This is a genomic window from Streptomyces capitiformicae, assembly GCF_002214185.1.
Classification (GTDB): Bacteria; Actinomycetota; Actinomycetes; order Streptomycetales; family Streptomycetaceae; genus Streptomyces; species Streptomyces capitiformicae.
This window is the reverse complement of sequence record NZ_CP022161.1, coordinates 4,091,269-4,206,611: the sequence shown is the minus strand read 5'-3', so window position 1 is coordinate 4,206,611 and position 115,343 is coordinate 4,091,269. Positions and strand designations below refer to the sequence as shown.

At 70.8% G+C, this 115,343-nt stretch carries 98 protein-coding genes and 3 pseudogenes (2 of these 101 only partly in view); 50 read left to right on the top strand and 51 right to left on the bottom strand.

Annotated features, from left to right (window positions below; all coding sequences use genetic code 11):
- The 3 genes and pseudogenes from CES90_RS18735 to CES90_RS18730 form a co-directional block, all read left to right on the top strand.
- On the top strand, positions 1-758 hold the 3' portion of the coding sequence (locus CES90_RS18735; RefSeq protein WP_229914083.1) for a helix-turn-helix domain-containing protein. It extends 412 nt beyond the left edge of the window; 758 of the gene's 1,170 nt are visible here — the last part of the coding sequence; the start codon falls outside the window, past its left edge; the stop codon is at positions 756-758.
- Between the two features lie 184 nt (positions 759-942).
- Positions 943-1,098 (top strand): annotated as a pseudogene (locus CES90_RS51985) (recombinase family protein); the annotation flags it as partial.
- 197 nt (positions 1,099-1,295) lie between these two features.
- A pseudogene (locus CES90_RS18730) lies at positions 1,296-1,778 on the top strand (helix-turn-helix domain-containing protein); the annotation flags it as partial.
- A gap of 33 nt (positions 1,779-1,811) precedes the next feature.
- Here the strand turns inward: CES90_RS18730 and CES90_RS18725 are convergent.
- From CES90_RS18725 to CES90_RS18715, 3 genes are all read right to left on the bottom strand, one after another.
- Positions 1,812-2,861, bottom strand: a complete 1,050-nt coding sequence (locus tag CES90_RS18725; RefSeq protein ID WP_189785330.1) for a Zn-dependent alcohol dehydrogenase — start codon at positions 2,859-2,861, stop codon at positions 1,812-1,814.
- A 13-nt stretch (positions 2,862-2,874) separates the two neighbouring features.
- Positions 2,875-4,023, bottom strand: coding sequence for an acyl-CoA dehydrogenase family protein (locus CES90_RS18720; RefSeq protein WP_189785329.1), 1,149 nt, complete (start codon positions 4,021-4,023; stop codon positions 2,875-2,877).
- Positions 4,024-4,316: 293 nt separating this feature from the next.
- Complete coding sequence (locus tag CES90_RS18715) at positions 4,317-5,234, bottom strand: SDR family NAD(P)-dependent oxidoreductase (RefSeq protein ID WP_189785328.1); 918 nt, start codon at positions 5,232-5,234, stop codon at positions 4,317-4,319.
- A 106-nt stretch (positions 5,235-5,340) separates the two neighbouring features.
- On the opposite strand from CES90_RS18715, the gene CES90_RS18710 reads away from it, so the two are divergent.
- Positions 5,341-6,291, top strand: a complete 951-nt coding sequence (locus tag CES90_RS18710; protein ID WP_189785327.1) for a cyclase family protein — start codon at positions 5,341-5,343, stop codon at positions 6,289-6,291.
- A gap of 619 nt (positions 6,292-6,910) precedes the next feature.
- On the opposite strand, the gene CES90_RS18705 is transcribed toward CES90_RS18710, so the two are convergent.
- The 4 genes from CES90_RS18705 to CES90_RS18690 form a co-directional block, all read right to left on the bottom strand.
- A complete protein-coding gene (locus tag CES90_RS18705) occupies positions 6,911-7,354 on the bottom strand; it encodes an ATP-binding protein (RefSeq protein WP_189785374.1) in 444 nt (147 codons plus the stop codon).
- Between the two features lie 529 nt (positions 7,355-7,883).
- A complete protein-coding gene (locus CES90_RS18700; RefSeq protein ID WP_189785326.1) occupies positions 7,884-8,768 on the bottom strand; it encodes an acyl-CoA dehydrogenase family protein in 885 nt (294 codons plus the stop codon).
- A 48-nt stretch (positions 8,769-8,816) separates the two neighbouring features.
- Entirely contained in the window at positions 8,817-9,947 is a 1,131-nt protein-coding gene (locus CES90_RS18695; protein ID WP_189785325.1) for an acyl-CoA dehydrogenase family protein, read from the bottom strand.
- A 20-nt stretch (positions 9,948-9,967) separates the two neighbouring features.
- Positions 9,968-11,161 (bottom strand): amidohydrolase family protein, encoded by a 1,194-nt coding sequence (locus CES90_RS18690; protein WP_189785324.1) that lies wholly within the window; start codon positions 11,159-11,161, stop codon positions 9,968-9,970.
- Positions 11,162-11,322: 161 nt separating this feature from the next.
- On the opposite strand from CES90_RS18690, the gene CES90_RS18685 reads away from it, so the two are divergent.
- A complete protein-coding gene (locus tag CES90_RS18685) occupies positions 11,323-12,837 on the top strand; it encodes a class I adenylate-forming enzyme family protein (protein ID WP_189785323.1) in 1,515 nt (504 codons plus the stop codon).
- Between the two features lie 32 nt (positions 12,838-12,869).
- Here the strand turns inward: CES90_RS18685 and CES90_RS18680 are convergent, their stop codons facing one another.
- Together CES90_RS18680 and CES90_RS18675 are read right to left on the bottom strand one after the other, a co-directional pair.
- On the bottom strand, positions 12,870-13,382 hold the full coding sequence (locus CES90_RS18680; RefSeq protein ID WP_189785322.1) for an EF-hand domain-containing protein: 513 nt from the start codon (positions 13,380-13,382) through the stop codon (positions 12,870-12,872).
- A gap of 159 nt (positions 13,383-13,541) precedes the next feature.
- A complete protein-coding gene (locus CES90_RS18675) occupies positions 13,542-13,940 on the bottom strand; it encodes an STAS domain-containing protein (RefSeq protein ID WP_229914081.1) in 399 nt (132 codons plus the stop codon).
- 432 nt (positions 13,941-14,372) lie between these two features.
- Here CES90_RS18675 and CES90_RS18670 point away from each other — a divergent pair, with 432 nt between their 5' ends.
- Both CES90_RS18670 and CES90_RS18665 read left to right on the top strand, forming a co-directional pair.
- A complete protein-coding gene (locus CES90_RS18670) occupies positions 14,373-14,954 on the top strand; it encodes a sigma-70 family RNA polymerase sigma factor (protein WP_189785321.1) in 582 nt (193 codons plus the stop codon).
- Between the two features lie 116 nt (positions 14,955-15,070).
- Positions 15,071-16,558 carry a zf-HC2 domain-containing protein gene (locus CES90_RS18665; protein ID WP_373313490.1) on the top strand — a complete coding sequence of 496 codons (1,488 nt, stop codon included), beginning with the start codon at positions 15,071-15,073 and terminating at the stop codon, positions 16,556-16,558.
- A gap of 195 nt (positions 16,559-16,753) precedes the next feature.
- On the opposite strand, the gene purU is transcribed toward CES90_RS18665, so the two are convergent.
- Both purU and CES90_RS18655 read right to left on the bottom strand, forming a co-directional pair.
- Complete coding sequence (purU, locus tag CES90_RS18660; protein ID WP_189785320.1) at positions 16,754-17,635, bottom strand: formyltetrahydrofolate deformylase; 882 nt, start codon at positions 17,633-17,635, stop codon at positions 16,754-16,756.
- A gap of 86 nt (positions 17,636-17,721) precedes the next feature.
- Positions 17,722-18,222, bottom strand: coding sequence for an SCO4402 family protein (locus CES90_RS18655; RefSeq protein ID WP_189785319.1), 501 nt, complete (start codon positions 18,220-18,222; stop codon positions 17,722-17,724).
- 129 nt (positions 18,223-18,351) lie between these two features.
- On the opposite strand from CES90_RS18655, the gene CES90_RS18650 reads away from it, so the two are divergent.
- The gene (locus CES90_RS18650; RefSeq protein WP_189785318.1) at positions 18,352-19,662 is read left to right on the top strand and encodes an ABC transporter substrate-binding protein; all 1,311 of its coding nucleotides are present in this window, start codon (positions 18,352-18,354) and stop codon (positions 19,660-19,662) included.
- 29 nt (positions 19,663-19,691) lie between these two features.
- On the opposite strand, the gene CES90_RS18645 is transcribed toward CES90_RS18650, so the two are convergent.
- Complete coding sequence (locus CES90_RS18645) at positions 19,692-21,098, bottom strand: hypothetical protein (protein ID WP_189785317.1); 1,407 nt, start codon at positions 21,096-21,098, stop codon at positions 19,692-19,694.
- A 151-nt stretch (positions 21,099-21,249) separates the two neighbouring features.
- Positions 21,250-22,632 (bottom strand): transcriptional regulator, encoded by a 1,383-nt coding sequence (locus CES90_RS18640; protein ID WP_189785316.1) that lies wholly within the window; start codon positions 22,630-22,632, stop codon positions 21,250-21,252.
- Positions 22,633-22,960: 328 nt separating this feature from the next.
- Here CES90_RS18640 and CES90_RS18635 point away from each other — a divergent pair, with 328 nt between their 5' ends.
- The 3 genes from CES90_RS18635 to CES90_RS18625 all read left to right on the top strand — a co-directional run bounded on the left by CES90_RS18635 (position 22,961) and on the right by CES90_RS18625 (position 26,093).
- Positions 22,961-23,644: a bifunctional DNA primase/polymerase gene (locus tag CES90_RS18635; RefSeq protein WP_229914079.1), complete on the top strand. Its 684-nt coding sequence runs from the start codon at positions 22,961-22,963 to the stop codon at positions 23,642-23,644.
- Positions 23,645-23,706: 62 nt separating this feature from the next.
- Positions 23,707-24,486 carry an ABC transporter ATP-binding protein gene (locus tag CES90_RS18630; RefSeq protein ID WP_189785315.1) on the top strand — a complete coding sequence of 260 codons (780 nt, stop codon included), beginning with the start codon at positions 23,707-23,709 and terminating at the stop codon, positions 24,484-24,486.
- Between the two features lie 5 nt (positions 24,487-24,491).
- On the top strand, positions 24,492-26,093 hold the full coding sequence (locus CES90_RS18625; protein WP_189785314.1) for a transporter: 1,602 nt from the start codon (positions 24,492-24,494) through the stop codon (positions 26,091-26,093).
- A gap of 390 nt (positions 26,094-26,483) precedes the next feature.
- On the opposite strand, the gene CES90_RS18620 is transcribed toward CES90_RS18625, so the two are convergent.
- Together CES90_RS18620 and CES90_RS18615 are read right to left on the bottom strand one after the other, a co-directional pair.
- Positions 26,484-27,377 (bottom strand): alpha/beta fold hydrolase, encoded by an 894-nt coding sequence (locus CES90_RS18620; RefSeq protein WP_189785313.1) that lies wholly within the window; start codon positions 27,375-27,377, stop codon positions 26,484-26,486.
- Between the two features lie 726 nt (positions 27,378-28,103).
- Complete coding sequence (locus CES90_RS18615) at positions 28,104-28,796, bottom strand: metal-dependent transcriptional regulator (protein WP_189785312.1); 693 nt, start codon at positions 28,794-28,796, stop codon at positions 28,104-28,106.
- 290 nt (positions 28,797-29,086) lie between these two features.
- Here CES90_RS18615 and CES90_RS18610 point away from each other — a divergent pair, with 290 nt between their 5' ends.
- Positions 29,087-29,842, top strand: coding sequence for an SIS domain-containing protein (locus CES90_RS18610; RefSeq protein WP_189785311.1), 756 nt, complete (start codon positions 29,087-29,089; stop codon positions 29,840-29,842).
- A 25-nt stretch (positions 29,843-29,867) separates the two neighbouring features.
- Here the strand turns inward: CES90_RS18610 and CES90_RS18605 are convergent, their stop codons facing one another.
- The gene (locus CES90_RS18605) at positions 29,868-30,629 is read right to left on the bottom strand and encodes a GbsR/MarR family transcriptional regulator (protein ID WP_189785310.1); all 762 of its coding nucleotides are present in this window, start codon (positions 30,627-30,629) and stop codon (positions 29,868-29,870) included.
- Between the two features lie 263 nt (positions 30,630-30,892).
- Between CES90_RS18605 and CES90_RS18600 the strand changes: the two genes are divergently transcribed.
- From CES90_RS18600 to CES90_RS18590, 3 genes are all read left to right on the top strand, one after another.
- Positions 30,893-31,558, top strand: coding sequence for a DUF4097 family beta strand repeat-containing protein (locus CES90_RS18600; RefSeq protein WP_189785309.1), 666 nt, complete (start codon positions 30,893-30,895; stop codon positions 31,556-31,558).
- Between the two features lie 249 nt (positions 31,559-31,807).
- Complete coding sequence (locus CES90_RS18595) at positions 31,808-33,262, top strand: PAS domain-containing protein (protein ID WP_189785308.1); 1,455 nt, start codon at positions 31,808-31,810, stop codon at positions 33,260-33,262.
- Positions 33,263-33,273: 11 nt separating this feature from the next.
- Positions 33,274-33,918 carry a maltokinase N-terminal cap-like domain-containing protein gene (locus tag CES90_RS18590; protein WP_189785307.1) on the top strand — a complete coding sequence of 215 codons (645 nt, stop codon included), beginning with the start codon at positions 33,274-33,276 and terminating at the stop codon, positions 33,916-33,918.
- A gap of 294 nt (positions 33,919-34,212) precedes the next feature.
- On the opposite strand, the gene CES90_RS18585 is transcribed toward CES90_RS18590, so the two are convergent.
- Entirely contained in the window at positions 34,213-35,316 is a 1,104-nt protein-coding gene (locus tag CES90_RS18585; RefSeq protein ID WP_189785306.1) for a citrate synthase 2, read from the bottom strand.
- 172 nt (positions 35,317-35,488) lie between these two features.
- Between CES90_RS18585 and pdxH the strand changes: the two genes are divergently transcribed.
- Positions 35,489-36,118, top strand: a complete 630-nt coding sequence (gene pdxH, locus CES90_RS18580; RefSeq protein WP_189785370.1) for a pyridoxamine 5'-phosphate oxidase — start codon at positions 35,489-35,491, stop codon at positions 36,116-36,118.
- Between the two features lie 12 nt (positions 36,119-36,130).
- Here pdxH and CES90_RS18575 read toward each other — a convergent pair whose 3' ends face one another.
- The 9 genes from CES90_RS18575 to CES90_RS18535 form a co-directional block, all read right to left on the bottom strand.
- Positions 36,131-36,739: a TetR/AcrR family transcriptional regulator gene (locus CES90_RS18575; protein ID WP_189785305.1), complete on the bottom strand. Its 609-nt coding sequence runs from the start codon at positions 36,737-36,739 to the stop codon at positions 36,131-36,133.
- Complete coding sequence (locus CES90_RS18570) at positions 36,727-37,464, bottom strand: enoyl-CoA hydratase family protein (RefSeq protein WP_189785304.1); 738 nt, start codon at positions 37,462-37,464, stop codon at positions 36,727-36,729. Before CES90_RS18570 ends, CES90_RS18575 begins: the two co-directional genes overlap by 13 nt.
- Before the next feature lie 22 nt (positions 37,465-37,486).
- Positions 37,487-39,100 (bottom strand): 4-coumarate--CoA ligase family protein, encoded by a 1,614-nt coding sequence (locus tag CES90_RS18565; RefSeq protein WP_189785303.1) that lies wholly within the window; start codon positions 39,098-39,100, stop codon positions 37,487-37,489.
- Positions 39,101-39,155: 55 nt separating this feature from the next.
- Positions 39,156-40,292, bottom strand: a complete 1,137-nt coding sequence (locus tag CES90_RS18560) for an acyl-CoA dehydrogenase family protein (RefSeq protein ID WP_189785302.1) — start codon at positions 40,290-40,292, stop codon at positions 39,156-39,158.
- A gap of 152 nt (positions 40,293-40,444) precedes the next feature.
- Positions 40,445-42,286, bottom strand: a complete 1,842-nt coding sequence (locus tag CES90_RS18555; protein ID WP_189785301.1) for an acetyl/propionyl/methylcrotonyl-CoA carboxylase subunit alpha — start codon at positions 42,284-42,286, stop codon at positions 40,445-40,447.
- Between the two features lie 77 nt (positions 42,287-42,363).
- Positions 42,364-43,962 carry an acyl-CoA carboxylase subunit beta gene (locus tag CES90_RS18550; RefSeq protein ID WP_189785300.1) on the bottom strand — a complete coding sequence of 533 codons (1,599 nt, stop codon included), beginning with the start codon at positions 43,960-43,962 and terminating at the stop codon, positions 42,364-42,366.
- On the bottom strand, positions 43,959-45,638 hold the full coding sequence (locus CES90_RS18545; protein ID WP_268257035.1) for an acyclic terpene utilization AtuA family protein: 1,680 nt from the start codon (positions 45,636-45,638) through the stop codon (positions 43,959-43,961). Before CES90_RS18545 ends, CES90_RS18550 begins: the two co-directional genes overlap by 4 nt.
- Entirely contained in the window at positions 45,635-46,432 is a 798-nt protein-coding gene (locus CES90_RS18540; RefSeq protein WP_189785299.1) for a TIGR03084 family metal-binding protein, read from the bottom strand. Before CES90_RS18540 ends, CES90_RS18545 begins: the two co-directional genes overlap by 4 nt.
- A 91-nt stretch (positions 46,433-46,523) precedes the next feature.
- Positions 46,524-48,335 carry a sel1 repeat family protein gene (locus CES90_RS18535; protein WP_189785298.1) on the bottom strand — a complete coding sequence of 604 codons (1,812 nt, stop codon included), beginning with the start codon at positions 48,333-48,335 and terminating at the stop codon, positions 46,524-46,526.
- Between the two features lie 269 nt (positions 48,336-48,604).
- Between CES90_RS18535 and CES90_RS18530 the strand changes: the two genes are divergently transcribed.
- Positions 48,605-49,543, top strand: coding sequence for an EamA family transporter (locus CES90_RS18530; protein ID WP_189785297.1), 939 nt, complete (start codon positions 48,605-48,607; stop codon positions 49,541-49,543).
- A gap of 152 nt (positions 49,544-49,695) precedes the next feature.
- Here CES90_RS18530 and CES90_RS18525 read toward each other — a convergent pair whose 3' ends face one another.
- The gene (locus CES90_RS18525; RefSeq protein WP_189785368.1) at positions 49,696-49,959 is read right to left on the bottom strand and encodes a GntR family transcriptional regulator; all 264 of its coding nucleotides are present in this window, start codon (positions 49,957-49,959) and stop codon (positions 49,696-49,698) included.
- Positions 49,960-50,159: 200 nt separating this feature from the next.
- Between CES90_RS18525 and CES90_RS18520 the strand changes: the two genes are divergently transcribed.
- Both CES90_RS18520 and CES90_RS18515 read left to right on the top strand, forming a co-directional pair.
- On the top strand, positions 50,160-50,474 hold the full coding sequence (locus CES90_RS18520) for a hypothetical protein (RefSeq protein ID WP_189785296.1): 315 nt from the start codon (positions 50,160-50,162) through the stop codon (positions 50,472-50,474).
- A complete protein-coding gene (locus CES90_RS18515; RefSeq protein ID WP_308437885.1) occupies positions 50,474-50,896 on the top strand; it encodes a hypothetical protein in 423 nt (140 codons plus the stop codon). Before CES90_RS18520 ends, CES90_RS18515 begins: the two co-directional genes overlap by 1 nt.
- Before the next feature lie 125 nt (positions 50,897-51,021).
- On the opposite strand, the gene CES90_RS18510 is transcribed toward CES90_RS18515, so the two are convergent.
- The 3 genes from CES90_RS18510 to CES90_RS18500 all read right to left on the bottom strand — a co-directional run bounded on the left by CES90_RS18510 (position 51,022) and on the right by CES90_RS18500 (position 53,670).
- Positions 51,022-51,651, bottom strand: coding sequence for a hypothetical protein (locus CES90_RS18510; protein WP_189785295.1), 630 nt, complete (start codon positions 51,649-51,651; stop codon positions 51,022-51,024).
- A gap of 123 nt (positions 51,652-51,774) precedes the next feature.
- Positions 51,775-52,521: an SDR family NAD(P)-dependent oxidoreductase gene (locus CES90_RS18505; protein WP_189785294.1), complete on the bottom strand. Its 747-nt coding sequence runs from the start codon at positions 52,519-52,521 to the stop codon at positions 51,775-51,777.
- 48 nt (positions 52,522-52,569) lie between these two features.
- Entirely contained in the window at positions 52,570-53,670 is a 1,101-nt protein-coding gene (locus tag CES90_RS18500; protein ID WP_373313489.1) for a pentapeptide repeat-containing protein, read from the bottom strand.
- Between the two features lie 170 nt (positions 53,671-53,840).
- On the opposite strand from CES90_RS18500, the gene CES90_RS18495 reads away from it, so the two are divergent.
- The gene (locus tag CES90_RS18495; protein WP_189785292.1) at positions 53,841-54,206 is read left to right on the top strand and encodes a DUF952 domain-containing protein; all 366 of its coding nucleotides are present in this window, start codon (positions 53,841-53,843) and stop codon (positions 54,204-54,206) included.
- Between the two features lie 18 nt (positions 54,207-54,224).
- Here CES90_RS18495 and CES90_RS18490 read toward each other — a convergent pair whose 3' ends face one another.
- Both CES90_RS18490 and CES90_RS18485 read right to left on the bottom strand, forming a co-directional pair.
- Positions 54,225-54,452, bottom strand: a complete 228-nt coding sequence (locus CES90_RS18490; protein ID WP_189785291.1) for a hypothetical protein — start codon at positions 54,450-54,452, stop codon at positions 54,225-54,227.
- A gap of 299 nt (positions 54,453-54,751) precedes the next feature.
- Positions 54,752-58,114 carry an FAD-binding and (Fe-S)-binding domain-containing protein gene (locus tag CES90_RS18485; RefSeq protein ID WP_189785290.1) on the bottom strand — a complete coding sequence of 1,121 codons (3,363 nt, stop codon included), beginning with the start codon at positions 58,112-58,114 and terminating at the stop codon, positions 54,752-54,754.
- A gap of 262 nt (positions 58,115-58,376) precedes the next feature.
- Here CES90_RS18485 and CES90_RS18480 point away from each other — a divergent pair, with 262 nt between their 5' ends.
- The 6 genes from CES90_RS18480 to serC all read left to right on the top strand — a co-directional run bounded on the left by CES90_RS18480 (position 58,377) and on the right by serC (position 67,741).
- The gene (locus CES90_RS18480) at positions 58,377-60,359 is read left to right on the top strand and encodes an ATP-binding protein (protein WP_189785289.1); all 1,983 of its coding nucleotides are present in this window, start codon (positions 58,377-58,379) and stop codon (positions 60,357-60,359) included.
- Positions 60,356-60,856, top strand: coding sequence for a roadblock/LC7 domain-containing protein (locus tag CES90_RS18475; protein ID WP_189785288.1), 501 nt, complete (start codon positions 60,356-60,358; stop codon positions 60,854-60,856). Before CES90_RS18480 ends, CES90_RS18475 begins: the two co-directional genes overlap by 4 nt.
- A complete protein-coding gene (locus CES90_RS18470; RefSeq protein ID WP_189785287.1) occupies positions 60,853-61,200 on the top strand; it encodes a DUF742 domain-containing protein in 348 nt (115 codons plus the stop codon). Before CES90_RS18475 ends, CES90_RS18470 begins: the two co-directional genes overlap by 4 nt.
- A gap of 136 nt (positions 61,201-61,336) precedes the next feature.
- The gene (locus CES90_RS18465; protein ID WP_229914078.1) at positions 61,337-62,611 is read left to right on the top strand and encodes a cytochrome P450; all 1,275 of its coding nucleotides are present in this window, start codon (positions 61,337-61,339) and stop codon (positions 62,609-62,611) included.
- A 200-nt stretch (positions 62,612-62,811) separates the two neighbouring features.
- Positions 62,812-66,543, top strand: coding sequence for an NACHT domain-containing protein (locus CES90_RS18460; RefSeq protein WP_189785286.1), 3,732 nt, complete (start codon positions 62,812-62,814; stop codon positions 66,541-66,543).
- Between the two features lie 79 nt (positions 66,544-66,622).
- Positions 66,623-67,741, top strand: a complete 1,119-nt coding sequence (gene serC / locus CES90_RS18455; RefSeq protein ID WP_189785285.1) for a phosphoserine transaminase — start codon at positions 66,623-66,625, stop codon at positions 67,739-67,741.
- Positions 67,742-67,796: 55 nt separating this feature from the next.
- Here the strand turns inward: serC and CES90_RS18450 are convergent, their stop codons facing one another.
- The 3 genes from CES90_RS18450 to CES90_RS18440 form a co-directional block, all read right to left on the bottom strand.
- Complete coding sequence (locus CES90_RS18450; protein WP_189785284.1) at positions 67,797-69,320, bottom strand: cellulase family glycosylhydrolase; 1,524 nt, start codon at positions 69,318-69,320, stop codon at positions 67,797-67,799.
- A gap of 294 nt (positions 69,321-69,614) precedes the next feature.
- Entirely contained in the window at positions 69,615-70,433 is an 819-nt protein-coding gene (locus tag CES90_RS18445; protein WP_189785283.1) for an ABC transporter permease, read from the bottom strand.
- The gene (locus CES90_RS18440) at positions 70,430-71,446 is read right to left on the bottom strand and encodes an ATP-binding cassette domain-containing protein (protein ID WP_189785282.1); all 1,017 of its coding nucleotides are present in this window, start codon (positions 71,444-71,446) and stop codon (positions 70,430-70,432) included. Before CES90_RS18440 ends, CES90_RS18445 begins: the two co-directional genes overlap by 4 nt.
- Before the next feature lie 135 nt (positions 71,447-71,581).
- Between CES90_RS18440 and CES90_RS18435 the strand changes: the two genes are divergently transcribed.
- Positions 71,582-72,382 (top strand): TetR/AcrR family transcriptional regulator, encoded by an 801-nt coding sequence (locus CES90_RS18435; protein WP_189785281.1) that lies wholly within the window; start codon positions 71,582-71,584, stop codon positions 72,380-72,382.
- 112 nt (positions 72,383-72,494) lie between these two features.
- Here CES90_RS18435 and CES90_RS18430 read toward each other — a convergent pair whose 3' ends face one another.
- The gene (locus CES90_RS18430) at positions 72,495-73,532 is read right to left on the bottom strand and encodes a WD40 repeat domain-containing protein (protein WP_189785280.1); all 1,038 of its coding nucleotides are present in this window, start codon (positions 73,530-73,532) and stop codon (positions 72,495-72,497) included.
- Between the two features lie 314 nt (positions 73,533-73,846).
- Between CES90_RS18430 and CES90_RS18425 the strand changes: the two genes are divergently transcribed.
- From CES90_RS18425 to CES90_RS18415, 3 genes are all read left to right on the top strand, one after another.
- Positions 73,847-74,530: a GDSL-type esterase/lipase family protein gene (locus CES90_RS18425; RefSeq protein WP_189785279.1), complete on the top strand. Its 684-nt coding sequence runs from the start codon at positions 73,847-73,849 to the stop codon at positions 74,528-74,530.
- A 423-nt stretch (positions 74,531-74,953) separates the two neighbouring features.
- Complete coding sequence (locus tag CES90_RS18420) at positions 74,954-75,541, top strand: Uma2 family endonuclease (protein WP_189785278.1); 588 nt, start codon at positions 74,954-74,956, stop codon at positions 75,539-75,541.
- Between the two features lie 45 nt (positions 75,542-75,586).
- A complete protein-coding gene (locus tag CES90_RS18415) occupies positions 75,587-76,888 on the top strand; it encodes an MFS transporter (protein WP_189785366.1) in 1,302 nt (433 codons plus the stop codon).
- Between the two features lie 140 nt (positions 76,889-77,028).
- Here the strand turns inward: CES90_RS18415 and CES90_RS51260 are convergent, their stop codons facing one another.
- Positions 77,029-77,163, bottom strand: a complete 135-nt coding sequence (locus CES90_RS51260) for a hypothetical protein (RefSeq protein ID WP_268257034.1) — start codon at positions 77,161-77,163, stop codon at positions 77,029-77,031.
- A gap of 301 nt (positions 77,164-77,464) precedes the next feature.
- Here CES90_RS51260 and yidD point away from each other — a divergent pair, with 301 nt between their 5' ends.
- Genes yidD through CES90_RS18400 form a run of 3 tightly spaced genes read left to right on the top strand, consistent with a single transcriptional unit; the run spans position 77,465 to position 80,612 of the window.
- Entirely contained in the window at positions 77,465-77,788 is a 324-nt protein-coding gene (gene yidD, locus CES90_RS49685) for a membrane protein insertion efficiency factor YidD (RefSeq protein WP_229914077.1), read from the top strand.
- Positions 77,789-77,799: 11 nt separating this feature from the next.
- Positions 77,800-79,590: a glycosyltransferase family protein gene (locus CES90_RS18405; RefSeq protein WP_189785276.1), complete on the top strand. Its 1,791-nt coding sequence runs from the start codon at positions 77,800-77,802 to the stop codon at positions 79,588-79,590.
- Positions 79,591-79,619: 29 nt separating this feature from the next.
- Positions 79,620-80,612 carry an aldo/keto reductase gene (locus CES90_RS18400; protein ID WP_189785275.1) on the top strand — a complete coding sequence of 331 codons (993 nt, stop codon included), beginning with the start codon at positions 79,620-79,622 and terminating at the stop codon, positions 80,610-80,612.
- 222 nt (positions 80,613-80,834) lie between these two features.
- Here the strand turns inward: CES90_RS18400 and thpR are convergent, their stop codons facing one another.
- From thpR to CES90_RS18385, 3 genes are all read right to left on the bottom strand, one after another.
- Complete coding sequence (thpR, locus tag CES90_RS18395) at positions 80,835-81,407, bottom strand: RNA 2',3'-cyclic phosphodiesterase (protein ID WP_189785274.1); 573 nt, start codon at positions 81,405-81,407, stop codon at positions 80,835-80,837.
- A 53-nt stretch (positions 81,408-81,460) separates the two neighbouring features.
- Complete coding sequence (locus CES90_RS18390) at positions 81,461-82,933, bottom strand: MFS transporter (RefSeq protein WP_229914076.1); 1,473 nt, start codon at positions 82,931-82,933, stop codon at positions 81,461-81,463.
- 261 nt (positions 82,934-83,194) lie between these two features.
- Positions 83,195-83,635, bottom strand: a complete 441-nt coding sequence (locus tag CES90_RS18385; RefSeq protein WP_149824592.1) for a MarR family winged helix-turn-helix transcriptional regulator — start codon at positions 83,633-83,635, stop codon at positions 83,195-83,197.
- Between the two features lie 149 nt (positions 83,636-83,784).
- Between CES90_RS18385 and CES90_RS18380 the strand changes: the two genes are divergently transcribed.
- From CES90_RS18380 to CES90_RS18365, 4 genes are all read left to right on the top strand, one after another.
- Complete coding sequence (locus tag CES90_RS18380; protein ID WP_189785273.1) at positions 83,785-83,967, top strand: ribbon-helix-helix protein, CopG family; 183 nt, start codon at positions 83,785-83,787, stop codon at positions 83,965-83,967.
- Positions 83,968-84,021: 54 nt separating this feature from the next.
- Positions 84,022-84,333 carry a DUF2530 domain-containing protein gene (locus CES90_RS18375; protein ID WP_189785272.1) on the top strand — a complete coding sequence of 104 codons (312 nt, stop codon included), beginning with the start codon at positions 84,022-84,024 and terminating at the stop codon, positions 84,331-84,333.
- 123 nt (positions 84,334-84,456) lie between these two features.
- Positions 84,457-86,874 carry an HAD-IC family P-type ATPase gene (locus CES90_RS18370; RefSeq protein ID WP_189785271.1) on the top strand — a complete coding sequence of 806 codons (2,418 nt, stop codon included), beginning with the start codon at positions 84,457-84,459 and terminating at the stop codon, positions 86,872-86,874.
- Between the two features lie 260 nt (positions 86,875-87,134).
- Positions 87,135-88,643 carry an NCS1 family nucleobase:cation symporter-1 gene (locus tag CES90_RS18365; protein WP_229914075.1) on the top strand — a complete coding sequence of 503 codons (1,509 nt, stop codon included), beginning with the start codon at positions 87,135-87,137 and terminating at the stop codon, positions 88,641-88,643.
- A gap of 51 nt (positions 88,644-88,694) precedes the next feature.
- Here CES90_RS18365 and CES90_RS18360 read toward each other — a convergent pair whose 3' ends face one another.
- The 3 genes from CES90_RS18360 to CES90_RS18350 all read right to left on the bottom strand — a co-directional run bounded on the left by CES90_RS18360 (position 88,695) and on the right by CES90_RS18350 (position 91,442).
- Positions 88,695-89,183, bottom strand: coding sequence for a hypothetical protein (locus CES90_RS18360; RefSeq protein ID WP_189785270.1), 489 nt, complete (start codon positions 89,181-89,183; stop codon positions 88,695-88,697).
- A 153-nt stretch (positions 89,184-89,336) separates the two neighbouring features.
- The gene (locus tag CES90_RS18355) at positions 89,337-89,960 is read right to left on the bottom strand and encodes a 2'-5' RNA ligase family protein (RefSeq protein ID WP_229914074.1); all 624 of its coding nucleotides are present in this window, start codon (positions 89,958-89,960) and stop codon (positions 89,337-89,339) included.
- A gap of 12 nt (positions 89,961-89,972) precedes the next feature.
- Positions 89,973-91,442, bottom strand: coding sequence for a helix-turn-helix domain-containing protein (locus tag CES90_RS18350; RefSeq protein WP_229914073.1), 1,470 nt, complete (start codon positions 91,440-91,442; stop codon positions 89,973-89,975).
- Positions 91,443-91,774: 332 nt separating this feature from the next.
- Between CES90_RS18350 and CES90_RS49680 the strand changes: the two genes are divergently transcribed.
- The 5 genes and pseudogenes from CES90_RS49680 to CES90_RS18325 all read left to right on the top strand — a co-directional run bounded on the left by CES90_RS49680 (position 91,775) and on the right by CES90_RS18325 (position 94,544).
- Positions 91,775-92,059, top strand: a complete 285-nt coding sequence (locus CES90_RS49680; protein ID WP_229914072.1) for a hypothetical protein — start codon at positions 91,775-91,777, stop codon at positions 92,057-92,059.
- Positions 92,056-92,280 carry a hypothetical protein gene (locus CES90_RS18340; RefSeq protein WP_189785269.1) on the top strand — a complete coding sequence of 75 codons (225 nt, stop codon included), beginning with the start codon at positions 92,056-92,058 and terminating at the stop codon, positions 92,278-92,280. The genes CES90_RS49680 and CES90_RS18340 overlap by 4 nt, the downstream gene beginning before the upstream one ends.
- Positions 92,277-92,933: a DUF6415 family natural product biosynthesis protein gene (locus tag CES90_RS18335; protein WP_189785268.1), complete on the top strand. Its 657-nt coding sequence runs from the start codon at positions 92,277-92,279 to the stop codon at positions 92,931-92,933. Before CES90_RS18340 ends, CES90_RS18335 begins: the two co-directional genes overlap by 4 nt.
- A 319-nt stretch (positions 92,934-93,252) precedes the next feature.
- Positions 93,253-93,405 (top strand): annotated as a pseudogene (locus CES90_RS18330) (IS1380 family transposase); the annotation flags it as partial.
- Between the two features lie 350 nt (positions 93,406-93,755).
- Entirely contained in the window at positions 93,756-94,544 is a 789-nt protein-coding gene (locus CES90_RS18325; RefSeq protein ID WP_189785267.1) for a hypothetical protein, read from the top strand.
- Positions 94,545-94,998: 454 nt separating this feature from the next.
- On the opposite strand, the gene CES90_RS18320 is transcribed toward CES90_RS18325, so the two are convergent.
- From CES90_RS18320 to CES90_RS18305, 4 genes are all read right to left on the bottom strand, one after another.
- A complete protein-coding gene (locus tag CES90_RS18320) occupies positions 94,999-95,919 on the bottom strand; it encodes a hypothetical protein (RefSeq protein ID WP_189785266.1) in 921 nt (306 codons plus the stop codon).
- A 176-nt stretch (positions 95,920-96,095) separates the two neighbouring features.
- Positions 96,096-96,887, bottom strand: coding sequence for a calcium-binding protein (locus CES90_RS18315; protein WP_229914071.1), 792 nt, complete (start codon positions 96,885-96,887; stop codon positions 96,096-96,098).
- Between the two features lie 181 nt (positions 96,888-97,068).
- Positions 97,069-100,335 (bottom strand): sacsin N-terminal ATP-binding-like domain-containing protein, encoded by a 3,267-nt coding sequence (locus CES90_RS18310; RefSeq protein WP_189785265.1) that lies wholly within the window; start codon positions 100,333-100,335, stop codon positions 97,069-97,071.
- Positions 100,336-100,614: 279 nt separating this feature from the next.
- Positions 100,615-101,541, bottom strand: coding sequence for a DUF3027 domain-containing protein (locus CES90_RS18305; protein ID WP_189785264.1), 927 nt, complete (start codon positions 101,539-101,541; stop codon positions 100,615-100,617).
- Positions 101,542-102,067: 526 nt separating this feature from the next.
- Here CES90_RS18305 and CES90_RS18300 point away from each other — a divergent pair.
- From CES90_RS18300 to CES90_RS18285, 4 genes are all read left to right on the top strand, one after another.
- Entirely contained in the window at positions 102,068-103,459 is a 1,392-nt protein-coding gene (locus CES90_RS18300) for an MFS transporter (RefSeq protein ID WP_229914070.1), read from the top strand.
- Between the two features lie 98 nt (positions 103,460-103,557).
- Positions 103,558-104,052, top strand: coding sequence for a hypothetical protein (locus CES90_RS18295; RefSeq protein WP_189785263.1), 495 nt, complete (start codon positions 103,558-103,560; stop codon positions 104,050-104,052).
- Between the two features lie 34 nt (positions 104,053-104,086).
- Positions 104,087-104,836 carry a futalosine hydrolase gene (locus tag CES90_RS18290; protein ID WP_189785262.1) on the top strand — a complete coding sequence of 250 codons (750 nt, stop codon included), beginning with the start codon at positions 104,087-104,089 and terminating at the stop codon, positions 104,834-104,836.
- Entirely contained in the window at positions 104,826-105,674 is an 849-nt protein-coding gene (locus tag CES90_RS18285; protein WP_189785261.1) for a 1,4-dihydroxy-6-naphthoate synthase, read from the top strand. Before CES90_RS18290 ends, CES90_RS18285 begins: the two co-directional genes overlap by 11 nt.
- A 493-nt stretch (positions 105,675-106,167) precedes the next feature.
- Here CES90_RS18285 and CES90_RS51255 read toward each other — a convergent pair whose 3' ends face one another.
- Entirely contained in the window at positions 106,168-106,551 is a 384-nt protein-coding gene (locus CES90_RS51255) for a cold-shock protein (RefSeq protein WP_189785260.1), read from the bottom strand.
- A gap of 224 nt (positions 106,552-106,775) precedes the next feature.
- Between CES90_RS51255 and CES90_RS18275 the strand changes: the two genes are divergently transcribed.
- Complete coding sequence (locus tag CES90_RS18275) at positions 106,776-107,027, top strand: hypothetical protein (protein ID WP_189785259.1); 252 nt, start codon at positions 106,776-106,778, stop codon at positions 107,025-107,027.
- Here the strand turns inward: CES90_RS18275 and CES90_RS18270 are convergent.
- Together CES90_RS18270 and CES90_RS18265 are read right to left on the bottom strand one after the other, a co-directional pair.
- Positions 107,024-107,656 (bottom strand): HAD family hydrolase, encoded by a 633-nt coding sequence (locus CES90_RS18270; protein ID WP_189785258.1) that lies wholly within the window; start codon positions 107,654-107,656, stop codon positions 107,024-107,026. The two genes, CES90_RS18275 and CES90_RS18270, sit on opposite strands and share 4 nt — an antisense overlap.
- Before the next feature lie 215 nt (positions 107,657-107,871).
- Complete coding sequence (locus CES90_RS18265; RefSeq protein WP_189785257.1) at positions 107,872-108,930, bottom strand: hypothetical protein; 1,059 nt, start codon at positions 108,928-108,930, stop codon at positions 107,872-107,874.
- A gap of 264 nt (positions 108,931-109,194) precedes the next feature.
- Here CES90_RS18265 and CES90_RS18260 point away from each other — a divergent pair, with 264 nt between their 5' ends.
- Together CES90_RS18260 and CES90_RS18255 are read left to right on the top strand one after the other, a co-directional pair.
- Positions 109,195-111,819 carry a helicase-associated domain-containing protein gene (locus CES90_RS18260; RefSeq protein WP_189785256.1) on the top strand — a complete coding sequence of 875 codons (2,625 nt, stop codon included), beginning with the start codon at positions 109,195-109,197 and terminating at the stop codon, positions 111,817-111,819.
- A 236-nt stretch (positions 111,820-112,055) separates the two neighbouring features.
- Positions 112,056-112,223, top strand: a complete 168-nt coding sequence (locus CES90_RS18255; RefSeq protein ID WP_189785255.1) for a hypothetical protein — start codon at positions 112,056-112,058, stop codon at positions 112,221-112,223.
- On the opposite strand, the gene istB is transcribed toward CES90_RS18255, so the two are convergent.
- Positions 112,180-113,538 (bottom strand): IS21-like element helper ATPase IstB, encoded by a 1,359-nt coding sequence (istB, locus tag CES90_RS18250; RefSeq protein ID WP_189785358.1) that lies wholly within the window; start codon positions 113,536-113,538, stop codon positions 112,180-112,182. The two genes, CES90_RS18255 and istB, sit on opposite strands and share 44 nt — an antisense overlap.
- A gap of 226 nt (positions 113,539-113,764) precedes the next feature.
- On the opposite strand from istB, the gene CES90_RS18245 reads away from it, so the two are divergent.
- Positions 113,765-115,343, top strand: partial view of a DNA repair helicase XPB gene (locus tag CES90_RS18245; protein ID WP_189785254.1) — the 5' portion only. Its footprint extends 65 nt past the window's final position; the window shows 1,579 of its 1,644 coding nt (coding positions 1-1,579); its start codon is at positions 113,765-113,767; its stop codon lies off the right edge, out of view.

Genomic DNA, 115,343 nt, shown 5'->3' with positions numbered 1-115,343 from the left:
CCCACGCCGCCCAGTCGCCCGACGCCTGGACGCGCGTCGCCGACACGTACTCGGTCGTGTACTGGCTGGCCGCCCGACACCGCTGGATGCACCTCGCCGAGCTGGCCGTCATGAAACAGCGGCTGGCCGCCGAGAGGGCGAACCCGATTGCCGCCACGGTGGCCGCTCGGGACGAGGCCGGAACCTTCCTCAACTCCGGGGACTTCGCGGGTGGTCTGGCCATCGTGGACCGCGCGATTGTGGAGGCCGAGACGACCTTGCACGGCCGCGACCGCGCGTTCGGCCTGGGCATCCTGCACCTTCGCGGCCTGACGCTGGCCGGTCGGCTGAAGGACAAGGCCACCGCCCGGCAGCACATCGAGGCCGCGTGGCGCACGGCCGAGGAGTACGGCGAGGACGCCGACGAGCATGGCATTCACTTCGGGCCCGACCAGACCGCGACGCACGTCATCTCGACGTATTCCGACATGGACCAGCACCGCACCGCGTTGGACACCGCCGACGACCTGATCCGGGGCGGCACGGACCTCCCGGCCACCCGCATCGGTCCCCTGCACATGAACCTCAGCCGGTCGCACCTCGCCCTGGGTAACCGTGACGCCGCCCTCGAATCGCTCGAAGAGGCGTGGGGCGTCGCGCCCGAAATGGCCCGCGTCCACCCCACGTCACAGGAGCTGATGCGCGTGCTCACGTCGCTGCACCGCCGGAGCAACCCCCGCTTGACCCGCCTCGCCAAGCGAGCGGGCGTGCCCTTCTGAACTACCGGGGGAGTTCCCGGTTCGGCGGGGTGACTCGGCTGACGACCGGCTCGTCAAGCGTCTCCGGGACGGGCGTACGGCCAAGGCAGCATCCGGACGGAAGGCCCTCGATGCCTACGCCTACGGCTTCCACGGGGACGGAGAGGGGCGAGAGCGCGACGCGGCACCCAACCCCACGGAGCAGGCCGCACAGGCCCGCATACTCGAACTGAGGGCGGAGGGGATGAGCTACCGGGCCATCGGGGCGCAACTCGACACTGAGGGCCTTCCCCCGCGCAGAGCCGCGAAGTGGAGCGCCATGACGGTTCGCTCCGTCTGCCAGAAGGCCGGGATCTCCTGAGACAGGCACACAGCCGCGCGGTCAGGCCGCCAAGGCACGGACAAGCATCGTGCCCACGGCCCTGCCCTCTGGCGGCGATCTCGAACCCGGCCGCCTTCATGGCCTTGATTGTCTGCTCCAGAACGAGCGGGCCGCCGGTCCTGGGGTCGTGCCCGTCCCGCGCCCCCTTGTCGTCGCTGACGCACTGGACCCCGGCCGTCGTCCCCGGAAGCGACCTATGCCTGCATCTCCTGCGACGCGACCACGGGACGGCGGTCGCCAACGACGTGGCCCGCCGTACGGTGGTGCCGCCGCACCGGGACGGCGGGCAGGCCCAGTACATCCAACGGCCGCTGCCCGAGCCGCAGACGGCGACGACGACCGCCGCCCGCGCCTGGGCGCTGGGCCGCCTCCACGAACCGATCCAGCTCCGCGACATGGCCGCACAGGAGTCCAGGTCCGTCCGCACCTTCACCCGCCGCTTCCGCGAAGAGGTCGGCATCAGCCCCGGTCAAGGGCTCACCCGGCAACGCGTCGAACGAGCCCGTCACCTCCTCGAATCCTCCGACCTCTCCATGGACCAGATCGCCCACGACGCGGGCTTCGGCACGGCCCAGTCAATGCGCCAGCACTTGCAGGGGGCGCTGGGGGTGACACCGACGGCGTACAGACGGACGTTCAGGTCCGGCGGCGCCACATAGACATGACTGCGGGCAGTCGAACGTACCCGGCAGTCAGAACATGAGCACCGCCCGTGCCACCCGCCCCGCCTCCGCGTCCGCCCGGGCCTTCGCGAAGTCCTCCACCGGATACGTGGCGGTCACCAGCTCGTCCAGCAGGAGCCGCCCCTCGCGGTACAGGTCGGCGTACAGCGCGATGTCCCGCTGCGGGCGGGAGGACCCGTACCGGCACCCGAGGATGGACTTGTCCAAGTACAGCGAGGAGACGAGGAAGGACGCCTCGGCCGTCGCCGCCGGCACCCCCAGCAGCACGGCCTGCCCCCGCCGGTCGAGCAGATCGATGGCCTGCCGGATGAGTTCGACCCGGCCGACGCACTCGAAGGAATGGTCGACCCCCGTCGGTACGACATCCCGCACCCCCTCCACCGACGTCAGGAAGTCCGTGGCCCCGAACCGCCGCGCCACCGCCTCCTTCTCCGGATTGGCATCGACGGCCACGATCCGCACGGCCCCCGCGATCCGCGCCCCCTGAATGACATTGAGCCCGATACCCCCCGCCCCGATCACCAGCACGCTCTCCCCCCGGTCCACCCGCGCCCGGTTCAGGACGGCCCCCACCCCCGTCAGCACCCCACACCCGATCAACGCGGCGGACGACAGCGGAATGTCGGCCGGTATCCGAACCGCCTGCACCGCCTTGACCACCGTCATCTCCGCGAACGCCGAGTTGGCGGCGAACTGGAACACCGCCTCACCACCCCGCGCGAACGGCCGCCCCGGCCGCCCGATCGCCCGCCGGCACATGGTCGGCCGCCCCCGGTCACAGTCGGCGCAGGTACCGCAGTTCGCGAGGGTGGACAACGCCACATGGTCACCGACCCGGACATGGCCGACCCCCGCCCCCACCGCCTCCACGATCCCCGCACCCTCATGCCCCAGCACCACCGGCGCCGGGAACGGAATCGTCCCGTCCACCACCGAAAGATCGCTGTGACAGAGCCCGGCCGCCGACACGGCCACCCGCACCTCGCCGGGCCCCGGCTCCCGTACGACGAGATCATCGACGACCTCGGCCCGCTTCCCGTCGAACACCACTCCGCGCATGGCTGCTACCCCCTCAACCCCTCGGTTCCTTGGGCAGACCGAGCACCCGCTCGGCGATGATCGTGCGCTGCACCTCGTCCGAGCCGCCGTAGATGGTGTCGGCCCGGCTGAACAGGAACAGATGCTGGAACGGATCGAGTTCGTACGGCGCCCGCGCCGACCACTCCCGCGGCCCGACCGCCGCCCGCGCGCCCCGCACCTCCATCGCCAGCTCTCCGAGCCGCCGATGCCACCGCCCCCACAGCGACTTGGCCACGCTCGGCGCGCCGGGCGCCTCCGAACCGCCCAGCGTCCGCAGGGCGTTCCACCGCATCACCCGCAGCTCCGCCCATGACCGTACGAGCCGATCGCGTACGACGGGATCGTCGGCAGCCCCGCTCTCCACGGCCTGTCGTACGACCGCCCGCAACTCCTCCGCGAAGCCGATCTGCTGGGCGAGGGTCGACACCCCGCGCTCGAACCCGAGCAGCCCCATGGCCACCCGCCAGCCGTTCCCCTCGCCGCCCACCAGGTGCTCCACACGCGCGTGCGCCCCGTCGAAGAACACCTCGTTGAACTCGCTCGTCCCGGTCATCTGCCGGATCGGCCGCACCTCGATCCGCCCCGGCTGGTCAATGGGCACGAGCAGGAACGACAGCCCGTGATGCCGCGTCGACCCCTCCTCGGTACGGGCCAGTACGAAACACCAGTCGGCCTCATGGGCGAGCGAGGTCCAGATCTTCTGCCCGGTGACGCGGTACGTCCCGTCCCCCGAGCGCTCGGCCTTGGTCCGCACCCCCGCCAGATCCGATCCGGCCCCCGGTTCGCTGTACCCCTGACACCACAGCTCCTCCCCCCGCGCGACCGCCGGCAGAAACCGCCCCTTCTGCCCCTCCGTCCCGAACGCGATCAACGTAGGCGCCAGCAGCTTCTCCCCGATGTGCCCCGACCGCGATGGCACGTCGGCCCGCGCGTACTCCTCGGCCCACACGACCTGCTGAACGAGAGTGGCCGTGCGATTGCCGTAACCGCCTTCAGCCCACCCGAGGCCAATCCATCCATCGGCTCCGAGGACCCGCTCCCAGCCTCGCCGGTCCCTCGCTTCACCACCCGCGTGCGCCGCAAGCCATGCCCTGGCCTCGGCCCGGAAGACCTCGTCCTCTTCACTGAACCCGAACTCCACGATTGCCGCCTCGGATTGGCCAACGAACACTTGTGAAACCGCCGGGCACACCACTAGGGGCGCGGGGCTGTATCGATATGCGGCTCCGCCGCGATGAGGGTCCCCCGCTCATGGGGGTCCCCCCGCTCATGGGGGTCCCCCCGCTCGAGCGAAGTCGAGAGTGGGGGAGAAGCCGAGAGTGGGGGAGAAGCCGAGAGTGGGGGAGAAGCCGAGAGTGGGGGAGAAGCCGAGAGTGGGGGAGCGAACAACCACGAACAACCCGCAGCCGCCCAACCGCACGCACCCCCGAGCTATTAGGCGCCCGAGTTCGGCCGCGCCCCAGACGCCGCCGCGCGAGCCATCGCCTCCACCCGCTCCAACATCGGCATGGGATCCACCCCCACCGCCCCCGGCAGAACCTCAGCGATCCTCTCCGGGGTCCACCCCCCATCGGCAAAAGCCGAGCGCAGCTCCCGCGGCTGAGCCCACACCGCGATCTTCGGCCCGGCCACCGTGTACACCTGCCCGGTGATCCGCTCCTCCCGAGCCCGATCCGACAGCAGGTACACCACGAGCGCGGCCACATCCTCCGGCTCACCGATCTCCGTCAACTCGACCGGCACCCCCGCGGACATCCGCGTACGGGCCACCGGCGCGACGGCATTCGCGGTCACCCCGTACCGGTGCAGACCGAGCGCGGCGCTCCGCACCAGCGAGATGACGCCACCCTTCGCCGCGCTGTAGTTGGCCTGCGACACGGACCCCTGATGGTTGCCGCTGGTGAACCCGATCAAGGTCCCGGCCCGCTGCTTCCGCATCACGGCCGAAGCGGCCCGGAACACGGTGAACGTCCCCTTCAGATGGGTGGCGACGACCGGATCCCATTCCTCCTCGGACATGTTGAACAGCATCCGCTCCCGCAGGATCCCGGCGACACACACCACCCCGTCGATCCGCCCGTACGACGCGAGCGCCGCGTCCACGACCCGCTGCCCACCCGCCATCGTGGAGATGTCGTCGGCGACGGCGACCGCCTCACCCCCGGCGGCCTCGATCTCCTTCACCACCGCCTCGGCGACGGAACTGGTCGGCTCGGAGCCGTCGACGGAGACCCCGTAGTCGTTGACGACGACCCGCGCCCCTTCGGCCGCCGCGCCGAGGGCGACCGCGCGGCCGATCCCCCGCCCCGCGCCCGTGACGGCGACGACCTTGCCTGCCAAGAAGTTTCCCACCCCGGCCCCTTCCCCTCATCGCGGTTTCTGACGGACCGTTAGATTTGCTCGCATCGCGATTCTACGACCCGTCAGATACACCCACACAAGCCCCCGGGGAGGACCGATGTCACCGCCACCCACCGACTTCACCGCGTTCACCGACATCGCCAAGCGCGTGAACAACTGGGGCCGTTGGGGTCCGGACGACGAGATCGGCACCCTCAACCTGATCACCGACGAGGTCGTACGCGAGGCGGCGTCCCACGTCCGCTCCGGCCGCCGGATACCGCTCGCCCTCCCCCTCCAACAGGACGGCGTACAGACGGGGATGATCCCGGGCCGTGTGAACCCCCTGCACGCCATGGTGCAGGTCAACCAGGAGATCTTCGGCCCGGGAACGGTCGCGTGCAGCGACGACGTCGTGACCATGGGGCTCCAGGCGGCCACCCACTGGGACGCCCTCACCCACGTCTCCCACTCGGGCCGCGTCTACAACGGCCGCCCGGCGAACACCATCACCCCACACGCCGGCGCCACCTTCGCCGGCATCGACAAGGCCCGGCACATCGTCTCGCGCGGCGTACTGCTGGACATCCCGCGCGCCTTGGGCGGCCGAGGCACCGACGAGCGCCTGCCCGGCGACCACGCGGTCACCCCCGAAGACCTGGAGGCGGCCGAGGAGTTGGCGGGCATCCGGGTCCGGGCCGGTGACATCGTCCTCGTCCGCACGGGCCAGATCCAGCTCTGCCTCGCCGGCGACAGACACGCGTACGCCTTCCCCTCGCCCGGACTCTCCCTGCGCACCCCGGAGTGGTTCCACGCGCGCGATGTCGCCGCCGTCGCCAATGACACCCTGACCTTCGAGATCTTCCCGCCGGAGATCGAGGACCTGTGGCTGCCGGTGCACGCGCTCGACCTGGTCGAGATGGGCATGCCACAGGGCCAGAACTGGAACCTGGAGGAGTTGTCCACAGCCTGTGGACAAACCGGATGCTACGCGTTCCTGCTGTCGGCGATGCCCGAACCGTTCGTCGGCGGCACGGGCACCCCGGTGGCCCCGGTGGCCATTCTCTGAACCTCTCCGAGCCGGCCGCCCTCCTGGGTCGGCTGGCGGCGCGCCACTGCCCGCCCCGAGCACGGCACCGCGCGCCGCCATCCGGCTTCGGCGTACCCGCCCTGCTCCCCGGGCCCAGTGGAGAGCCGACGCCGAAACACGACCCACACTCGTCGAGGGTTTCCGTCACCGAATCCCTCGTCGTCCCCTCACGGCGAATCGATGAACACAAGCGTGATCAAACGGACAGTCCGCGTCAACACCCGTTCGGGGGTTGGCCCCTCGGGTCCGGCGTTACGACGCCGCGTACGGAAGCACGTCCCGGCGCACGTCAGCACCGCCCCCTTCGCAACGCCCAGCCCATGCCCCAACGCGCCCGCACAGCTGCGGGCAGTCGTGCCGGCACCTCGTAACCGCCGAGCGGCGGAACCGACCCCCGGCCGCCCCCGCCGCCGAGCGCCTAGTAGCACGGGGCGCGCGCAGTTCGGCGACTGCAGGCGAATCGCGGCTGATCGCACCCACGCGGCGGAGCCGCATATCGAGACAGTCCCGCGCCCCTTACGGGGCCCGCCCCTAAGGCGTGTTGCGAAAGTCCCGCCTGCCGCCCTCCGGGCGGACGCCGGGACTTTCGCAACACGCCCTAGACCGCCCCGTACGCCAACCCGCCGCGCGCCACCGCCGCCACGCCCGTCACCGCAACCCGATCCAGCTCACACCAGATCCGCTTGCCGACGCCCTCGGGACTCCAGCCCCACCGATCGGCGAGCCCTTCGACAAGGGCGAGCCCACGCCCGCCCGTCTCGTCCCCCTCCGCACACCGCGGCGTCGGCGGACACGCACTCGTGTCGATGACCTCCAGCCGAACCGTCCGGATGGACCCGTCCCGCAGCCCGGACATCAGCAACCGCAGCATCGCGGGCCGCCCGGTGTGGACCACCGCATTGGTGGCCAGCTCGGAGACGAGCAGAATCAGCGTCTCGGCCAGCGGCTCATCCGCCCCTACTCCGGACCCGGCGAGCCGTGAACGGGCCCATCTCCGGGCGCGACCCACCTCTGCGGGGTCGGGCCGGATCTCCAGCTGCACTTGAAGCACCTGCACCGCTCACACCATCCGAATCGGCGGACACATCGCCTCGCACCCCGGCGGGGCCACGATCGTGGTCATCTTCTGCCCGGCCGACGCCACCGCCGTCGACGCCATCGGCACGGGGATCACGGAACGTGATCCCCTTACAAGACAGCATGGTTGACGTACAGTCACCCCAACAAGCGCTTCGGGCATATTCCAGCGCGAAGGAGTACGCATGCGGCATACTGTGCGACGCTCTTCGCGGGGAGTCGAACAGACCTGAGCGAGACGGCTCCGGCCCATTTCACGCGCGGCGCGCATCACCGGATCCGGGGCCGCCACAGGGGCAACACCGGGTTGGCTCAGCCTCGGAACCACGCGCATCCCCCAGAAGGTACCGGAGCAGACCTCCGACTCCAGGCCGTGACAAGTCACACCTAGGACACAACCCGGTATCAACGCTCGGTAATTCCGGTATGCCACGTTCCGCGACATTCAACCGCGCCCCTGCCACAACTTCCGCGCCCGCCCAGGTCAGTGCCGGTCAGCCGACCTCGATCAACAGTTCACCCGCCAACAAATCCTCACTCTCCGTATTCGATCCGCCACGTTCTGCCCGTATCCATGCCCGTTTCAAACCAAGATGTACGTCGGCCTCCCAGGTGAACCCCATACCGCCGAACACCTGAAGGCAGTCACGCGCACCTCGTACGGCCGCCTCGTCGGCCAGCAGCCGCGCCGCCGCGACGTCCACAGGGTCGGCGGTCACGGCCGCCGCGTACACCGCCGCCCGCGCCACCTCCACCCGCACCAACAGCTCCGCACACAGGTGCTTGACCGCCTGAAACGCCCCGATGGGCCGCCCGAACTGCTCACGAGTCCGCGCATGTTGCACCGCCGTCTCACACATCCGCACGGCCGTACCGAGCTGCTCGGCGGCGGTGAGCAGCAGAAAGAGCGGATCCGGCTCCACCGCCGAGTCCGGGACGGGCACCCGCCACAAGGGAGTCAGCGGATCCACCGACCGCATCGGCACGGCCCCCGTCACATCCCCCTGCACAACGTCCGCCGCGTCCAACCACTCCACGAGCCCGCCACCCCCCACAGCGGTCACCACGGCCTCCCCGTCAGCCGCCCCCGGCACCACCCCCGCCGCCAGATGCGTGGCAGCCAACGGCCCGGGCAACAGAGCCCGCCCCGCTTCCTCAAACATCAACACGGCTTCCGGCAGCCCGAGCCCAACCCCGCCCTCAGCCTCCGCCAACCGCAGCGAAAAGAACCCGGCCGCCCCCAACGCCCGCCACAACTCCCGATCCAGCCCAGGCCGTTCGACAGCGGCCCGCAGCGCCTCCGCCCCAAAGCGGCGCGCCAGCAGTCCTCGTACGCCGTCCCGCAACGCCCGCTGATCCTCGGTGAGTTGAAACCGCATGATCGAGAGCCACCCCTCAGCCCGTCAGCCCGTCAGCCCGTCAGCCCGTCAGCCTTTCGGCAATCCCAGAATCCGCTCAGCCACGATGTTCCGCTGAATCTCCGACGTCCCGGCCGCGATCGTGTACGCCAACGACGACAACCGGTCGGTCACCCACCCCTGGTCGAGATCCAACGCCCCCACCCCCCACACCTCCGCGGCCGCCTCATAAAGTTCCTGCCGCGCGCGCGAGTACCTCAGTTTGAAAACCGAACCCCCGACCCCCGGCACCCCTCCGGAGGACTCCGCCTCGCTCACGTTCCACTGCGTAAGCCGCCAGAGCGCCCGGAACTCGGCGTTCAACCGCCCCAACCGCCGCCGGACGACGGGATCGTCCCAGCGCCCACACGCCCGGGCCTCACGCGCGATCTCTCCCAACACCCGTCGACAGGCGACCACTTCACCCACGAAGGCGGTCCCGCGCTCGAACGACAGGGTCACCATGGTCACGCGCCAGCCGTCGTTCTCCTCCCCCACCCGATGGGCGACGGGAACCCGCACCTCGTCGAGGAACACCTCGGCGAACTCGGTGGACCCCGCGAGGGTCCGCAGCGGCCGCACGGTGACACCGGGCGCGTCCATCCGCATCGCCAGCCAGGAGATCCCGCGATGCTTGGGCGCGGAAGGGTCCGTCCGCACCAACAGCTCACACCAGTCGGCGACTTCGGCATGGGAGGTCCAGATCTTGGACCCGGTCACCACGTACTCGTCACCGTCCCGGTACGCGCGCGTGCGCAGCGCCGCCAGATCGGACCCCGCCTCCGGCTCGCTGAACCCCTGGCACCACACCTCCTCGCCCCGCAGCACCGGCGGCAGCCACCGCGCCCGCTGCTCGGCGGTCCCCTCGGCCGCGATCGTCGGCCCGGCGTGCAGCAACCCCACGAAGTTGGCGCCCACATAGGGCGCCCCGGCCTTCTCCGTCTCCTCCAGGAAGATCAGTCGTACGGTGGGAGAGGCATCCCAATGGACATCGGCGTACCCCGCGTCGTACAGCATTCGCTGCCATCCGAGGTCGTAGGCCCTGCGCCCCGGCCAGTCGTCGGGCGACGGCTTCGGCGGCAGCGACGGGAGCACCTTCGCCAGCCACTCCCTCAGCCGCGCCCGGAACTCCTCTTCCTCGGGCGTGTACGAGAGGTCCATGACAGCCCACTCGCCCCGGACTACTTGTCGAAGTCCAGGTCGAGCATGCGGATCGCGTTCCCCCGCATCAGCTTGTAGACCGTCTCGTCGTCGAGGCCCTTCACATGGTCGAGGGCGACCTCCTTGGTGTGCGGGAAGGTCGAGTCGACGTGCGGGTAGTCGGTCTCGAAGGTCGCGTTGTCGCGCCCGACCACGTCCAGGGAGGCGACGCCGTGCATGTCGCGGAAGAAGCAGCAGAACATCTGGCGGTAGTAGTACGTCGACGGCGGCTCGGGGATCAGATCCCGTACGCCACCCCAGGCGCGATGCTCCTCCCACACGTCGTCCGCCCGCTCCAGGGCATACGGAATCCAGCCCATCTGCCCTTCGGAGTAGGCAAGTTTGAGTAGCGGGAACTTCACGAGGACCCCGCTGAAGAGGAAGTCCATCATCGAGGCCATCGCGTTGTTGAAGGAGAGCGAGGCCTGGACGGCGGGCGGGGCGTCCGGGGAGGCGGCCGGCATCTGGGAGCTGGACCCGATGTGCATGTTGATGACTGTGCCGGTCTCCTGGCAGACCGCGAAGAACGGGTCCCAGTAGCCGGAGTGGATGGACGGCAGACCGAGATAGGTGGGGATCTCGGAGAAGGTGACGGCCCGGACGCCCCGCGCGGCGTTCCGCTTGATCTCCTCGACGGCCAGGTCGACGTCCCACAGCGGAATCAGGCACAGCGGGATCAGCCGGCCGCCGCTGTCGCCGCACCACTCCTCGACCATCCAGTCGTTGTACGCGCGCACGCACGCCAGGGCGACCTCCTTGTCGTGCGCCTCGGCGAAGGTCTGCCCGCAGAAGCGCGGGAAGGTCGGGAAGCAGAGCGAGGCCTCGACATGGTTGAGGTCCATGTCCTTCAGCCGCTCGGCCGGGTCCCAGCAGCCGCGCCGCATCTGCTCCCTGGTGATTCCCTCCAGCGTCATCTCGTCCCGGTCGAAGCCCACGGCCGCGATGTTGCGCTTGTACGGGAACTTGAGGTCCTCGTAGATCCACCAGTCGGTCTGCTGACCCTCCGGGTCCATGGTGATCTGGTACTTCCCGGCGACGTACGCGAGCTCGCCGATGCCGGCGGTGAGGGGCTTGGGCCCGCGGTCCCGGTACTTCCGCGGCAGCCAGGTGTCGAAGAGGTGTGCGGGTTCGATCACATGGTCGTCGACGCTGATGATGCGGGGCAGTTCGGTCATGGGTCCCCCCACTCGGTTGTCCGCTGTCCGACCAATTATCTGATGGGTCGTCAGATACGCCTTCTCAAGCAGGCTAGTGGCGCACCCCTGGACCGACAAGGCGCCCGGCCCTACGCTCTGCCCACGATCTGACAGTCCGTCAGCTATCCGGGGGGTTCGAAGTGAACGACACCGCACACGCCCTGAGCTCCTGCCGCACCCTCTGGGAGCTGGTCGCCCGTCGCGCCGACCTCACCCCCGACCGTCCCGTCCTCCTCCAGGACGACCGCTCCCTCAGCTTCGGCGAGCTGCGCGCCCGGGCGGAGCGGGTGGCGGCCGGGCTGTACGACAGGGGCGTACGCCCTGGCACGGTCGTCGCCTGGCAGCTGCCGACCCGTATCGAGACGGTCCTGCTCTCCTTGGCCCTGGCCCGCCTCGGCGCCGTACAGTCGCCGGTCATCCCCTTCTACCGCGACCGCGAGGTCGGCTTCGCACTGCGGGAGTCCAAGGCCGAGTTCTTCGCCGTACCCGGCGAGTGGCGGGGCTTCGACCACACGGCGATGGCACGGCGGCTGGAGGCCAGCGGGATCTTCGAGGCGTACGACGGTGCCGAACTGCCGGACGGCGACCCGGCCGTCCTGCCCGCACCACCCGCCGACGGCACCTCCGTCCGCTGGATCTACTGGACCTCCGGCACCACCTCCGACCCCAAGGGCGTCCTCCACACGGACCGTTCGCTCATCGCGGGCGGCTCCTGCCTCGCCCACGCGCTGCGCCTCACCCAGGACGACGTCGGCTCGATCGCCTTCCCGTACGCGCACATCGGCGGCCCCGACTACCTGGTGATGCTCCTGCTGTACGGCTTCCCGGCCCTGATGTTCGAGCACTTCGCGCTGCCGGCCGCGCTGGAGGGCTACCGCAGGCACGGGGTGACGGTGGCGGGCGGTTCGACGGCGTTCTACTCGATGTTCCTCGCCGAGCAGCGCAAGCAGCCCGGCTCCCCGGTCGTCCCGACGCTACGGCTGCTCGCGGGCGGCGGGGCGCCGAAGCCGCCCGAGCTGTACCACTCCGTCGTACGCGAGATGGGCGTGCGACTCACCCACGGGTACGGCATGACCGAGGTCCCGATGATCACGATGGGGGCGCCGGACGACTCGGCGGAGAACCTGGCGACCACGGAGGGGCGGCCGCCCGAAGGGATGGAGATACGGATCGTGGACGGGGAGGTGCGGCTGAAGGGGGAAGCCGTCTGTCAGGGGTATCTGGATCCGGCGCAGTCGGCGGCGGCGTTCGACGCGGACGGGTTCTTCGTCACGGGTGACCTCGGGCATCTCACGGAGGACGGCCACCTGGTCCTGACCGGTCGGCTCAAGGACGTCATCATCCGCAAGGGCGAGAACATCTCCGCGAAGGAGATCGAGGACCTGTTGCACCGGCATCCCGCCGTGGGGGACGTGGCGGTGATAGGGCTGCCGGACGCCGTGCGCGGGGAGCGGGTGTGCGCGGTGGTGGAACCTGTGACGGAACAGCCGCCGGGGGTCGGGGAATTGACGTTGTCGGCGGTGACCGCCTATTTGCGCGCGGAAGGGCTGTCGGTCCACAAGCTGCCGGAGCAGTTGGAGGTGGTGGACGCCCTTCCGCGCAACGAGACCTTGCGGAAGGTGCTCAAGTACAAACTCAGGGAGCGCTATTCATGACGCGTTCCGGAGCGTTCCCGAGCGTTCCGGGCTTATTCCGGCACGGTGAAGTAGCGCGCGAACGCCGTCACGATCTCCGCCTCGTCGACCTTGCCGTCGGTGTCGGTGTCAAGGGCGGCGGCGGTCGCGGTGGCGACGGCCTCGGGGACGCCGAGGGCCTTGAGGACGCGGGCGGTCTCCTCGACCGTGGCCGCGCCGTCCCCGTCGGCGTCCGCGACGGCGAGGGCCGCGTGCAGGAAGGGGCGGGCGATCTCGGCGAAACGGTCGGGGTTGTCGCGCAGCCGTTTGACCGCGCCGTTCACGAACTCGTCCCTGGTGATGCGCTGGTCGCCGTCCCGGTCCGCGATCCCGGCCATGCCCTGCCAGAACGCCTCGGCGCCGCCGTACAGGGCCTGGCCCTTGTCCGACCGGGCGGTGGTGTCGAACTCGTCGAGAACCGCCTTGGTCGCCGCGCTGAAGTCCTCGCGGTCGATCCAGCCGTTGCCGTCCTGGTCGAAGGTGGCGAACCGGGCGGCGATCCTGCGCTCGTACTCGCTGCTGACCATGTCTTCTCGGGCCCGCCTTACGTCAAGTGGGGTGCTTCTCGGAGGGGAGCGTACGACGTCGGCGGCCGGGACGGTGCGGGAAAGCGGCGCTTGTACCAAGACTGCCGGAATTCTGGGACAACAGTGTGGCCACGTGCCTGCGCGGTAAGGCTCCCGGGATCAGGCCGACAACGGGTCGGCCTCCCCGGGCTCCGGTGCGATCGCCGACGGCACGTCCGGGTGGACGTCGAAGAGGCGGCGTACGCCCAGCGCGGCGAGGACGCGGTTCACGTGCGCGCCTTCGGCAGGGCCGCCGCCGGCGTGGCCGTCGGCCGGGAGGATCAGGCGCAGCCGGCCCCGGCAGGACCGCATGAGCCGACGGGTGGCGATGAGGACGCCGACCCCGCTGGAGTCGCAGAAGACGACCCCGGAGAGGTCGAGGACGAGACTCCGCCGCCCCTCGGCCACCGCTTCGTGCACCCGTTGACGGAGCACCGGTGACGTGACCAGATCCATCTCTCCCGACACATGCAGCACCGCCCACTCACCGTGCTCGCCGTCGGTCACTTCGAACGCCACCGCGTTGCCTCTCAGTCGCCGAACCGGAAGCCACTGGACCACTTCCTGCTGCGCGGCTGCCCCGCCGTCGTTCCATGAAACACCCGTACTCCGCCGAAAGCGCGTGGTAAGCGAGCCATTTCACGAGCCTTTTCGGTGAGTTTCTCATCGAGTACGGTCACAACTGATCGACTTTTGACAGGCTGTCGATCGCGAATCAATCAAGCATGGTCCAGCGTGGTCGGTTTCACGCAGAAGGAGTGCCGAAGGAGGTCCCTGCCGGTCTCTACCACCATCCGCCTTGTGAGGGGCGCACATTGCCATAAAGGGGCGTGCGCGGTCAGCGGTGCCGACTACATTCGAGAAGGCAGTGCGCACAGGCTGGACTTACCCGCCGGGCCGACCACCCGGCGATCAGGAACGGCGCAGGTACCACCAGGGGGAAGGGCCCGCATGGCGACGAAGGACGCACCACCCCGCTGGGACCGCAGGATGCAGCAGCGGCTGACGCACGGCGAGGCGGCCGCGCTCGGTGAGCTGTACGACCGGTTCGCGTCGCTCGTGCACGGTCTCGCCCACCGGGTGCTCGGCGACGAGCGGGCCGCCGACGGCATCACCCGCGAGGTGTTCCTCCAACTCTGGGAGGACCCCGGGGCGTACGACCCCAAGCAGGGCCCCCTGCGGTCCTGGGTCGCCGCGCTGACCCACCGGCTGGCCGTACAGCGGCTGCGCGCCACCGAGACCGCCGCGCTCGCCCAGGGTGGCGAGGGCACCACCGAGGACCTGGAGCGCAAGGTCCACCACGCCTCGGTCGCCGCCCGCGCCGACTACATAGTGCAGGCCATGCCGGCGCCGCTGCGGGCCGCCCTGGAGCTGGCCTATTTCCAGCGCCGCGACTACCGCCAGACCGCCACCGACCTCGGCGTCACCGAGGACGAGGCCCGCCGCCGCCTCCGCCTCGGCCTCCAACTCCTCTCCACCGCCCACGACACCCGCCCCTCCGGCACCCCACCCGAATACGGGGGTGCCGTGTGAACGGGGACACGAACAGCTTCGACGCGTACGACGAGGAGCCGCAGGACCTGGCCTGGCAGCAGGACAACCGCGACGAGGGGCTGAGCCTCGGCCGGGTGCCGTCGGCGAGGCAGCCGATGGACGAGGAGGGCGCACGGGGTCGTGGCGATGACGCCCCGGACGACGGAGCGGCGGAAACCGGCGACGGACCGGCGGAAACCGGCGACGGACCGGCGGAAACCGGCGACCGGTCGGCGGAGACCGGCGACAGCGTGGCAGGAGCCGGCGAGGGCGCGGCGGGATCCGGCAGTGGTGCAGGCGGCTCCCAAGGTCCCGGTGGGCCGGTGGACGGTGGAGGGGGCGACGGGCCCGTCGGACCGCCGCGCATCCCGCTGCCGCGGTCGTCCGTGGAGGACACCGGACTGCCGCTGCCGGACGCCGTACCCGAGCCGATGCCGGACCCGGCGCCGGCCTCCGCCCCCCTCGTGCCGCTGGTGCCGCTCGTGTTGGAGCACGGGGTGCTCAAGGCGCTGCTCGGGGCCTGGGCTCTGGCGGCGTGTTCGGCGGAGGAGGCGCTGGCGGTGGAGGAGCATCTCGGGACGTGTGGCTCGTGTGCGGACGAGGCCCGGCGGCTGCGGGAGGCCGTGGGCCTGCTGCACCAGCCGGAGAGCCTCGATCTCGACCCGTCCCTGCGCACCCAGGTCCTGGACAGCTGCCTCGGCCGGCGACCGCCGCGCATCCCCGTACCGCGCTGGGCGGCCCCGTACGACGCGGAGGCGGCCCGGCTGGACGCGCTGCTCCAGGACATCGGCAGCGCGGACTGGCACGCGCCCGTGCGGCTGCGCTGGTTCGAGGGCGAGGGGCCGGTGGACCGTCGTACGACCGTCGCCGGGGTCATCGCCCATCTGCTGAGCGTCGACGGTCTCGTCGCGACCGCGCTCGGCCTGGAGGACCCGCTCGACCAGCTCACAGCGGTACCGGACGACCGCACGCCCGAGGCACGCACCGAGGCGTACTGGAAGGCCGCCCACTTCCCGCCCACCCGCTCGATCCGGAGGCCCTGGCGGGAACAGAGCCACAACATCGTCCGTACGACGTCGTTCACGAGCGACGGCGAGGGCGAAACCGAGAACGCGGTGTCGTACGGCGGGTTCGAGCTGCCGTTGCGGGACGCCATGCTCGACCGGGCCTTCGAGTGCTGGATCCACGCGGAGGACATCGCAAAGGCGGTGGACTACCCGTACGAGGCGCCTTCCCCGCGCCATCTGCACGGCATGATCGACCTGACGGCCCGGATGCTGCCCGCCGCGCTCGCCGACCGGCGGCGGACGGGGCTGGCCGCGCCGCCGGCCGGCCGCCATCTCGTGCCGGCCGGTGCGCCCGGGCGCAGCCTCCGCCTGGAGATCGAGGGCTCCGGGGGCGGTGAGTGGCTCATCCCGCTCGACTCCCCCGCGGCCGTCGGCTCCGCCGAGCACGAGGTCGCCCACGTGGCCCTCGACGGCGTCGAATTCTGCCGCCTCGCCGCGGGCCATGTTCCTCCGGAGGACGCGGCCGCGGGGCAGGTGGGCGACCGCGCGGCCATCCGGGACGTGCTGTTCGCGGCGGCGTCGCTGAGCCGGATGTGACCACCGAGTGCGCCCCGTAGGGGGCGCAGGGCTGTCTCGATCTGCGGCTCCGCAGCGATGGGGGTCCCCCCGCTCATGGGGTCCCCCCGCTCGAGCGAAGTCGAGAGTGGGGGAGAAGCCGAGAGTGGGGGAGCGAACAACCACGAACAACCCGCAGCCGCCCAACCGCACGCACCCCCGAGCTGTCAGGCGCCCCTACGCAAAGACAACCGTCCGGCGTCCGTTCATCAGGATTCGGCGCTCGGCGTGCCACTTGACCGCGCGCGCCAGCGCCTGGCACTCCACGTCCCGCCCGATCGCGACGAGGCCCTCGGGGGTCACGCCGTGCCCCACCCGCTCGACCTCCTGCTCGATGATCGGCCCCTCGTCCAGATCCGCCGTCACATAGTGCGCCGTCGCACCGATGAGCTTCACACCACGCGCGTGCGCCTGGTGATACGGCTTCGCGCCCTTGAAGCTCGGCAGGAACGAGTGGTGGATGTTGATGATCCGGCCGCTGAGCTGCTTGCAGAGGTCGTCCGACAGCACCTGCATATAGCGGGCCAGCACCACCAGCTCGACGTTCTCGTCGCGCACGATCTGCAGCAGCTGCGCCTCGGCCTCGGCCTTCGTGTCCTTCGTCACCGGAATGTGGTGGAAGGGAATGTCGTACGACGCCACGAGCTCGGCGAAGTCGGTGTGGTTGGACACCACCGCCGCGACCTCCACGGGCAGCGCCCCGATCGACGCCCGGAACAGCAGGTCGTTCAGGCAGTGCCCGAACTTGCTGACCATGAGGACGACCCGCATCTTCTCCTCGGCGCGGTTGATCTGCCAGTCCATCTGGAAGGAGTCACCGATCGCCGCGAAGCTGGCCCGCAGCTTCTCCACCGTCACCGGCGCGTCCGCCGAGAAGTGGACGCGCATGAAGAACAGACCCGTGTCGTGGTCGCCGAACTGCTGACTGTCCTCGATGTTGCAGCCGGTCATGAAGAGGTAGCTCGACACGGCGTGCACGATTCCCTGCTTGTCCGGGCAGGCGAGGGTCAGGACGTACTGGTCGGCGGGCGCCGCGGCTCGGGTGGACTGCTCGTTCATGCCGGACAGGGTCCCATATGGCGTACCCCGGTCGGCAACCGTCCCGCAGGCCGGCCCCCCGACCTCATCCAGCCCTGCCAGCCCCCCTACGCCGCCCTCGTCATGATCCGCAGCACCTCGAGCGTCCGCGGCGGTGCGTCCGGGTCCTCCCCGTCGCTCGCCGAGAGGCGCACGTGGGCCTCGCGGGCCGCGCGGACCGCCTCGGGCCAGGCGGCGTGGTCGAGGTACGCGGAGACGGGCGCGTCCGGGCCGACCTGGTGCATGATCCGCAGGACGCGCAGCACGGCGGTGTCGACGAGCGCCGCCTCCTGCGCGTCACGGAAGATCGTGCCCACGTACTTCTCGGCGGACCAGTTGTCCAGCCAGGTGTCCTCGACCAGGCGGTACACGGCGTCGGTGACGTCACCGTAGCCGTCGACGCCGGCCAGCCAGACGTCCCGCTGGAACACCGGATCGGAGAGCATGTGCAGCGCGGAGCGCACATTGCTGCGCCAGCGCCACCACGGCATGTCGTTCAGTGGCATGCCGCCCATGGTGGATGAGCGATGCCCGCGACGGGAAGGGTTCTCCGAACCTTGGACGGTCATCAGATCGTGCTTTCCTCTCTCAAACTTCTCGAAAATACGATCGTAGCCTTCCGTAATTCACCTTTTGGCCACCTCGCGTTGACCATCCGGCACGCACAGGTTGGTGATGCGGCGGAATCGTGCGGACCCATGACCGGCTTCGAGGCACGCCAAGCACGACGGACCCCCCATGCTCAAGGCGTCACCAAAAGCATCACGAAAGGCCTGGCCAGAGCCACCACACTGGCGGCCTGTGCGTCACTCGTCGTCGGGTGCGGGGTCATCCCTGGTACCACGGTGGGTTCCGGGGACGGCTCCGTCACCGTCATGACCTGGGCCCCGCAGGACACCGCCGCCACCAACAAGCCCGGCATGCCGGCCATGGCCCAGGCCTACGCCCGCTGGATCAACGCCAACGGCGGCATCAACGGCCGCGAGCTCAAGATCCTCACCTGCAACGACCGGAACAACACCGTCTCCGCCGCGAAGTGCGCCCGCCGCGCGGCCAAGGAGAACGTCGTCGCGGTCGTCGGCTCCTACAGCCAGCACGGCCGCTCCTTCCTCGCCCCGCTGGAGTCCGCGGGCATCCCGTACATCGGAGGCTACGGCGTCACGGCCGACGAGTTCGCCAGTTCGCTCTCCTACCCGGTCAACGGCGGCCAGGCCTCGCTCATGGCCGGCCTCGGCGAACAACTCGCGCAGGACTGCGGCCCCGTCGCCCTCATACGCCCCGACTCGATCGCCGGCGACCAGCTCCCGCTGCTCCTGAACTCGGGGTTGGAGGCGAAGGGCCACGGCAAGGCCTCCGACCAGCTGGCCGCCGAGGACGCGACCGAGTACTCGAGCCACGCCCGGCAGGCCCTCCAGCGGGCCGGCACCAACCCCGCCAAGGAAGGATGCGTCGTACCCGCGCTCGGCGACCGCACCTTCACCTTCATGGACTCCTTCCGCCGCGACCGCGACGACTACCCCGCCGTCCGCACGGGCACCGTCCTCGGCAGCGTCGACCAGACGGTGATCGACGCGACCGGCGGCAGGTCGGGGCCGTACGAGGGGTCGTTCGTCACCGGCTGGTACCCGGTGGAGACCGACAAGCGCTGGGACAAGATGAAGAACGTGATCCGGGAGTACGCCTTCGAGGACAACCGGATCGACCCGGCCGACCCGGGCGTGCAGACCACCTGGATCGCGTACACCGTGCTGAAGGCCGCCATCGAGAAGATCGGCGACGGCGACGTGACGTCCGTCGCGATCCGCCACGCCCTCGACAACGGCCTGGAGGTCGACACCGGCGGGCTCACCCCGAAGCTCCGTTGGCGCTTCGAGGACCTCATCGCGGCCGCGAACTTCCCCCGCCTGATCAACCCCGAGGTCACCTTCCAGGTCGTACGGAAGGGTCAACTGGTCGCAGCGCGGCGGGGCTTCGTGAACGTGGAGAAGACCCTGGTGGACGCCACCTAGCCGCTGACCAGCCGCGGACCAGCCGCGGACTAGAGCTGTCCCGCCTGGCGTTGCGTCAGGCCGTGGGTGGAGGCGATCGCGTTCCACAGCTTTGCGGCCTTCGTCTTCTCGGTGCTCGCCGTGGCGCTGGCCTGGTTACCGGCCTGGGTCTGTCCGGTGCTGCGGGCCTGCCCCTTCCTGCAGCCCTTCTTCCCGGCGACCTGGTCGGCCCACGCGGCGTAGTGGTTGTCGGCCGAGGCGGAGGCCTTCCAGGCATTCGTGAGCGCGGTGGTCAGGGCGGCGTTGTCCGGCAGCTTGTCGACGGACAGGCCGCCGAGGCGGGTGACCAGGTCGTTGCGCTGCTGGGCCGCGTTGCGCAGATCGGTGGCGGCCTGGCCCAGGTTCTTGCAGGCCCTGATGTTCGCGACCGCCTTGATCACGGAGTTCCGGCTGGCGCCGCTGTCCGCCAGCAGCTTGTCCAGCGCGACCGCTTGCTCCTTCGCCGGGTCCGCCGACGCGGACGCCGACCCCTCGGGCGCGACCTCGGACGCCGACACGGGCTTGTTCTCGCTCTGCTCGTCATCCCCCGACGCCCCGCCCATGAGGGCACCGGCCCCGATGCCGAGCGCGGCGATGACGACACCGACGCCCGCGATGAGGGGCACGCGGAAGTTGCTGCGACCGCTTCCGCCGGCGTCCCGTCTCGCGGCACCCCGCCCCCCGTACGGCGGCGGCGCGACCGGCGGCGCCTCGACCCGGGGCAGCTGCTGCGTGCCCCCCGCCTCTCCCGAATCGCTCCGGAAGAGGCTGTCGAACACGTCCGGCTGCTGCGGCGCACCGTACGCCTGCTGCTGCGGCTGCGACCGGGGCTGGGGCTGTGCGGCCACCGGCGGTATGTACTGCGTGGCCTCGGCGTCCGGGTGCGCGGCGTGCGCGGGCGGCAAGGGCCCGGCGCCGGCGTTCGGTACCCGCCCCAGGAACGTCGTCGCGTCGGACGGCGCCTCCGGCGGCAACGCGCCCGGCCCGACCGGCGGCAGGTACTGCGTGGCGTCCTCCGCGGCGGGAGCTGCCGATGCGGGAGGTATGGGCGGTATGTACTGAGTCGCCGCCTCGTCCACGTGCATGGCACCGCCCGACGGCACGGGCGGGATGTACTGCGTGACCCCCTCGTCCACCGGCACGACCGGCGGCAGCGGCGCACCGCCCGACGCCGACAGCACCTCCGGCGGCAACGGCATGCCCTGAGCGCCCTGGTCTCCCCACTCCGGCATGGGCGGAGCGGCGTTCCACAAGTCGACCGGTGGCTGGGCGGCAGGCGGCTCGGTGCCCCACCGGGGCGGGACCGGAGCCGGGGGCAGATCCCCCGGCAGGAGGGGCGCGCCACCGTCGGAGGGCAGCACGATGCCTTCGTGCGCGGGCCGCGCCGAGGGCTCCCCGCCCTGTCCACTCTGCGTCACCGGGACTCCTACGAATGGGGGACTTGCGGAATCGACGCCTCACGCTATCGCAGCCCCCACACCCCAAGGGCGCGGGGAACTACGCGATCAGCCACGTTCCACCGCGGTCGCGAAGCCGACCACAGCCCCCACCCGGAGCGCCACGGAACGCCTACGCCGCTTGAAGATCCATCCGCGCCCCGAACTCCCTGACCACCGCCTCCTCCCGGAACGGCTCCAACCGCTGCTGGAAGTCCTCCAGGTACTCGGCCCCCCGATTGGACCGGAGCGACTCCAGCAGTTCCACGGCCTTCAGCCCCGTCGCGCATGCCTGCTCGACCTCGCGCTGCTGCACCTGCGCCGTGGCGAGCAGCACATACCCGATCGCCCGCCGCCGAGCCCGCGACTCGGGATGCTTGGCCAGCGACTCCTCCGCCCGCCGCGCCGCGGCCTCCGCCTGCCCGAGATCCCGGTGGCAGTGCGCCAACTCGTCGGCCAGATAGGCCTCGTCGAAGTGCTTGATCCACGCCGGGTCGTCCCCGGACGCCGGTTCCGCCGCCTCCAGCGCCTCCACGGCCCGCCCCGCCGCCGTCTGCGCGGCGCGCGCGTCGCCCATCAGCGCATGTCCGCGCGCCTCCGCGGCGTGGAACATCGACTCCGCACGCGGGGTTGCCCGCCCCCGCGCCCCTTCCTGCGCCGCGCGCGCCAGCTGCGAGATCTCGCGCGGGTTGCCGAGCTGCGCCGCGAGGTGGCTCATGGACGCGGCGAGCACATACCCGCCGTACGCGCGGTCGCCCGCGGCCTGCGCGAGCCGGAGCGCCTGGATGTAGTAGCGCTGGGCGAGCCCGGGCTGCCCGGTGTCGACGGCCATGTAGCCGGCGAGCTCGGTCAGCCGGGCGACCGCGGCGAACAGCTCCCGCCCCACCGCCTCCCGGTAGGAGCCGGCCAGCAGCCCGGAGACGACGCTGTTGAGGTAGTGCACGACGACCGGCCGTACATGCCCGCTGCCGTACTGGTGGTCGAGGTCGACGAGCGCCTGGGTCATCGCGCGCACGGCCGCCACGTCGGGCAGCCCCACCCGGGGCCCCGCCGAACGCGCGACCTGGGGGTCCGGCGCGGAGATCAGCCAGTCGCGGCTGGGCTCGACGAGCGCGGAGGAGGCGACGGACGACCCCGAGAGGAAGTCCCGCCGCCCCACGTCGCTGCGCCACAGCTCGCAGACCTGCTCGATCGCCCCCAGTACCGTCGGCGAGAACTGGAGACCGACGCCGGACGCGAGGTTCTTGCCGTTGGCCATGCCGATCTCGTCGATCGTGACCGTACGGCCCAGTTTGCGGCCCAGCGCCTCGGCGATGATCGCGGGCGCCCGGCCCCGCGGCTGCTGTCCGCGCAGCCAGCGCGCGACGGACGTCTTGTCGTAGCGCAGGTCGAGTCCGTGCTCCGCGCCGCACATGTTGACCCGCCGGGCCAGCCCCGCGTTCGAGCAGCCCGCTTCCTGGATGAGCGCCTGCAGTCGTTCGTTCGGCTGCCTGGCGACGAGCGGCCTTGCGGCCATGGCGTACCCCCTGTGGCTGTGGTGCCTTGCCCACGCACCGAGTTGACGTGTCCTCAGCGGTCGAACCCTTCGCACACGCGGTCACCCGTACGCGCCGAAAGCGCGTACCCGTATATCGAAAAGATCCGGCCTCGAAGATCAATGCCCCGCCGACATACCGAAGATGCGAGACATGCCAGGATTGCCGGGGTAAACACGCATGCTGTACCCCACACGTGGCTACCCGGCTCACTCCGTGATCCCTCCCACGCGCCCCCGCACATGCACCCATGCGCCCCGGCTCCGTCGACGGTGCTCTCCCCCGCGCATGTGACTTCCGTAACCCCTGATGACCGCTAGAGTTGTGTTCATCGTGGAAGAGACCATCGCGGGCCCTGAAGCTGCCCAAATCCCGAAGCAGCGTGGTGAAACGCTGCTGGACACCGCCGTTCGATACGCCGAAGAACGCCACTGGGACGTGTTTCCCGGCACCTGGCTGGAAGCCGTCGACGGGGTGCAGCACTGCTCCTGCGGCAATGCCGCGTGTGCCACCCCCGGCGCGCACCCGGCGCGCGAGGACTGGGCGACCCAGGCGACAGGCAGTGCGACCGTCGCACGCCGTCTCTGGTCCAAGCAGCCGACCGCGTCGATCCTGCTGCCGACGGGGCGTACGTTCGACACGATCGACGTTCCCGAGACCGCGGGGCTGCTGGCGCTGGCCCGCATGGAGCGTATGGATCTGACACTGGGGCCGGTGACCTGGACGCCGGACCGCCGTATGCAGTTCTTCGTACTGCCGGGCGCGTCGGTCAAGGTCCCTGATCTGGTACGGAAGTTGGGCTGGTCGCCGCTCGCGCTCGATCTCAAGTCGTTGGGTGAGGGCGAGTATGTGGCGGCTCCGCCGACTCGGTACGGGTCGCGTGGGGCCGTGCAGTGGGCCCGGCGGCCCACGCCCGCGAATCGATGGCTGCCCGATGCCGAGGAATTGATCTCGCCGCTCGCGTATGCGTGCGGTAGGGACGGGCGCCGGTAACGCTCCGGGCGCCGCGCCCCTGGGCAGGCTGGGGGCGCCCTGGACCGGAAGGAGCACCCGGCGTGAGTGTTGCCATCGCCGTACGCGTCCAAGGGCTCTGGAAGCGGTTCGGACCCCAAGTCGCCGTCGCCGGGATCGATCTGGCGCTGCCCGCCGGGCGGTTCATCGGGCTGGTCGGGCCCAACGGGGCCGGGAAGACCACCACCCTCTCCATGGTCACCGGGCTGTTGCGGCCCGATCACGGGGTCGTGGAAGTCGTCGGGCATGACGTGTGGCGGGACCCGGTCGAGGTGAAGGCCCGTATCGGTGTCCTGCCGGAGGGATTGCGGCTCTTCGAGCGGCTGACGGGGCGTGAACTCCTCTCCTACACAGGGCGGTTGCGCGGGTTGCCCGGCGCCGAGGTCGACCGGCGGGCCGCTCAACTGCTGGACGTCCTCGACCTTGCGGGCGCCCAGCACAAGCTCGTCGTCGACTACTCGACGGGCATGCGGAAGAAGATCGGGCTGGCCGCGGCCCTCCTCCACAACCCCGAAGTGCTGTTCCTGGACGAGCCGTTCGAGGGTGTGGACCCGGTGTCGGCGCAGACCATCCGGGGTGTGCTGGAGCGGTACACCGCCTCCGGCGCGACGGTCGTGTTCTCCTCCCATGTCATGGAGCTGGTCGAGTCGCTGTGCGACTGGGTGGCCGTGATGGTCGCGGGCAGCATTCGCGCGCACGGCCCGCTCGCCGACGTACGGGGGGACGCGCCCTCGTTGCAGAAGGCGTTCCTGGAGCTGGTGGGGGCGAACGGGCAGGACACCGCGTCGGATCTGGACTGGCTGGGCGGCGGGGCGGCACGGTGAGCCCCGTGCCGGGCACCACGGCCGCGTCGATCACCCCCGTCGTCGTACGGCTGAAGTTGTCGCTGTTGCGGAACGGGCTGCGGCAGTCGGCCGGGCGGCGGGCCGCGTATCTCGCGTCCGTGGTGTTCGTGCTGGTGTTCGCGGCGCTTGTGCTGCTCGGGCTGATCGCGTTGCGCGGGGTCGGGCACGCGGCGTCCCTGACCGTGCCGCTGGTGGCTGTGCTGGCGCTCGGGTGGGCGGTGATGCCGCTGTTCTTCCCCAGCGGGGACGAGACCCTCGACCCGACCCGGCTGGTGATGCTGCCGCTGCGGCCGCAGCCGCTCGTACGGGCGCTGCTGGTGGCCTCGTTGGTGGGCATCGGGCCGCTGTTCACGGTGTGCGTGCTGGTCGGGTCGGTCGTGGCGACGGCGCACGGGACGGCCGCGTACGTCACCGCCGTGGCCGCCGTGCCGCTCGCTCTGCTCGGCTGCGTGGCGCTGGCGCGGGCCGTCGCCGCCGCCAACATCCGGCTGCTGAGCAGCCGCCGGGGGCGTGATCTGGCGGTGCTGAGCGGACTGGTCATCGCGGTCGGCGTCCAGGTCGTCAACTTCGGCATACAGCAGCTGAGTTCGGCCGGGCTCGGGCAGCTCGACCCGGTGGCGGACGTACTGGGCTGGCTGCCGCCGGCGTCGGCGATCGGCGCGGTGCACTCGGTGAGCAAGGGGGCGTACGGGGTCGGGGTGGCCCGACTGGGGCTGGGCGCGGCCGCGTTGGCGGTGCTGCTGGGGCTGTGGGCGCGGATACTGACGCGGCTGATGACCTCGCCGGACGGGTCGACGTTGCAGGTCGGCGAGGCGGGGGCGACGAAGACGCGTTCGACCGGGCTGAGCCGGTTGCTGCCGGCCGGGCGCACGGGAACAGTCATGGAGCGGAGCCTGCGGTACGTCTGGCGGGATCCGAAGACCAAGGCGGCATGGGTGACGTCGCTCGCGATCGGGCTGATCGTGCCCGTCTTCAACGCGGTGCAGGGCACCGGCTCGATCTACTTCGCCTGCTTCGCGGCGGGGATGCTCGGAATCATGATGTACAACCAGTTCGGGCAGGACACCTCCGCGTTCTGGATGGTCGCCATGACGATCTCCTCCACGCGGGACGCGTACGTCGAACTCGTGGGCCGCGCCCTGGCGTTGCTCGCCCTCACCCTGCCGTACGCCACGCTCGTGACCGTCCTGACCACCGCGCTGCTCGGCGACTGGGAGTCCCTGCCCGAGGTGCTCGGCCTCTCCTTCGCCCTCCTCGGCGCGATGCTGGCGACCGGCGCCTGGACCTCCGCCCGCTTCCCGTACTCCATCCCGCAGGAGGGCTACAGGAACGTCGCCCCCGGGCAGGCCGGCCTCGCCTGGATCTCCGTCTTCGGCGGCATGGTCGGGTCGGCCCTGCTGTGCCTGCCGGTCATCGCCCTGGTCATCTGGGTCAACGTGGCGGAGGGCGGCGACGCCTGGGCATGGGCCGCGCTGCCGGTGGGGACGGCGTACGGGGCGGGGCTCACCGCACTGGGACTACGGCTGGCGGCGCCCCGGACGGCTGCACGGCTGCCGGAGATCCTGGCGGCGGTGAGCAAGGGGTAGGGACTCCCTGGGTCCACCAGTCGGTCAGGTCCACGAGGAGCTCGCAGTGCGGGTCGTCGGAGGCCGGCCGTGTTCGGGCTCGGGGGCGATCGGCGATGGGCAGTTCTGTCTCGGCGATCCGCCTCGTTCGCGGTGAGTTCAGCGGTGAACTCGCGCCCCGCACGGCGTGCGGCTGGGACAGAACTGCCCATCGCCGGCTTCGGCACTGGGAAGTGGCCCCGCCCACCGGCGTGCTCAAGGTGCGGGTCGGCGGGTGGGGTCGGCGGGTGGGGTCGGCATTCGCTGACGCGGCCCCGGTGGTGGCGGCGGAGCGGTCGGCGGCGGCCGGCCAGTGGGGCCACCGAACGCTGACAGAGCCAATGCGCCGAGCGCCGCGCTTCGTGCGGGCGTTCAGTGCGTGAAGCCGTCCAGGAACGGCTCTATCGCCGCGCGCCAGGCGTCGGGCTGGTCGTAGTGGACGAGGTGGCCGGCGTCGGCGACCTCGGCGTACTGGCCGTGGGGCAGGACGCGGACCATTTCCTGGGACTCGGCGCGGCCCAGTTCGCCGTCGAGGCCGCGGACGACGAGGGCGGGGCACTGGACCTGGGTGAGCTCCTCCCAGTGCGCGTCGTACACCCAGGTCTCGCGGGTCGTGAGCATCTGCTCGGGGTCGAAGACGGGCCGCCAGCCGTCGGCGCTCTCCTGCATGACCTCGGCGTAGAACTCGCCCCGGGAGGGGTTCGGGCGCTCCACCCAGGGGTCGTCCTCGCCGAACCACTTGCGGACGTCGGCGAGGGTGGCGAAGGGCAGCGGCCAGGCCTTGAACCAGCTCTCCCATTCGCGCTGCGAGGCGGCGCCCAGCGCCGAGGCCCGCATGTCGCAGATGATCAGGCCGCGCACCAGGTCGGGGCGTTTGGCGGCCAGTTGCCAGGCGGTCAGCGCGCCCATGGCGTGGCCGATGAGGACGACGGGGGCGAGGCCGAGCTGTTCGACGGCGGCCTCGGCGTCCTCGACGTAGGCCTCACGGGTGTAGGCGGCCTGCTCGGGCTTCTCGCTCTGGCCGTGGCCGCGCTGGTCGAGCGCGACGGCGCGGTGCCGCTCGGAGAGCCAGCGGGCGGTGGGTGCCCAGTGCGAGGCACGGCCCATGAGGCCGTGCAATAACAGCACACCCGGCCGCGGCGGGCTCTCACCGAGCTCGTCCTGCGCCCTGTCCCCGGCCTTCTCCCCGGGCTTGGGCGGGTCGCCGTACTCCCAGGCAGCGAGACTTACGCCACCCGCTCCGGTCACGTCGATGCGCCGCACCATTGGCACCCCCCACACTCCCGCTCGGACCGCTCGCTCCCGTCTCGCGCTCCCGCTTCGAGCCGGTCGGTCCACTCGTCCTGGCCGCTGTCGTACCGCTGCCTTGCTGCCTCTGCTGCCCTGCTGTGTGTCGCCTGCCTGTCGCAGTGGTGCGCGCCGCTGGGGACGGCGGGCACCTGTTGTTACAGCGTGCCCGTCGATCGACACGTTACGTACGGGCGTACGGATTCTGTGCGTCGCTCAGGGACGGGTCGCGCGGCGCCACACCCTCCACGCTATCGAATGCGTATTCGAACATGCCGTTCTTGGCGGCAACACCCCTCGTTCGAGTGACCCCCGGCGGGGATTGCCCGCCGCCGGCGAGGGGAGATCTTCAACGGGAGGCGGACCGCTCGGGGAAAACGGTCCGAGGGGGATGACCCTGGGAGCTCGGGGCTCCGGGTCAGCACAGGGGAGGACAGGCCCCGGCGCCACACGGCGCCGGGGCCCTCCTCATGTCCACGCCCCTCATGTCCACGGCACATCCGCCCCGCCCCCTCCCCTACCGCCGTGAGACCTCCGTCTCGGGCGGCCAAGAGCCCCTCAGGTCATATGCCTCTCGCGCAAGCCTCGCACGCGAACGGCGCGAGCGCTGCGATTCAGCGCACTGAATCTTGGGCGAAGTCGGCGTGCCGTACGGGCGTCCGCGGTGGAGCGCGGCGCTTGACTCGGCGCCTGGCTCAGCTGGGCTCAGCGCTTGGCGACGAAGACGTGGGAGGCGACGTCCGCCCCCAGTTCCGCGGCCTCGCCACCGCTGCCCACGAGGACGCCGCCCGCCGCCTCCGTCACGCTCACCACGGAGCCGGGCTGCACGCCCGCCCGCCGCAGCGTGTACATCAGCTGGGCGTCCGTCTGGATGGGCTCGCCGATACGGCGTACGACGACGGTCTTGCCCTCCGTGCCCGGGTCGAGGTCCGCGAGCGACACCATGCCCTCGTCCAGGAAGGGGTCCGCGCCGTCCTTCTCGCCCAGCTCCTCCAGGCCCGGGATCGGGTTGCCGTACGGCGACTCCGTCGGGTGGCGCAGCAGTTCGAGGACGCGGCGCTCGACGGCCTCGCTCATCACATGCTCCCAGCGGCACGCCTCCGCGTGGACCTGCTCCCACTCCAGGCCGATCACGTCGACGAGGAGGCACTCCGCGAGGCGGTGCTTGCGCATCACGCGCGTCGCCAGCCGACGGCCCTCCTCGGTGAGCTCCAGGTGGCGGTCCGCGGCGACGGACACCAGGCCGTCGCGCTCCATGCGCGCGACCGTCTGGCTCACCGTGGGACCGCTCTGGTCGAGCCGTTCGGCGATCCGGGCGCGCATGGGGACCACGCCTTCCTCCTCCAGCTCGAGGATGGTGCGGAGATACATCTCCGTCGTGTCGATCAGTCCGGACATACGTGCCCCTCGATGAGATTCAGCCGGAGGGTTCCGATGTGGCCCACCGGCTTGCGCTGGCCCTGGCCTCAATTCTTGCGCATCCGACTGACAACCGTGTCGCTCCTCTGGGTTTGGCGGGCGCAATCGAGCTCGGGGGTGCGGTTTGTGCACGTACAGACGCACCGCAGACCCCTCGCTCCGCGGCGGGGGCCTGGGGGCGGGCGGCCCCGGCATTGACACCCCACTGGTCCAGACCACTAACGTGATCCATGGCAGCACAGGGCGACAACGGACGAAGGGGTTCACGCATGAGCGACGACGCACCGGCCCGCCGGTTCCTGGACGCGGCGATCGGGCTGTTGGAGCGGGTGCGGGACGAGGAGGGCGAGGCGGTCGCCGCCGCCGGGAAGCTCGTCGCGGACACCGTCGTCGACGGCGGACGGCTGTTCGCGTTCGGCGCCGGGCACTCCTCCCTCGCCGCACAGGACCTCGTCTACCGCGCCGGCGGCCTCGCACTGATGAACCTGCTGGCCGTACCCGGCGTCGTGGGCGTCGACGTGACACCGGCGACGCTCGGCTCCGCCCTGGAACGGGTCGACGGCCTGGCGAGCGCCGTGCTCGACACGAGCCCCCTGCGCTCCGGCGACCTCCTGATCGTCGTCTCCCTCTCCGGCCGCAACGCCCTCCCCGTGGAGATGGCCGCGCACGCCCGCGAGTTGGGCGTACGGGTCATCGGGGTCACCTCCGTCGCGTACGCCACGGAGACGGAATCCCGCCACTCCTCCGGCACCTTCCTCAAGGACCACTGCGACCTCGTCCTCGACTCCAAGATCGCGGTCGGCGACGCGGAACTCACCCACGACGCCGTCCCCGCCCCCTTCGCCCCCGCCTCCACCGTCGTCACCTCGGCCCTCCTCCAGGCGGTCATGGCCACCGCCGCCGCCTCCCTCGCCGACCGGGGCGTCGAACCGCCGCTGCTGCGCTCGGGCAACGTCGACGGCGGCCTCGACTGGAACGACCGGGTGATGCGGGAGTACGGCGACCGGATCTTCCACACCCGGTGACGGGCCCGTCGATCAAGGCGGCCGCCTATCCGCGATCCGGACTCGGCGCGACAGTGCCGCTGTCGGCCGAGGTCGCTTCGGGTTTCGTGTAGAGGACCTCGCGGGCCTGCTCGGCGGCGCGGATGAGGCTCTCGCCGACGAAGTCGACGAAGCGGGCGATGTTCTCGAGTCGGATGGCGGCCGGGGTGCCGGGGCCCAGGATGCCGACGCCCTGCCGTGCGGTCTCGACGAGCTGGGCGTGGGACCGGGCGCTGGCGACCATCCCCTGATACCAGACGTCGTCGTCGACGACGTACCGCTCGCGGCGGCGTTCGTCGCGTTCCCGGCGGATGAGGCCCTGGCTTTCGAGAAGCGTGACCGCTTTGGAGACGGACCCCGGGCTGACCTGCAGGCGCTGGACGAGTTCGGACGCGGTGAGGCTGCCCGCGTCGGTGGTGTAGAGGGCCGCCAGCACCCGGGCCGTCATCTTGGGCAGCCCCTGCTGCATGAAGAGGGTCGCGAACGTCTCCTCGTACTCGCGCACGGCCTCGCTGTCGCGCCCGTCGGCCCGCGCGGGCGCCTGCGGCCCTCGGGGCTCCGCCTGCCTGCGCCGGCGGGCGCGGCGTTCGGTGGCGCGGTGGGCCAGGTCGGCGCGGTAGGCGGTGGGGCCGCCGTTGCGCATCACCTCGCGCGTGATCGTCGAGGTGGGGCGGTCGAGACGTCTGGCGATCTCCGCGTAGGCGAGCCCGTCGGCCACCCCCAGCGCGATCTGCTGGCGTTCCTGCTGAGTGAGCCTGCCTCCCGGCATCGCGATCCCCTTCGTGCTTCCTTGTGCTTCTTTGTGCTCCTTTGACGCCTCCAGCCTAGCGTTCAGCTTCTATCCATTGCAACGATCGAGTGACCGCTGTTGCGTTGAACGCAGATCCGTTGCAACGATTCTCTGGCCTTTACCTGCACTGATGCCGATTATTCGCAACGATGCCGTTGCCGCACTTTGGAATGCAACGTAGCTTTTCCAGCATCGGAAACAACGAAGCGCAGGAAGCGCACACAGCCCAGGAGGAGAGCACGATGCAGAACTTCGACACCCCCGCCCCGATCACCGCCGTCCTCGACATCCCCGCCGGGAACGTCCGGTTCATCGCCGCCGACCGGGACGACACCGCGGTCGAGGTCCTGCCGGCGAACGCCTCGAAGAGCCGCGACGTGAAGGTCGCGGAGGAGACCAAGGTCACGTACAGCGACGGCGTCCTGCGGATCGGGGCTTCGGCGAAGAACCAGTACTTCGGCCCCTCCGGATCCGTCGAGGTGACGGTCCAGCTGCCCGCCGGTTCCCGAGTCGAGGTGAAGGCGTCCTCCGCCGAGTTCCGGGCCGTCGGACGGTTCGGCGACGTCACCTTCGAGGGCGCGTGCGGCACGGTCAAGCTCGACGAGGCGGAGAGCGTGCGCGTCACCACCTCCGGCGGTGACATCTCGGTCGGCCGCCTGGGCGGCCCCGCGGAGATCAGCACCGCGAAGGGCGACATCCGGATCACCGAGGCCGTGAGCGGCACGGTCGTCCTGCGCACGCAGATGGGCGACGTGTCGGTCGGCGCCGCCGCCGGAGTCTCCGCCTCCCTGGACGCCGGCACCGGCTACGGCCGGATCCACAACGCGCTCAGGAACACCGACGGCACGGCCGGCCTGAACATCCACGCGACCACCGACTACGGCAACATCGCCGCCCGCAGCCTCTGAAGGAGCCCCCACCGGCGCCGCCCGGGCGTCGGCGGCCACCACCTGGCCGCCGACGCCCGGGCGGTGCGGGCGGCGATCGGGGTCACCGGCCGGTGCGCGACGGAAATTCGGCGTACAACGATTTCATCCAAATCTTGCGTGAACCAGATGTGGGCTGGGTCACGTTCGAGTTGAATGATGACGAGTGAGCGAACCGAGGCGCCGTACATGCCGTATATGCGGACGCAACGCAGCCTGCAGGGGGTTCAGGTGAGTGCTTCCCGGCGTAGTGGGACGACCGACGAATTGGGGCCCGACGAACCCGAGCGGGCCGGCCCGGAGGACAAGGGCACCGAGAACGCTGAGGGCAGTGTGAACAGTGTGGACCCGATGGACTCCGGTGGTTCCGACCTGCTCGCAGCCCTGCTGGACGGCATGGACGCCGCGCTGTGCGCCTTCGACGGCGACGGCGTCGTCACCCACTGGAACCGCGAGGCCGAGCGCATCCTGGGCTGGACCGCCGAGGAGGCCGTGGGACGGCGAGGCTTCGCCGGATGGGCCGTACGGACCGCCGACGCCGAGGAGGTCGAGGGCCGGCTGATGGCCGCCATGCACGCCCCCGGACGCCAGGTCCACGAGTTCGCCCTCGTCACCAAGGACGGCGGGCGGGTGCTCGTACGGACCCAGTCCGCCGCCGTGCGAGGGCCTGACGGCAAGCCTGCGGGCCTGTACTGCGCGTTCAGCGAAGTCCACGCGCAGATCGACCTCGAACGGTCCATCGCCCTCAGCGAGGCCCTCTTCGAGGACGCCTCCTGGGGAGTCGTCCTCGTCGACGCGGACCTGCGCCCCGCCGTCGTCAACGCGCACGCCGCCCGCGCCCTCGGCATCGGCCGTACGACCGTCCTCGGCCGCCCCCTCGGCGAACTGCTCGCCCAGGGCGTCGAGGAAGTGGAGAGCGCCCTCACCCACGTACTCGCCGAAGGCGCCCCGCCCGCACCCGCCGAGATCTGGGTCGGCGTCCGCACCCCCGACGGGGAGAAACGACGCTGCTGGCGCAGCGGCTTCCTCCGCCTCGCCTCACCCCTCGCCGAGGAACCCGTCCCGCTCGGCGTCGGCTGGCTCTTCCAGGACATCACCGAGGCCAAACAGAGCGAACAGGAAGCGGCGCTGCTCCGCTTCCGCGTCAACCAGCTCCACCGGGCCGCCCGCGCCGCCGCCGAGTGCGAGGACCCAGGCGAGGCCGCCACCGTCCACCTCGACTTCGCCCTCGCCGGCTTCGCCGACCACGCCCTCATCGACCGCGTCGCCGGCGGCTCCCTCGCCGACGGCGAAGGCCCCGCCCGCCTCGTACGCGCCGCCGCCACCCCCTCCGGCTCCCCCGGCCCCAGCCAGCTCGCCGGCCACGCCGGCCTCCCCGTCCGCTACGGCCAGGGCCACCCCGCCCTGCAGTGCGTCGAACGCGCCGGTTCAGTCCGCGCCAGCGCCGGCACCGCCACCCCCGAAGCCGCCCGCGACTGGGCCACCGGCCGCCAGTGGCCCCCGGACGCCGTCCACGCCCTCTGCGCCGTACTCCGCAGCCGCGGCCGCACCCTCGGCGTCGTCACCTTCCTCCGCGGCGCCGGCCGCACCCAGTTCGAACGCGCCGACGCCGTCTACGCCGAGGACGTGGCCGTACGGATCGCCGCCGCACTGGATCTGGAGACGCTGGAGAGGTCGTCCGAGTAAGAATCTCCAGCATGGCTCTCATCCACCAGACCACCATGAAGCCCACCAAGCTCGAACTGCTCACGGCCTGGCTGCCCACCCGCCCCTGGTACCGCGGCACCGGTGAGCCCGACCTGACCAAGGCGGGCGGCTTCCGCCTCGACGACCCCGCCGGCGAGGTCGGCATCGAGTTCATGGTCACCACCGACACCTCCGCCCCCACCCCAGTCCACTACCTGGTCCCCCTCACCTACCGAGGCGCGCCCCTCCCCGACGCCGACCACGCCCTCATCGGTACCTCGGAACACGGCGTACTGGGCAAGCGGTGGATCTACGACGGCACCCACGACCCGGTCCTGATCACCCAGTTCCTCGCCCTCTTCGAGGGCCGCGCCGAGGCCCAGCAGCAGAGCATCAGCGACGCCCTGGACCACGAGGTCACGCGCGCCTACGCCGGTGACGGCCCCCTCTCCATGAGCGCCGTCGCCGCCTCCGACGACCAGCAGAGCACCGAGCTGGCCGTCGCACCGGGTGGCACCCTCCGGCTGAAGCGGGTCCTGCAGCCCGCGCCGGACGGGCCGGTCGGCCTTCCGGAGGGGGCGTCGGGGCACGTCACCGGCCACTGGGGGCTGCCGGACGGCACCCGCGCTCGAGCGGTGTTCGCCGTAGTGCGGTAAACCGCTCGGAAAATTAGCTTGAGCCCCTCCACATCGCTGCCTAAAGTTGCGACTACTTCGGAAAGGAGGTGGTTCGGCAGATGTATGAATACCGGACGGAAGAGGTGGCTGCGGGCTGATGGCCCGCCGTCGTACTCGGTTCGGCGCCGGACCAGCACGTGAACTGAGCGTGCAGCCGGCCTAATCCAACGCAGTCACCCGACCCGCAGGCTCGCCGGTACGTCCGGCCGGCTTCTTCGTCCTTGTGGCGGAGGGACCCTGAGCCTGCGGGTCGTCTGCGTTTTCGCGCAGCGGTCAGCGGGACACAATGTCCTCGTAGCCCTCGATCTCCCTCGGGTCGCGGGGGCCCGGGCCGATGTAGCGGGCCGACGGGCGGACCAGGCGGCCGGTGCGTTTCTGTTCGAGGATGTGGGCCGACCAGCCGGCCGTGCGGGCGCAGGTGAACATCGAGGTGAACATGTGCGCCGGGACCTCGGCGAAGTCGAGGATGATCGCGGCCCAGAATTCGACGTTCGTGGCCAGGACCCGGTCGGGGCGGCGGGCGTGCAGCTCCGCAAGGGCCGCCTTCTCCAGGGCTTCCGCCACCTCGAAGCGGGGGGCGCCCAGGTCACGGGCGGTGCGGCGGAGGACTCGGGCTCGGGGGTCCTCGGCGCGGTAGACGCGGTGGCCGAAGCCCATGAGGCGTTCGCCCTTGTCGAGGGCTCGTTTCACGTAGGCGTCGGCGTCGCCGGTGCGTTCGATCTCCTCGATCATGCCGAGGACGCGGGAGGGGGCGCCGCCGTGCAGGGGGCCCGACATGGCTCCTACGGCGCCGGACAGCGCCGCCGCCACGTCCGCGCCCGTCGAGGCGATCACGCGCGCGGTGAAGGTCGAGGCGTTCATGCCGTGTTCTGCGGCGCTCGTCCAGTAGGCGTCCACCGCCGCCACGTGCTTGGGGTCCGGCTCGCCACGCCAGCGGATCATGAAGCGTTCGACGACGGACTGGGCCTTGTCGATCTCGCGCTGGGGGACCATGGGCAGGCCCTGGCCGCGCGCGGACTGGGCGACGTAGGAGAGGGCCATGACGGCGGCGCGGGCGAGGTCGGCGCGGGCCTGTTCCTCGTCGATGTCGAGGAGCGGCTTCAGGCCCCAGACGGGGGCGAGCATGGCCAGGGCCGACTGGACGTCGACTCGGATGTCACCCGAGTGGACGGGGATCGGGAAGGGTTCGGCGGGCGGCAGGCCGGGGCGGAAGGCGCCGTCGACGAGCAGGCCCCAGACGTTGCCGAAGGAGACGTGGCCGACCAGGTCCTCGATGTCGACGCCCCGGTATCGCAGGGCCCCGCCCTCCTTGTCCGGTTCGGCGATCTCCGTCTCGAACGCGACGACTCCTTCGAGTCCGGGTACGAAGTCGGACATCAGGCGGCTCCTCTTGATGCGTGCGACTGGTGGATGCGTACGTTACGCCTGAGTGCCAGGTTTGGGGAGAGTACGCGGCACTCAGTGCCACCAGACTCCCTGTCGGCCGTCGATACGGCAAGATGACCACGTGAATGATCCCGGTCTCGAACCCGTGCCCGATCCCGCTCTCATGCGCAAGCAGTACCGGGCCGACGGGCTCGACGAGAGCGAGCTGGCCGGGGATCCGATGGCGCAGTTCGGGCGGTGGTTCCGGCAGGCCGCGCAGGAGGGCGCGGTCTTCGAGCCGAACGCCATGGTCGTGTCGACCGCCGACGCCGAGGGCCGGCCCAGCTCCCGTACGGTGCTGATGAAGTCGTACGACGAGCAGGGCTTCGTCTTCTACACGAACTACGACTCCCGCAAGGCCCTCGACCTCGCCGAGAACCCGTACGTCTCGCTGCTCTTCCCATGGCATCCGGTCGCCCGGCAGGTGATCGTGAGCGGTACGGCCCGGCGGACCGGGCGGGACGAGACGGCGGCGTACTTCCGTACGCGGCCGCATGGTTCGCAGCTGGGCGCATGGGCCAGCGCGCAGTCCTCGGTGATCTACTCGCGGGCCGAACTGGACGCCGCGTACGAGGAGTTGAACGCCCGCTATCCGGAGGGCGAGCAGGTGCCGGTGCCGCCGAACTGGGGTGGTTTCCGGGTGGCGCCGCAGAGTGTGGAGTTCTGGCAGGGGCGGTACAACCGGCTGCACGACCGGTTGCGGTATGTGGCGGAGCCGGACGGGTCGTGGCGGGTGGAGCGGCTCAGCCCGTGATGAAGCCCGTGATCAGGCGAGCGCGTCGTCCAGCAGTGCGGCCCACTGGGCCACGACCTTGTCGCGGCGGCCCGAGTCGTCGGTGAGGAGGTTGGCGAGGCCGAGGCCGCGGGCCATGTCGAGCATGCCCTGGACGGTTTCGCGGACGCCGGGGCGGGACTCGTCGGCGCCGAGGAGGTCGACGGCGATGCGGTGGGTCTCGCGGCCGACGTGGGCCTCCAGTTCGGTGACCCGGGGGCGGAGCTGGTCCTCGTTGGAGGCGGCGACCCAGAGGTGGAGGGCGGCGCGGAAGAGGGGGCCGGTGTAGAGGTCGACGAGGGCGGCGACGACGGCCCGGCGGTCGGTGGCGCCGTCGGGGAAGAGGGCGCGCAGGGCGGTGGAGCGCTCTTCGGCGACGTACTCGACGGCCGCGGTGAACAGGTCCTCGCGGGTGCGGAAGTGGTGCTGGGCGGCGCCTCGGGAGACGCCGGCGCGTTCGGCGACGACGGAGACCGTGGAGCCCGCCCAGCCGTGTTCGGCGAGACAGGCCACGGCGGCCTGCAGGAGCCGCTGCCGGGTGGCCCGGCTGCGGTCCTGTTTCGGAGCGGCGGCACTGGGTCCGGCCGTGCTCACAACACCCATCCCGGTTCCCGTCTTTCGAGGAAGGCCGTCATGCCCTCGCGGGCTTCGGCGGAGGCGAACAGCCGGGACGAGAGGCGGGTCAGTTCGCCCGCGTCCAGGTCGAAGTTCTCCAGCACCTTAGCCGCGAGCAGGTGTTTCGTCTCCGCCAGGGCCCGCGGGGAGGCTCGGCGCAGTCCGTCGAGGACGGGTTCGAGTACGTCGTCGACGTCGGCTCCGGTCGCGGTCAGCAGGCCGATGCGGGCGGCTTCGGCGGAGCCGAACTCCTCGCCGGTGAGGCAGTAGCGGGCGAGGGCGCGGGGGTCGGTGCGGGGGCGGAGCGTGAGGGAGATGACGGCGGGGGCGACGCCGATGCGGACCTCGGTGAAGGCGAAGGTGGCCTCGGGGCCGGCGGCGGCTATGTCGCAGGCCCCGAGCAGTCCGAGGCCGCCCGCGCGGACATGGCCGGTGACGCGGGCGACGACGGGTTTGCGCAGTTCGACGAGTTGCCGGAGCAGTTTGACCAGGGCCCTCGGGTCGGGCGGGTCGCGTAGATCGGCGCCGGCGCAGAACGTGTTGCCGGTGTGGGTGAGGACGACCGCCCGTACGGTGCCGTCCCGGCCGCACTCCTTGAGGGCGTCGCGCAGTTCGCTCACCAGGGTGGCGGAGAGCGCGTTGCGGTTGGCCGGGGAGTCGAGGGTGAGGGTGGCGATGCCCCGGTCGTGGGTGTGCTGGACGAGGCCCTTCACAGGCGCTCCCGTGGCTGGTCGGTCATGGGCGTTCCCTGAGTTCGCGGAGTTCGCGGAGTTCACGGAGTTCACGGAGTTCACGGAGTTCGCGGCGGAGGATCTTGCCGGAGGCCGCGCGGGGGACGGCGGCGATGAAGGTGACGTGGCGGACGCGTTTGTACGGGGCGACGCGTTCGGCGACGTACATCATGACCTCGCTCTCGGAGAGGTCGGGGGCCGTGGGGTGGCGGACGACGAAGGCGTGTGGGACCTCGTTGCCGTCGTCGTTGTAGTGGCCGATGACGGCGGCGTCGGCGATGCCCGGGTGGGTGGTCAGGAGGGCTTCGAGTTCGGCGGGGGCGACCTGGAAGCCCTTGTACTTGATCAGTTCCTTGACGCGGTCGACGACGTAGAGCCAGCCGTCGGCGTCGCAGTACGCCACGTCCCCGGTGTACAGCCAGCCGTCGGCGTCGATCATGTCGGCGGTGGCCTGCGGGCGGCCCAGGTAGCCCTTCATGACCTGGGGGCCGCGGATGACGACCTCGCCGGGCTCGCCGACGGGGACGTCCTTGTCGGGGTCGTCGAGGGAGACGATCCGCATCTCGGTGCCGGCGATGAGCTTGCCGACGGTGCCGGGGGGCGCGTCGGCGGCCTGGGCCAGGGGCACCAGGTGGGAGCAGGGGGACAGTTCGGTCATGCCGTAGCCCTGGACGACGGGCGGCAGGCCGAGGCGGGCGGAGCAGGCGACGGCGAGCTTCGCGTCCAGGGGCGCGGCGGCGGAGAGGATGTGCCGGACCGTGGAGAGGTCGTAGCGGTCGGCGGCCGGGTGCTTGGCCAGGGCGAGGACGATGGGCGGGGCCACGTAGAGGTGCGTGATGCGGTGCTCGACGATCGCCTTGAGGTAGGAGTCCAGGTCGAAGCGGGGCAGGACGACGACCGTGGCGCCGAGCCGCAGCGGGGCGTTCATGAGTGCCGTGAGGCCGTAAATGTGGAAGAACGGCAGGACGGCGAGGATGCGGTCGCCGGGGCCGGACGGCATCACGGGTTCGAGCTGGGCGAGGTTGGTGGCGATGGACCGGTGGGTGAGCATCACGCCCTTGGGGAGGCCGGTCGTGCCGGAGGAGTACGGGAGGGCCGCCAGGTCCGTCGCCGGGTCGATGTCGACGGCCGGTTCGGGGGCGGCGACCGCGAGCATGTCGATCAGCGAACGGTGCCCGGGGGCGCTGTCGCAGACGAAGATCTCCCGTACGCCGCCCACGCGTTCGGCGGCCGTGCGGGCGGTTTCGAGGAGGGGCGAGACCGTGACGATCCAGCTCGCGCCGGAGTCCCGCAGCTGCTTGGCCAGCTCGTCCAACGTGGACAGCGGGTGGACGGTGGTGACCGTCGCCCCCGCTCGCGTGGCGGCGTAGAAGGCGGTCGGGTAGGCGATGGTGTTGGGGCTGTGCAGGGCGAGCACATCGCCCTTGCGGACGCCGGCGTCGGCGAACGCGGCGGCGAGGCGTCGGTGGAACCGGTCCAGTTGTTCGTACGTGAGGGTCGTGCCGTCGGTGCCGTCGATCAGGGCGGGGGTGTCGCCGAAGTCGGCGGCGTGACCCAGGACGGCTTCGTGGATGGGGAGTTCTACGGGCGGGACGTCTGCGTACTCGCTGCGGAACATGGGGTTCCTCCTCGCACGTACCCGTACGCCTCTCGTGCGTACGGCGTCTGGCGGCTCAGTACGACTTGGGCAAGCCCAGGGTCTGGTGGGAGACGTAGTTGAGAATCATCTCCCGGCTCACCGGCGCGATACGAGACACGCGCGCGGCCGTTATGAGCGAGGCGAGCCCGAACTCGCTCGTGAGGCCGTTGCCGCCGAGGGTGTGCACGGCCTGGTCGACGGCCTTCACGCAGGCCTCCCCCGCCGCGTACTTGGCCATGTTGGCGGCCTCACCCGCCGCCACGTCGTCCCCGGCGTCGTAGAGGTACGCCGCCTTCCGCATCATCAGGCGGGCCAGTTCGAGTTCGATGTGGGACTGGGCGAGGGGGTGCGCGATGGCCTGGTGGGCGCCGATCGGCTGGTTCCACACGGTGCGGTCGCGGGCGTAGGTGATCGCTTGCGCGAGCGCGTACCGGCCCATGCCGATCGCGAACGCCGCCGTCATGATGCGCTCGGGGTTCAGACCGGCGAAGAGCTGGAGGAGGCCGGCGTTCTCGTCGCCGACCAGGGCTTCGGCGGGCAGTCGTACGTCGTCGAGGGTCAGCTCGAACTGCTTCTCCGTGGCCTGGAGTTCCATGGGGATCCGGCGGTACTCGAAGCCGGGGGTGTCACGCGGGACGATGAAGAGGCAGGGCTTGAGGGCGCCGGTGCGAGCGTCTTCGGTGCGGCCGACTATGAGGGTCGCGTCCGCCTTGTCCACGCCGGAGATGAAGACCTTGCGGCCGGTGAGCAGCCAGTTGCCTCCGGCGGCTATGCGGGCGGTGGTGGTGATGCGGTGGCTGTTGGAGCCGGCGTCGGGTTCCGTGATGCCGAAGGCCATGGTTCGGGTGCCGTCTGCCAGGGCGGGGAGCCACTGTTGTTTTTGGGTGTCCGTACCGAAGCGGGCGATCACTGTGCCGCAGATCGCCGGGGAGACGATCATCATGAGAAGGGGGCAGCCTGCGGCGCCCAATTCTTCCAGGACGATTGAGAGTTCGGATATTCCTCCGCCTCCGCCGCCGTATGCCTCCGGCAGGTTGACGCCCAGGTAGCCGAGTTTGGCTGCGTCGGCCCAGAGTTGGTCGGGGTCGAAGTTGCGGCCGTGGCGTTTGCCCAGGGTGGATACGGCTTCTCGTAGGGCCTGGTGTTCTTCGGATTCGTGGGTGTGGGGCATGGGGTTCCTTCCCGGTGCGGGTGGTTTGTGGCTGGTCGCTCCCCCACTCTCGGCTTCTCCCCCACTCTCGACTTCGCTCGAGCGGGGGGACTCCCATGAGCGGGGGGACCCCCATCGCGGCGGTAGCCGCATATCGATACGGCCCCGCGCCCCTAGGTTTCTCGCACCACCGCCAGCAGAGAACCGACCGTCACCTGTTGGCCAGGTACAACGTTCAGAGCGCTCAGCGTTCCTGTACTCGGGGCTGTGATCTTGTGTTCCATCTTCATCGCCTCCAGCCACAGCAGGGGCTCTCCGGCCTGTACGGCGGCCCCGGCGGTCAGGCCTTCGGCGACGCGGACGACCGTTCCCGGCATGGGGGCGAGTAGGGACCCCGGGGCGTGCTGGGCTGTCGGGTCCGGGAAGCGGGCCAGCGCGGTGAGGTGTGTGGCGTTGACGTGGATCTCGTCGCCGTACCTCGCGACCTCGAAGTTCCTTCGTACGCCGGCCACTTCGAGTACGACGAGACGCGCGTCGGCGTGGACGACGCGCGCCCCATCCGCCTCCAGACCCGTCCGTGTGTGGCGGTAGCGGACCTCGATCTCCTCGCCTGCCAGCGCGTAGCGCTTGGTCTGGGGCTGGGAAGGAACGTTGCGCCAGCCGCCGAAGCGGGAGCGGCCGTGGGCGTCGGCGAGGGCGGCGGCCAGGGGGGCGTACGGGTCGGGGGCGGGCTTGGTGAGGTCGGTGAGGTGGCGGTCGTAGAAGCCCGTGTCCATGCGGGCCGTCGTGAACTCCTTGTGGCGCAGGGAGCGGACGAGGAGGTCTCGATTGGTGGTCGGGCCGTGGATGGTCGCCTTCTCCAGGGCACCGGCGAGTTTGCGGAGTGCCTCCTCGCGTGTCGGGGCGTGGGCGACGGCCTTCGCGAGCATGGGGTCGTAGTGGACGCCGATGAGGTCGCCGTCCTCGTAGCCGGTGTCCAGGCGGACTCCCCGCGGGACCGCCAGACGGTGCAGGGTGCCCGTCTGCGGGGCCCAGTCGCGGGGTGGGTCCTCGGCGTAGAGACGCGCCTCGATGGCGTGGCCACGCGCGCGTGGGGGGTCGGTCGGCAGGGCGTGGCCCTCGGCGATCCGGATCTGTTCCGCCACGAGGTCGAGGCCGAACACCGCCTCCGTCACCGGGTGTTCGACCTGGAGGCGGGTGTTCATCTCCAGGAAGTGGGCCCTGTCGTCGGCGACGAGGAACTCGACCGTGCCGGCGCCGACGTAGTCGACCGCGCGGGCCGCGCGTACGGACAGCGTGCGCAGCTCCTCCGCGAGCTCTTCCGAGAGGCCGGGCGCAGGAGCCTCCTCGATCACCTTCTGGTGGCGGCGTTGAAGGGAGCAGTCGCGGGTGCCGAGGGCCCAGACGGTGCCGTGGGTGTCGGCGAGGATCTGGACCTCGATGTGGCGGCCGTGCTCGATGTACGGCTCGACGAACACCTCGCCGTCGCCGAAGGCGCTCAGGGCTTCGGCGCGGGCTGCCTCCAGGGCGGCGCTCAGCTCCTTCAGGTGGCGTACGACGCGCATGCCGCGCCCTCCGCCGCCCGCGGCCGCCTTCACCAGTAGCGGAAGGTCGTCCTCCGTCACCTCCCCGAGCAACGGGAGCCCCATGAGTGTCTTCGCGCGCGTCTTGGACGCCATCGCCTCGATCGCCTCCGGGGACGGACCGATCCAGGTGAGGCCCGCGTCGAGGACCGCGCAGGCGAAGTCGGCGTTCTCGGAGAGGAAGCCGTAGCCGGGGTGGACGGCGTCGGCGCCGGAGGCGAGGGCCGCCTTCACGATCAGGTCGCCGCGGAGATACGTGTCCGCGGGGGCGGCGCCCGGCAGTCGTACCGTCGCGTCGGCCACGCGCGCGTGGAGGGCGTTCTCGTCGGCGTCGGAGTGCACGGCGACCGTTTGGATTCCCAGCTCGCCGCACGTGCGGAAGACCCGGCAGGCGATCTCGCCCCGGTTGGCGACGAGAAGTGTCGAAATCATGTGGCCCCTCACGTTGCTCACATCCACGTTGCTCACATCCACGTTCCTCACATCCACGTTCCTCACATCCGCGTTCCTCACATCCGGAAGACGCCGAAGCCGCCGCGCGCGCCCTCGTAGGGCGCCGTGTGGATCGCGGACAGGCACAGGCCGAGGACGGTGCGGGTGTCGCGCGGGTCGATGACCCCGTCGTCGTACAGCCGCCCGGACAGGAATATGGGGAGCGACTCGGACTCGATCTGCTGCTCCACCATCGCGCGCAGGGCGGCGTCCGCATCCTCGTCGTACGGCCGGCCCTTCGCGGTCGCCGACTGCCGGGCGACGATCGAGAGGACCCCGGCCAGCTGCTGCGGGCCCATGACGGCCGACTTGGCGCTCGGCCAGGCGAAGAGGAAGCGGGGGTCGTAGGCGCGTCCGCACATGCCGTAGTGGCCGGCGCCGTACGAGGCACCCATGAGGACTGAGAGGTGCGGGACCTTCGAGTTGCTGACGGCGTTGATCATCATCGCGCCGTGCTTGATGATGCCGCCCTGCTCGTACTCCTTCCCGACCATGTAGCCGGTGGTGTTGTGCAGGAAGAGGAGCGGGATGTCGCGTTGGTTGGCCAGCTGGATGAACTGGGCGGCCTTCTGCGACTCCTCGCTGAACAGCACCCCTTGGGCGTTGGCGAGGATGCCGACGGGATAGCCGTGGAGGGTCGCCCAGCCGGTGGTGAGGCTGGTGCCGTAGAGGGGCTTGAACTCGTCGTAGTCGGAGGCGTCGACGACGCGGGCGATGACCTCGCGGGGGTCGAAGGGTGCCTTCAGGTCGCCCGGGACGATGCCCAGCAACTCCTCCGCGTCGTACTTGGGAGGTGCGGCGGGGCCCGGATCCTCGTACGCCTTGCGGTGGTTGAGGCGGGCCACCACCCTGCGGGCCTGTCTGATGGCGTCGGGCTCGTCGACGGCGAAGTGGTCCGCGAGGCCCGACACGCGCGCGTGCATCTCGGCGCCGCCCAGCGACTCGTCGTCGCTCTCCTCGCCGGTGGCCATCTTCACCAGGGGCGGGCCGCCGAGGAACACCTTCGCCCGCTCCTTGACCATGATCACGTGGTCGGACATGCCGGGGATGTACGCGCCGCCGGCGGTGGAGTTACCGAAGACGACGGCGATGGTCGGGATTCCGGCGGCGGAGAGCCGGGTGAGGTCGCGGAAGATCGCGCCGCCCGGGATGAAGATCTCCTTCTGGGAGGGGAGATCGGCCCCGCCGGACTCGACGAGGCTGATGCAGGGCAGTCGGTTGGCGAGCGCGATGTCGTTCGCGCGGAGGGCCTTCTTCAGGCTCCAGGGGTTGCTCGCGCCGCCGCGTACGGTCGGGTCGTTGGCCGTGATCAGGCACTCGACACCCTCGACGACCCCGATGCCGGTGACGAGGGACGCGCCCACCGTGTACTCGCTGCCCCAGGCCGCGAGCGGGGACAGCTCCAGGAAGGGGGTGTCGGGGTCGAGGAGCAGTTCGATGCGCTCGCGGGCCGGCAACTTGCCGCGCTCGCGGTGCCGTTCGACGTACGTCTCGCCGCCGCCCGCCAGGGCCTTCGCGTGCTCGGCGTCGAGTTCGGCGAGCTTGGCGAGCATGACCTCGCGGTTCGCCGTGTGGTCGGGGGCGTGGGGGTCGAGGGTGGAGGTGAGGACCGTCAAAGGAGGATCTCCGGGATGTCCAGGTGGCGGGAGCGGAGCCACTCGCCGAGGGCCTTGGCCTGGGGGTCGAAACGGGCCTGCGAGGCGACGCCCTCGCCGAGGATGCCCTCGACGGTGAAGTTGAGGGCGCGGAGGTTGGGCAGCTGGTGTCGAGCGACTTTCAACTGACGACTTTCAGGTATCAACTGTTGAAATCTGTCAGTCGTCAGCTGATGGGTGAGCCACCGCCAGGCGTCATCCGTACGCACCCAGACACCGACGTTGGCGTTCCCGCCCTTGTCCCCGCTGCGGGCACCTGCGATGCGGCCGAGGGGAGCGCGCTTCGTGGGCCCTGGTGGCAACGGCTCCGGAAGGGGCGGCTCCGGCACATCGTCGAGTACGACCGTGTCGTGGGCCGGCGGCACAGGGATCCGCCGCCCGTCGTGGAGGACGGCCACCTGGTCCACGGCCCTTTGGTCGACGTACGCGGCCTCGAAGACGCCGTAGGGCGCGCCTTTTCCGGGGGGTGCGAGTACGTGGAAGCCGGGGTAGCTGGCGAGGGCCAGTTCGACGGCGGCTCCGGTGAGGGCGCGGCCCACCGTGTGCTGGTCGGGGTCGCGTACGACGAGGTGGAGCAGGGCGGCGGCGGTCTCCTCGGTGGGGGCGTCGGGATGGTCGGTGCGGGCGAGGTCCCACCGCGCCTCGGCGGGCGGGGACTTGGCGAGCGCGTCCGCCATCTGCTGCCGTACGAGGGCGGCCTTGGCCTCGATGTCGAGGCCGGTGAGGACGAAGGTGACCTCGTTGCGGTAGCCGCCGAGGCGGTTGAGGCCGACCTTGAGGGTGGGAGGCGGGGCCTCGCCGCGTACGCCGTCGATACGGACGCGGTCTGGGCCCTCCTGGGTCAGTCGTACGGTGTCCAGGCGGGCGGTGACGTCGGGGCCCGCGTACCGGGCGCCGGCCGTCTCGTACAGCAGCTGGGCCGTCACCGTGCCGACGTCGACGAAACCGCCGGTGCCGGGGTGTTTGGTGATGACGCAACTGCCGTCCGCGTGGAGTTCGGCGAGGGGGAAGCCGGGGCGGCTGACGTCCCCTTCCGGGAAGAACGCGTAGTTGCCGCCGGTGGCCTGCGCCCCGCACTCCAGGACATGCCCCGCGACGACCGCGCCCGCGAGGCAGTCGTACTCCGCCGGGCCCCAGCCGAAGTGGGCGGCGGCGGGCCCGGTGACGAGGGCCGCGTCCGTCACCCGCCCCGTGACCACGATGTCCGCGCCCTCGCGCAGACAGGCGGCGATGCCGAAGCCGCCGAGGTAGGCGTGGGCGGCGAGGCTGCCGGGATGTCTGGCGGTGAGGTCGTCGCCCTCGACATGGGCGACGCGGACGGGGATGCCGAGGCGGTCGGCCAGCTCCCGCACCGCGTCGGCGAGTCCGGCCGGGTTGAGGCCGCCGGCGTTGGTGACGAGACGGACGCCCCGGTCGTGGGCGAGGCCCAGGCACTCCTCCAGTTGGCGGAGGAAGGTGCGGGCGTACCCGGCGGTGGGGTCCTTCAGTCGGTCGCGGCCGAGGATGAGCATGGTCAGCTCGGCGAGGTAGTCGCCGGTGAGGACATCCAGTTCGCCGCCGGTGAGCATCTCGCGCATGGCGTCGAAGCGGTCGCCGTAGAAGCCGGAGGCGTTGCCTATGCGGAGGGGTGGCGTCACGCCGACTCCTCGCTGGGGGCGCGGCCCTTGCCCGGCGGACCGGCGAAGGCCTGGGCGATGTCCAGCCAGCGGTCGGCGTCCGGGCCGTCTGCACGGAGGGCGAGGTCGGCTCGGTGGGCGCGCTGGGTGACCAGGAGGCAGAAGTCGAGGGCGGGACCGGTGACGCGGTCGGTCGCGTCCTCGGGGCCGTACTCCCACACCTCCCCTCCGGGGCTGGTGAGTTCGACACGGAACTCTTCGAACGGCGGGGTCAGTCCGTGCACACCGAAGGCGAAGTCGCGGGTGCGGACGCCGAGTCGGACGATGTGACGGAGCCGGTCACTGGGGGCGATCCGTGGGACCCCCAGCGCGTCGGCGACGTCCAGGCCGTGGGCCCAGGTCTCCATGAGGCGGGCGGTCGCCATGGAGGCGGTGGACATGGGCGGCCCGTACCAGGGGAACCGAGCGCCCTCGGGTGCGGCCCGCAGGGCATCCTCCAGAGCCTCACGCCCCGCCCGCCAGTCCGCGAGCAGTTGCTCGGGCGGCTTCTCCGCGCCCTCCTCCGCGCCGTTGTCCACGAAATCCCCGGGCGAGGTCAACGCCGTCTCGACCTCACGGGCGAAGGCGGCCTGATCGGTCACCGCCATCAACGCCGCGCGGTCGGTCCAGGCGAGGTGGGCGACCTGGTGGGCGACGGTCCAGCCGGGGGCGGGCGACGCGAGCGCCCACCGCTCGGGGCTCAACTCGGCCACGAGCGGGTCGAGTTCCTCGCTCTCCGCGCGGAGGGCGTCGATCACGGGGGTGGGGTCGGCCATGGGGGGGAGCATGGCAGCGAGGGGAGAAACAAGCAAGCGTGCTTGCATTGTTTTTGCGGCGGCCTTGCGGAGGACCCCGGTTGGGGCTGGATCAGGTCGGGGGGCGGCCCAGGTCCGTGAGGAAGTGGCGCAGGTCGTCGAAGAAGAGCGCGTGGTCCCCCGCAGCCATCAACTGGTAGATCCGCGTCAGTTCGTCGAGGTGCTCGGGGCGGAGAGGCAATTGCCGCAGCCTGGACAGGGAGCCATGGTTTCCCGACCGATAGGCGCGGAGGTACATCTCCACGGCCTCCTCCGGCCGCCCGGTCTCTTCCAGCAGCCGCGCCAGCGGGTAACAGAAGATCGCGCCGGTGAAATCAGGATCCTCGACCGCGCGACGGAGACTGGCCTCGCCCTCCTCGCTCCTGCCCTGCTCCAGTTGCAGAAAGCCGAGTTTCCCTGCGGCGAAGTGGAACCCGGCATCGACCGCACGCCAGTAGATCAGTTCCGCCTCGACAAGACGCCCCTGCCGCATGAGCAGGTCACCGTAGTTGCTCATCGCGACGACGTCCCCCGCGTCCGCCGCGCCTTTCAGGAACCGCTCGGCCTCCTTCGGGTCGTCGCCGATGGGGCTGCCGAGATAACTGCCCAGGAGACTCATGGCCATGGGGTGGCCTGCCTCGGCGAGCGGTCGCCAGGCGGCCTCGGCGCGGCCGTACTCGCCCTCGCGCTCGGCACGAGAGCCGATGATCAGGCGCTCCTCGTCGTCGGCCGCGTGCGCCAGGCTCGCCTCCCACACTTGCTGCGACACGGATGCATCGGCGTGGTCGACGAGGTAGTCGAAGGGCATGTACGCCATCTCGGAGGCGGGCACGAGGAGGCTGGTGGCGCCGTGGCGGACGCGGGTGGCCCAGGCGAGGGCGTCCGCGAGGGGTTCGGGGCGCAGCGCGTAGCCGCCGGCCGCGGCGAGGAACTCGTCGTGCAGCCCGGCCAGCAGCTCGATCGCGTAGGGGCCGCCAAGACCGGTGCGGGCGAGGGCCACGGCGGCGGAGACGAGGGCCCCGCCGCGCGGGTGCCCGCCGACACGTGAGGCGTGGCGCCACTCCTGGAGGAGGGCGGGGCCGGCGGCGAGGTACTCGGCGATGCCGTGGACGCCGTGGTGGGCGACCGCGTCCTCGATCCGCTCGTCCGCGCTCTGCTCGGCGCGGCGCACCTCGGCGGTGCTCCAGACGCGCTCGACCTCGACGGGGTGCGCCATACGCAGGATGCGGCCCGCGGTGTCCGTACGGTCGTCGTGGTCCCGGGCGAGGAACGTCTCGTACTGCCGTACGCGCATGGTGGCGACGACCGGGACGCGCAGCCGGGCGAGTTCGGCGAGGAGGGCGGGGCTGAGCCCGTCGGCCGCCAGATAGCGTTCCAGGTCGTCCAGCCAGACGAGGTAGCGCACGCCGGCGCGTGCGACGACGCCGGTGACCGCGAGGAGGTCGCGTACGCCGCCCGGGTCCAGCACCCGGTGGCCGGGCAGCACGTCCCGGACGGCTGCGTGCGCGGCACGCGTCTTCCCGGCGGTCGAGTCGCCCACGAGCAGCACCAGCCCGCCTGCCTCGGCGGCCTCGCCCAGGCGGTGGCGCAGGTCCGCGTCGATGTCGCGGGGGATGTACGGGGGTACGGCGTCGCCGTCGGCGTCGGGGCGTGAGCGGTGGGCGCCCGCAGAGAGGGCGTCCCAGTTGGCTGCGAGGGGCCAGTTCCGGGGGTCCTGGAGGTGCGTGGGTACGGCGGGGCCGGGGCCGGGGGTGACGGTCGGTGTGGTGGTGATCGTGACGGGGCCGGTGAAGTCGCGGGCCTGGAGGATGGGGGCGTGCTGGGCGCCGCCGCTGATCTCGTTGCGGGATACGGCACCGGCACCGCCGCCGTCCTGTGCGTTCACCGGGTCCACCCCTCTCGCGTCCTGCGCCTCGGCCGCCGTCGGGGGTCAACCCTAGGAGATGGGGGCGCTGTTGGGCCGGGCTCAGGGCGGGGAGGGCGCGGGCCATGGCGCGGCGTTGCAGATGACCGCCGGACAGGCGCGGGCACCGTCAGCAGCAAAAGGAGTTTACAGGCCTGACACTGTCCATTACTGTGAACCATAAAGCACACTAAATTGAACTGATTCCCCCTTCCCTTCACTTCTCTCATCGCTCATCCTGGACGGCCCCCGTGACACTCCCCAGCGCTGACCGGCCCGCTGCGGCCCCCGCCCCCGCTGTCCCCGCCGCCCCGGCGGCTTCTGCGCGGCGGGGTGCCCTGGGGCCGGTGGGGCTCGTGCTGGCCGGGGGGATATCGGTGCAGTTCGGCGGGGCGTTGGCAGTGAGCCTGATGCCTCGGGCCGGGGCGCTCGGGGTGGTGTCGCTGCGGCTGGCGGTGGCCGCGCTGGCGCTGCTCGTGGTGTGCCGACCCCGGCTGCGCGGGCACTCGCGCACCGACTGGGGCACGGTCGTCGTCTTCGGCGTCACCATGGCCGCGATGAACGGCCTTTTCTACCAGTCCGTCGCCCGTATCCCCCTCGGCCCCGCCGTCACCCTGGAGGTGCTCGGCCCGCTGGCCCTGTCCGTCCTGACGTCCCGCCGCGCAGTGAACCTGGTGTGGGCCGGGCTGGCGCTGTGCGGCGCCTTCCTCCTCGGCGGCGGCGGTGAGGGGGGCATCAGCGGCCTCGACCCGCTCGGCGCGGCCTTCGCCCTCTCCGCCGGGGCGATGTGGGCGGCGTACATCGTCTTCAGCGCGCGTACGGGCCGACGGTTCCCGCAGGCCGACGGGCTGGCGCTGGCCATGGCGGTCGCGGCTGTGCTGTTCCTGCCGCTGGGCGTGATCGAGTCCGGGACGCGGCTCCTCGACCCGACGACGATCGCCCTGGGCGCCGCCGTCGCCGTACTCTCCTCCGCCCTCCCCTACACCCTCGAACTCCTCGCCCTGCGCCGCCTCCCCGCCCCCACCTTCGCGATCCTCATGAGCCTGGAGCCCGCCATCGCCGCGACAGCGGGCTTCCTGATCCTGAACCAGACCCTCTCCGCGACGGAGTCCCTCGCCATCGCCCTGGTGATCGCGGCGAGCATGGGGGCGGTGCGGACGCAGGTGGGGCGAGGGAAAGCGAACAAGTGACTCGCGGGCATGCTCCTGTGGCCCGACCGACGTTCCGAACCAGAGTCCCTAGCCGACAGGACACGCCAGTTCAGGCTTCGCGCGGTTGAGCGATCGGGACTTGAGCAGCCTCGATGGCGTTTGCCGGCTTCAAGCGCCGGTAGCGCGGCAGGTCACTCTTCGGTGGGCTCATCGCCTTCGGTCGCGGCCTGGACGGGTGGCCGCTCGACAACGAAGGAGCCCTTCCCGCGCACGGTGACTACAAGCCCGCGCTCGCGGAGTTCTTGGGTGGCCCGGCGTGCGGTGAGTCGGGCGACGCCGTACTCGTCGGCGAGGTGGTTCTCCGAAGGGATGGGTCGGTCGGGCGCCAGCTCTCCCGATGCGATCTTGCGCTCGACGATATCGGCCAGTTGGACGTAGAGCGGCCGGGCGCTCATCGGGTCCAGGGGCTTCTCCGGCTCCTCTGTATCGCTCACATGTCCAACGTAGACAGCCCTCATCCTACCCATTCGAGTGGATCCCTCTGTACTTGTATACAGAGGGATGTGCCCTTGATTAGCTTCGGTGACATGGAAACCCCGGCGAGGTGGTCGAGACCTCCCGGGGCGTGGCCAACGCTGCTCAAGTAGCGTCGACAATGCACGACTTTATCCGCCGCATCACCCTGTGGCTGCGGCTTCTGTTCAACCCTGGTACGGGCAGGCGGCGGGCCGGGGATCGTCTCGTCGTCGCACCGGTGCCGGTTGAGTGGGCAGGGCCAGTGCCGATGCCGCTCCCCGCGCATCGGTCTCCATACGGGCTGCCCGAGCATTTCGACGGCGCCGCCACCATCGCCGTACGCCCCTACGTCACCGCCCACGAACAACGCCGGCGGCGACGGGAGTTGGCCATGGCTGCGCTCGGAATGGACATGCCCGGGGCGTACTGGATTCACGGCGTGGAGGTCGCCTGATGGGAACCGAGGAGGCGGCCGTACCGGAACCGCCGCGTGAGGCGCGCTTGTTGCCCTGGTCCGGTGTCGGCAGCAAGCCCTGCTTTTTGATCGGCGACGACCAGGGCGGGCCGGTGACCCGCCTGGCCGACGCCACCGAGTCCATCCAGCTCGGCATGGGTGCGGAACTCCTCGCGCACGCCCGGGACATGCTCCCGGGCACCCCGCGCGGCGAAGTCCGCTTGCTCGCCGAGCGGTTGACCGAGGCGCTCAGTGATGCCATCCATGTCGCCGAGAGCCGTGGGCGGCGGCTGCGGCAGCGGCAGCGGCAGGGCAGCGGCAGCGGCAGCGGCAGCGGCAGCGGCAGCGGCAGCGGCAGCGGCAGCGGCAGCGGCAGCGGCAGCGGCAGCGGCAGCGGCAGCGGCAGCGGCAGCGGCAGCTGAACTGAGGGCGGTGGCACGACTCCCGTAAGCGCTGAACGTTTGGCAGTTCCGTCCCACCTGTCTCGGCGACACGCCGTCGTGCACGGCGTGTCGCCGGGACAGAACTGCCAATCGGTGCGCCTGACTTACCGCACCGCCCCCACCGACGCCCCCACCGACGCCGGCGCCGGCGCGAAGTGCACCGGGATGTACTGGTCGTACAGCCGCTCGTTCGTCGCCGTGAAGTCGGCGCGGGTGACGATGGCGCAGCGTACGGTCTCGCCGCACACCTTGCCGTCGGCGATCTCGGGGCGGAGGTTCAGCGTCGTACGGAAGCGGCCGCCCTCCTCGTAGGGGAGGGTGATGCCCGGCGTGCCGGTCCCGGTGTCGGTGATGCGGCGTGAGGAGCCGTCCTGGGCCTCGCGGCCGCCGAGACACGGGCCGGGGAGCGTGGTGTACGTCGAGGGGTCGCCGACCTGGACGCCGTCCGGGATCACACAGAAGGCGAGGAAGATGCCCTGGGCGCGGTTGTATCCGGCGCCCTTGACCTTGACGGTGCCGCCGGCGGCGGGCAGCACGACGGGGTTGGCCTTCAGCCGCAGCCGGAACTTCTCGCCGTCGGCGGTGGTGACGGTCCGCTGGGCCTTGCCGGTCAACGGCGCGGCGGACGCCGTACCCGCCAAGGGCAGTACGGCGGCGAGCCCGGCCGCGGTGACGGCGAGAGCGCCGCGCAGCAACGTCTTCACGGGCCTGTGGGTGGGCGTGGGGGGTTTCATGGGGCGGAGGCCGTCCCTTCGGTTGTGTATTACTTGAGATCTGAACTTCTTGATCCCATGTCTAGAACACGACTGATCAGTAGGCAACATCGATCGCGTTCTCAGGCCAGGTTCAGGTCAGGTTCAGGTCAGGTTCAAGCCCCCGTCGAGGACGATGACCTCACCCGTGAGGTAGGTGTTGGCGAGGACGGAGGCCACCAGGGCGGCCACGTCGGTGGGTTGGGCGGGGCGGTGCATGGGGGCTCGGTCTCGCCAGAGTTCGTGGGCCTGGAGCCAGTTCTTGGTCATCGGGGTGTCCACGAGGCCCGGGGCGATCGCGTTGACGCGGACGTCGGGGCCGAGGGCGGCGGCGAGGAGGCGGGTCACGTGGTTCAGGGCGGCCTTGGTCGCCGCGTACGGGACCGATGAGCCCTTGGGGCGTACGCCGGCGTGGCTGGTGATGTTCACGATGTCGCCGCCGGCCGGGGAGCGGCGGAGGGCAGGCAGGGCGGCTGTGCACAGCACCCAGGGGGCGATCAGGTTGACTTCCAGCAGGTGGCGCCAGTCCGCCGGGGTCGCCGCGGCCAGGTCGTCGTGCGGGATGGGCCAACTGATACCCGCGTTGTTCACGAGCACGTCCAGTCGGCCGTCGTAGCGGGCGAGTGCCGCCTCGACCAGACCTCTGGCCTCGTCCTCCACCGCCAGGTCGGCCCGTACGTACGTGCCGCCGAGCTCCGCCGCCAGCGCCTCGCCCGCCTCCGTACTGCGCCGCGAGTGGACCACGACCCGCATCCCGTCCGCCGCCAACCGCCGCGCCACGGCCTCCCCGATGCCCGACGTGGACCCGGTGACCAGCGCTACAGGGCGATCCGCTGTGTGTTGCGTGCTCATGCCGCGGATCTTGCCCCGGCCCCGGCCCCGGTGATCCAGGACGACGCCTCAGGACATCGACCGCAGCGGCGGATGCTGAGTCGTGATGCCCGGCGGCTGAAGCAGGGGTGGGGGTTCGGGGCCGGGGTCGGGAGTGCGGAGAACGCCGGTGGTGGTGGGGTCGAAGTCGGCGGGCCAGCGGGTGTGTTCACTGGTCAGGGCTCCGGTGAGACGGGCCTCGGTGAGGTCGGCGGTGGTGAGGTCGGTGCCGCGCAGGTCGGCCATGCGGAGGTCGGCCCGGTGGAGTACGGCGCCGCGCGCGTCGGCCTTGCGGAGGTTGGCCTCGCGGAGGTCGGCCCCGGTGAAGTCCGCGTCGCGCAGGTCCGTTTCGACGAGCTTCGCGCCCCGGAGGTCGGCCAGGGCGAGCCGCGCTCGGCGCAGGATCGCCGTCGTGAGGTCGGCGTGCCGGAGGTTGACGGAGACGAGTGAGGCCTGGGTGAGGTTGGCGTGGTAGAGGCCTGCCGCCTCCATGCAGGACCGGTCGAGGTTGACCTCGTGCAGCCACAGGCCGTCACAGTCGGCGCGGCGCAGGTCCGTGACGCTGAGGTTCACCCAGGACTGTTGCCGGGGGTTCTGCAGCACGACGCCCAGGCCGGTGAGGGCCACCTGGGCGTCGGCGGCGCGAACCTCCAGTGGTGCCACGTCGTTGATGTGTGTGTCGGCCGTCGACGCATCGGGGTCGGCCGGCGGCCACGGCAGGTGCGTACGCAGGTACGCGGCCTGGATCGAGATGACCGCCTCGCGGTCGCGTGCCGAGTGCTCGGCGATCCGCCACAGCGCGTGGAGTCCGCCGATGCGTACGTCCAGGTTGTCGCTGCCGAGTTGGTCGACCGCCCGGCTGAAGCGGTCGGTGACATAACCCTCCTGGGTCGCGCGCAGACCGTCTTGGCTGACCCGCAGTTGCCGCCAGGTGGCGTACGCGCCGAAGAGCAGGACCAGACCGCCGATGGCCTGGAGCAGCGTCGTGCGGACGTCGTTCACCGCTTTCAGCCGGTCTTGCGCGGCGACGCTCGCTCCGGCGAGGTCGTGGTCGACCACCATGCCCGGCAGCACGACGAGCACCACACCCAGGACGGCCAGCCCTGCCGCCCCGATCAACACGCCCGCGATCGTCCGGCGCCCACGGCCACCGCGATCCGTCCCCCCGCCCGTCCCCCCGCCCGTCCCCCCGAGTTCCATGGGCACGGGAGCGTAGGCGCCACCCGCTTGTCGATCAAGGTCGGCTGCCATGCCGCAGCGGCCCCATGCACCCCCGCGTACCCCTGCTGTATAACCGGGCCATGATCCACCACGTCGTGTCCCTCGCCGCCTGGAACGCCCACCCCGACCAGCCCTACTCCCCCGACTCCCTGCCCGAGGACGGCTTCGTCCACTGTTCCCCCGACGAGCCGACCACCCTGGCCGTCGTCAATGCCTTCTACCGCGACGCGCCGAAGCCGTTGCACGTGCTCGTCATCGACGAGGCTCGGCTGGATGCCCGGGTCGAGTTCGAGGCGGCCGTCCCGGCCCCGCCTCCGGGAGTCGGCGCGGACGTTCTGTTCCCGCATGTGTTCGGCCCCATCAACCGCGACGCCGTCGTGGGCATCCTGGCGATCCGGTGGGACGAACAGGGCCACGCGACAGGCTTCACCGCCGGCCTCACCTGATACCCGCGCCCCTTCCCGCTACCGGCAGACGAAGGTCTCCCCGGCCGAGTTGGTCACCTCTTCGCCGACGTCGTAGCAGACATCGCCCTGTTCGGGGTTGCTGTCGGAGTCGAAGTCACAGGACGCTCCGATGCCCGCGAGGATGGCGAGGAACACGATGGAGCATCCCAACTGACCGAGACAGCCTCCGATCTTCTCGCCGAGAGTGGAACCGTTGCCGTTGTTTCCGGGCACACCTGAAGCCATGGCTTTCCCCCGTCCGCCATTTGCGTCTTGCGTCTATGCGCAAGACAGTTCCCATTGAAGGGCGGACTGCGGGCGACAGCCACCTGTACGTACGGCTTACGTACCGCTCGTGTATGCGGGTGAGTGGTCGCGTTACGGCTGGTACGCCGCTGAGTGGCTGTCGGCGGCGGCCTTCCGGAGCTCAGCCACCCAGGCGTCCACAGCGGGCAACCGCTGTCCCGTCCGACCGGCCCCGAGGGGCGTTTTCCGGACGTTCTCGCGGAGTCGTGGCGGAGTTCTTCCGGACGCTCCTCGGAGGATCAGGCCTCCGGCCGATCCGCCCCTCCCCTCGCCCGCTCCGCCAACCCTTCCGCCAGCACCTCCGCCATATGCAGCCCCCGCCGCCCCGCCAGCTGTTCCAGCTGCGTCCGGCATGAGAAGCCGTCCGCCATGAGTACCGCGTCGTCGGCCGCCGCCCGTACCGCCGGAAGGAGTTGGTCTTCCGCGCAGGCCACGGAGACGTCGTAGTGGCCCTTCTCGAAGCCGAAGTTGCCGGCCAGGCCGCAACAGCCGCCGCTCAGGTCGCCGGTGAGGCCGGCCGCGGCGCGGAGCCGGCGGTCGGGGGCGTCACCGAGGACGGCGTGCTGATGGCAGTGCGTCTGGCCGACGACCGGGCGGTCGAGGACGGGAGGGGTCCAGTTCGGGGCGTACCGGTCGAGGGCCTCGGCGAAGGTGACGACCGAGGCGGCGAGTCGGGCGGCGCGGGGGTCGTCGGGGAGGAGTTCGGGGAGGTCGGTGCGGAGGGTGGCGGCGCAGCTCGGTTCGAGTACGACGATGGGGATGGGGATGGGGATGGGGCTCGGCTTCGGGGCGAGGTCGGGATCCTCGGCCAGTATCCGGGCCGGGATCGGATCGAGGAACATTTCGAGCATGTCGAGGGTGCGGCGCAGTACCGCGCGGGCGTGGTCGAGCTGGCCCGTCGAGATGTACGTGAGGCCGCAGCAGACGCGGCCCTGCCGCATGCTGAACAGGGCACGGGTGAGCTTCCACTGGGTGAGGGAGACCTCCTCGCCCGCCTCCATCCTCTTCAGCCAGGACGGTTTTCTCCTCATCCGCAGGGTCGGCGGCACGATGACATGCAGTCCGGCGGCCTCCAGGACCCGCAGGGCGGCCTGCCCCACGGACGGCGAGAGGTACTCCGTGAAGGTGTCCGTCCACAGGAGCACCATCTCCGGTGACTCGTAACCGTCGTCGTCCTCGTCGTCCTCGTCGTCCTCGTCGTCCTCGTCGTCCTCGCCGTCCTCGCCGTCCTCGCCGTCCTCGCCGTCCTCCTGCTCCCAGCCCGCCTCGGCGATGGCGTCGGCCAACTCCTCCGGATCGAGGGATCGGCCACCGAGCGGATCGCCCTCGATCACCTCGCCCTCGATCGCCTCGCCCTCGATCATCTCCCCCTGCGTCGCCTTCTCCTCCTCAACCCGCTCCCTCAGCCATCGCAGATACCACCGGCTGAACGGCACCGACGCCAGCCTCGGCAGCTCCCGTTCCTCCGCGATCCCGCCCAGCCGTTTCGCCGCCCGCGCCAACGGGCCGACCGAGGCGAGGAAGTTGACGACGCGGGCCGTGCGCGTACGGGCGATCAGGCGGAGCCACACCGGCAGCCGGCCCATCGCGTAGTGGGCGGCGGGGCGGCGGCGGCCCGCGTAGTGGTGGTGGAGGAACTCCGCCTTGTACGTGGCCATGTCGACGCCGACCGGGCAGTCGGAGCGGCAGCCCTTGCAGGACAGACAGAGGTCGAGGGCGTCCCGTACCTCCGGCGAGCGCCAGCCGTCCGTCACCACCTCGCCCGCCAGCATCTCGTGCAGCAACCGGGCCCGGCCCCGGGTGGAGTGCTCCTCCTCGCCCGTCGCCCGGAACGAGGGGCACATGACGGCCCCGGATGCCGGACTCACCTCGGTCGTACGGCACTTGGCGACGCCGACGCATCGTCGTACGGCCGCCGAGAAGTCGCCGCCGTCCTCCGGGTACCCGAACACCACGGGCACCGGAGGCCTGCCGCGCGGCAGCACCGCGAAGCGGAGGTTGGAGTCCAGGGGTGCGGGGTGTACGAGCATGCCGGGGTTGAGGAGGTCGTCGGGGTCCCAGACCGCCTTCACCTGCTCGAACAGCCCGACCATCTCGGGGCCGTACATCTTCGGCAACAGCTCGGCCCGGGCCTGGCCGTCGCCGTGTTCGCCGGAGAGGGAGCCGCCGTGCGCGACGACCAGCTCCGCCAGCTCCTCCGAGAAGCGGCGGAAGCGGGCGATGCCCGGCCCGGTCAGCAGGTCGAAGTCGATGCGGACGTGGATGCAGCCGTCGCCGAAGTGGCCGTAGGGCGTGCCGCGCAGGTCGTGGGCCCGCAGCAGGCCCCGGAAGTCCCGTAGGTAGGCGCCCAGTCGGGCGGGCGGCACCGCGCAGTCCTCCCACCCCGGCCAGGCCTCTCCCCCACTCTCGGCTCCGCTCGAGCGGGAGGGACCCCCACCGCCCGGCATGCGGGTCGCCGTACCGCTCGCGTCCTCTCGGACACGCCACAGGGCGCGCTGGGCGGCGGGGTCGGTCACCACCAGCGAGTCCACGAGCGACGCGGCCGAGTCCGCCGCGCGCACGATCGCCTCGGCGTTCGCCCGGGCCTCGGCGGTCGTCTCGCCGCCGGTCTCCACGAAGAGCCAGGCCCCGCCGCGCGGCAGCCCGGCCGTCCCCGGTGGCACCAGGTCGGCCGCCATGCCCTCCACCGTCAGCGGGCCGGGCTGCAGCAGTCCGGGCGCCGCCTCGGCCGCCGCGCTCTCGTCGGCGTACGCCAGCACGGCCAGGGCACGCGCGCGTGGTGCCTCGACGAGTCGTACGACCGCCTCCGTGAGCACCCCGAGCGTGCCCTCCGAACCGCAGAAGAAGCGGGCCACGTCCGCGCCCCGCTCGGGGAGCAGGGCGTCGAGCGCGTAGCCCGAGATACGGCGGGGCAGGTCGGGGAAGCCGGTGCGCAGCCGCGCCAACTCCCGCTCCACCAAAGGCCGGAGGCCATCGGGTGCGCCCGCCCAGTCCCGGCCCGGTCTCCGCGCCTCCCCCCTGCCGTCGAGCACGGACAGCTGCCGCACGCTGTCCGCCGTCGTACCCCAGGCCACCGAGTGCGCGCCGCAGGAGTTGTTGCCGATCATGCCGCCCAGGGTGCAGCGGCTGTGGGTGGACGGATCCGGGCCGAAGCGGAGGCCGTGCGGGGCGGCGGCCTCCTGGAGGCGGTCCAGGACGAGGCCCGGCTGGACCACGGCCGTACGCGCCTCGGGGTCGAGCGACACCAGCCGGTTCATGTGCCGGGTGAAGTCCAGCACCACGCCCGTACCGGTGGCCTGCCCGGCGATCGACGTACCGCCGCCGCGCGCCACGACCGGCACGCCCTGCTCACGGCACACCGACAGGACGGCCGCCACGTCGTCCGCGTCCCGGGGCGCGACCACGCCGAGCGGCACCCTCCGGTAGTTGGACGCGTCCATCGTCATCAGCGCCCGCGCGGTCACGCCGAAGTCGACCTCGCCGCCCACGGCCGCCACCAGCGCGGCCCGCAGACCGTGTACGTCCACGTCGCCGCCGGCCCGGGCCCGGCCGCCGGCCCGGCCCTCGTCCCCACGACTCTTCGTGCCCCCGAATTCCGTCATGGATCCAGCATGCCCCCGACCACTGACAGTGACCATCCGGTGACGGTCCGGCGGACATCGCGGCACGATGGTGGGACGTTGCTGGGACGTTGCACGGATTCCGGGGAGCTAACCGGAAACCGCCCGACTCAGGTCACGAACTCCCATATAGTGACGGCCAATTGAGCACCAGGTGTCGCTTCTCGTTCAGGAACCGACCGTGTTACCGAGGCCAGGAACCGACTGCGTTACCGAGTTCAGAACCGACCGAGGACAGCAGCCCATGACCGCGCCCAGCCCCCCACGCCCACCGGGCGAACGCCCGGCCCTGCGCTCGATCCTGCCCGCGCCCCTGGTCACCGCTGTGCTCGGCGCGGTCGTGGTCGGCGGTTCGGTCGCGCTGGCGCCGGACTCCATGAGACCGCCCCTGGCGGCCGGCGCGGGCGCGGCCGCTCTGCTGCTCACGGTCGCCGTCGCGCTCACCGTCCACGCCCGGCAGTCGGTGAGACTGTTACGCCACCGCCTCGACGCCGTGTCCCGGGACGCCGGACTGCTGCTCCAGGAACGGGCCCGGATGGCGGAGGAATTCGGCCAGGAGCGGGGTCGGCTGACCGAGGAGTCGGTACAGGAACGGGCCCGGATCGCGGCGGAGTTCGCGCGGGAACGGACGCGCCTGACCGCCGAGTTCGAACGCGAGCGCGAACGACTGGCCGAGGAGCGGGAACGGACGGCCGAGGAGACCGTCCAGGAGACGACCCGCCTCACCGAACGCGCCCGGCAGGCCGAGGCCGAACGCACCGCCGTCCTCGCCGTCACCGCCAACGTGGCCGGCCGTATGCAGGCCCTCGCCACCGGCACCCTCGCCGATCTGCGCGCCATGGAGGAACGTCACTCCGACGAGGACGTCCTCGCCGATCTTCTCCACCTCGACCACCGCACCGCCCAGGCGGGCCGGCTCGCCGACTCCGTCGCCGTCCTCGCGGGCGCGCGCTCCGGCCGCCGCTGGGCGCGGCCGATCCCCATGGAGTCGATCCTGCGCGGTGCGATGGGCCGCATCGGCGCCTACCGCCGGGTCCGGCTGCACTCCTCCAGCGAGTCCGCCGTCGCCGGACACGCCGCCGAGGGCGTCATGCACGCGCTCGCCGAACTCCTCGACAACGCGGCCAACTTCTCGCCCCCGACCGCCGAGGTCCACGTCTACGTGGAGGAGGTCCCGGCCGGCGCCATCATCTCCGTCGAGGACTCCGGCCTGGTCATGAGCGACGTCCAGCTCCGCCGCGCCGAACGCGCCGTCTCGGGCGAGTCCGCCGACCTCGCCGGCCTCGCCGGCACCCGCCTCGGCCTGGCCGTCGTCGGCCGACTCGCCCGCAAGCACGGCCTGAAGGTCTCCTTCCGCCCCTCCGCCCGCGGCGGCACGGGGGTGCTGATGCTCATTCCCCAGGACATCCTCGCCAGTAGTACGGGGACGGGTACGGGCACTGTGCCGACGGCCGCGTCTCCCGCGTCGTCCACAGCCACTACGGCCGCCACGGCCGCTACCGCTTCCGACCGGCCGTCACAGTCGTACGGTGCCGTCCGCGCCCCCTACGACCTGAGCCCCGAACCGACGCCCACCCACGAGTTTCCGGCCGACTCCCCGACCACCACCGCCGAGGAGTTCCCGACGGGCCCCGACGCCCTCCCCCGGCGCCGCCGCGGCCGCTCCCTCGCCGAGGCCGAGGCCCGCACCGGCGCCCAGGCGGCCGACGCCCGCCCGGCCCGCGACTCCCGCCCCGCCGAGGACGCCAGCACCGGCGCCGTCCGCTTCAGCAGCTTCCGCCGCGCGGTCCGCGGTACGAGCGGGCTCGACCAGGCGTTCGTCCAGGGGACGGCCGCGGGGGACGAGCCCGTACGGGACCCGGTACGGGACCCGGTACGGGAACCCGTGAGGGACGTACCGGATGTGACGCCGGCGCCCGAGGAGGTCGTGAGCCATCCCATGCTGGAGCCGGTACGGGAGCTGGAGTGGGGCGCCGTACCGGAACCCAAGTGGGAGCCCGCGTGGGAGGCCGCCCCCGTTCCCGAACCCGGGTGGGAGCCCGAACCCGTACGGGGCGCGACGTGGGAACCCGAACCGGGACCGGAACCCAAGTGGGAGCTGGACCCCGTACGGGAACCGCACCCGGCACAGACGGACCCCCACTCCCCGGACTCCCTCGCCCCGCAGACGCATCCGACCCATCCCACGCATCCGCACCCCCACCTGGAAGGCGACCCCACCCCATGACCGGCACTGGCGCCACCGCCGACGACAGGCTCACCTGGCTCATGGAGGGTTTGCTGGAACGTACTCCGGGCGCCCGCCACGCGCTCGTGCTCTCCCGGGACGGCCTGAAGCTGTGCCGTACGCCCGAGCTGTCCGTGGACCAGGCCGACCAGCTCGCCGCGATCGCCGCCGGTATCCAGTCGCTGTCCCACGGGGCGTCCGTGGAGTTCGGCGACGGCAGCGGAGGCGTACGGTCGGCGATGGCGGAGTTCTACGGCGGGGTGCTGTTCATCGTGGAGGCGGGCGAGGGCGCCCATCTGGCCGTGGTCACGGACGAGGACGCGGACGCCGGGCTCGTGGGCCACAACATGAGCGAGTTGGTCGAACAGCTGGGCGCGCACCTGAGCGCGCGCCCGCGCCGGCCGTCGAGTACGGACGCGCACACGATCATGTCGGCGACGACCGCCCACACGACCACGACGGCGACGATCACAACCATGGGGCCCCGTACGTCATGAGCCGCCCCGGAAGGGACGATTCGCCCGACCGGCTGTACACCCTCACCGGGGGACGCAGCCGTTCCGCGCCCGGAACGCCGTTCGACCTGGTGACCCTGGTCGTCGCCGAGTGCGATCCGGCGCCGGGCATGCAGTCGGAGCACACGACGATCCTGCGGCTGACGGAGCGGCCGACGGCGGTGGTGGAGATCGCCGCCGAGCTGGGGCTCCCCGTGAGCATCACCAAGGTCCTGCTCTCCGACCTCCTCACCGCGGGCCGGGTGAGCGCCCTGCATCCACACAAGGCCGCGCTGATCGACCTCGACATCCTTGAGCAGGTACTAGTTGGACTACGCAACCTCTGAGAACGACGAGCCCGGCGGGACGGGCGGACGTGGCGAGACCCCCGGGCCCCCTGGGATCCCCGGGACCCCCGGGACCCCCGGGACCTCCGGGACCTCCGGGACCTCCGGGACCTCCGGGATTCCGCTCCCCGGCCCCATGCCCGCGGCCGAGCCCTGGCCCGAGCCCTGGCCCGAGCCCTCCTGGCCCGGACGGGTCGCCCCCATCCCCGTCTCCCTCGCAGGCCCTCTCTTCCGCTCCGAATCCGCCCCCCTCTACCGGCAGTTGCGACGAGAGCACGGCGAGGTCGTCCCCGTACTGCTGGACGGCGGGATACCGGCCTGGCTGGTGCTGGGCTATCGCGAGCTGCACCAGGTGACCAGCGATCCGGTGCTGTTCAGCCGGGACTCGGCGCTGTGGAACCAGTGGCCGAACATCCCCGCCGACTGGCCGCTGCTCCCGGTGATCGGCCGGAAGCACCCCTCGGTCGTCGGCACGGTCGGCGAGCGGTACCGGGAGCGGGCGGCGATGGTGGGCGCGGCGCTGGAGGCGGTGGACCCGCTCGAACTGCGCGGCCGTGTCGAGCGGTTCGCCGACGAGCTGATCGACGCGGTGTGCGGGGCGGGCGAGGCGGACCTGGTGACGCAGTACGCGGCGCTCCTGCCCGTCCGCGTGCTGGCGTTCCTCTTCGGCTTCCCGGAGGAGCAGGGCCCCGGGCTGGTGACGGCGTTGAACGACATCCTCGACGGCCAGGACAGGGCGATGGCCGCCGAGGCGTACGTGTCGACGGCGATGGGCCGCGTGGTCGCCGAACGTCGGCGCCACCCGGCGGACGACGTGGTGTCCCGCCTCCTGTCGAACCCCCACGGCTTCACGGTCGAGGAGGTCACCCACGACGTGACGGTCATGCTGGCCGCCGGCCACCAACCGACCGCCGACTGGATCGGCAACTCGCTGCGGCTGATGCTGACGGACGACCGCTTCGCGGCGTCCCTCTTCGGCGGCCGCAGCAGCGTGGCGGAGGCCATGAACGAGGTGTTGTGGGAGGACGCCCCCATCCAGAACGCCGCCGGCCGCTGGACCACCCGCGACACCCGCCTGGGCGGCCACGCCCTCCACGCCGGCGACCTGATCGTCCTCGGCCTCCAGGGCGCCAACTCCGACCCCCGGGTCCGCACCGACGGCTCCGCCCTCACCGGCGGCAACAACGCCCACTTCTCCTTCGGCCACGGCGAGCACCGCTGTCCGTTCCCCGCCCAGGAGATCGCCGAGGTCATCGCCCGCACGGGCATCGAGGTCGTACTGGACCGACTCCCGGACATCGACCTGGCGGTACCGGCCGAATCGCTGACCCGGCGGCCGTCGCCCTGGCTGCGGGGCCTGGTGGAGCTGCCGGTCCGCTTCTCGCCCACACCCGCCGTCGGCGGCCGATGACACCCGTCCCCTGCGCGTCGCCAAGTGGCGAGGTCACGCCAAGTGGCGAGGTCAGGCAGCGGCTGGTGAACTGAAGGCAGGGATCCCTCCACCTCGACACCTCGACATCCCGTACCCGGGAGCGTCGGCCCTCCCTCCGATGGTGATGCGACCTCGGGAGATCTCGGCCGATCCCTGTGGAGCCGACGGAGTGGTGGGTCATGGGATACACACTGCCCCCGCGCAAGATCCAGGTCGTCACGGGGCCGCCCGAGGCGGGACCCGTCCGCGAACTGTGGGCACGCGTTCGGCGCCCCTTCGCCACCGTCTTCTGGCACCGGCGCGCCCTGTGGCTGGTGCGCCGGGGCGTGAGTCATGCCAGACGGTGGTGGACTCCGCCGGGGACCACGGTGCTGGTCGTGGCCATGGTCCTGTTGACCGTGGCGCTGCTCGTCTTCGTGTTCAACGCGCTGATGGCCGTCTTCGGGCAGGAGTGGGCGTACAGCCCGGACGAGGTCTGCACGGACGCGCCGGGCAAGAAGGACAAGGACAAGGCCTGCGACGCGGTCACCGGTGTGGCGCTGCCTCTGCTCGCGCTGGCCGCCTCGACCCTGCTGTTCCTCGCCTGGCGGCTGTGGGCTGTCCGCCGGTTCTGTCTGCGTCGGGCGAGGACCGAGGCCAGTCGCCTGGTGCAGACGGCGGGCAGCCTGATGGGCGAGGTGATCGGACGCGACCAGCTCTGCAACGCCATCATGAAGAACCTGGGCGACAAGAACGTACGGCGGCCCCATGTCGTCGTTGGGGGCGTCGGCGTCGGCAAGACGGCGCTGTTGGTCCGTCTCACCCAGAAACTCGCGGCCGTGGGGGCCGTTCCCATTCCGGTACGGCTGCGCGACGTCCAGGGTGAGGAGCCGCTGGACTTCGATGAGCTGGCGCTCGCGCGTTTCCACGACATGGTGCGGGCGAAGGTTCGGTCCGAAGGCGACGTCGACAGGATCTGGCGGTGGCTTCGGCAGCGGGCCGACCAGATCGTGGTCCTCGCGGACGGTCTGGAGGAGGCCTACAGCCAGGACCATGCGAGTGGCCGCCGCGACAACCTGATTCGGGACGCGATACGAAGGGCCGGCGAGGAAGGGCTCCCGCTGGTCATCGCCTCACGGCCGCACGACCCGCTGCGCGCCATGCAGGCGGCCGTCTCGGAGCTGGAGCCGCTGAGCAACGAGGCGGCGTTGCGTTACATCGCGCGCCGCGGCAGTTGGCGCTCCAATCCGACCCTGGTCGACCGGTTCGTGGAAGCCGCCGACATGGCGGAATCCCCCATCTACCTCAAGATCGCCCGGGATCTGCACCGCAAGGACCAGCTGACATCCCTGTGGACCGAAGACGGGGATCCGGACCTCCAGATTCGCGACAGCTGGAAGTGGCGGGCGAGGCTCATGGAGAGGTGGATCACCGCACTGGTCGACGGGGACGTCCACCCCGAACTGCCCATCGACCACGACACGAGGCTGGCGGTCGTGGAGTACATCTCCGCGCTCGCGTGCGTCGGTCTGGCCTCGGACAGCGCCGACGTCAGGCTCGCCGAACTCGACCCCGGCGTAGGCGGTCGGGACGGCAGGCCCGCGAACGATGGCCGGTACGGGCGAACGGCCCCGGCCTCCAGAAGCGAACGCAACAACGAATGGAACGACCGCGTCGCACAGGAACTGGACCAACGGATGCGGAGGCTGCAGTGGCAGCCGGCGGCTTACGCCGCGAACCGTGGCACCTCTTCCTCCCAACCGGAAACCTCTTCCTCCCCTCCAGAACACCGCTGCCACTTCACCGAAGCATCAAGCGGCGGCGACTGGTGGGTGCGCCCCAGGATCGACATCCGGATGGCCGCGACATGGGGCACTCGGATGGGCCTGGTCCACGAGATCGGTGACAAGGTGCGCTTCCAGCACAGCATCATGCAGGCCTATCTCGGTTCCCGCTTCCTGGACAAGATCTTCGAGTGCCCGTCGATCGCGACCGCCGGACAGCCGGACGACGCACACATCACCGACGCGCTGAAGCAGGGCGGACGGGAACTCCTCATCGCTCTCACGTTCCACTCCCGTTCGCAGACCGGGAAGTGCATGTGCCGTGACGCCGAGACGGCCGAACGGCTGTGCCCCGTCGACAGGATGCGGGAGCTGTTGAATGACCAGGCGCGGAACCTCCTGACCGATGCGGGACACGCGTGGAACGTGACCGCGCGCCCCCCGGCGGCCGGTAACGGCGAGCCCGACGACCGCGGCAGTCCACGTCTGAGGGCACTGGAGGTGTACGGCGCCGCCGTGGAGATCGACAGTGTCGGGGCCGTGCCCATGCAGGAGCGCCTCATCAAGACGATCGAGAAGGACTGGCACCGTCTCGGCCAGGACGAGGACCCCGCACGGCTCCGCGAGGCGAAACTCGCCCTGGTGAAGCAGTGCGGGACGGCGGTACACCGGATGGCCGCCGCCCACAGCCGCAACCCGCAGTACACGCACTCGGCGTATCTGCCGTACGCCGTCATGCTCCGGATCGGCCGCAAGGAATCGGACCGCCGAGTGCGCGAAGCGCTGGTGAAGGAGGTGGGAGCGGGCGGCGGACAGGCGTATCAGGCGCTGTGCGGCACGCTGGAAGCGGCCTGTGCGACGGTGGCGACCAATCGTCAGTGCGGCGGCCAGCTGGTGGGGACGTCGCCCGAAGAGGCGGGCGAGGACGAGCCCCTTCCTCAGCTGGGCCCGGACGAGGAGAGCGAACAGAAGGAACGCAGGGCGGCCGAGGCGGAGGCCCTGGCTGAACGGGGGAACTGGAACTGCAACGTCATGCGCGCCTGGCTCCTCCCCCTGCTCGTCGACTCCTCCATGATGTCCCGCCACCTCGCCAGCCCCCACGACGACCTCGACAACTGGGTCCGGGTGGCGACCGGGGAAGCCGGAGCCGGGATCCGCCAACAGGCCGGGATCCACAAGGACGGCCCCGGCGCCCCCATCGGCCTCGGGGTGGCGCTGGCCCAGGGGTTCAGGTACGCCGCCAACCGGCGCCCCGGCCCGCGGTCCGACAGGAAGGCCCGGGAGTTCCTCGTCAAGCAGGCCCAGGCGCTGATGAAGCACAGCACGTTCTGGTACACGCGCCTGACGCTCCTGCACGCCCTGACCCTGTGGAGTCTCCCCGACGACGTCACAGCGGACCAGCCGCTGCGCGGCCCCGGGTCGGACCCGAAGGCCCAGGTCAGGGAGTGGCTGTCGCTGGGTGAGGGGAGCCGGCGAAACCGGCGGGAGCACCCGCTGGTGGCGGCGGCCGCGAAGCTGGCGGTCCGCGCGCTGCAGACCCGGCGGCCCGAGCGGTTCTTGTGGATCGACGAGGCGGACGTGGCCTCCAGCATCGGCACGGAGGTCGGGCTGCCCGGGGAGCAGCGCGCCCACAACCTGTGGATACCGCCGTCCACCGGCTGGAGCACCCTGGACCCCACGGCCCAGCAGCTGCTGGCGGACGTACTGCTGCTGATGGTGCTCGGTGAGAGGTCGTACCGGCCGAAGGACGGTTTCCCCCTCCTGGACCTGTATGCGCGCGAGCCGACCCAGATGCCCTCCTGCGTGCTGAAGAACCGCACCCGGCTGAACCCCGTCCGGGGCGCGGAGCGCGCCTCCCAGCCCGGCTCCAACTGCACGGACGACTGCCGGTTGAAGATGTGCCCCTACCCGGCCAAGGTGGAGAACCTGCGCATGGAGTTCAGCGAGGTCTTCTGCCTGCACCAGCGCGATCTGCTGAAGAAGTGGCAGCCCTGGGCATGGCGCTCCTTCCGCTTCCGCCGGGAGGCCCCCTGGCAGCGCAAGGTCCCCATCGCCGGCATGCGCCGCTTCTGGGACCAGATGAGCGACCGGGCCCGGGACATCAACCCCGACGCCACGGATGCCACCCACGCCCACCGCCACGTCTGACGGGCGTACACCAGGACACTCCGTCTCATCCGACGGACGACGTTTCGCCCGCGTTTCGCGAAGCCGCTAGGCTCGCCGCGTGGCTGATATCCAGATCCCCGCTGACATCAAGCCCGCCGACGGACGTTTCGGCGCGGGCCCCTCCAAGGTGCGGACGGAGGCGCTGGACGCGCTGGCCGCGACCGGTACCTCCCTGCTCGGCACCTCCCACCGCCAGGCCCCGGTGAAGAACCTGGTCGGCCAGGTCCGTGAGGGCATCAGCGAACTGTTCTCCCTCCCCGAGGGCTACGAGGTCATCCTCGGCAACGGCGGCTCGACGGCCTTCTGGGACATCGCGACCCACGGCCTGATCGAGAACAAGAGCCAGCACCTCACGTTCGGCGAGTTCAGCTCGAAGTTCGCGAAGGCCTCGAAGCTGGCCCCCTGGCTGGCCGAGCCCACGGTCATCTCCTCCGACCCGGGCACGCACCCGGACCCGGCCGCCGAAGCGGGCGTGGACGTCTACGCCTTCACGCACAACGAGACCTCGACGGGTGTCGCGGCCCCCCTGAAGCGCGTGTCCGGCGCCGACGAGGGTGCCCTCGTCCTGGTCGACGCCACCTCGGGCGCCGGCGGCCTGCCGGTCGACATCACCGAGACCGACGTCTACTACTTCGCCCCGCAGAAGTCCTTCGCCTCCGACGGCGGCCTCTGGATCGGCGTCTTCTCCCCCGCCGCCATCGAGCGAGCCGAGCGCGTCCACGCCTCGGGCCGCCACATCCCGGAGTTCTTCAGCCTCCCCACGGCGATCGACAACTCCCGCAAGAACCAGACGTACAACACCCCGGCCCTCGCGACCCTCTTCCTCCTGAACCAGCAGCTGGAGTGGATCAACGGCCAGGGCGGCCTCGCCTGGTCGACGGCCCGTACGAAGGACTCCTCGACCCGCCTCTACACCTGGGCGGAGGAGTCCAAGCACGCGACCCCGTTCGTCACGGACCCCGCCAAGCGCTCCCAGGTCATCGGCACGATCGACTTCTCCGACGACATCGACGCCGCCGCCATCGCCAAGACCCTCCGCGCCAACGGCATCGTCGACACCGAGCCCTACCGCAAGCTCGGCCGCAACCAGCTCCGCGTGGCGATGTTCCCGGCGATCGCCCCGGACGACGTCGAGGCCCTCACGAAGTGCGTCGACTACGTGATCGAGAAGCTCTGATCACTCCCGTACGACACTGAAGGGCGCCCGGTGACCACCGCCGGGCGCCCTTCGCTCATCCGGCCGTACAGGTCACGCTCGGCGCACCCCCGCCCCCGGGCACGACCCCGAAGCCGAAGCTCGCCGAGCCGCCTGTCGCGAGGGCTGCGTTGTGCGCGGCGTTCGATGCCGTCACCGTCGAACCGCTCTGGGTGTACGACGCGTTCCACATGCTGGTGATCTGCTGGGAGCCGTTCCAGGTCCAGGTCACCTTCCAGCCGCTGATCGCCGACGTGCCCGTGTTCGTCACTTTCACCTCGGCGTTGAAGCCGCTGCCCCAGTCGCTGCTGACGGTGTAGGTCGCGGCGCAGGTGGGCGTTCCGCCGCCGGGGCCGCCCGGGCCGCCGGGGTCGCTGCCTCCGCCGCCCGGTGGGAAGCCGGGGGCCTTGATGCTCGCCAGGTAGCCGTCCTTGACGGTGTCGACGGTCTGCCAGTCGTCCTTCAGGATGCCGCCCGTGTCGCCGGAGTTGGGGTTCCAGGACCAGAAGGTCCAGTGGAAGGAGTCGTTGCCGTAGGTGGAGGTCGAGCGCAGGTACGTCACCAGGGCGGCGAGCCAGCGCTGGTCGATCGTCGACTGGAGGGTCGTACCGAACTCACCGAGCCAGACGGGGGCGATGTTCTGCTTGAAGATGTAGCCCCAGTAACGGTCCCAGATGCCGGGCATGTTGGCGGGGAACGACGGGTCGCTGAACCAGCTCTGCTGGGCCACGCTGGTCGCGTAGTCGTGCGCGGAGTAGACGAGCCGGTTCGGGACGTCGAGTCGTACGGGGTGCTCGGCTACACCCATGAGGTTGCCGCCCCACCAGCCCGAGACGCCGTTGTACGTCTGGATGCCCTCGACGAGGATCAGCAGGTCGGGGTTGACGGAGAGTACGGCGTTGCCCGCGCGCTCGGCGGCCAGGCGCCAGTCCCTCGTCGTGTCGCCGCAGCCCCAGCAGGCGGGGTCGTGGGGCTCGTTGTGGAGGTCGATGCCGATGACCGTGGGGTTGCCCTTGTAGCGGGTCGCCAGCGCCTTCAGATTCGCGATCCACGTCGACTCGGGGACCGCCGAGGTGTACCAGAGCGCCGACTGGCCCGCCGCGTCCGGGCGGTGCCGGTCGAGGATGACCTTCAGGCCGCTCCGACCGGCGTACGCGACGATCTTGTCCAGGACCTGGAGGGAGTTGAGCCCTTGCAGATCGGCGTTCTTGCCGTCGGAGAAGTTGATGCTGTCGGGGGTGGCGCCGGGCTTGAGGATGTCGTCGCTGAACGGCATGCGGATGGTGTTGTAGCCCAGCGACTTCATCTGGTCGATCATGCTCTTGTAGTCGCGCGTCCAGAGGCCGTGCGTGACGCGGTTGCTCGTCTCGAAGCCGAACCAGTTGATGCCGGCGATACGGACCGGCTGCCCGGCCGCGTCCAGGATCTGCCGGCCGCTGGTGTGCCAGTAGCCGGCGCCGGCCTTGGCCTCCGCCGCGTGAGCGGTCGTCTGGGTTGCCGCCAGCGGCAACAGGAGCGCCGCCGCCACCGCGCACAGCACTCTTCGCAAGCTGCGGAACATGTCGCTGCTTCCTCTCGGGAGGGATCGTGGGGACCCCGGGAGTGGGGAGAGAGGCACGGACCCGGAACCGCGGTGGGAGCGCTCCCACCTGCCCGCACCCCCCATGGAAGCAGGTCACATGAACACGTCAAGGCGTCCGGCGTCACTTGGTACGCCGGACGCCCGTCCACCCTTCCGCCTGCAGCCTGCCGCCTTCCGCCTTCCGCCTTCCGCCTTCCGCCTTCCGCCTTCCGCCTTCCGCCTGCAGCCTGCCGCCTGCCGCCTGCCGCCTGCCGCCTGCCGCCGCGCCGTACGTCAGCGGCTCAGCTTCTGGAACCTCCGTACCGCCAGCGGCAGGAACACCAGCGTCACCACCACCGGCCACACTCCCGACATCAGCAGCGCGTGCTGCTCGACCCACGTGTCGCCGGCCACCGGCGTCCCGAACAGTTCACGGGTGGCGGCCGCCGTGGAGGAGATGGGGTTCCAGACCGCGACCCAGCCCAGCCAGTCGGGCATCAGCTCGGGCGCGACGAAGATGCTGGAGATCATCGTCAGCGGGAAGGCCACGGCGAACAGCCCGCCCGCAGCCTCCGGGTTGGGCACGAGCAGCCCGAGCCACACGCCGATCCAGATCAGCGCGAACCGCAGCCACAGCAGCAGCCCGAAGGCGGCGAGGAAGCCGAAGCCGCCGTCCGGCCGCCAGCCCATGGCGAACGCCGTGAGCATCATGATCGCCAACTCCGCGCAGGCGGCGACCAGATCGGTGATCCCGCGCCCGGCGACGACCGCCGAGGACGCCATCGGCATGGAGCGGAACCGGTCGATGACGCCCTTGGTGGAGTCGTAGACGACGAGGGTGGCGGTGTTGATGAAGCCGAACGCCATCGTCATCACGAACATCCCCGGCATCAGGAAGTCCGTGTAGTTCCCGCCGCCGGGCACCTTCATGGCGCTGCCGAAGACATAGCCGTAGAGAAGGACGGACAGGATCGGGAAGCCCAGCTGCCAGGCGATGTTGACGGGCTGGCGCCGGTAGTGGATGAGACCTCGGCGGACGATGTTCCAGACGTCGGCCAGGGCCCAGTACAGCCGGCCGTGCGTGGCCGGCACGGTCAGGTCGACGGCGCTCATACGGCAGCCTCCTTCGCTTCCGATACGTCCGTACGGTGTCCGGTCAGGCGCAGGAACACGTCGTCGAGGCTCGGCCTGCGCAGCCCGATGTCCTCGACCTGGACGCCCTCGTCCTGCAGCGTCCGCGCCACCTCGGTCAGGGCGGCCACCCGGTCGACGACCGGTGCGTGCACCCGCGACTCCCCCTCGTCGGCCTCGGGTTCGCCGTCGGAGACCCGGGCGACCGCCTTCACCACGCGCGGTATGTCGGACCGCTCGGCGACCACGACCTCGATACGGTCGCCGCCGACGAGGTTCTTCAGTCCGTCCGGGGTGTCGTCGGCGATGGCCCGCCCCTGGTCGATGACGGTGATGTGCGAGGCGAGCTTGTCGGCCTCCTCCAGGTACTGGGTGGTCAGCAGGACCGTCGTGCCGTCGGCCACCAACGCCCGTACGGACTCCCAGACTTCACCCCGGCTGCGAGGGTCCAGTCCCGTCGTCGGCTCGTCGAGGAAGAGGACGGCCGGGGCGAGGATCATCGACGCGGCGAGGTCGAGGCGGCGCCGCATGCCGCCGCTGTAGTCGCCGACGCCCTTGTCGGCGGCGTCGGCCAGGTCGAACCGCTCCAGCAGTTCGGTGGCCCGCAGCTTCGCCCGCCGACCGCCCAGGTGGAACAGCCGCCCGAACATCTCCAGGTTCTGCCGGCCGGTCAACACCTCGTCCACAGCCGCGTACTGGCCGGTCAGACCGATCCTGGCCCGCACCTCGCGCGGCCGCCGCGCCACGTCGAGGCCGGCCACGGTCGCGCGGCCGCCGTCGAGTCGTACGAGCGTGGAAAGGATGCGTACGGCGGTGGTCTTGCCCGCGCCGTTCGGGCCCAGGAGGCCGTGCACCGTGCCCTCGCGGACGGTCAGGTCGAAGCCGTCGAGCGCGCGTTTCTCGCCGTACCGCTTCTCCAGACCTTCCGCCCGTACCGCGTATCCGTCGTATCCGTCGTATCCGTTGTATCCGTTGTATCCGTCGTATCCACCCATGGCGCCCCTCGCCTGCCGCTGCCTCTGTCGTTGGCTCACGCCTGTGTCTCACCCCGACCGGGCTAACTGGGTACACCGTACTCTAATTCGCGTACGACGTACCCAGTTTTTTCGCGGGGATCTAAGCTGAGCCTTATGACAAGGGGCAAGAGCAGCGGGAACGACGCCGCCCGTGGCGGTACGGAGACCAGTGGCGGCGGCGATATCGGCCGCACCCTCGAACTGCTGTGGGACACCGGCCGGCGCCCCAGCCGCGGCCCCAAGCCGGCGCTGACGCTCGACCGGATCGTGGAAGCGGCCGTCCGGGTCGCGGACGAGGAGGGGCTGGACGCGGTGTCGATGCGGCGCGTGGCCACCGAGCTCGGCACCGGCACGATGTCCCTCTACCGCTATCTGCCCGGCAAGGCCGAACTGCTCGACCTCATGCTGGACCGCGTCCAGCGGCCCTCCGACGACCCGGCCGACCTCGGCGACGGCGGCTGGCGTTCAGCCCTGGAGGCCCTGGGCCACGCGACCCTCGCCCTCTACCGCCGCCACCCCTGGCTGCTCCAGGTCAACCAGTCCCGGCCGATCCTCGGGCCGAGCGCGCTCGACGGCATGGAGAAGATGCTCGCCCGCATCAAGTCCATGGGACTGAGCGACCCCGAGCTGGTCTCGACGCTCATCCTGGTCGACAACTACGTCGTCGGCGCCGCCCGGACCCAGCTGTATCAGGCGGAGGTGGCGGGCCGGACCGGGCTCACCGACGCGGAGTTCTGGCAGGCGCAGCTGCCGACGCTGGAGAAGGTCATGGCCTCCGGCCGCTATCCGCTGCTCTCCGGGCTCTCCGAGGACGCGTTCGGGCAGGACTTCGACCACTTCGAGTTCGGGCTGCAGCGGATCCTGGACGGGTTGGAGGTGCTGGTCGCGCGGCGGGCCGGGGGTGACGTCACATAGGCACAAGGCACGTCGGTACGGGTCACGTCGGCACAGATCACGTCGGCACAGGTCACGTCGGCACAGGTCACGTCGGCACAGGTCACGTAGGCACAGGTCACGTAGGCACAGGTCACGACGACGGTCGGCGCAGTGCGCGTTTGAACACCCATACGACGACGACCGCCCCGGCGACGGCGAGCGCGCCCAGTTTGAACCCGGAGCCGGCGCCTTCGCCGTCCGACTGTGCGGTGTCCGAGCCGTCGTCGCCGCCGCCGTCGCCGGAGGAGGAGCCGGAGCCGCCGCCCGAGCCGCCGCCCGGTGCGTCGCGGGCCACGACCGAGCTGCCCTGGCCCTCACTGCCGTACATGATCTTGGAGCCGTCGGTGGTGAAGGTCAGCGACTCCCCCTGCCGCTGCAACGGGACCTCCAGCCGCTCGACCTTCTTGATCTTGCCGTCGTTCCAGTCGTAGAGGATGCCGCCGAAGTAGGCGCGCAGGGCGAGCTGTTTGCCGTCGGGCGAGAACGCGCCGTCCGTGACCTCCAGGTCGGGGACGGAGGCGACGCGCTTGAAGACGTTCGTGCCGGAGGCGGAGAGTTCGGCGGGTCCCTCGTACAACGACCCCCCGTTCTCGTTCTTGTCGGCGATGTACACCCGCCCGGTCTTCGGATGCACCATCAGCGCCTCCGCGTCCCGCGCCCCGTCCTCGTACTTCACCACGTACTGCGTGGCCCGGATCGTCCGGTCCTTGAGCTCCTTCGGCTCCGGGAGATCGTAGATCCACACGTACGGCCAGGTCACGCCATCGTTGTCACCGATGTCACCGACGTAGAGGTGGTTGTCCGGGCCGATGGAGATCGCCTCCATGTCACGCGGCGTGCCGACACCGGTCAACGTGAGGGTGGCGACGGTCTCCCCCGTCTTGCTGTCGACGGCGTAGAGGTACGCCCCGTCGTCGCTGTCGTTGTGGGTCCAGTAGACCCCCGGGTGCTGACGCGAGGCGGCGAGCCCGCTGGACTCGGTGATCCCCGGGTCCTTCATCGTGAACCCGTCGTCGCCGTCATCGGCGATCGCGGGGGTCACGGTGGCCGCCGACAGGGCGGCGAACAGGAGCGCGGAGAGTGCGGCCAGGCCCGCGAGTCCTGTGCGGAGGGGGTGTGGACGGCGCATGGCCTCAACCCTGCCATGTCGCTCCGCTGGGTGGGGTGGGAAGCGCCGAGGGGGTGTTGTTCGTGGCCGGATGCGGGTTCGTTGTGGCTGGTCGCTCCCCCACTCTCGGCTTCTCCCCCACTCTCGGCTTCGCTCGAGCGGGGGACCCCCGTGAGCGGGGACCCCCATCGCGGCGGAGCCGCATATCGATACAGCCCCGCGCCCCTTTGGAGCGCGGGGGTGCGGGCCGGGGAGGTTCACCACGTGGCGATGTTCACAGTGCCGCTTGACCGTCTTGCTCATACCGGCCGGTAGCGATCGTTCATGATGTGCCAATGCTCAGGTTCATGCCCGTAGGCGACTCCATGACCATCGGAAGCGCGGGCGAACACACATGGCGCTACCGGCTCTGGCAGCATCTGCGCGCGACCCACGACGGCCCGTTCAAGATCGTCGGCCCGCGCGAGGCCCTCTACGACAAGGCCACGAACACGCCCACGTCGTACGAGTACGCCGACACCCACCCCCGCTTCCCCCGGGCCCACCTCGCCGGCTGGGGCGAGGGCTGGCTGCACATGGCCCCGGTGATCGCCGACGCCGTCCGCGCCCACCGCGCGAACGTCCTCCTCGTCTCCCTCGGCCTCATCGACCTGGGCTTCTACACGAACGCCGAGCAGACCGCAGAGAACACCCACCGCTTCGTCACCGCCGCCCGCGAGGCCGACCCGCGCATCCGCATGGTCATGCTCCCGGTGATCCCGAACGTCCGCGCCGAGACCGACGCCCCCTTCGCCGCGCAGGTCGCCCGCTTCAACGAACTCCTCGCCAAAACGACCGCCGACCTCGACGAACCCCGCTCCCCTCTCCTCCTGGCGTCCCCGCCCCCCGCGTACGACATCCACCGGGACACCTACGACGGCACCCACCCCAACGCCTCCGGCGAACACAAGATCGCGGCGGCGTTCGCGGGGGCGATGCATGAGGCGTGGGGGCTGGGCGGCGCGTACGACGTGTCGTAGGCACGGGTACGAGCCCCTCTACGCCGCTTTCCTGGTCGCGGTCACCAGCGCGAACGGCAGATACTCCCCTGATCGGCCTCCAACGTCTCCACGACCGCCTGATCGGCCTCCAACGTCTCCACGACCGCCTGATCGCCCCGCCCCGGCCGCCGCTCGACGCACGCCCGCGCCCACAGCAGCCAGTCCCTCCACCCGTCCTCCTGGAGCCCGACCGAGGTGACGTCGACGAGCTCGGTGTTCTCCCACTGGAACCGCCACCACTCGGCGGTCTGCCACGCCCGCCCGGCCGCAGGAACCCGAATCGGCTCGGGCGACGGCGGCGCAAGGAAGTTTCACCGTCGCGTTCGTGTCCCAGGTCACCGTACGTATCGTTGTACCGCGCGACTGCGTGCGATCTAGCGGCAGTCGGGGAGGAGCGCCACGATGACCGTCCTTGAAGACAGGATCGAGATGGCCGAGAACAGCGGCGAACTCACGCTCGACACGATGTTCGAGTGGCTGGAGAAGATGCCCGTCCCCGAGGGATTCAAGGTCGAGATCGTCGAGGGGAACATCTTCATGTCGCCACAGCGGGACACCCACTGGGAGATCATCCTGGACATCATCGAGCAGTTGCGGACCAGGTATCCCCGCCAGCGCCTGAAGTCCGACGTCCGCATCGACTACCCGGGGTACCTCAACGGCTTCGCCACCGACGTGACCCTCTTGTCCGAAGCCGCCGTCAAGGACGCCAAGGGGCTGTGGCACCACGAGGACGTCGAGTTCGTCGCCGAGGTCATCTCCAAGAAGACCGCGGCGAACGACTACGGCCCCAAGAAGATCGCATACGCCACCGCCGAGGTGCCCGTCTACCTCATCGCGGACCCCTACCAGGGCCGGTGCCACATCTACACGCACCCCAAGAACGGCGACTACATCACCGAGACGACCCTCCCCTTCGGCGACGAACTCGACCTCACCGACACCGTGATCGGTCTGACCCTCAGGACCGACGAGTTCCCGCGGAACTGACACACCGACCGCTGCCCGAAGTGATACACGGAGACAGTGACAGGGATACGGACCAAGCGGTCGCTGGGGCGGGAGTTCCGCTGGTTATGGGCGGCATATGCGGTCAGTGCGGTCGGTACGTGGCTGGCGTTCGACGCGTTTCCGTTGATCGCGGTGCTCGTGCTGGACGTCGGGCCGGCAGAGGTGTCGGCGCTCGCGGCGATCGGGCCGGCGGTGGGGGCGGCGGTGGCGGTGCCGCTCGGGCCGTGGGTGGAGTTCCGCCGCAAGCGGCCGGTGATGATCGCGATGGACCTGGTCCGGTGCGCGGCGCTGCTGACGGTACCCGCCGCGTACGTTCTCGACCTCCTCACCTTTCCCCAACTGCTCCTCGTCTCGGTGGTCGTCGCGGCGGCCGACATCACCTTCACCGCGGCGAGCGGCGCGTATCTGAAGGCCCTCGTCCCGCCCGGTGACCTCCTCGTCGCGAACGGCCGCTTCGAGGCCACGACCTGGACCACCACGATGCTCGGCCCGCCCCTGGGCGGCGCCGCGATCGGCCTGTTCGGCCCGGTGCTGACCGTACTGGCCAACGCGATCAGCTTCCTGCTGTCGGCGGTGGGGATCCGCGCGATCGGTGGCGGTACGGACCCGCGTCCGGCCCGGGCGGAGGCACCGGCCCGGGCGGAGGCACCGGCACAGACGGAGGCACCGGCACAGACGGAGGCAGCGTCCCGGCTCCGCCCCGGTGATCTGCTGGACGGCTGGCGGCACATCCTCGGCAGCCCGGCGCTGCGTCCTCTGTTCCTCAACACGGTGCTGGTCAACGGCCTGATCATGGCGACCGCACCGCTGCTGATGGTCCTGATGGTCGGCGAACTCGGCTTCTCCCCCTGGCAGTACGGCCTCGCCTTCGCGGTCCCCTGCGCGGGCGGCCTGATCGGCTCCCGCCTCTCGCGGCGGCTGGTCGCCCGCTACGGCTCGCACCGGGTCCTGCTGACCGCAGGGGCACTGCGGGCCTGCTGGTCGCTGGGGCTGGCGTTCGTCCACCCCGGAGTCAGCGGACTCGTCCTGGTCATGGCGGTCGAACTCGGCCTGATCACCTGCGCGGGCGTCTTCAACCCGGTGAGCGCCACATACCGCCTCAACGAGACCCCGCCCGACCGAGTGGCCCGTACCCTCTCCGCCTGGTCGGCCACCGTCAAACTCACGATCGCGGCCCTGACGGCCCTGTGGGGCCTCCTGGCCGCCGCCACCGGCCCGCGCCTCGCGATCGCCCTGGCGGGCCTGCTCCTCCTGGCGACCCCACTCCTGCTTCCCCGCCGTCAGCCGACCCGCCCCGCCCCCGACAACGCCCCCACTACGGCATGAGACCGAGCGCGGCAGCGAACTCCGAGAACGTGGGGGCCACCACCCGCCACTCGCATCCCCGGGGATCAGTACAGAAGTCGGTGCCCACGACCCGGGGATCGGCCGGATCGGTCCGGTAGTCGAGGGCGAGCGCGACATCGTCACCGGGGGTGGCGGCAGACCACGATGAGGAACGCCATCTCGACGTCCAGCCAGGGCAGTTCGACGGGCGTCACCCGCTCGCTGCCACGCACCTCGCGGAAGAGTTCGAGGCAGGAGGCGTCGTCGGCGAACACAACGGCGGCACCACAAGCCCCCGAACCGGCCGCACCCGACCGATGTGGGACTCTGCGTGTCGACTCCGATCGACGAGGTGCGGACAGAGCGCGGTGAGGACGACGACGCATGACATGGGGTGATTCCGGGGCGCGGCGGGCCAGGCGGCAGCAGCGCCAGGCGCGACGGGAGCATCAGGGGCAGGACCGTAGGGACAATCGCTGTTGCCGCTGCCTGGAGGGCTGCCTCGACGTATCCGTCTGGTGGAATACCGTCACCGCGCCCTGCCGTGAAGTCGCGGCGCTGACAGCGTTGTTGACCGTGTCGACCCTGGTCACGGCGCGGCCCGCCGTGAGGTCGCCGGACCCGGCCGCCCCCGCTCCGCGAGGCCGCGCCGCCTGTGCCCTCTACTCCGCCGTCGTCCACTACCGCCGCCGGATCAGCCCGGCCACCCCGCCCCGCTGCCCGTACACGCCGACCTGCTCGACCTACGCCGTGCAGGCCCTGCACCGCCACGGCGCGCTGCGCGGCGGCCTGCTGACGATCCGTCGCCTCCTGCGCTGCACCCCGGCCGAGGCCGAGCGACGGCACGGTGTGGATCCGGTACCCGCCGACCGCCGCCCCGACCGCCCCAAGTCCGGTTAGCGTAGGGAGGCATGGGGGAGAACAGCGTCTCCGGTGGCCGCCAGGGCCAGGTCGTCCAGACCGGGTCGATCCAGCACCTGACCTTGAACTCGCTGGCGGAGGCCCCCGCCGTCCTGCCCCGCTACCTCCAGAACGCCGACCGCTGGCCTCTCGCCGGCGCCTGGAACGCCCTGGCCGCCGGCGCCCACCGGGCCCGCCCCGGCGAGGACGGCACCGAACTGCCGCCCTACGTACGCCGCGACGTGGACGACGAACTGCGCGACCGGGTCCGCACGGCGGCGGAGCGCGGCGGACTCGTGCTGGTCCTCGGCGACTCGACGGCGGGCAAGACACGGGCCACGTTCGAGGCCGTACGGCACGTACTGCCCGGCCACCGGGTGATCGTCCCGCCCAGCCGCTCGGCCCACCCGGGAAGGGCGCCCGACGCGGTCGAGCGGGCCGGCGTCCCGTGTCTGGTCTGGCTCGACGACCTGGAGCGACATCTCGGCCCCGACGGCCTCGAAGCCGATGTCCTCGACGAACTCGTCGCCCTCGGGGTGCCGGTGATCGCGACGATGCGGCGCAAGGAGTACACGAAGTTCTACGCGCCGGGTGACGGTGACGGCGGCGGTCATCCCCTGGCCGACCTCGGCGACCGGGTTCTGCGCCGGGCCGCCGTCATCGAGTTGGACCGCCTGTGGAGCACGGCCGAGCTGGAGCGGGCCGGCGCCTGCGACGACTCCCGCATCGCCGACGCGGTCGCCCATCACGGGCCGCACGGCATCGCCGAGTATCTGGCGGCGGGCCCGGTGCTGCTCCGCGACTGGCGCCAGGCCCGTACGTCGATCGGGCACGCCCGGGGAGCGGCGCTCGTCGCGACGGCCGTCGATCTGGCGCGTACGGGGTTGCGGGGGCCGTATCCGCGGGAGCTACTGGCCGAGCTGCACGAACACCATCTGTCGGCGGCGGGCGGCGCCGTCCTGCGCCCCGAGCCGCTGGAGGCGGCGTTCGAGTGGGCGGCGCATGTGCGGTACGGGGTGACCAGTCTGCTCATGCCGGGGGACGGGGATCGGTGGAAGGCCTTCGACTATCTGCTGGACCACAGCGGGACGCCGGTGGCGGATCCGGTGTGGGAGGCGGCACTGGCACACGCGGCCGGTGACACCGACAAGGTGCTCATCAGCCTGAGCGCCATCGGCTCGGCTCCCCACATCTCGTGGCGGGCGATATCAAGCCTCAGCATCGTGGGCCTCGGTGAGGCCGTCCATGCCCTCATGTTCGCGATGGCTCGCTGCGGCGAAACCAAGGATGCCGAGGACCTGTTCCGCGACAGCGACCACGTCATTCGCCCGTTTCTCGCCGACCGGTTCGCCGCCAAGCTGCTGCGGGAAGACCTCGCGGACGAACCCGAACCATGGCTGCGGGAAACAGCCGGCACCAGCAGCCCGGAAGAAACGGCCGTCGCGCTTGCCCGCACGCTGGTCGGCAGGGGTGCGCACGACGAGGCCCTGGCTCTGCTCCGCGGCGCACTCCAAGCGGGAGCCGGTCACCGCGCGGCCGCCTGCGAGATGGCGCAGGTGCTGGGTGCGTCGCTGGTCCAGGACGGCCGCGTAGACGATGCCGAAGCCCTGTTCCGCCACCTGTTCGACACCGGATTCGGTGGGAAGGTGATGCAGCTCGGGGCTGTGCTGGCGCTGCACGGGAGACTCGACGACCTGATCGAGGTCGAGCCCACGATCGACTTCGACACCGGGCAATCCGGTGTCGTCGTGCGAGTGGTGAAACATATGCCTCCTCCCCCCGACCGAACCCCCCTTGCCTAGAGCGCACTCCACGCCCTTGGCTGGCACCCATGAAGTACACACAGCTCGGACGCACGGGCCTCAAGGTCAGCCGACTGGTTCTCGGGACCATGAACTTCGGGCCGCAGACCGACGAAGCGGACAGTCACGCGATCATGGACGCGGCGCTGGACGCGGGGATCAACTTCTTCGACACGGCGAACGTGTACGGCTGGGGCGAGAACAAGGGTCGTACGGAATCGATCATCGGCAGCTGGTTCGCCAAGGGCGGCGACCGGCGTGACAAGGTCGTGCTCGCCACCAAGGTGTACGGGAACATGGCGGCGTCCCAGGACGCCTGGCCCAACCACGACAAGCTCTCCGCCCTGAACATCCGGCGGGCCGTCGACGCCAGCCTCAAGCGGCTCCGGACGGACTACATCGACGTCTACCAGTTCCACCACGTCGACCGCGCCACTCCCTTCGAGGAGATCTGGCAGGCGATCGACGTTCTCGTCCAGCAGGGCAAGATCCTCTACGTCGGCTCCTCCAACTTCCCCGGCTACAAGATCGCCCAGGCCAACGAGATCGCCGCCCGCCGCGGCGGCACCATCGGCCTCGTCAGCGAGCAGTGCCTCTACAACCTCGCCGAGCGCCGCGCCGAGATGGAGGTCATCCCGGCCGCGCAGGAGTACGGCCTCGGGGTCATCCCCTGGTCGCCGCTGCACGGCGGGCTGCTCGGTGGTGTCATCAAGAAGGAGGTCGAGGGTGGCCGCCGCGCCTCCGGCCGTTCCGCCGACGCCCTCGCCAATACCGCCGTACGCGCCCAGGTCCAGGCGTACGAGGACCTTCTCGACAAACACGGCATCGAGCCCGGCGAGGCCGCTCTGGCCTGGCTGCTGACGCGGCCCGGTGTCACCGGCCCGATCGTCGGCCCGCGCACGGCGCAGCAGCTCGAATCCGCGCTACGGGCGGTGGAGCTGGAGCTGGGCGAGGAGTTGCTGACGTCACTGGACGAGATCTTCCCGGGCCCGGGCCCGTCGCCGGAAGCCTTCGCCTGGTAACCACCGGCTCACTCAGGGGCGCGGGGCTGTGTTGATCTGCGGCTCCGCCGCGTGGGCGCGACCAGCCCCCGCCAGGCCGCAGATCAATACGGTCCGCAGTCCCCGGCTCGCCCCACGAAACAGTCACTTACCGAGCGCCGCCGCGACAGCGACAACCGCGAACATCAGCACAAGCACACCGGCCATGATCCGGTTACGGGTCTTCGGGTCCACCCGTCGAGACTAACCGCCCGCCCCCAGACCCCAACGGCCGACCACCTCGTACCGCGGCTGCTCCCCCGCCACCCCGGACGTCGGCAGATTGCTGCGCACCATCGCCAGCTCGGCGACGGTCCATCTCAGCCCGGCGAAGGCGTCGAGGGCGGCGACGTACGGCCGTACGTCGAGGGCGTGCCGGCTGCGGGCCACGGTCAGGTGGGGCGTGTAACGGCGGTGCTCCCCCATGTCCAGCCCGGCCTTGCGCCCCGCCGCCTCCGCCCGGTCGGCGAGCAGCCGCAGGGTCTCCAGGTCCCCCTCGGCCCCCGTCCACAGCGCCCGGCCGTGTCCGAACTGTCCACCGCCCCGCAGCGCCAGCGGGAACGGGGCGGTGCGGTGGGCGGCGCGTTCCAGTCGCCGGGACAGTTCCGGTACGACGTCGTCGTCGACCTCGCCGTAGAAGGCGAGCGTGAAGTGCCATCCGGGCGGCTCGGTCCACCGCAACCGGTCGGCACCGGTCCGCCCCTTCAACCCCCCGATCAGCAGCCGCAGTTCATCGACGACATCGGCGGGCGGCAGCACCGCGGCAAACAGTCTCATGCTCGTCAGCTTTCCAGAGCCGACCCGACGAGACCGCCGCAGACACCGGTTCCCTAGGACGAAGAGGCCGACGAGGCCGACGAGCCCCCCGCAGGCACCGGCGGCTCCTTCGACGGATCCTTCGATACGCACCGCACCCGGGGACGCCCCTGGTTCCACCCCAGCGACAGCCGCAGCCCGCCGGCCCTGACCAGCACCAGTCCGACCGTGATCGCGGCGGCCGTGGCGACGACGCCGCCGGCGACGAAGCCCACCCGGGGGCCGTACGCGTCGGTGACCCAGCCGGCGATCGGCGCGCCCAGCGGCGTACCGCCGAGGAAGACCATCATGTAGAGGGCCATGACCCGGCCGCGCATGGCGGGGTCGGTGCCCATCTGGATGGCCGTGTTGGTGGTGACGTTCACCGTCAGGCCGAACATCCCTATCGGGGCCATGAGCAGCGCGAAGATCCAGTACGAAGGTGCGAGCGCCGCCACGATCTCCAGGACGCCGAAGGCCAGCGCCCCCGCGATCAGGACGCGCAGCCGGGCCGTACCGCGCCGGGCCGCGAGCAGGGCGCCGGACACCGAGCCGACCGCCATGAGGGTGTTGAAGAGGCTGTAGGAGCCGGCACCGGAGTGGAACACGTCGTCCGCGTACGCCGACAGCCAGACCGGGAAGTTGAAGCCGAAGGTGCCGACGAAACCGACGAGCACGATCGGCCAGAGCAGTTCGGGGCGTCCGGCGACATAGCGCAGGCCCTCGCGGAGCTGCCCCTTGCCGCGGGGTGCGCGGCGGGCGGGGTGCAGGTCGCGGGTCCGCATCAGCAGCAGGCCGGTGATGGGGGCGACGTAGGAGAGGCCGTTGTAGAGGAACGCCCAGCCCGTGCCGACGGTGGTGATCAGCACACCGGCGACGGCGGGGCCGACCAGCCGGGCCGACTGGAAGTTGGCGGAGTTCAGACTGACCGCGTTCTGCAGTTGCCCGGGGCCGACCATCTCCGACACGAACGACTGCCGGGCCGGGTTGTCGACCACGGTCGCCATGCCCACGGCGAATGCGGCGAGGTACACATGCCAGACCTGTACGTACCCCGAGAGCGTCAGGGCGGCGAGCGCGAGCCCGGTCACCGCCATCGACGTCTGTGTCAGGAACAGCAGCCGCCGCTTCGGGAACCGGTCCACCAGCACACCGCCGTACAGCCCGAACAACAGCATCGGCAGGAACTGCAGCGCCATCGTCACACCGACCGCCGTGGACGAGCCCGTGAGGCTCAACACCAGCCAGTCCTGCGCGATCCGCTGCATCCAGGTACCGATGTTCGACACCACCTGCCCGACGAAGAACAGCCGGTAATTCCGGATCCGCAACGAACGGAACATGGACGTATGTTCGCGGGTGTCGGTGGATTCGGGGTCGGCGGCTGGTGGACCGGGTGTATCCGGGGAGGTGGCGTCCGGTGGGGCTTCGGGGACGCCGGGGGTGGGCGGGGACTCGTGGGCGGTCGTCGGTGCGGGGACGGAAGCTGCTCCGGGTCCCGTACTCAAAGGGGTTCGCCTCCTTGCGTGAAACGCGTACGTGTACTGCGGTTGCGTAAGCCTCACCGCTCCTGTTCTGTCTTTCTGTCTGCTGGTTTTCGGCTCCGCCCATGCGCGCTCCGAGACGGCGCACGGGCTGTACGACGGGGCGTACCGGCGTTCAGTCCGGCGTACTGGCGTCCGTTCCGGCGACCGGTGTCCGACCAGTCGCGCCGGACACTCCCGGCGCACCCGGACGGTCGGACGCGCGCCCCCAGGGGTCCCCGGGGGTCACAGATGCGCGAGCTTCTCCAGTACCGGCGCGGCGGCGCGGAGCTTGGCCCACTCCTCCTCGTCGAGGCCCTCGACCAGCGACGCGAGGAACGCGTTGCGCTTGCGGCGGCTCTCCTCGAGCATCGCCTCGGCCCGCTCGGTCTGGGTGACCACCTTCTGCCGCCGGTCCTCGGGGTGCGGCTCCAGCTTCACCAGCCCCTTGCTCTCCAGCAGGGCGACGATGCGGGTCATCGACGGCGGCTGCACATGCTCCTTGCGGGCGAGTTCGCCCGGCGTCGCGGTGCCGCAGCGGGCGAGCGTGCCGAGCACCGACATCTCGGTCGGGCTCAGCGACTCGTCGACCCGCTGATGCTTGAGCCGACGGGACAGGCGCATCACGGCGGACCGCAACGCGTTCACGGCGGCCTCGTCGTCGCCATGGGTAGTGAGGTCAGGCATGTTCTTTAGCGTAACTCATTACTCTCGCTAAAGACCACTGGAACGCCACTGCGCCGACGTTAACCCCGCCACACATTTCATCACTCATACGAGTGACTAATACGCAGAAAGTGACACAGTCGGCCAAGGCACACCCGACCCTGATACCCATGGGGACCACTGTGCTCAGCCTGCGGATAGACGGGGAGCTGCTCGACCGGCTCCGGAACCACGCGGCGAAGAGGGGAATGAGCGTCCAGGACTATGTGATCCAGACGCTCATGCGCGACGACTTCGACCAGCGTTTCCAGACCGCCGTCGAGGAGACGGAAAAGTTCTATGGGGTCACGTGAGACCAGCCGTCACCTGAGACCCAGCGCCGGCATCCGCCTCGTAAGCTGTGCCCCATGGCGAAGTGGACCCCCAAGCACGAGGCACCGGAGCCCCTTGAAGGCCCCGTGGTCGCGACCATCACCGGCGGCACGATCCTCTGGTTCGTCCTCTTCGTCGTCCAGATCCCGTTCTACGGCTGGTACGACGACCACGGGCACACGTGGTGGCTGTGGACCTGCCTCGCGGGCGGCGCGCTCGGCCTCTACGGCATCTGGTTCGTACGGAAGCGGGACGCGGCCATCAAGCGGGACGCGGCCATCAAGGAGCCCGCCGAGCGGGCGGAGTCAGCGGATCCAGTAGAGCCCGTGGAGTCAGAGACTCCGTAAGGCACCCGCACGGGAGACCCGTACAACCACAGCACCACCCGCTCCCCTCCTCCGTCCTCCCCTGGTCGGATCTTTGGCCCACTCGGCGGGTGAATGCCCGAATCCGCCCTTACCGTCGGATCCATGACGCACATCGACCCGGGCACCGACCTCGATCCTGTGCACCCCATGCGGCCCACCTCCGCCTCGGCGGCCTCGGCCACGGGACGGGCGCGCGGGCTGACCGCCGCCGAGGTGGCCGAGCGGGTGGCCCGCGGCGAGGTGAACGACGTCCCCGTGCGCAGCAGCCGCTCCACGGTGGACATCGTCCGCGCGAACGTCTTCACCCGGTTCAACGCGATCATCGGCGTGCTGTGGCTGATCATGCTGTTCGTGGCGCCGATCCAGGACAGCCTGTTCGGTTTCGTGATCCTGGCCAACACGGGCATCGGCATCGTCCAGGAGTGGCGGGCGAAGAAGACCCTGGACTCGCTGGCGGTGATCGGCGAGGCGAAACCGACGGTCCGACGGGACGGGGTGGCGGCCGCGGTCGGCACATCCGACATCGTCCTCGGGGACCTCATCGAGATCGGGCCGGGCGACAAGATCGTCGTGGACGGGGAGTGCGTCGAGACCGAAGGCTTGGAGATCGACGAGTCGCTGCTCACCGGTGAGGCCGACCCGGTCGTCAAGCAGCCCGGTGACCAGGTGATGTCGGGCAGTTTCGTGGTCGCGGGCGGCGGGGCCTTCACCGCGACGAAGGTGGGCCGGGAGGCGTACGCGGCCCAGCTGGCCGAGGAGGCGTCCCGCTTCACCCTCGTCCACTCTGAGCTGCGCTCCGGCATCTCCACGATCCTCAAGTACGTGACGTGGATGATGGTCCCGACCGCGATCGGCCTGATCATCAGCCAGCTGATCGTGAAGGAGAACGACCTGCGCGACTCCGTCGCCCGCACGGTCGGCGGCATCGTCCCCATGGTCCCCGAGGGCTTGGTGCTCCTGACCTCCGTCGCCTTCGCGATCGGGGTGATCCGCCTCGGCCGCAAGCAGTGCCTGGTGCAGGAGCTGCCGGCCATCGAGGGCCTGGCCCGCGTCGACACCGTATGCCTGGACAAGACGGGCACGCTGACCGAGGGCGGCATGGACGTCACCGAGCTGCGCCCCCTGGGCGGCAGCGACGAGTCGTACGTACGACGGGTCCTCGGCGCGCTGGGTGAATCGGACCCCCGTCCGAACGCGTCGTTGCAGGCCATCATCGCCGCCTACCCGGACAGCGAGGACTGGCGCTGCACGGAGTCGCTGCCGTTCTCCTCGGCCCGCAAGTACAGCGGGGCGTCCTTCAGCGAGGGCAACGGCGAGGCCAGCACCTGGCTGCTGGGCGCCCCCGACGTCCTCCTCGCGGACGACGACCCGGCCCTCACGGAGACGGCCCGCCTCAACGAGGAAGGCCTACGGGTCCTGCTGCTGGCCCGGGTCTCCCGTGAGCTGGACGATCCGGAAGTCGCCCGCGGGGTGAAGCCGACCGCCCTCGTCGTCCTCGAACAACGGCTGCGCCCCGACGCCGCCGACACCCTGCGCTACTTCGAGGAGCAGAACGTACGGCCGAAGGTCCTCTCCGGCGACAACGCGGTGTCGGTCGGCGCGGTGGCCGGAAAGCTGGGCCTGACGGGTGAGGTCGTCGACGCCCGCCGTCTCCCCGCCGAACGCGACGGCATGGCGACGTCCCTCGACTCCGGCACCGTCTTCGGCCGCGTCACCCCGCAGCAGAAACGGGACATGGTCGGCGCCCTCCAGTCCCACGGCCACACGGTCGCGATGACGGGCGACGGCGTGAACGACGTACTGGCCCTCAAGGACGCCGACATCGGCGTGGCGATGGGCTCGGGCTCGGAGGCCACGAAGGCCGTTGCCCAGATCGTGCTGCTGAACAACAGCTTCGCGACACTGCCGTCGGTGGTCGCGGAGGGCCGCCGGGTGATCGGCAACATCACGCGCGTGGCCACGTTGTTCCTGGTCAAGACGGTGTACTCGGTCCTCCTCGCGATCCTGGTGGTGTGCTGGCAGGTGGAGTACCCCTTCCTCCCCCGCCACCTGACCCTGCTCTCGACCCTGACGATCGGCGTCCCGGCCTTCTTCCTCGCCCTGGCCCCCAACAAGGAGCGGGCGAAACCCCACTTCGTCCGCCGGGTCATGCGCTACGCCATCCCGGGCGGCGCCCTCGCCGCGCTGGCCACCTTCGCCACGTACCTGATCGCCCGCCACTACTACCGAGGTGAGGGAGCGCTGGAAGCCGAGACCAGCGTGGCGACGTTGACCCTCTTCCTGATCTCCATGTGGGTCCTGGCGATCATCGCCCGCCCCTACACCTGGTGGCGGCTGGGCCTGGTCGCCGCGATGGGCGCCGGGTTCCTGCTCGTCCTTGTCGTCCCCTGGCTCCAGGACTTCTTCGCGCTGCGGCTGGTGGGTACGACGATGCCATGGGCGGCGGTGGCCGTCGCGGCGGTGGCGGCGGCCACCCTGGAGCTCCTGTGGAAGGGAGTGGACCGGCGGTTTCGCGCGTAGAGCGGGGCGGGCTCCGAGCGAGGCCGGCCAGCTCACGTAGTTGCAGTTGTAGTTGCCTCCGGCGGGAGCGTGGGCGACGCCGATCGCGACGGCCACCGTGGCGCCGACGATTCCGAGGCGACTCGGTGATCCGCTTACCGGAAGGCAACTTCCGTTGACCGAGAAGTTACAAGCGCGGTATACCAAAGAAATACCGCGCCCGTTCCCTGTACGCGATCGAGCGCCGTTGGGGCGGCCCGCGCAGGGAAAGAAGCAGAACGATGACGGACACCGACGCAGGGACGGGGACCAGAGGTACGACCACGGCCGTGCCGCTCCCCGAGGGGTACTCCCCACGCCTCTACAACGAGGACCTCGCCCCCGCCACCGAGCGCAAGTGGGGCGCGTTCAGCATCTTCAACGTCTGGACCTCCGACGTACACAGTCTGTTCGGCTACTTCCTGGCCGCCAGCCTGTTCCTCGTCGCCGGGAACACCTTCAAGTTCCTCATCGGCATCGGCGTCGGCTCGCTGATCATCTACTGGCTGATGACCCTCATCGGCAACGCGGGTGTGAAGACCGGCGTCCCGTACCCCGTCCTGGCCCGCGCCTCCTTCGGCACGTTCGGCGCCAACGTCCCGGCGCTCGTCCGAGCCGTGGTCGCCACCTTCTGGTACGGCGCCCAGACCAGCGCGGCAGCGGGCGCGATCGTCGCCTTCCTGATCCGCTACGACGGCCCGAAGAACCTGCACGAGACGACGACCCTCCTCGACCACACCGGTCTGGAGGTCATCTGCTACCTCTTCGTCTGGGCCGCCCAGCTGCTGATCATCAGCAAGGGCATGGAGACCGTCCGCCGCTTCCAGGACTTCGCGGGCCCGGCGGTGTGGCTGATGATGCTGATCCTGGCGGTGGGCCTCTCCGTCAAGGCGGGCACGCTGTCCTTCTCCGTCGACATGCCGGCCGCCGACCTCGCCGCCCTGGCCAAGACCGCCACCGGCCTGGACGTGACCCCGGGTTCCTTCGCCGCCATCGCGGCCATCGCGGCCACCTGGGTGACGTACTTCGCCGCTCTGTTCCTCAACTTCGGCGACTTCGCCCGCTTCACACCGGACGAGAAGACCCTGCGCAAGGGCAACGTCTGGGGCCTGCCGGTCAACCTCATCCTCTTCTCACTGGTCGCCGCCCTGACGACCGCCTCCGCGAGCAAGGTCTACGGCGAGGTCATCCTCGAACCGGCAGCCATCTCCGCCAAGTTCGACAGCGCGTTCCTGGTCCTGCTGGCGGCCCTGACCTTCGCCGTCGCCACTCTCGGCATCAACGTCGTCGCCAACTTCGTCAGCCCCGCCTTCGACTTCGCCAACGTCGCCCCGAAGCACATCACGTTCCGCCGAGGCGGCCTGATAGCCGCCGTCATAGCCCTCCTGCTCTACCCCCTCCACCCCTGGGACAACGCCCCCAGCTTCGTCAACGCCATCGGCTCGACGATGGGCCCGATCTTCGGTGTCCTGGTCGTCGACTACTACCTGCTCCGCAAGGCCCGTCTCAACATCCCCGCCCTCTACAAGGAGGACGGCGAGTTCCGCTTCCAGGGCGGCTGGAATATCCGCGCCTTCGTGGCCGCGGGCATCGGCGCGGTCTTCTCCAGCATCCTGCCGGTCTACGGCCCCGAGGCGTACGGGGCGACCCTCGGCCCGTACTCCTGGTTCATCGGCGTCGCGGTCGCCGGAGTCATCTACTTCGCGGTGAGCGGCGCGAAGAGCCCGCTGGCGGGGAAGCCGACCAACTGAAGCCTGCGCCTCGGCCGCGAACCCCCCGTCACGGCCGGGGCGCAGGTCAACTCAGCTTCGCCGCGCTACCCCTTCCGGCCACACGACATCGACGGGAAGGCCTGTTGCACGGGCCTCCATCACGGTGTCCGCGGTGCCCCCGCCCTTCCCGGACGGCGGCTCGCCGTCCCACACGGCGACCAGGCGGTCAGCGCGCTTCAGCAGAGTTCGGTTGGCGTCCTCGTACGCGGAACGGTTCGCGGTCTCATGGGGGAGTACCAGTACTTCATCGGCGGCCTCGATGAGCCAGTCGAAAGTGCTTGCGTGGTCGGGGTTCACCTTGCTCTGCCGATAGTCCTGGGAGGGGATCACTGCGACCATGCGCCCGCCGACCTCCAGGACCGCTTCGGCGAAGAGGGAGTCGGCGCCCTTGGCGATGCACGAGACGCTGGTGAGCCGCTCGGCCGCATAGGGCTTGAGCAGCTCCAGCAACGCGGCCCGCACCAGGGGGACACTGGCGTCGGTCAGGTCCATGTGGCCGGTCACGGCGATGGTGGTCACATCTCTCCTCAGCTCGACAGCAACTCACGAATTCTGGCCCGCGCACTGCCCTCGGCACTCGGGCCTCGCTTTCGGCGGCGGACTCTGCGACCTGGGCCAGGTCCCCCGCACCGCCCGTGTGGGTTGTGCAGGGGGCCTTGGTCATGCCGCAGGTCAGCCAAGTGGCACTTCCTTGAAGGACTCCCACTCGTACATCTGGTTGTCCCGGTGGATCACGATGAGTTCCGCGGCGGTAATGCGTGCCCTGGCCGACGCCACGTCGGTCTCAGCCAGGATCTGGGCGATCGGCGCGGCTGGTCCGTCTGCTGCGCTGTAGGCGACAGACACATGGGGAGTGAAGCCGTCGGCTTTCTCCGGGGCTTCGCCGAGAACGTCCTGGATCGCGTCCCGGATGCCGTCCCGGATGTTCCGGACCGGCCCGTCCGGCTCCGCACGTAGAAGAACGGCTTCAGGGTCGAGGACAGCTGGGCCGAGCTGGAGGTCGAAGGCAGGGATGGCGGCCAGGCGTACGCGAGAGGCCTCGGCGATCGCGTGCACGTCTTGTTCCTTGGCCTCCCCCACGAAGCCGATGCCCTGCATGGTGAGGTGGAGCCACTGGTCGGGAATCGGAGTGAGGATGTCTCCGAGCGGGGCAAGCGCTGACCGATACTCAGCGGCCAGACGGTGCACGTCGTCCTGGCCCTCGAACGTCAGGTGCCAGGTGTAGAAGCGGCGGCCCACGCTCCAACCGGGCCGCCACCACCAGTGGTTCCGCATGGTGTCGGGTTGAGAGGTCATTCCGGGATCAAATCAGGCGGTGCCTTCGCCTGGCGAGAGCGCAAGGTGGCGCGGTGCGGAGTCCTGGCAGAACTCTTCGATGGCCGCGCGGAGACCCACTCGCCCTGCCGCCGGCGCACGGCCGACATCCACGGGTAGCTCACTGAGGCGCCGTGCAACCGGTTCCAAGCGCTGGTCCGGGCGAAGACCGAATACCGGCGCGAGCGCCTCGAAGGCGCCTTCTGCCTCGCCGGTGGCGAGGTGCGCCGAGGCCCTGCTGATGTGGATCTGCGCCTCGGTGCCGTACGCCCGTACGGGTAGTGCCGCGAGCGAGGCGAGCGCGCTGTCGGCCGCGCGCAGTGCCTCGGTCGGGCGGCCGACCCTGAGCAGGACCGCTGCGGAGTAGTTCTCCTGGCGAGCCGGTTGGCACGCGAAGATGCCGCCGACCTCGTCCTCACCGGTCATCGTGTCGCGGGCGTCCTTGGCTCGGTCCAGGGCGCCCAACGCTTCGGTCGCTGCTCCCAGCTGGGACCAGGCATCCGCTTCCTGGCAGGCCAGCAGTACACCCACTGTGCCGGACGGGCGGCATGTGCCGCCGTGTCGCGCGTAGTTGATGGCATCGCGCAGGCGGCCGTCCCAGAAGGCGACCTTGGATCGGGTGGAAAGTACCCAGGCGCGCAGATCGTTGTGTCCGGCGAGTTCCGCGCAGAGCCATGCTGTGCGGCCCTGGGTGTCGGCGTCGCGCAGTTGGCCGAGGTCGGAGGACATCCACGCCAGGAGTCCGCACAGATATCCGGCTACTACGTACAGGTCGGCCGTCTGGCGCGGGTACTGGTGCCCCTCCAGGAGGCCGAAGACGCGGTCGCGCAACGCTCGCGTGCGGCTGAAGAGGGGGAGCGGGTCGGAGATGAGGTAGTCGTAGGCCAGCGCCCGGGCGTCGGCCATGAGCTGTTCCAGCGCGATGTCCCCCACGTTGGATGCCTCCGCCCACTGCGCCCACGTCGCGGATTCGTCTGCGGCAAGGCGTACGAGTTCGCTGCCGTTCGGCTCCGGCGGCGCGCCGGCAGCGATGAGCGTCGGCGCGGCCGGGGCATGGCTGGTGTCGAGGCCGTTCAAGAGACGCAGGTCTCCGTCGGGCAGAGCCCGGCGGTCCTCCAGGTCGAGGAGGTCCTGGACACGGCAGGCGAAGGCGTCCGCCATGGCCAGGAGCACTGTGGGCGTGGGCCGCCGGGCGGAGGGGCCCGGCCACTTCTCCCACTTGGCGAGCAGGGAGGCGTCTGCGGCTACGGCACCGCCGGGTCGTCGGACGCTGACTTGGGTGATGCGGTCCGCTGCTTCCTGGAGAGTCCAGCCGTGGGCATGGCGCCATGCCTCGCGCGGGCGCATCCGGTAGCGGGCACGCATCTCGACGGCGATGTCCGCGACGGTGCAGGCAGCGGTGGTCATGTCGTAGCGGAGGGCATCCCGGTCGGCTTTGGAACCGGGCTTGGGGCGAGCGGTCATGGGCGGGCTCCCTGCTCGGTGTCGTCGACTCACCGTAGCCGCACAGTCACCCAAGGGGATGACGAGTGTCGAAGCCTGAGCTTGCCGGGAGGCCAACGATCCGTCCAGGACCGCGAGTTCCTGCTGGCCAGAGCCTGGTTTCTCGTCCAGAAAAGTTGGTCAGCGCTGCCCGTGACGAGGCGCGCTGCTCTTGGAACCGTAGAGGGCGAACGAGGACCACACCGGGCAAGGGGCCCCAACGGCCCCCGGCGACCGCTGACACGGCCCCGGGGTGTGGCCGACCTGATCGGAGCAGATCGACAATGCACCTTCTACCACACGCCCTAGCATGGATGAGAGCACTGCTGTTCGGACCGCCCAAGTCCGGCCGTTCGAGCTGCCGGACGGCTCCGGAGGCCGGTCGTACCGCCCCGTTCCCCTACCCGTCGCCGGGAATGTGGGGCGCGATCCTGGCGGCGGCGCGTCGTCGTCGGGCTCCGCACCTGTGGCCGTCATCTGAGTTGCCCGCTGCCGAGGACGACTTCATCACCGGCCTCCTGGTCCGCGCCTACGTGTGGCCGGAGGACGAGCGGACCCGGTGCCTGGCCTCCCCGCTGAGGGCGGCACGGTGGCGATGACCGAGTACAGGCCGAAGCTCGGCGACACCGTTGAAGACACCGGCCGCAAGAGGGTCGGGAAGGTCATGGGCTTCGAGGGCCCGTACGTCCAGTTGCGGCCCATTGGGGGAGGCGTCGAGTGGGACGCCAGTCCGGAGCAGCTGAGGCCGCTCACCGTTGTCGAGGCGTTGAGCGCGGGCATGGCGGTGGTCAACGCACGGTCGAGAGGGGAGCGGTTGTGAGCAGTGTTCGCAAGTCCAGCCCGACGGTGTACAGGGGCCGGGACTGGGAGGGCTTCGTCGCCCATGCCTTCGAGTGCGAGCCGTGCGCGACGCTGCCGTTGGGCCGGGGCTGTACGGAGGGGAACAGGATTCGCCGCCGTCCTCCGGCGGACGCGGCGGGCCGGGACGACGGCGCCGTCCCTGTGGAGGTCCTGCCGCTGGACATCGAGGCGATGCGCGCCACGACGGAACGCCTGCTCTCCGAGGACGCCGAGTCGCCGACGACCGAGGAGCTGGACGGCCTGGCCCTGCTGTACCGGGGCCATCTCGCGCTGCTGATCCCCGAGATCGAGCGTGCCGTCTGTCGGCTGCCGAATGAGAGCAGACTCAAGGCGCGTGCGCTGGGTGGCGTGAGCGAGGCTCGCTCACGCCTGGGCATCAAGCCGTGCCGGGCTCCGGCACGGAAGGCGATCCTCACCGAGCGCCTCGCCCGCTCGGTGATGTGCCTGCTCGGCCACCTGGAGGAACTGCACGGTGCGGCCAGGGAGCCGGTGGCGTACTGCTGGCGCTGCTCCGGAACGATCAAGCCCGGCGAGCCGTACACCGAGCACGATGTCCACGCGGCCACGGGCGGCGGAACGACGGTGTACCTGCACGGTGGTGCCTGCCCATGACTGGGTTGAAGCCGGCCTGTTGTCACTGTGGCAGGCCAATCACGGATTCCGAGGACATGGTCGAGGTCGCGTACGGAGCCGACAACTCCGGCCCCGGCCAAGTGGCCTGCGCGCACCTGAACGATGCCTATCGTCCAGCCGGAGCATGCGGTGCTCAACCAGCTCTCCCGGCGCCGGAAGGCGAGGAAGCCGTGATCCGGAGCCTGACCGCTGCCGTGTAGGTGGCGGCCGTGTTCGCCGTGGTGCCGACGCGCGCACCTGCCTGACGCACCCCATGGCGACCGCAGGGTCAGGATCGCACCGTAAGACACCGCTCTCGATGCCCATGCTCGCCCTGGCCGGCAAGGCCCGGCTCTGGGAACTCCGCCGCCTGCGGTTCCGCTTGTTCACCGCAGCCGCCCAGCTCATCACCACCGGTGGCCGCAGAATCCTCCGACTTGCCCGGCACTGGCCCTGGACCAGTGAGATCACCACCACCCACACCATCCCACCCGGAACAGCGGAACCCGGCGCCCACCCGACACGACAGTCGGGCCACCAGCCTGCCCACCGCCTGGCCCAGAACACAGAACGGTCCGCCGACTCCGTCGGCGGACCGTCACGCAAGATCGAGGCCAGAACCTGCCATACCATCCAGAGAAATTAGCCACTCAATCTCCGTTTTCTTCACGTGACCCTCAGAACCACCTCAAGTCCCTTGCCCTCTCAGTGACACCAGAGAAAACTCGTGTTCACGGGCGGGACACCCCCAACAACCCGTAGATACATGACCAATTGGGGCAGGGGAGACAAGTGAAGAATCGCCGTACCATCACCAGAGCCATGGCCATCCTGGGCTCCGCTGCAATCATTGCGGGGATGACCCAGACCACGGTCGCGGCCGCTGATGACACCAGCCCGGCTCGCAGTAACGAAACGGCATCCGCGTCGGAGTACATGGCCTACCTCGCTTGGAATGCGGCTTCCCAGAAGCCAGGCGCCGCAGAAGCCTTGAGAAAGTTCAAGGCTCTCTCTCCCTCCGATAGAGAGAAGTACCTCGACTACCTCAACAACCCCAAGGCCCTTGAGGCGCTCCTGCAGGAGGCAGCGGAGGGAGAGCCGGGAACTGATACGCCCACTGTTTCCACGGCTGCGGCCAACACCACGGCCGCCGGGGTTACATCCTCGACGCCGCTGTTCGGCGGAGACATAGTCATCGAGACTGCACAAGAGTCCACCTTCACCCCGGACCCCGACGAACCGACCCCCGCCAAGGAAGCACAGGCCGCAGGCGGCAAGCTGCGGAAGGGCACATGGGAGTCGAAGTTCACAGCCTCTCAGAAGATCCTCGGCGTGACTGTGACAAAGCTGTCCGTCTGGGTGAGCTATTACACCAACGGCAACAAGATCACGAAGGTAAACTTCGCCGACGGAGGAAAGCGGAACTACAACGCCGCCGTCGCTCTCACCAAGAGCATACCCAAGGCATGGATGGACGGTTCCTACGCCAACGGCTCGATCATCTGGGAAGGGAGCATCGTCTTCAAGGACTTCGGTATCAGCATCGACAAGCGCCAGAAGGTATGGGCCAACGCGTATGGATTCCGCGGCGGATATCTGAAGAACGTCTGACCTGAAAGGTACCTTATGACCAAAACCGGAAAGACGGTCATCACTGTTCTGTCCGTCATCCTCGCAACTCTGGTGGCCCTGGCAATTACGGGGTTCGCATTCTTCACTTCCGCTGATAGTGAATCCAGCGGTAGTGACCGCAAGGTCGGCCTCGGGCCATCCACCGCTGAAGTCCGGGAAGGGGCACTGTCATGAGGATGTCGGCCATGACGACCCGCGAAAAGGTACTCGCAGGCGCGCTGACCGTGGTGATCGCCCTCGTCATCAACGGGATGGTCCAGAACATCACCTGGTGAGCACAAGCCACACGCAGTTCAGCAGAGGTGCTCGGGCGTGATTAACTCCGTCCGAGCACCTCGCATTCGAGGCTGCCCCACAGTCGTCAGGAACACCTGGCCATCGAGGGCTCTGCTCGAGGGACCTGTACCGGCTGGCAACGCGAAGGCAGGATCCCCTACTTCACGTCGATGGCGTCGGCCGCGGAGGTTGCGGTCGACGTGCCCCAGCTGCCTGCGAAGACGAAGCGGTAGGAGCCGTCAGCTGTGGCCTTGACGGTGGTCTTGACGGCGCCCGTGGAGGACGTCTTGACCGTCTTGACGTCCTTGAAGACGGACGTGCCCTTCTTCTTGAACTGGAGCTTCACCGGCTGACCTCCATAGCCCGGGAACTTGTTGGTCTCCCAGTTGGCGCGGGTCAGCTTGCTGGTGACCGTGATGGTCTTGCCCTTCTTGACCGGCTCGGGCGCCGCGTTGGCGCCCGTGAGCTTCGCCTCGCGCTGCAGCCTCGTGGTACCGAGGTCACCCTGCCAAGTATCGCCAACCTGCCCGGTGTTCGGGTCGCGCTGGATGGCGAGTCCGCCAGCCTTCCAGGACCGGGCGTACGAGTTGGCGAGCTGACCCTCCCCCGGCCTGATGTCGACCAGCGCCTTGCAGCTGGCGGTGGTCGGGGAGGTGGCCTTGCAGGACGCAGCTTCGTCACCGAAGAGCACCGGCTGCTCGAAGTCGTCCTGTACCGAGCCGGGCATCGACTTCAGGTAGAGGAAGGGCCCGTTGGCAAAGTCCTCCGAGGTTATGTCGAGGTCAGCGGCGTGCGTCAGGGTGTAGGTGACCTGCACGGTGCGGTGCTTGGTCGCGCCCACAACGATCGGCTTGCCGCCGTTCACCTTCATCTTGGAGAAGGTGACGTCGGGGCCCGCCATGGTCGCGTCGACCCCGGTTGCCGCGCCGAACGTCGACGGCGCGGCACCGGCGGAGACCGCCGCCCAGGCCGGGGGGGTACCGAAGCCGTTCGCCGCGTCGGCGGACGCGGCCGGGACGGCGAGGGCGGAGAGGGCCAGGGCGCCGGAGACGGCGGCCACGGTGGCTCGAATACGCATGAGTTCCCCTGATGGAGAGGTGAGGGCCCGAAGGTGGTCCTCACCTGGGGCCCTGGCCGACCGCGAGTCCGTTGACCCGCGAGATGTGGTGCTCAGGGGACGCCCCGGCGCGACCGGCGCGCCCCCTGCACGGCTTGCTTCCGACGGGCTGACCGAGGGCTGAGCCCTCGGACGGCTTACTTCACGTCGATGAAGTCACCCGCGGCCGCGACCGACGCCGTGGTGGAGACGCCCGCGAACACGTAGCGGTAGGAGCCGTCGACGCCCGCCTTGACGGTGGTGGACAGGGCGCCCGTGGAGGACGACTTGACCGTCTTGACCGTCTTGTACGAGGACGCGTTCTTCGCCTTGAACTGCAGCTGCACCGACTGGCCGCCGAACGCGCCGTTCACGCCGGTGTCCCAGTTGGCGCGGGTCAGCTTGCTGGTGATGGTGACGGTCTCACCCTTGGCCACCGGCTCCGGGGCGGCGTTGGTGGCCGCGAGCTGGGCGGCGCGCAGGACCTTGAAGGACTTGAGGTTGTCCTTCTGGACGTAGTCGTAGTCCTTGGCCTGGGCGAGCGCCCAGGTCTTCCACGTGCCGGCGACGGAGTTGATCGCGTTGTAACCCGGCGTGAAGGTGAAGGTCGCCGAGCAGTTGTACTTCTTGGAGGTCACCTTCTTGCAGGTGATCGGGTCCTTGCTGGGCGAGGCGGCGCTGTCGGCGGTGTCGATGGTCTTGCCGCGGTACAGGTACGCGGTCGCCATCCGGTGGCCGGAGTTGTCCGTGACGGTGTACTTGAGCGTGACCGTCTTCTTCGCCTTCGCTCCGACGACGACGGCCTTGCCACCGTTCACGGAGGCGCTGGTGATCGAGATGTTGCCGACCTTCTCATCGGCCATCGCGGCCGGAGCGGCAAGGGCGGTCAGAGCCAGGGCGCCGGTGACGACAACGCCCAGAGTGGCACGCTTGCGCAATGTTTTCCCCACGTGGAAAGGGGACCCGCGGCAGAGAGCTGTCACGCGGGGCCCGATGGTCTGGTGAGCCTGATGGCTCACCAGACACGACATGTGGCGCGCGGGAATGGTTGTACGAGTTGTGAACGAGTTTCGTGAATGTTGCGCAGATCACATCCACAGGGTTTAGAGCTCCGGTTGGCAAGGGTCCGGCTCAGTCGAACCAGCGGTCCCGTGCCAACTCCTCCGTTCTCGACGGGTCTTCGAGCAGGGCAGCCACCTCGAAGCGGCGCGGCCACTGTCCCGCCGCCCAGGCGAGCCCGGCGGCGACGCCCTCCAGCGTGGCGGCGTGCAGCACGCCGTCCCGCGTCCGGCGCCAGTCCAACTCGACCCCATCGACGACGAGTTCCTCGTGCTCGACGTACGAGGACGGGGTGGCGGGTCCCAGCAGCACCCGTACCGAATCCGGCACCTCGTGCTCGACGCCCTCCGAGTCCACCTCGCCCGTCACCGACTCGCTGAGCCGCCGTACCTGGAGCAGCTCGGCCAACTCGGCGGCCCGGGACGGCCGTACGGGCAGCAGGGGCACACCGGAGGTGAAGGGCAGCAGGTCGGGTGAGTCGACGACGACTGCGTCGGCCGCGTCCACGACGGTCACCTCGCCGTCCACCACGGCCCGCAACTCGTCGGGCAGGGTCACCTGTTCGGGGTCCAGTTCCGCCAACGCGTCATACAGACCGTGGAGTTGGGCGGCGCCGACGTGACGGTCCGGGTCGGCCAGACGGTCCAGCAGCTCCGCAGCGCCGCCCGGCTCCTCCAGCAACGCCGCCACCGACGTGCGTACGCCGAGGGCCCGCAGCACCTGCTCGTCGTCGAACCCGGTGGCGTCGGCCTCGTCGTACAGGCCGCGCAGCAGCGGGTCTCCGCCGGCCGCGAGCAGACCGGCCGGACGGCGGCCGTCCAGCACCGGATGCCCGCGCAGCCACCAGGCCGTGTACGGGCGTACGACCTCGTGCGTGCCGTCCGGGAGGAGGATCCGTACGGGCTGGACCAGCGCGTCCCGCAGCGGCGGCCGGGCGAGGAGCGCGAGCGCCTCGGGCCACCGGTCCTCGTCGACGAGATCCAGGTCGCGCACGGCCACGAGCTCGGTCGCGACGGGCGGCACGGGGCTGTCCGGGAAGCGGTCGAGGATGTCCTCGCACCACACGTCCACGGCGTCAAGGAGCCCGGCGTCATCCGGTTCGGCGAAGTCGGAGTCGCGGGGCTCCAGTTCGTCGGGGTCGAGGACGACGTCGGTGGCGCGCACGAGGGCGAAGTTGGCGAGGACTCCGCAGGCGGCCAGCGGCTGCTCGCCCCAGCGGTCGGCCAACTCGGCGTCCACGAAGGCGAGTTCGTCCTCGCGCATGACCTGGGCGAAGGGGCTGCCGGGGAGGACGAGTTCACCGGCGGGCGAGAGTTCGCCGTCCTCGTCGGGGAGGGCGAGGGCGCCGAGCCAGGGTTCGTCGCCGGGGTCGAGGGCGGCGTCACGGACGAGGGTGAGGACGAGGTCGGCGAGTTCGTCGGCGTCCGGGGCGTCCTCGTCCCAGACGGCCCCGCCCTCGTCGTCGAGGGAGGCCGCGACGGCGGCCCGCACCTGGGGTGTGGTCAGCACGGCGCGCGGGGTCGCGGGCAGGGCGCCCAGCTTCTCCAGGAGCGGGTGCGCGGCGTCCGGGTGGGCGACCTTCAGGCCGAGCCGGGCGAGGGTCTCGGGCGCGGTCTGCGGGCCGTCGGGGGTCGGGAGGAGGACCTGGCGCGGACCGATCGTCGTCCGCCCGTCCGCGAGCGGCACCGGAAGCCCGGAGAGCCGGTCGGGGTCGACCCCGGCGAGGCTGTCGTAGAGCCGCCGCCACCAGTCCGGGGCCTTCTCCAGACCGGCGAGCCGGTCGATCGCGTCGCCCAGCGGAAGGCGCGCGACACCCAACGTACGCAACTCCGCGCGCCGTTCGAGCCCGGCGGGCAGCAGGCTGGGCAGCACGTCCGCGAGCACCCGTACGGTGTCGGCTCCGGCTCCCTCGACGACCTCGGCGTCCCGGGGGCGGAGCGCGAAGGGAGCGTCGGCCCACTCGTGGGCCTCGGCGCCCCCGGCAGACAGGGTGCCGGAGTCCTCGCTGACCCGGAACGGGTTGGGGACGTCGGGCCAGTTGTTGGCCTCCGGCGCTTCCACCGCCGCCCCGGCATCCTGGGGCCGGCCGTCCCCCGCGGGCTGCGGTGCCGCGCGCGGCAGGAAGGCGGTGCGCGGCAGCCGTTCGAGGATCGCCTGCCGCAGCGCGCCGTCCAGCTCGCCCTTGCCCAGCGGGCCGGGCACGAGGTCGATGATGCCCTCGGTCACCGGTTCCCAGGCGGCGAGGAGTTCGGCGTACGCGTCCGCCGCGCGCTGGACGAGGAAGTCGGTGAGCGGACCGGGCGCGGCGTGCCGCCGGGTCGTGTCGAGGGGGAAGGAGGCGATGAGCAGCGCGGGTACGCCGAGGGCCTCGTCGCTGGGCGTGGGCGCGTGCACGACGGGGTTGCTGCGGGGCCGCAGCGGCGCGCCGTCGGGCCCGGTCGGCACCGCCCACGTCACGGACCAGTGCGGACGCAGCCGCTCCTCGACCGGCCGGTCGGCGAGCAGCGCGGCCTCGACCGCCCCGTGCGCGGCGACCGTACGCCAGCGTGTGACCCCGTCCCGGGAGTCCTCGACGACGACGTACGCCCCCTCCGTGCGCCGCCGCAACGTCCGTACCGTCGCGTCCGTGTTCTCGAGGTTCTCGATGACGACCTCGTCGAGGCCGGGCAGCGCGAGGAGCAGCGAGTCGTCGACGCGGTCCAGCAGCCGCTCGGCGAGATCCGTGGCGGCGGCGTCCCGCAGCGGCAGGATGACGACGGTGTCGTACGACTCCGGAGCGGACCCTTCCGCCGCGAACGGCAACCGCAGCAGCGGCACATGCCCGTCACGCCGGCGGATCTCGTCCCCCAGCCCGGGGCTGTTCCGAGCGGTGTCGGCGGCGAGCAGCCGGGCCTCGGCGAGCGACCACCGGATACCGCCGTGCCGCCCGACGACGGCGGGCTCGTCGGTGACGGCGAGCACGGCGGCGAACCCGACGCCGAACCGCCCCACCGCGCTCTCCGGGGTCTCCCGCTTGGCGGACGCACGGAGCGTGGACAGGGACTCGACACCGGCCGCGTCCAGCGGGGCGCCGGTGTTGGCAGCGACGAGGACACCGTCCCGGAGGGTCAGCCGCAGCCGCCCCGGCACCTTGGCGCGGGCGGCGGCATCAGCGGCGTTCTGCGCCAGCTCGACGACGAGCCGATCGCGATACCCGCCGAGGACGAGGTCCTCCTCGGCGTTCGCGTCCTCCCGGAACCGGGCCGGGCTCGTCGCCCAGGCATCCAGCACCCCGCGCCGCAGCCGCGCCGTCCCGAACGGGTCCGCACCCTCGGCCGCCGGCCGCACGAACTTGCTCACGGTTCACCTTCCCTGTCGCCTGGTGCACGAAGGTATCGTGCGCCGGGCTCCTGGGAGCTCGGGGGATTACGGTCGTCGGGCGTCTGCGGATGAGTCATGGTTGCTCGCGCAGTTCCCCACGCCCCTGAAAAGCAGGGGCTGCGCCCCGTGCTTTTCGGCCCGCAGGGGCCGTGTCTTTCAGGGGCGCGGGGAACTGCGCGACAAGCCCCCACTAACCCGCAGACGCCACACCACCCGCACCCCCGAGCCGGAAGGCGACAGTCCCAGCCGAACGCCGGTCTAGGAGTGACCCAGCTCCGCCTCGGCCTCCGACTCCTCCACCGGCACCGACCCGGAATCCGGCGCCGGCCGCAGCGGGAAGGGGTCCACCCTGGTCTCGTCCAGCCGTGGCGGAGCCGGCTGCGGGGGCTTCGGCATGACGGCGGCCTCCGAGTGGCCTCCGCAGCCGTACGTCAGGGAGACGACCCGGCCGTCCGCCGGGGAGAACTCGTTCGCGCACACCCCGAAGGCCTGGCCCAGCGAGCCGCCGATCGGCATCAGGAACCCACAGCTGAGGCAGGAGGCGGGCGCCGCCTGGGCCATCGCGGTCTTGGCGCCGAAGCCCTCGTCCCACCGGTCGGCGGCCGTGTGCAGCCCGTACCGGGACAGGACCCGGGCCCGCCGCATCCCCAGTTCCTCGGCGACCGCGGCGATCGACCCCCGGCTCGGGGCGAGCGGCAGGTTCGCCGGCACCCCGGCGGTGACTTCGGCGTCCTCCGCCTCCACCAGCTCGGCCATGTCGTGCGAGACCGGGGAGTTCGGCAGCGGCTCGTCCTCGCCGGAGTACCCGGGCTCCAGCCGCAGATCCTCGGCGTCGGTGGGCAGCAGATCGCCGGGCCCCATGTCGCCGGGCCGGAGCCGCTCGCTCCAGGGCACCCACTCCGGCGCGAGCAGCGCGTCGGGGCCGGGCAGCAGCACGACCTCGTCCAGCGTCACGAACTTCGCGCGCGAGGCCCGGGCCACGGTCACGGCCCAGCGCCAGCCCCGGTAGCCCATCTCCTTGCACTCGAAGAAGTGCGTGACAACGCGGTCGCCCTCGGAGACGAGGCCCGCGTGCTCACCCACCACTCCGGGCGCGGCCGCCTCCTCGGCGGCGGCGCGGGCGAGGTCGACGGCCTCGGCGCACAGGCGGTCGGGGGTGCGGCTTCGCGTTGTCGCTGCGCTCACAGGTATCGCTTCTCTCCTACGCCGTCTCACGAGTGCGCCTCCCTCGGCGGGGGTGCGGACGGAGCGGACCAGAGGGCCGCGTCGACGTCCGCGCCCGATCGCACTCGGGCGCACCTATGTCATCCATTCTGCGGGATGAACGAGAGGCGCGCGGCCGAGAACAACCGCCGCGGGCGCGCTATGCACGCTACCTTCTCCGAGGCTCACCGCGTAACCGCTGCGCTCGGCTTCCGCCGGTCCCGCGGGAGAGCTCGGGTACTGCGGTCGTCGGGCGTCTGCGGGTGGGTGGGGGCCGTTCGCGCCCCGCGGCGGAGCCGCAGATGTCACAGCCCCGCGCCCCTGAAAAGCAGGGGCTGCGCCCCATGCTTTTCGGCCCGCAGGGCCGTGTCTTTCAGGGGCGCGGGGAACTGCGCGAGCAACCACAACGCACCCGCAGCCGCCAGACAACAGGCACCCCCGAGCTGGAAGGCGCCCCATCCGCGCGGTAATCGCACCACACGCCCCTTTCTCGGGGCACTATGACGAGGTGACCGGCGCCGAGCGGAGCGAACAGCGCGGCGGGTCGGGTCGGGTGACCGGGGCCGTCCGCTCGGTGGGCCGTGCCCTGCACCTCCCGGTCACCGGCCCCGCCCGCGGCATCCGCAGGGCGACCCACGCACAGGGCGCCGGCGAGTCCGGCCTCGGCAAGCTCATCGAACTGCACGGCGTGAACGGCGCGGGCGACGTGATGATCACCGTGTCGCTCGCCTCCACGGTCTTCTTCTCCGTCCCCACCGACGAGGCCCGCGGCCGGGTCGCCCTCTACCTCGCCATCACGCTCGCCCCCTTCGCCCTGCTGGCCCCGGTCGTCGGCCCCCTCCTGGACCGCCTCCCGCACGGCCGCCGCGCCGCGATGGCGGGCGCCATGCTGGCCCGCGCCTTCCTCGCCCTGATCCTCGTCGGCGCCGTCCAGACCGGCAGCCTGGAGCTCTACCCGGCCGCACTGGGCGTGCTGGTCGCGTCGAAGGCGTACGGGGTGGTGCGGAGCGCGGTCGTGCCGCGACTGCTGCCGCCCCGGTTCTCGCTGGTCAAGGCGAACTCGCGGGTCACCCTGTGCGGACTGCTCGCCACCGGCGCCGCCGCGCCGATCGGGGCCGGGCTGCAGGCCCTCGGCCCCCGCTACCCGCTCTACGGCGCCTTCCTGATCTTCGTCGCCGGAACGTTCCTCTCCTTCTCGCTCCCGCACAAGGTCGACTCCGCGAAGGGCGAGGACACGGCCCTCCTCGCCGCCGACCCCGAGCACCTGCACGGCCCGCACCGCACCAAGACGCTGAAGCGGCCGGGGCTGCGCACGGTCGGCCCGGCCGTCACCCACGCGCTCGGCGCCAACGCCGCCCTCCGCGGCCTCTCCGGCTTCCTGATCTTCTTCCTCGCCTTCCTGCTCCGTGAGCATCCGCTCGGCGGGCAGAGCGCCGCCGTCTCCCTCGGCATGGTCGCCGTCGCGGCCGGTACGGGAAACGCGCTCGGCACCGCCGTAGGAGCGTGGCTGAGGCAGCGCGCGCCGGAGCTGATCATCGTGACCGTCGTCGCCGTGGAACTCGCGGTGGCGATCGCCACGGCCTGCTTCTTCAGCGCGTTCCTCATCGCCTGCCTCGCCGCGGTCGCCGGCTTCTCACAGGCCCTGTCCAAGCTGGCCCTGGACGCGCTGATCCAGCGTGACGTGCCCGAACTGGTCCGCACCTCCGCCTTCGCCCGCTCCGAGACCCTGCTGCAGATGGCCTGGGTCGTCGGCGGCGCCGTCGGTATCGCCCTCCCCCTCCACGGCACCCTGGGCATGGTCGTGGCCGCCGCGATCGTCGCCGCCGGCTGGCTCACCACGGTCCGCGGCCTCCTCTCCTCCGCCCGCCGCGGCGGCGCGCCCCGCACCCGGGTGGCGTGAACGCCAAAGCCGCACATCAGCCGCACATCACAGGGACCGGACCGGCACGCCGTACCCCACGTAAAGGCACCCCCGGACGGGCCAGATAGCCTTCGCCCATGACCTTCCTGCCCCGCGGCGGAGCCGCCAGTCGACACAGCCGTCGCGCCGCAGCCACGCTCGGCGCCGTTTCCGCCGGACTTCTCGTCCTGTCGGCCTGCGACACGCCGACGCCGATCGCCACCCTCACGCTCGGCAAGGACTCGGTGCACACCGAGGCCGAGTGCTACGAGGACCTCGACCAGGCCGAGGTCCAGAAGTGCGTGAAGGAGAAGCCCTCCGAGAGGATCGAGCTGCCGCAGGGCGAGACCCTGCGCGTCGGCGTCGACCCCGAGGTCGCGGACACGGGCTGGTCCCTGTGGATCGACGGCGAGCCGGCGACCCCGCAGTACAAGAAGACGTACTACACCTTCCCGAACGCCGGCGACCTCTTCGCCGCCCAGCAGGGGCAGGCCCCGCAGAAGTCGCTGACGATCAGCGTCGTCGAGCAGAACAAGGAAGGCACGGAGTTCAAGGGCGTGTGGAACTTCACGCTCGAGAACCCCGACGCCTGATCCGGGCCCGGCCCCCGATCCGTAGCCGCCGCCCATGCGCATCCTCGTAGCCACCGCGGTCCCCGCCGAGCGGGACGCGGTGGCACGGGCGTTTCCGGGCCCCGGCACGGACGTCCACCTACCGGCCGCAACTCTCCACCACCACGACGTCCAAGGTCATGGCCTGGCGTACGACCTTCTCGCCGCCGGTGTGGGTCCCGCGCTCGCCGCCGCCTCCACCGCCGCCGCGCTGACCGCCGCGGCCCTCGACGGCACGCCGTACGCGCTGGTCGTCTCCACCGGCATCGCGGGCGGCTTCCACCCCGAAGCCCCCGTCGGCTCCCTGGTCCTCGCCGACGAGATCACCGCCGCCGACCTGGGCGCCGAGACCCCGGACGGTTTCCTCCCGGTCACCGAGCTGGGCTTCGGCACCGTCACACACCACCCGCCGCGCGCCCTCGTGCGCCGGATCGCGACCGCGACCGGCGCGCGCACCGGCACCGTGCTGACGGTCTCGACCGTCACCGGCAGCGCCGAGCGCGCCACCGCCCTCCGCGCCCGCCACCCGCACGCCCTGGCCGAGGCGATGGAGGGCTTCGGGGTCGCCGAGGCGGCCGCCGCGCACGCCGTCCCCGTCCTCGAACTGCGCGCCGTCTCCAACCCCGTCGGCCCCCGCGACCGCGCCGCGTGGCGCATCGGCGACGCGCTGACCGCACTCACCGAGGCCTTCGGGAAGCTGACGCCCGTACTGGAGAGTTGGGATCCACATGAGCCACATGAGCCACATGAGCCACATGAGCAGTGAGCCCTTGCAGATCGCGTACTCGCCCTGCCCCAACGACACGTTCGTCTTCGACGCCTGGGCCCACGGCCGGATCCCCGGCGCGCCCGCGCTCGACGTGACGTTCGCGGACATCGACATCACCAACGGCATGGCCGAGCGCGGCGACCTCGACGTACTGAAGGTGTCGTACGCCGTCCTGCCGTACGTCCTCGACGAGTACGCCCTGCTGCCCTGCGGCGGCGCGCTGGGCCGAGGCTGCGGCCCGCTGGTGCTGACGCGGGAGCCGGGCACGGACCTCACCGGCCGTACGGTCGCCGTGCCGAGCGAGAAGTCGACCGCGTACCTCCTCTTCCGCCTGTGGGCGGCGGACACGCTGCCCGGCGGCGTCGGCGAGATCGTCGTCATGCCGTTCCACGAGATCATGCCGGCCGTACGGGACGGGAAGGTCGACGCCGGACTCGTCATCCACGAGGCCCGCTTCACGTACCAGAACTACGGCCTCCACAACCTCGCCGACATGGGCGAGCACTGGGAGGGCACGACGGGCCTGCCGATCCCCCTGGGCGCGATCATCGCCAAGCGCTCACTGGGCCCGGAAACCCTGACCTTCCTCGCCGACACGATCCGCACCTCGGTCCACGCCGCCTGGGACAACCCCGAGACCTCCCGCCCCTACGTCCTCGAACACGCCCAGGAGATGGACCCGACCGTCGCCGACCAGCACATCGGCCTGTACGTCAACGAGTTCACAGCAGACCTCGGCGAGGACGGTTATGCGGCCGTCCGCGGCCTGCTCACGCGCGCGGCGGCCGAGGGGCTCGTACCAGCGCTCCCCCCCGAAGCCCTCGCATTCCCCTGAGCCACACGCCACACGACAACCACCGCACGGAGACCAGCGCAGCCGACCGGCAACCCGCGAAGCCGTGCAAAGACGGCGGAAAAAGACACCGCCGCGATCCACGGCCCGCTCACGCGCGCGGCAACCGAGGCGCTCGTACCAGCGCTCCCCCCCGAAGCCCTCGCATTCCCCTGAGCCACACGCCACACGACAACCACCGCACGGAGACCAGCGCAGCCGACCGGCAACCCGCGAAGCCGTGCAAAGACGGCGGAAAAAGACACCGCCGCGATCCGCGGCCCGCTCACGCGCGCGGCGGCCGAGGGGCTGGTGCCGCCCCTCGGCCCGAGTGCGCTCGTTCTCCCCCAGGTCCTGTCGTCGAACTCCCGTCGTCGCCCGAAGGGCGGCCGCGCGCCCGCCACGCCAGCGGCTGATGTCCGCACAGGTGCGCACTCTCGGCGTGTGGGGCAGCGTGCATGGCGTCGCGCGGCAGAGGGGAGTTTGACGACAGGGCCTAGACGTCCAGCTGGTCGGCCACGGCGCGGAGCAGGCCGGCGATCTTCTTACCGGCGGTGCGTTCGGGGTAGCGGCCGCGCTCCAGCATCGGCGTGATGTTCTCCAGCAGGGTCGTCAGGTCCTGCACGATGGAGGCGAGTTCGTCGGGCTTCTTGCGCTGGGCGGCGGCGACCGACGGGGCCGGCTCCAGGAGCGTCACGGAGAGGGCCTGGTCGCCGCGCTGACCGGCGACGACTCCGAACTCGACGCGCTGTCCCGGCTTCAGGGTGTCGACGCCGGTGGGCAGTACGGAGGAGTGGACGAAGACGTCACCGCCGTCGTCGCGGGAGAGAAAGCCGAAGCCCTTCTCGCTGTTGAACCACTTGACCTTGCCGGTAGGCACGTCTGTCCTCGTCCTCGTACTCGTCGGAAACTGCGTCGGAAAGTGTTCGGGGTGTATCCGCGCGTGGGCCGCGCGTGTTCTTACTGTGTTCTGGATGTGCGCAAACTGCTCTGGACAGCACTACAGCGGGTCGTCGGGACCCGCCGGTCCAAGGCTAATGGTCCGGGGGCAGCTGACAAGACGTCGCCCGACTGTTCTCTCGCGCTGGGAACTACCCTGGTCCGGTGCGTGACAAAACCCAACCGAATTCCGCCGAACCCGGTGACCGGCTGATCCGTATCGGTGCCATCGTCTTCTTCGTCGGCGCCGTGGCCACCCTCGTCACCGTGGCCCCGCTGTTCCTCGGAACGACGCCATTCCCCACATACATGTTCGGATTGAGCATGTTCATGGGAGTCGGATTCCTGATCGCCGGCGCCGGCGTCCTCCAGTCCGTCGCTGCGGGGCGCAAGAGAGCGCGCGAGGCGCGTTTCTAGCGCGCCGGCGGATCTTGGCGGTGGTGCGCGACCCACCACTCCGGAAAGGCCGTCAGATCCGCGAGGACGACGTCGGCACCCGCCTCCCGCAGCTCCCGCTCGTCACAGGGACCGGTGGCCACCCCGACCGAGTACGCCCGAGCGGTGCGCGCGCCGCGTACGTCGCCGGTGTGGTCGCCGACGTACACACTCGCCCCGTGCTCCCGCAACGCCTCCGCCTTGGCCTCCGCCCACAGATCCCCGACCACCTCGTCGGCCTCGATCCCGAGGTGCTCCAGGTGCAGCTTCGCGTTCGGCTCGTACTTGGCGGTCACCACGATCGCCCGCCCCCCGCCCGCCCGAACCGCCGCGATCGCCTCCGCCGCGCCGGGCATCGCGGGCGTGGCGGCGATGGCGATGGACGGGTACATGGCGCGATACATCTCCGCCACGGCCGGCACCTCCTCCGCCGGAAACCAGTACGCCAGCTCATCCACCAACGGCGGCCCCAGCCGCGTGATCGCCAGATCGGCGTCTATGTACGCCCCCGTCCTCGCCGCCAACGCCTCAAAACAGGCGTGAATCCCCGGCCGAGAATCGATCAAGGTCATGTCGAGATCGAACCCGACGGTCAGCATGCGAGAGGTCATGCCCCCCATTGTGCCCAGCACCAGCGCCCCGCAAGGGGCGCGGGGAACGGCGCGACAAGCCACAACGCTCCCGCACACGCACACGCACACGCACACGCACACACACGCAAGCCCTCACGGCGAAAAGGCGAAGCGGGGTCGAAGGGGCGGCAGCCCTTGGGGACGGGAACGAGACGGGAACGGGTAGGGGCGGCGGGGGCGAGCAAACCCCCAGATCACCGACCCCGCTGAGACCGCCAGAGAACATAGAGCGCCGACGAGATCGCGGCGACCCGAAGCACCCACGGCCACGTCTCCGCCACCGCCACATTCATCTCGCCCCGAGCAATGGCATCCCCCCACCGCCCATCACTACGCCCCCACAGCCACACGATCCCACCCGCGGCCACCACGCCCGGCACCCCGAGCACGGCCAACTTCGACTCCGCGGGCGTCAACCTCCGCGAGAGATAGGCGATCAACCACCCCAACCCCAGCGGCACCAGACTCCCCATCACCGCCCCCGCGACCAGCAACACGGCGGCCAGCAACAACAACGGATTGCTCCACCCACCAGCAGGCCGCAACCGCGGCAACCGCCGCCGAGGGGCATCGCCCTCACCCGCGTCCTCCGCCGGAACCGCCGCCTTCTCCACGGCTCCCGACGCCGGCCCCGGCTTCCCGGCCGCCGCCCCCTGCCCGTCCCCGCCCTCCGTCACCGGCGGCGGCTTCAACAACTCGGGAATCTCCACACCCCCGACAAACCCGGGTACGCCGTCCCCGAGCCCGAGCCCGAACTCACCACCGCCGGGCCCGCCTCCTCCCCCGACCCGCCACCAGTCGGGCTGCACCCCGCTGTCGCCGATCTCGTGCAGCGGGGCGAGGTGCGGCGGGGAAGCACCCTCGTCCACGGGCGGCGCCGCCGACTCGGCCGGGCGGGGACGGGGGACGACCCGGCGCAGGCTCTTCGACAGCCCCTTGGGCCGTTCCTCCGAGTCGTGGTCACCACCGGTCGCCCGCTGTACGGGCACGGCGGCCGGCGGCGCGTTCGGCGCGGGCGTCTCGCCGGGCGTCCCCGCGGCGGTGACGATCTCGTCGGGCGTACCGAGGCGGGCGATGATGCGGCGCACGGCGGCCGGACTGTCCACCGTCGCCTTCGCCCGCCGCCGGTCGATCTCGTCCCGCAGCTCCGACACCAGACGCATACGGGTCGCCGACGGCAACTGCCGCTGCTGGGCCAAGTCACCGACCCGACTCAGATACTCGTAAACGACCTGGTCGCTCTCAATCCCCACGAAGCCCCTCCGGGGTTGGCGCGTGCTCATCCGACCGTACCGTTTCCAGGCACCCGGAGCTGATGCGCTACGACCACCCCGGCTGCGCAGGGCACCCGGCGCCGGGGCCGGCCTGGGGCAGGTTCCGCTTACTGGCGCTGACAGGGTGCCGCCGCGCCCACCCTCCCCCACTCTCGGCTTCGCTCGAGCGGGAGGTACCCCCATCGCCCCAGCGGCACGACTGCCCGCGGCTGAGTGCCGCGCCCCTCCGCTACGGTTGACAGGATGAGCACCGAGGAGCCCAGCACCGGCCAAACCCGAGGAGCGCCCCGCTCACTCGCGGAGTCGCTCCGCGCGCGGGACGACGGTTCGCTCGCCGTGCTGCTCCGGGCCCGCCCGGACCTCATCACTCCCGTCCCCACGGACCTGACGCAGCTGGCCACCCGCGCCGGCACCCGCGCCTCGGTCGTACGCGCTCTGGAACGCCTGGACAGGTTCGCCTCCCAGACGGCCCAGGCCCTGGCCGTGGCCCGGGACCCGTCGTCGTACGACGAACTCCTGAACCTGATGGCCGGCGACCGCGACGGTGGCGGCCGACCCGACCCGGACGTGGCGGCAGCCCTCCCGCACGCGCTCGGAACGCTGCGCGACCAGGCCCTCGTCTGGGGCCCCGACGACCGCCTCCGCCTGGTTCGCACGGCCCGTGAGCTGCTCTCCCCCTCGCCGCAGCACCCCTCCCCCACCGGCCTCGGCCCGACCGTCGCGGAGGCCACGGCGGGGATGTCGCCGGGCCGGGTGCAGGAGATCGTCACCGAGGCCGGCCTGCCGAGCACGCATGACTCGGTCTCCGCCGTCACCGCCCTCACCGAACTCTTCTCCGACCGGCGCCGCATGGCCGCCCTCCTCGCCGGCGCCCCCGCCGAGTCCCTCGACGTCCTGACCCGCCTGCTCTGGGGGCCGCCGTACGGCCAGGTCACCGCCAACCCGGCGCCCCACCTGCGCTGGCTCCTCGACCGCGGGCTGCTCCTGCCCACCGCCCCCGGCACGGTCGTCATCCCCCGTGAGGTCGCCCTCCATCTGCGGTCCGGCCGGGCGCACCGGGAGGTCCACCCCGTTCCCCCGCCCGTGGAGGCGGCGGCCGCGCATCGTCCACAGGTTGTGGACGCGACGGCGGCCGGGCAGGCGTACACCGCGCTCGCGACCGTCGAGGAGCTGCTGAAGGACTGGGACGAGGGCGGCCCGAACGTGCTGCGCGCGGGCGGCCTCAGTGTCCGGGACCTCAAACGCACCGCCGTCGCCCTCGACGTACCCGAACCCTTCGCCGCCTTCTGGATCGAACTCGCCTACGCCGCAGGCCTGTTGGCCTCGGACGGCGAGGCCGACGAGCGGTACGCCGCGACCCCCGCGTACGACGAGTGGCTGGAGCTGCCCCCCGCCGAGCGCTGGGCGCGGCTGGCCTCGGCCTGGCTGACGGCGACCCGTACGGCGGGCGTGGTCGGCGAGCGGGACGCCAAGGACCGTACGTTGTCGGCGCTGGGACCGGGGCTGGACCGTTCGGCCGCGCCGGAGGTACGGCACCGGGTCCTCACGCTGCTCGCCGGCCTGCCCGAGGGCACGGCGGCGACCCCCGACTCCGTACTGGCCCGCCTCCGCTGGGAACGCCCCGCACACGGCCGGCAGCCCCAGCAGCAACCTCCACAGGCCCATCCGCACCCCGACCACCCCGACCACCCGGACGACCTGCGCACCCGTCTCGCCCGCTGGGCCCTCGCGGAGGCCGAGCAGCTCGGCGTCACGGGACGCGGGGCCCTGTCCTCCCACGGACGCGCGCTCCTCGGCGTACCGGAGCCGGAAACGACCGCCGACCTGCCGGAGACCCCCGGCGACAAACTCCCCGCCCACCATGTCCCCGTACCCGCCGTCCCCGTCCGCCGCCCCTCCCCCGACCCGGTCGTCGAGCAGGCCGCGGCCGCCGCCCAGGCCGCCCGACTGCTCGCGCCGCTCCTCCCCGAACCGCTCGACCACGTCCTGCTCCAGGCGGATCTGACGGCGGTCGCGCCGGGGCCGTTGCGGCGGCCGCTCGCCGAGGCGCTGGGCGTACTGGCGGACGTGGAGTCCAAGGGTGGCGCGACGGTGTACCGGTTCACGCCGGGTTCGGTGCGCCGGGCCCTGGACGCCGGCCGCAGCGCCTCCGACCTGCACGACTTCCTGACCGCGCACTCCCGTACGCCGGTCCCGCAGCCGCTGTCGTATCTGATCGACGACGTGGCCCGGCGCCACGGCCATCTGCGGATCGGCGCGGCCTCGGCGTACGTACGCTGCGACGACGACGCGATGCTCAGCGAGATCCTCGCCGACAAGCGCTCCCAGGGCCTGGGGCTGCGCCGCCTCGCGCCGACCGTGCTCGCCGCCCAGGCGGATCCGGCGGCGCTCCTCGACGGGCTGCGCGCGATGGGCTACGCACCGGCCGCCGAGTCCGCCGAGGGCGACGTGCTGATCACCCGCGCCCACGCACACCGCACCCCGCCGCGTACGGCCCCCGAGCCCGTCCCGGAGGGCCCTCCGGCCCCGGACGACACTCTGCTCGGTGCCGCGATCCGCGCCATCCGCGCCGGTGACCTCGCCTCCACGGCCCCCCGCAGGGCGACGGACGGCCCAACCCCCTCGGGCGCCCTGCCGCGTACCGGTCCCGCCGAGACCCTCGCCACCATGCAGGCCGCCGTCCTCACCGGCGAGGCCCTGTGGATCGGCTACGTCAACGCCGAGGGCTCCGCCAGCCAGCGCGTCATCGCACCCGTGCGCGTCGAGGGCGGCTTCGTCACGGCGTACGACCACACGGCGGACGAGGTCCGGACGTTTCCCCTGCATCGGATCACGGGCGTCGCGGAGCTGGCGGACGACGCGATGTGATCAAACGGCATGACGTGAACGAACCGTGGCGGCAAACTGCGTGATCAAACGTCGTCTCTTCCCGCACCCATTCGGGTGAATACGGGAGTTCATGCAGGCCACGCCCGACTTTTCCCCCCGATGAGCGGTCCTGCGCGCCCCCGCACATCACGTTCCGTACGGCGGGCAGCCACCCTGTGTCCCGATCGAGATCGACTCCGCACGCTTTCCTCACGCTCGAAAGGCCCACACGTCTCATGCGCCGTCCCCTCGCCACGCTCCTCGCGTCTCTCGCCCTGCTCGCCGTACTCGCCCCCGAGGCGGCGGCGAACCCGCAGCCCGTCCCCGTCCCCGAACTCGGCACCCTGGTCGGCGAGGGCCTCACTGTGGAGGGGCCGCTGATCCAGAACATCGGCCTGAAGTGACCCGCCGCAGACGGTAGCTGTCCCCTTCGAGACGGACGATCTCGGCGTGGTGCGCGAGCCGGTCGACCATGGCCGGGGCGGCCGTGCCGAAGATCTCGTCCCAGCGGTCGAGCGGGCGGTCGCTGGTGACGATCAGCGAGGCCCGCTCGTAGCGGCGGGCGACCAGCTGGAACAGGAGCCGGGCGGTGTCCGAGTCGAACGGCAGATAGCCGACCTCGTCGACGATCAGCAGGGGGCAGGCGTCGAGCGCGGCCAGTTCCTCGGCCAGCCTGCCCGCCGCCCGCGCCCCCGCCAGCCGCGCGGCCCACTCCTCGGCGGTCGCGAACAGCACCCGGTGCCCGGCCTGGCAGGCCCGTACGCCGAGACCGATCGCGAGATGCGTCTTGCCGGTCCCCGGAGGGCCGACGAACACCACGTTCCGCCCGGCGGCCACGAAGTCCGCGGTCGCGAGCCGGGCCAGCGCCTGCCGGTCGAAGGAACGCGGGTGCTCCTCGTCGAACTCCTCCAGCAGCTTCCGCCCCGGGAACCCGGCGGCCCGCACCCGCCCCTCGACCCCGCCCTCGTACTGCACGAGCCGCGTACCGCCCCGCGCGAACCGGGTCTCGAAGTCCTCGAAGTTCCCGTACTTCTCGTACTTCTCGTACGAGGTGGCCTGGGCCGGAATCGGCAGCCGGGCGGGGAGGAGGACGGGTGCCGGGGCAAGCGGCCCGACCACGCGGTACTCCTTCGGCTCCGTCGGCTGCTGGGGCTCCGTCGGCTCCGTGGGCCTCTTCGGGCCGTCCGGGTCCTTCGACGGGCCGTCGTGCGCCCCGTGCCCGTGGCCGCTCTCCCCCCGCAGCATCGGCCCCGACATGTACGCCAGGAGCACCGCCGAGGCGATGAAGGCCATGTGGATCACCGTGCCCCACAGCAGCGAGTGGCGGGAGGTGTGGTGGACGTCCACGAACATCTGGAGCAGATGGACGGAGGAGATGCCCACGATGGCGGTGGCGAGCTTGACCTTCAGCACGTTGGAGTTCACGTGCGAGAGCCATTCGGGCTGGTCACGGTGGCCCTGGAGGCCGATGCGGGAGACGAAGGTCTCGTAGCCGCCGACGATCGTCATGATCAGCAGATTGGCGATCATGACGACATCGACCAGCTTGAGCACCGCGAGCATCACGTACGTCTCGCTGGCGCTCCCGCCCACGCACTTGACGATTAACGTCCACAGCTCATTGAAGAACTTGTAGACGTACACCCCCTGCGCGGCCACCAGCCCGAAATACAGCGGCGCCTGGAGCCAGCGGGTGGCGAACAGGGCATAACCGAGCATGCCCTGGGGGGACGACGGGGTCGACGGGGCCGACTGGGTAGATGGCTGCACGGTCCGCCATTCTTCGGAACCATCCCCACAAATCTGAATTCACACCACTCATCGGAGTGGATAGACATCCAATAGGACCGGCGGTGTGAAGGGTTCCGGTACTCCCGGGCACCGCGGAAAGGCGGAACGATCAGGCACACTGGACGTTTGGCCCGCGCGGAAGGAAAGTACGTACGTGAACGGACCTCTCATCGTCCAGTCCGACAAGACGCTGCTCCTGGAGGTCGACCACGAGCAGGCGGACGAGTGTCGTCGGGCCATCGCGCCGTTCGCGGAGCTGGAGCGGGCGCCCGAGCACATCCACACCTACCGGGTGACGCCGCTCGGGTTGTGGAACGCGCGGGCCGCGGGGCATGACGCCGAGCAGGTCGTGGACGCGTTGGTGCAGTACAGCCGGTATCCGGTGCCGCACGCGCTGCTCGTGGACATCGCCGAGACGATGGACCGTTACGGCCGCCTCACGCTGAGCAAGCACCCGGCGCACGGGCTGGTGCTGACCACCACCGACCGGCCGGTGCTGGAGGAGATCCTGCGGTCGAAGAGGGTCACTCCGCTCGTCGGCGCCCGGATCGACCCGGACACCGTCGTCGTGCACCCCTCCGAGCGCGGGCAGATCAAGCAGACGCTGCTGAAGCTGGGCTGGCCGGCCGAGGACCTCGCCGGGTACGTGGACGGCGAGGCGCACCCGATCGAGCTGAACGAGGACGGCTGGGCGCTGCGGCCGTACCAGAAGCAGGCGGTGGAGAACTTCTGGCACGGCGGGAGCGGGGTCGTGGTGCTGCCGTGCGGCGCCGGGAAGACCCTCGTCGGCGCCGGGTCCATGGCCCAGGCGAAGTCGACCACCCTCATCCTCGTCACGAACACCGTCTCCGCGCGGCAGTGGAAGCACGAGCTGGTGAAGCGGACCTCGCTGACCGAGGACGAGATCGGCGAGTACAGCGGTACGAAGAAGGAGATCCGCCCGGTCACCATCGCCACGTACCAGGTGCTGACGACCCGGCGGAAGGGCGTCTACCCGCACCTGGAGCTGTTCGACTCCCGCGACTGGGGGCTCATCCTCTACGACGAGGTGCATCTGCTGCCCGCGCCGGTCTTCAAGTTCACGGCGGACCTCCAGGCGCGCCGCCGTCTCGGCCTCACGGCGACGCTCGTACGGGAGGACGGCCGCGAGTCGGACGTCTTCTCCCTCATCGGCCCCAAGCGGTTCGACGCGCCCTGGAAGGAGATCGAGGCGCAGGGCTACATCGCGCCCGCCGACTGCGTCGAGGTCCGGGTCAATCTCACCGACTCCGAGCGGCTCGCGTACGCCACCGCCGAGCAGGAGGAGAAGTACCGCTTCTGCTCGACGACCGCGACCAAGCGGAAGGTGACCGAGGCCATCGTCCGGCGCTTCGCGGGCCAGCAGATCCTCGTCATCGGCCAGTACATCGACCAACTCGACGAACTGGGCGCCCACTTGGACGCGCCGGTCATCAAGGGCGAGACCAGCAACGTGCAGCGTGAGAAGCTCTTCGACGCGTTCCGCGAGGGCGAGATCAGCGTGCTCGTCGTGTCCAAGGTCGCGAACTTCTCGATCGACCTTCCGGAGGCGACGGTCGCCATCCAGGTCTCCGGCACCTTCGGCTCCCGCCAGGAGGAGGCCCAACGCCTCGGCCGCGTCCTGCGCCCCAAGGCCGACGGCCACCAGGCCCACTTCTACTCCGTCGTCGCCCGCGACACCATCGACCAGGACTTCGCCGCCCACCGACAGAGGT

Excerpts from the sequence above, each read along its gene's own strand:
- CES90_RS18440 (WP_189785282.1), bottom strand. The coding sequence starts at position 71,446 with ATGGGTGGATACGACGGATACAACGGATACAACGGATACGACGGATAC.
- CES90_RS18575 (WP_189785305.1), bottom strand. The coding sequence starts at position 36,739 with ATGGGTGTTGTGAGCACGGCCGGACCCAGTGCCGCCGCTCCGAAACAG.
- CES90_RS18375 (WP_189785272.1), top strand. The coding sequence starts at position 84,022 with ATGGCGAAGTGGACCCCCAAGCACGAGGCACCGGAGCCCCTTGAAGGC.
- CES90_RS18615 (WP_189785312.1), bottom strand. The coding sequence starts at position 28,796 with ATGTCCGGACTGATCGACACGACGGAGATGTATCTCCGCACCATCCTC.
- CES90_RS18270 (WP_189785258.1), bottom strand. The coding sequence starts at position 107,656 with ATGACCTCTCGCATGCTGACCGTCGGGTTCGATCTCGACATGACCTTG.
- CES90_RS18555 (WP_189785301.1), bottom strand. The coding sequence starts at position 42,286 with ATGATTTCGACACTTCTCGTCGCCAACCGGGGCGAGATCGCCTGCCGG.
- CES90_RS49680 (WP_229914072.1), top strand. The coding sequence starts at position 91,775 with ATGAGAGCACTGCTGTTCGGACCGCCCAAGTCCGGCCGTTCGAGCTGC.
- CES90_RS18460 (WP_189785286.1), top strand. The coding sequence starts at position 62,812 with ATGGGATACACACTGCCCCCGCGCAAGATCCAGGTCGTCACGGGGCCG.
- istB (WP_189785358.1), bottom strand. The coding sequence starts at position 113,538 with ATGCTCGGTTATGCCCTGTTCGCCACCCGCTGGCTCCAGGCGCCGCTG.
- CES90_RS18475 (WP_189785288.1), top strand. The coding sequence starts at position 60,356 with ATGACCGGCACTGGCGCCACCGCCGACGACAGGCTCACCTGGCTCATG.
- CES90_RS18670 (WP_189785321.1), top strand. The coding sequence starts at position 14,373 with ATGGCGACGAAGGACGCACCACCCCGCTGGGACCGCAGGATGCAGCAG.
- CES90_RS18690 (WP_189785324.1), bottom strand. The coding sequence starts at position 11,161 with ATGACCGAACTGCCCCGCATCATCAGCGTCGACGACCATGTGATCGAA.
- CES90_RS18560 (WP_189785302.1), bottom strand. The coding sequence starts at position 40,292 with ATGCCCCACACCCACGAATCCGAAGAACACCAGGCCCTACGAGAAGCC.
- CES90_RS18350 (WP_229914073.1), bottom strand. The coding sequence starts at position 91,442 with ATGACCGCTCGCCCCAAGCCCGGTTCCAAAGCCGACCGGGATGCCCTC.
- CES90_RS18700 (WP_189785326.1), bottom strand. The coding sequence starts at position 8,768 with ATGCGGTTTCAACTCACCGAGGATCAGCGGGCGTTGCGGGACGGCGTA.
- CES90_RS18480 (WP_189785289.1), top strand. The coding sequence starts at position 58,377 with ATGACCGCGCCCAGCCCCCCACGCCCACCGGGCGAACGCCCGGCCCTG.
- CES90_RS18600 (WP_189785309.1), top strand. The coding sequence starts at position 30,893 with ATGCAGAACTTCGACACCCCCGCCCCGATCACCGCCGTCCTCGACATC.
- CES90_RS18355 (WP_229914074.1), bottom strand. The coding sequence starts at position 89,960 with ATGACCTCTCAACCCGACACCATGCGGAACCACTGGTGGTGGCGGCCC.
- CES90_RS18385 (WP_149824592.1), bottom strand. The coding sequence starts at position 83,635 with ATGCCTGACCTCACTACCCATGGCGACGACGAGGCCGCCGTGAACGCG.
- CES90_RS18505 (WP_189785294.1), bottom strand. The coding sequence starts at position 52,521 with ATGAGCACGCAACACACAGCGGATCGCCCTGTAGCGCTGGTCACCGGG.
- purU (WP_189785320.1), bottom strand. The coding sequence starts at position 17,635 with ATGAACGAGCAGTCCACCCGAGCCGCGGCGCCCGCCGACCAGTACGTC.
- CES90_RS18540 (WP_189785299.1), bottom strand. The coding sequence starts at position 46,432 with ATGGCCGACCCCACCCCCGTGATCGACGCCCTCCGCGCGGAGAGCGAG.
- CES90_RS18640 (WP_189785316.1), bottom strand. The coding sequence starts at position 22,632 with ATGGCCGCAAGGCCGCTCGTCGCCAGGCAGCCGAACGAACGACTGCAG.
- CES90_RS18470 (WP_189785287.1), top strand. The coding sequence starts at position 60,853 with ATGAGCCGCCCCGGAAGGGACGATTCGCCCGACCGGCTGTACACCCTC.
- CES90_RS18420 (WP_189785278.1), top strand. The coding sequence starts at position 74,954 with ATGACCGTCCTTGAAGACAGGATCGAGATGGCCGAGAACAGCGGCGAA.
- CES90_RS18695 (WP_189785325.1), bottom strand. The coding sequence starts at position 9,947 with ATGGACCTCTCGTACACGCCCGAGGAAGAGGAGTTCCGGGCGCGGCTG.
- CES90_RS18365 (WP_229914075.1), top strand. The coding sequence starts at position 87,135 with ATGACGGACACCGACGCAGGGACGGGGACCAGAGGTACGACCACGGCC.
- CES90_RS18515 (WP_308437885.1), top strand. The coding sequence starts at position 50,474 with ATGGGAACCGAGGAGGCGGCCGTACCGGAACCGCCGCGTGAGGCGCGC.
- CES90_RS18340 (WP_189785269.1), top strand. The coding sequence starts at position 92,056 with ATGACCGAGTACAGGCCGAAGCTCGGCGACACCGTTGAAGACACCGGC.
- CES90_RS18635 (WP_229914079.1), top strand. The coding sequence starts at position 22,961 with ATGACCGCTAGAGTTGTGTTCATCGTGGAAGAGACCATCGCGGGCCCT.
- CES90_RS18450 (WP_189785284.1), bottom strand. The coding sequence starts at position 69,320 with ATGTTCCGCAGCTTGCGAAGAGTGCTGTGCGCGGTGGCGGCGGCGCTC.
- CES90_RS18665 (WP_373313490.1), top strand. The coding sequence starts at position 15,071 with ATGGACGAGGAGGGCGCACGGGGTCGTGGCGATGACGCCCCGGACGAC.
- CES90_RS18650 (WP_189785318.1), top strand. The coding sequence starts at position 18,352 with ATGACCGGCTTCGAGGCACGCCAAGCACGACGGACCCCCCATGCTCAA.
- CES90_RS18465 (WP_229914078.1), top strand. The coding sequence starts at position 61,337 with ATGCCCGCGGCCGAGCCCTGGCCCGAGCCCTGGCCCGAGCCCTCCTGG.
- CES90_RS18620 (WP_189785313.1), bottom strand. The coding sequence starts at position 27,377 with ATGGTGCGGCGCATCGACGTGACCGGAGCGGGTGGCGTAAGTCTCGCT.
- CES90_RS18525 (WP_189785368.1), bottom strand. The coding sequence starts at position 49,959 with ATGAGCGCCCGGCCGCTCTACGTCCAACTGGCCGATATCGTCGAGCGC.
- CES90_RS18255 (WP_189785255.1), top strand. The coding sequence starts at position 112,056 with ATGCGCCGTCCCCTCGCCACGCTCCTCGCGTCTCTCGCCCTGCTCGCC.
- CES90_RS18285 (WP_189785261.1), top strand. The coding sequence starts at position 104,826 with ATGAGCAGTGAGCCCTTGCAGATCGCGTACTCGCCCTGCCCCAACGAC.
- CES90_RS18435 (WP_189785281.1), top strand. The coding sequence starts at position 71,582 with ATGACAAGGGGCAAGAGCAGCGGGAACGACGCCGCCCGTGGCGGTACG.
- CES90_RS18725 (WP_189785330.1), bottom strand. The coding sequence starts at position 2,861 with ATGCGCGGAGTGGTGTTCGACGGGAAGCGGGCCGAGGTCGTCGATGAT.
- CES90_RS18445 (WP_189785283.1), bottom strand. The coding sequence starts at position 70,433 with ATGAGCGCCGTCGACCTGACCGTGCCGGCCACGCACGGCCGGCTGTAC.
- CES90_RS18520 (WP_189785296.1), top strand. The coding sequence starts at position 50,160 with ATGCACGACTTTATCCGCCGCATCACCCTGTGGCTGCGGCTTCTGTTC.
- CES90_RS18590 (WP_189785307.1), top strand. The coding sequence starts at position 33,274 with ATGGCTCTCATCCACCAGACCACCATGAAGCCCACCAAGCTCGAACTG.
- CES90_RS18510 (WP_189785295.1), bottom strand. The coding sequence starts at position 51,651 with ATGAAACCCCCCACGCCCACCCACAGGCCCGTGAAGACGTTGCTGCGC.
- CES90_RS18655 (WP_189785319.1), bottom strand. The coding sequence starts at position 18,222 with ATGACCGTCCAAGGTTCGGAGAACCCTTCCCGTCGCGGGCATCGCTCA.
- CES90_RS18430 (WP_189785280.1), bottom strand. The coding sequence starts at position 73,532 with ATGCGCCGTCCACACCCCCTCCGCACAGGACTCGCGGGCCTGGCCGCA.
- pdxH (WP_189785370.1), top strand. The coding sequence starts at position 35,489 with ATGCGCAAGCAGTACCGGGCCGACGGGCTCGACGAGAGCGAGCTGGCC.
- CES90_RS18680 (WP_189785322.1), bottom strand. The coding sequence starts at position 13,382 with ATGGTCAGCAGCGAGTACGAGCGCAGGATCGCCGCCCGGTTCGCCACC.
- CES90_RS18585 (WP_189785306.1), bottom strand. The coding sequence starts at position 35,316 with ATGTCCGACTTCGTACCCGGACTCGAAGGAGTCGTCGCGTTCGAGACG.
- CES90_RS18490 (WP_189785291.1), bottom strand. The coding sequence starts at position 54,452 with ATGGCTTCAGGTGTGCCCGGAAACAACGGCAACGGTTCCACTCTCGGC.
- thpR (WP_189785274.1), bottom strand. The coding sequence starts at position 81,407 with ATGAGACTGTTTGCCGCGGTGCTGCCGCCCGCCGATGTCGTCGATGAA.
- CES90_RS18425 (WP_189785279.1), top strand. The coding sequence starts at position 73,847 with ATGCTCAGGTTCATGCCCGTAGGCGACTCCATGACCATCGGAAGCGCG.
- CES90_RS18405 (WP_189785276.1), top strand. The coding sequence starts at position 77,800 with ATGGGGGAGAACAGCGTCTCCGGTGGCCGCCAGGGCCAGGTCGTCCAG.
- CES90_RS18495 (WP_189785292.1), top strand. The coding sequence starts at position 53,841 with ATGATCCACCACGTCGTGTCCCTCGCCGCCTGGAACGCCCACCCCGAC.
- CES90_RS18485 (WP_189785290.1), bottom strand. The coding sequence starts at position 58,114 with ATGACGGAATTCGGGGGCACGAAGAGTCGTGGGGACGAGGGCCGGGCC.
- CES90_RS18370 (WP_189785271.1), top strand. The coding sequence starts at position 84,457 with ATGACGCACATCGACCCGGGCACCGACCTCGATCCTGTGCACCCCATG.
- CES90_RS18320 (WP_189785266.1), bottom strand. The coding sequence starts at position 95,919 with ATGCGTATTCGAGCCACCGTGGCCGCCGTCTCCGGCGCCCTGGCCCTC.
- CES90_RS18565 (WP_189785303.1), bottom strand. The coding sequence starts at position 39,100 with ATGTTCCGCAGCGAGTACGCAGACGTCCCGCCCGTAGAACTCCCCATC.
- CES90_RS18325 (WP_189785267.1), top strand. The coding sequence starts at position 93,756 with ATGGCCATCCTGGGCTCCGCTGCAATCATTGCGGGGATGACCCAGACC.
- CES90_RS18400 (WP_189785275.1), top strand. The coding sequence starts at position 79,620 with ATGAAGTACACACAGCTCGGACGCACGGGCCTCAAGGTCAGCCGACTG.
- CES90_RS18290 (WP_189785262.1), top strand. The coding sequence starts at position 104,087 with ATGCGCATCCTCGTAGCCACCGCGGTCCCCGCCGAGCGGGACGCGGTG.
- CES90_RS18610 (WP_189785311.1), top strand. The coding sequence starts at position 29,087 with ATGAGCGACGACGCACCGGCCCGCCGGTTCCTGGACGCGGCGATCGGG.
- CES90_RS18295 (WP_189785263.1), top strand. The coding sequence starts at position 103,558 with ATGACCTTCCTGCCCCGCGGCGGAGCCGCCAGTCGACACAGCCGTCGC.
- CES90_RS18380 (WP_189785273.1), top strand. The coding sequence starts at position 83,785 with ATGGGGACCACTGTGCTCAGCCTGCGGATAGACGGGGAGCTGCTCGAC.
- CES90_RS18260 (WP_189785256.1), top strand. The coding sequence starts at position 109,195 with ATGAGCACCGAGGAGCCCAGCACCGGCCAAACCCGAGGAGCGCCCCGC.
- CES90_RS18605 (WP_189785310.1), bottom strand. The coding sequence starts at position 30,629 with ATGCCGGGAGGCAGGCTCACTCAGCAGGAACGCCAGCAGATCGCGCTG.
- CES90_RS18710 (WP_189785327.1), top strand. The coding sequence starts at position 5,341 with ATGTCACCGCCACCCACCGACTTCACCGCGTTCACCGACATCGCCAAG.